Below are 109981 nucleotides of genomic sequence, written 5' to 3'. Positions count from 1 at the left end.
TCAGAAGGTGCTTGCTGAAATGAAACTCGGTGAAATCCACTTCCGGATACAGCGAGGTCAGCTCAGAACGGGCCTTCAGAAAGCGATCGTTGCGCCGCGGATGGACCTTGTAATAGCGATTTGACAGATTCTGCGCCCCAAGCAATTGCACCACCGCAAGATCCGCATCGCGCGCGATCTTCATCAGGCTGGTATCGCACAGGAAGCTTTCCAGCCCCGCGTTCACCCCACCCAGGTTGACGCACGGCTGCTCCACTAGCGTTTCCGTCACGGCCGGGAAGGGCTCCGCGACAAAGCGTCCGAAGACTTCGGTTCCGCCCAGGAATGCAATATACGGGTCATCTAGATCACGCACGGGTCCACGCACTTGCAGCCTTGATCCCGCATAGCAACATGTTCCGCCCGAAAGCGCCGTAACGCTTTTGAGTTCGTAGCTCATAGTCCCACCAAATTTTTCACCCAATAACCAATCTGAGGCTCAAAGCTTGCAAATTCCCTAAAGTTCAAATTCGGTTAAAATAGCACTGGTGCGGCCTTGTGCCTCCCCCGAACCGCCCGATAAGATCCTCCGGCAGGCAGCCAGGGAGCCAGGGGCATGGAAGTCAAAAAGATCGGTGTGATCGGTGCGGGGCAAATGGGCAACGGGATTGCCCACGTGATGGCCGTAGCGGGCTATGATGTTGTTATTAATGACGTAAATCAAAGTGCCCTGGATGGCGCAATCGGCACGATCCAGAAAAACCTGGCCCGGCAGGCCAGCCGTGGCAAGATCAGCGAAGAAGAAGTGCAGGCCGCGCTCGCCAGGATTGTACCGACCCTGTCGCTGGCCGATATCGGCGCGACGGATCTGGTGATCGAAGCGGCCACGGAACGCGAAACCATCAAACAGGCGATCTTCGAAGACCTGCAGCCGCATCTGCAGCCGCAAACGATTCTCACCTCGAATACCTCCTCCATCTCCATCACCCGCCTGGCAAGCCGGACGGATCGCCCCGAGCGCTTCATGGGGTTCCACTTCATGAACCCGGTGCCGGTGATGCAGCTGGTCGAACTGATCCGCGGCATCGCCACCGACGAAGAAACCTTCGCCGCCTGTCAAACCGTGGTGGAACGGCTGGGCAAGACGGCCGCCAGCGCCGAGGATTTCCCGGCCTTTATCGTCAACCGCATTCTGATGCCGATGATCAACGAGGCGGTCTATACGCTCTACGAAGGGGTCGGTTCGGTGAAATCCATCGACGAATCGATGAAGCTGGGCGCCAATCATCCCATGGGGCCGCTGGAACTGGCGGATTTCATCGGGTTGGACACCTGCCTTGCCATCATGAACGTGCTGCATGACGGGCTGGCCGACACCAAATACCGCCCCTGCCCGCTGCTGACGAAATACGTCGAGGCCGGCTGGCTGGGCCGCAAGACCCAGCGCGGCTTTTACGACTACCGCGGCGAAACGCCGGTCCCCACCCGCTGAGCCGCTGCTTCGGAGCCCTCCTCGCCTGGGGACCAACGGGCGAAGGGGGCAACAGCCTGCCAGACAAATCGCGGAGGCTCCGCGCCCCAAGGGGCGTGGAAACCGTTATTTGCCTTGCAGGATGGGGTCGCTTTCGCCAAGCAGGGATCAGGAGAGGAGGGATCTGATGCTGCTGCTTTGGTGACTCTGAAGCCCCCAGCAGCCTTTCCCCACAAAGCAGACCTTCTGAATTCAGTCTGTCTGGCCAAGCGACAGCGTATGTTCCCGCAGCCAGGCCATGAAGCCACGCGGATCGCTGTGTAGCCGTTCCATCTGCTCATCCGTCAGCGGCTTGCCCACGACGGGCGCCTGCGGCTTGTTGCAGGAGCGCACGATCTCGTGCAGCAACAGCCCTTGCCGCAGGATCGGAGAGATCCGGCAGGCAATCTGATACCAGCGCGAGTTTGAGCCCGGGAAGAACATCGGCACCACGCGCGCGCCTGAACGCCGGATCAATTGCGCGGTAAAGACGTTCCATTCCCGCTCCACCGCAGGTCCGAACCAGCTGTCAGAGGACATCACCACGCCCGACGGGAACAGCGCCACCACGCCGCCCTCTTTCAGATGCGCCATGGTCTTGGCGCGCATCTCGACCATCTTGCGCTGTGCTTCGGGATCGTGGGGAAACGGCACCGGGATCATGAAAGAGGTCGCGGCCTCGTCCAGACCGGTCAGTACCGAGCGGGTCAGGATCCGGTAGTCCAGCCGGGTGCGGCCGATGAGATCGGCAAAGATCATGCCATCCACCATGCCGTGCGGGTGGTTGGCGACGATCACCACCGGCCCTTCTGCCGGGATGTTGCGGATCTGCTCTTCGGGGGTCAAAAGATCGATCCCCATGACGTTCAGCGCGCCGCGCCAGAACTTCTGACCGCGATACTGGGCGTTCTGTTTCTCGAACTTCTTGACCATCCGCAGGATGGACAGCTTGCCGGTGCACCATTCGAGGGCGCGAATGGCCAGTGCCGTCCAGCGGTCATCAAAGGAGTTGGCATAGGTCAGCGTGCGCCGGTCATAGACCTCGCCCGTTTGCGACCCACTTTCCGGTGTGAGGCCGCCGTCATGGTCATGCGCCGTATCCGCCACTGTGCCCTTCCCGTCTTTCACAGCTGCTCTGCCGCTCAGTACCCTTCGCCGAATTTATCGGCGACCAGGGCCTCCAATGCCTCAGCCAAAGCGCCTGCATCAGGCCCCGAGGTTTCGACGTCAATAGTCGTTCCTTTCGAGGCTGCCAACATCAAAAGCCCCATGATGCTGTCGCCGGACGCCGACATTCCATCCTTGGAAACTTCGGCGGTGGCATCAAAGCCTTCGACAACCTCCACGAGCTTTGCCGAAGCCCGTGCATGCAGGCCTTTTTCGTTCACGATCTGAAGCGTCTTCACAACCATTGAAATATCTTACTCCCCTGCGGGGTTTATGTTCTGCGAGTTGATGTACTTGCGACCGGCTTCCATCGCCTGACGCACCGCATCAGCCACCGGCAAATGGCGCGACTTCGCCAGTTTGATCAGCATCGGAAGATTCGCGCCATATAGGATCCGTCGGTCCACCGGCACGCAGGCGCGCAGGCTGAGGTTGGAGGGCGAGCCTCCGAACAGATCCGTCACGATCACCACACCGTCGCCGGTGTCGACCTCATCGGCCACACGGCAGATTTCGCGCTGTTTTTCGTCGCGGTCATCGTCCGGCGCGATCGTGATCGCACGCAGGTTCGGCTGCGCCCCCACCACATGTTCGACCGCCGCCAGATATTCTCTGGCAAGCCCCCCATGTGCGACAATCACAATTCCGATCAACCGGTCTCTCCGTTCTGCTGCCTAGCTCTGCAGCTCGCGATGCCTAATTGACACCTGCTGTCCGTCTTCCGCAAGGGCCTTTGCCAGGGTTTCTGCCAGTGTTACGGACCTGTGCTGCCCGCCGGTACAGCCAAAGGCGATGGAAAGATGCGATTTCCCCTCGCGGCGAAAGGCCGGCAGCAGGAATTGAACCATATCCGTCACCCGCAACAAAAAGCCCTCATAGAGGGGATCCTCCCGAACATAGGCCTGCACGGCAGCGTCACGCCCGTTGAGATGACGCAACTCCTGTTTCCAGTAGGGATTGGCCAGGAAGCGGCAATCGAACACCAGATCGACGCTGCGCGGCACCCCGCGTTTGTACGAAAAACTCTGAATCGACAGCGCCAGGGAGCGGCCGCCCGGAGCGAACCAATGTTCGATCTCGGCCTTCAACTGGTGGACATTCATTTCCGATGTTTCCAGCAGCATGTCGGCCCGCTCGCGGATCGGAGCCATCAGATCCAATTCCCGCGCCACGCCGACCTCGGGCGTTTCGGCAGGCGCCAGCGGGTGGCGGCGGCGGGTTTCGGAATAGCGGCGCAGCAGGATCTCGGCGCGGGCATCAAGATAGAGAACCGTCAGCTCCGCACTGCGCCGGGCCGCCAGCATGTCGATCATGTCCAGGAGTCCAGCCGGAGAGAAATCCCGGTTGCGGCTGTCGAGCCCCAGCGCCATTGGAGCTGCGCTGTCCTGAACGTCTATCAGCTTGGGAAGAAGCCGCAGCGGCAGGTTGTCAATCGCCTCGAAGCCGAGATCCTCCAGAACGTTGATCGCCGTGGTGCGCCCGGCTCCGGAGGGGCCGGTGACCAGAACAATCGGCTGCACATCGCAAGAGGGCTTAGGCATCGGGGGCCAGGGCTCCGCATTTCAGATATTGCATCAGGGCCGGGGCGAAATGCGCGGCATCGACCCGTTTCAACACGGGAAGGGTGCGCCCCAGTATCTCCTCACATATCTGAACCGGGAGCCGGTCACCTTCAACCCTGTCCATGTCCACGATCGCCACAACGCGGGCCTCTGCGGCAGATTGCGCACGCAGGATGCCCAGGCCGCGCGCCTCGATCAGGCCTTTTGTCGCCTCGGGGGCGGATGCAACAAGATCAGCGCCATCAACGCGCAGCAGAACCCGATCATCGGCCACCAGCTGAGCGCCATAGGCCATCAGTTGAAGACACAGCGCGGACTTGCCACGACCCGCCGCGCCCCTGATCAGCAGGGCCCGCCCCTCCAGCGCGACGCAGGAGGCGTGTAGGCACAGGCAGCTCTCCGACTGGCCGGTGTCCGACTGGTTCGTGTCCGGCTTTGGCATGGCGTCCGGCTGGGTCATGCCTGCGCGGATGCTGGACCAGGGTCAGACCGGCAAACCAACCACAAAGCGTGCCCCCAGGGTTCGGAGGTGATATCCACTTCGGTCGGGCGGATATTCTCGGCCCAGATCACCCCGCCGTGGGCTTCGACAATCTGCTTCGAGATCGCCAGGCCAAGGCCCGAATTATTGCCAAAATGCTCGGCCGGGCGCTGCGAGTAGAAGCGCTTGAAGATATTGGACAGCGCCTGTTCGGGAATGCCGGGCCCGGTGTCTTCGACCACCACCAGCACGCGGTTGGCGCGGCGGCGGGCCCAGACCCGGATGGCATCGCCATCTTCGCAGAAGGAAATCGCATTGGTGATCAGGTTGACAAAGACCTGCGCCAGGCGGGCCTCAAGCCCATGGATCATGATCGGCTGCGGCGGCAGGTCGGCAATATAGTCGATGCCCTTGGCCCGGGCATCCTCGCCCAGGAACTGGTTGAGGTTGCCAAGCATGGTCAGGAGGTCGAATTCCTCTTCCTCTTCCTTGACCAATTCTGCGTCCAGACGGGAAGCGTTGGAGATGTCACTCACCAGCCGATCAAGGCGGCGCACGTCATGTTCGATCACTTCCATAAGCTTCTCCCGCTGATCATCCCGCTTTACCATTCGCAGGGTCCCGACGGCCGATTGCAGGCTGGCCAAAGGGTTCTTGATCTCATGTGCCACATCAGCTGCAAATTGTTCGTTACTATCGATGCGACTATATAAAGCTTTCACCATTCCGCGCAGCGCCCGGCTGAGACGCCCGATCTCGTCAGGGCGTGCAGACAGGTCCGGGATACGCACCCGGCCCGGATGGCTCTTGCGGGCATCGCGGTCGCGTCCGCTTTCTGCCGCCGCGGCCAGGTCCGCCAGCGGATTGGCAATGGTCGAGGCCAGGACCAGGCTCAGGCCGATGGAGACCAACAGGGCCACCACGAACATCTGCAGCACCCGCTCGCGCTCACTGCGCACCAGGGCGTCGATTTCACCGATCGGAGAGGCCAGTGCCACGACGCCCACCGCCTGCCCATTGTGAATGATCGGAGCCGCCGCCGAAAAGACGGTGCCGCCGCGGGTATCAACGGCGGTATCAATAATGGCCCCGGCGCCCAGGGTGCGTTCTGCCAGAACCCCCAGCTGCGCTTCCAGAGGCGGCGCTTCGGCGCCTGCTGCACCTTCGGTGTTGAACAGGCGACCCACGGTGGACCAAAGCGCCGACAAGCCATCGGAAATCAGTGTGCGGCCGGTTTCGCTTTCGTTGAGGGCATTCAAGGCATCCGAGCGCGCCACGCCCTTGACGCTGGCGATCAGCGTTCCTTCGGCATCGAAGACCATCGCCTCGACACCGCCGCGCAGGTTGAGACCGGACAGGGTGCGCGCCGCGTCGATCCCGTCGCCGGTGGCAAAGCTGACGCTTCCGGCCGCGGGCAGTTCCGCCTCGAAGACATCGGCAATCAGGCTCGCCTCGGAAACCAGGGCGCCGGCCTTCTGCCGCACCAGGCTCTGGCGCGAGGAATTGAGGTAGAGAATGCCCGCCACCAGAATGATCAGGGCAATCAGGTTGAAGGTGATGATCTTGCGGGTGAGCGGAGATCCCTTGAGCGAGAACATCCCGCGACGCGCCCGGCGCACCTGCATGTCTTCGGTCACCGTCTGCTCCGGGGCGACCCAATCGTCGCCCAGGACCACATCCCCTTTGGATGGGTTGTCAGTGCCGCCGGTGTCGCGCATAGGCGCTTGCCTCCCCAACAAAGCCGGAATTGGCTTTATTCTTCATTGTAGCGGTAGCCGATGCCGTAGAGCGTCTCGATGGCCGCGAAATCGGAGTCGGCGCTGCGCATCTTCTTGCGCAGGCGCTTGATGTGGCTGTCGATGGTGCGATCGTCCACATAGACCTGATCGTCATAGGCGACATCCATCAGCTGATCGCGGCTTTTGACGAAGCCGGGCCGCTGCGCCAGAGCCTGCAACAGCAGGAACTCGGTCACCGTCAGGGATACATCCTTGCCCTTCCAGCTGACCGCGTGGCGCAGGGGATCCATGCGCAGGTTGCCGCGCTCCATCACCTTGGTTTCAGCAGCGGCAGCGCCATCGCCCGCATCGCCGCTGATCGCCTCCTGACGCCGCAACAGGGCGCGGATCCGTTCCACCAGCAGCCGCTGCGAGAAGGGTTTCTTGACGTAATCATCCGCCCCCATCCGCAGGCCCAGGACCTCGTCGATCTCATCGTCCTTGGAGGTGAGGAAGATTACCGGCATCTGGGTTTTCTGACGCAGGCGCTGCAACAGGTCCATCCCGTCCATGCGCGGCATCTTGATATCCAGCACCGCCATATCCGGAAGCTTCTTGTTGAAAGCATCCAGCGCGGCCTGGCCATCGTTGTAGGTTTCGACCTCGAACCCTTCGGCCTCGAGCGTCATCGCCACAGAGGTCAGGATATTCCTGTCGTCATCCACCAAAGCAATCTTCGACATTGAAAGCGCCCCTCAATCACTGCTCAGCTTTTCGCCTTTTACCTTCCTTAATCGCCGTTTCGGCACGGCGAATCAATCCCCATTGGCGAATCATGGCTCTGTTGCAGCTTATTTTGGACAAAAATGTCTAAGCCCGGACTAAAGAGCGGCCTGTCATTTCGGCCCCGGCGGAATGGTTGCGCTAAACCTTGCCTTGATGGCGCTAACTGCGCCAAAGCGTCCTGTTCACCCCCTAAAACGTCATGTTAAGACCCCGCTTACCGGTGTCGATACCGGGGAATTTGCGCATGGGCGCGGCTTTAAATGTATGCGGTCATCTGGCCGCCACAGGAGAAAGAACACATGACATCAGGCACGGCATCAGGACGGGTGAACCCGAATTTCCGCCTCGAGGATCAAGGCATCGAGGGTCTGGGCAATGTCTCTTACAACCTGATGGAGCCCGCGCTGATCGAAGCGGCCCTGAAACGGGGCGAAGGCACCCTGGGCAATGGCGGTGCGTTCCTCGTCACCACCGGCAAGTTCACCGGTCGCTCCCCCCAGGACAAACACGTCGTCAAAACCGACAGCGTGGCCGACACCATCTGGTGGGAAAACAACGCCGAGATGAGCCCGGAAGGCTTTGATGCGCTTTATGCCGATATGCTGGAGCACATGAAGGGTCGCGACTACTTCGTGCAGGATCTGGTCGGCGGCGCCGATCCGGCCCATGCCATCAACGTGCGCATGGTGACCGAGCTGGCCTGGCACAACCTCTTCATCCGCCACCTGCTGCGCCGCCCCGAGCGCGAGGACCTGGATGAATTCCTGGCCGATTTCACCATCATCAACTGCCCCAGCTTCCAGGCAGACCCGGCCAAGCACAACTGCCGCTCCGAGACCGTGATCGCGCTGAACTTCGACAAGAAGCTGATCCTGATCGGCGGCACCGAATATGCGGGCGAGAACAAGAAATCCGTCTTCACCCTGCTGAACTACCTCTTGCCGGAAAAAGGCATCATGCCGATGCACTGCTCGGCCAACCACGCCAAGGGCAACCCGGTGGACGCCGCCGTCTTCTTCGGCCTCTCGGGCACCGGCAAGACCACCCTGTCGGCAGACCCCGACCGCGTGCTGATCGGCGATGACGAACATGGCTGGGCCGACAACGGCACCTTCAACTTCGAAGGCGGCTGCTATGCCAAGACCATCAACCTGAACCCCGAGGCGGAGCCGGAAATCTACGCCACCACCTCCAAGTTCGGCACCGTGATCGAGAACATGGTCTTCGACCCCGAGACCTTTGAGCTCGACTTCGACGACGACAGCCTGACCGCAAACATGCGCTGCGCCTACCCGCTGAACTACATCTCCAACGCCTCTGAAACGGCACGCGGCGGTCACCCCAAGAACATCATCATGCTGACCTGTGATGCCTTCGGCGTGCTTCCTCCGATCGCGCGGCTGACCCCGGCGCAGGCGATGTATCACTTCCTGTCGGGCTTCACCTCCAAGGTGGCCGGAACCGAGCGCGGCGTGACCGAGCCGGAGCCGACCTTCTCCACCTGCTTTGGCGCCCCCTTCATGCCGCGCCGCCCCGAGGTCTACGGCAACCTTCTGCGTGACAAGATCGCCCAGCACGGTGCCACCTGCTGGCTGGTCAACACCGGCTGGACCGGCGGCGCCTATGGCATCGGCTCGCGCATGCCGATCCGCGCCACCCGCGCGCTGCTGACTGCGGCCCTGGACGGTTCGCTGGCAGAGGTCGAGTTCCGCAAGGACAGCAACTTCGGCTTTGACGTGCCGGTTGCCGTGCCCGGCGTTGCCGAGGTTCTGCTGGACCCGCGCCGCACCTGGGACGATCAGGAAGCCTATGACAAGCAGGCAGCCAAGCTGGTGCAGATGTTCTCGGACAACTTCGAGCAGTACCTGCCCTATATCGACGAAGACGTGAAAGCCGCCGCCATCGGCTAAGGCCTCACCTCCTGCGCAAAACAAATAAACCCCGGCCTGGTGCCGGGGTTTTTCATTTGACCTGCTGTAGGACAGGACGCTCAGCCTTGCGCGATGCGTCCCTCGACCATGTCGCGCACCTTTACCGCATAGCGGTCGGTCATGCCGGAAACAAAATCGGCCAGCGAGTGCAGCGCCGTGTATTCGTCCTGCACACCGCGCAGATCCAGATCGACGGCACGGATCAGCTTTGCCCAGTAGCCATGGCGCGCCTTCAGCTCCTCGGCGTCCCAACCGCAGGCCTTCAGATCCTCGTAGAGACCGGCAAAATGATCGAGCAGCCCGTGCAGCACCTGACGGCCAGAAATCTCCAGCTCGGTCTTGCGCTGCGCGGTGAAGATCCGCGCGTTCGAGATCTCTTTCAGCTTGGCAAAGGCCTCCGCCTTGGAGGAGACCTCCATCAACCCGTCGCTGAACTCCCCCATCATGATGGCATCGTAGTGGGCCATGAAGGCCTCGACCGCGCTTTCGATGGCGGCACCGATGGCCATGGCGCGCAGCATGCCAACCCGGTCGCGCAGGGGCATAGCGGCATCGCCCGGATGATTGGCCTTGCCGGTGATATCCTCAAGAATGCCCGCGACCAGATCGCTGTCCAGATCGCCCACGGTGGCGGCATCCTCGATATCGAGGATCCGGTAGCAGATGTCATCCGCCGCCTCGACCAGGAAGGCCAACGGATGGCGCCGCCAGACCTGCGCCGCGCCGCTGCCCTCAGACGGCAGGCCCAGCGCCGTGGCTGTTTCGGCAAAGAGATCGCGTTCAGACTGGAAGACGCCGAATTTCTTTAGCCCCAAATAATCGCTGTCCGCCAGCGCCTTCGCCTCGGCCGTGCAGGGGTATTTGGAAAAGGCCCCAAGCGTTGCATAGGACAGGCGCATGCCGCCGTCGCGCTGGCCCATCTCCAGCCGGGCAACGATGCGAAAGCCCTGCGCGTTGCCCTCAAACGCCTCGAATTCGGGACGCACTGCATCAGGCACCCCGGCGGCAAGACCGGTGCCTGATGCGAACTGTGCCTTGAACCACTCCCCGATACTGTCTTCACCGGAATGACCAAAGGGCGGGTTGCCGATGTCATGTACCAGGCAGGCCGCCTGCACCACGCGCGCCATCACATGCTGCTGCCCCTCGGAGAGGCTGCCGCGCTCCACCAGCCTCTGCCCCACCTGGATGCCAAGGGAGCGCCCGACGCTGGAGGTTTCCATGCTGTGGATCATCCGATGATGCACATGGTCATGGTCGTGCAGCGGGTGCACCTGGGTTTTCTGCGCCAGCCTGCGGAAAGGTTCGGAAAACAGGATCCGATCATAGTCCTGCAGATAGGCCGGGCGGCCCGGCTTTTCCTCGAAATCCGGCCGACACAGGCGTCCCGGATGCAAAAGCCTGTTCCAATCCATCGCCATGTGCCGCGCTCCTGCCCTGCTGCCTGTCTTGGCCGGGGTTAAACGGAAACTCGTCGGGAATTGCAATCGCCTCAGCGCGGGGAGATGCCGGTCTTTTCCAGCTTGTGCTCTGGCTCCACATGGATATTCACCTTCGCCTCGGGCAGCTCGGCGCGGATCGCATCCTCGACCCGGTCGCAGATGTCATGCGCCGCGCGCACCGTCATCATGCCCGCAACCACCATGTGGAACTCCACGAACAGCGCCGTGCCTGCGCGGCGGGTCTTCAACCCATGCACCTGCAGCGCCCCTTCGGCCGAGCGGTGGATGATCTCCTCGATCTCCTCGCGCTCTGCCGCCGGGGCAGCGGAATCCATCAACCCGTTCACCGATGCCACCACCACGGCGTAGCCCTCGCGCAGGATATTGAGCGCCACCAGCAGGGCCAGTGCCGGATCCAGCCAGCTCCAGCCGCTCCACAGCGCCAGGCCAAGGCCGACCAGCACCCCGGCAGAGGTCCAGACATCACTCATCAGATGGCGTCCACCCGCAACCAGGGCCGGAGATTTCAACACGCCGCCCCGCCCGATCAGGACCCGCGCCCACAGGAGATTGGCCACCATGGCGCCCGCATTGATCCAAAGCCCCGCCATGCCCCATTCGGCTGGCGACACCGGGCGCATCAGCGCATAGATGGATTGCTCCAGGATCAGGAAAGCCGCGATGATGATCATGATGCCTTCGGTCACCGCCGAGAAATACTCGGCCTTGTGGTGCCCGAAGGGGTGATCCGCATCCGGCGGACGGCTGGCATAGCGCACCGCGAACCAAGCCAGCACCGCACCGCCCACGTTCACCAGCGATTCCAATGCATCGGAGAACAGCGCAATGGAGCCGGTCAGCCACCAGGCAATGACCTTCATCCCCAGAACGATCAGGGAAACCAGGATGGACCCCAGAGCCAGCTGATGTGCCGTCAGGCGATTGCCCATGTCGCTCTTCTGCCCCGCATGACTAGTCCGGCCCAAACCTGCCCGGCTTTGCGGGCTGTGCCTACAGCATCAAGGCACGGCGCAGCAAATTCAACCCCGCAACCAGCAGCACCACCAGGGTCACCCGCCTGAAGGCCACCTGATCGATACGGTCATGCAGACGTCCTCCGACCCACATGCCCAAGACGGCTGGCAGGATCAGCGCCACCGAGAAGGGCGCCGTTTCCGCCCGCATCACGCCGGATGCGATATGCCCGAACAAGAGCGCCACCGCCCCCATGCCGTAGATCACCCCCTGCACCCGGATCTGCTCGCTCTTTTCGGTGCCAAGCGCGGTGAGATAGGCCACCGTCGGCGGCCCCCAGATGCCCGACATGCCGCCGATCAGCCCGGCAAAACCACCCACCAGCGCCTCGGAACGGCGGGTGGGTCTGGACAGGGTCAGCTGCTTGCCCATCAGCTGCGTCAGCGCGAACAGCGACACAGGCACGCCGATGATCAGCAGCATCACCTGTTGCGGCAGCACCCGCACCATCTGGGCGCTGGCCAAGAGGAAGACCAGACCGACCAGCAGGAACAGCCGAAACCGCTTCATCGATTGCACCGCCGCCGCCACCCCCTGGCGCAGCGCCTGCATGCCATTGGTCACAAGCGTTGGCAGGATGAGGCCGGCAAGGGCGATCTCGGGCGACATGAACATGCTGAGCCCGGAGACCAGAATCATCGGCATGGCAAAACCGACCAGCCCCTTGACCGTGCCCGCCACAAGGGCAACGCCAAAGGCGGCCACCAGTTCTTCAGGTGTAAATGCAGCAAAGAAATCCATCATGGCCCTTCATAGCCTCAGCTTCAAACCGCTGCACGGGCAAAATAAACGCGAAACTTTTGGTCCAAATGCCGCATCGCGGCGTATTTTTATTGCGCTGCAACTGCGAAATGATTACCACCAAGCGACCGAAGAAGGATGTGATTCATGGCCCATGACGGACAGGACTTGCAAATGAAGCCCACTGTACTCCCCGACCTGCTGACATTGACCGCAGCGACGATTGCCCCTCTGGACCAGCTTCTGGAGGCTGCCAAGACCGCGGTGCGCGATCTGGTGACGGCGGATGGCCGCGTCTCCGGCGCGCTGGTGGAACAGCATCAGACGGCGGCCCACGGGCTGTCCTGGCTGGCCACCTATGTCTACAGCCTGCGCCAGATGCAGAACTGGGCCACCCGCATGGACGGCGAAGGCAAGTTCAACGAGATGGAGCAGCTGATCCACCAGATCGCCTTTGGCGAATACCTGGCGCAGATCCGTGGCGGCATCCAGATGAACCAGGGCGAGATCATCCGCCTGCAGGATCTTGGTCTGGGCGCAGAGGCCGAAGCGGCGCTGAACACCGCCGAGGTGCAGGCGCTGAGCCGCGACGGCAACTCCAACGCCGCCCGCACCCGCCTGGTCGAGCTGATGCAGGAACAGGCCGGGTCGGTCATGTTCGGCGCCTCGGGCCTCGATGAAGAGCTGGAGATGATCCGCGACCAGTTCCGCCGCTATGCGCTGGAAAAGGTCGAACCCTTCGCCCACGAATGGCACCTCAAGGACGAGCTGATCCCGATCGAGATCATCAACGAGCTGGCCGAGATGGGCGTCTTCGGCCTGACCATTCCCGAGGAATTTGGCGGCTTTGGCCTCTCCAAGGCATCGATGTGCGTGGTCTCCGAAGAACTGTCGCGTGGCTATATCGGTGTTGGCAGCCTTGGCACCCGCTCCGAAATCGCGGCCGAGCTGATCATCGCAGGCGGCACCGACGAGCAGAAGGCCAACTGGCTGCCCAAGATCGCCAGCGCCGAGATCCTGCCCACCGCCGTCTTCACCGAGCCGAACACCGGTTCCGATCTGGGTTCCCTGCGCACCCGCGCGGTGAAGAATGCCGAGGGCGACTATGAAATCACCGGCAACAAGACCTGGATCACCCATGCGGCGCGCACTCATGTGATGACCCTGCTGGCGCGGACCGATCCGAACACCACCGATCACCGCGGCCTGTCCATGTTCCTGGCGGAAAAGATCCCCGGCACCGACGAGACCCCCTTCCCCACCGAAGGCATGACCGGCGGCGAGATCGAGGTTCTGGGCTATCGCGGCATGAAGGAATACGAGCTGGGCTTTGACGGGTTCAAGGTCAAGGGCGAGAACCTTCTGGGCGGCGAAGAGGGCAAGGGCTTCAAGCAGCTGATGGAGACCTTTGAAAGCGCCCGCATCCAGACCGCCGCCCGCGCCATTGGCGTGGCGCAATCGGCGCTGGATATCGCGATGCAATACGCCCAGGACCGCAAGCAGTTCGGCAAGTCCCTGATCAACTTCCCGCGCGTGTCGTCGAAACTGGCGATGATGGCTGTCGAGATCATGGTGGCCCGCCAGCTGACCTATTTCTCGGCCTGGGAAAAGGACCACGGCCATCGCTGCGACCTTGAGGCTGGCATGGCAAAACTGCTCGGCGCCCGCGTGGCCTGGGCGGCGGCCGACAACGGCCTGCAGATCCACGGCGGCAACGGCTTTGCGCTGGAGTACAAGATCTCCCGCGTGCTGTGCGATGCCCGGATCCTGAACATTTTCGAAGGGGCCGCCGAAATCCAGGCCCAGGTGATCGCGCGTCGCCTGTTGGCCTAAAGGCCCCCTTCTCAACGATCACTCCCCGGGGACATCCCCGACTTGGCCCGGCCTTTGTGCCGGGCTTCTTTTTGTGACCGACCGCAGGCGTGCAGTTTCCCGTTCCCCTGCAGCCGGCCCGGCGATAGGTTTTCAGGATGACCACCCTCTTGCGCCCGTTCCTGATCGCCCTCTTTGCGCTGTTTTCCCTCATCGGCTGCGGTGAGGCACCCGCGCGCAAGCCCGAGGCCCGCATTCTGGTGATGGGGGATTCCATGCTGGCCTGGAATGGCGGCACCGGGCAGGCGGTATCCGATGCAATCGAAGACGCCCTGAAAGAGCCGGTCGTGGACCGCTCGGTCATCGGGGCCCGGATGATCTACCCGCTGCCGCTGACCGGCGCTGCGGGGCTGAACATCCGCAAACAGTTCCGTGCCGGTGACTGGGACTGGATCGTGGTGAATGGCGGCGGCAACGATCTGTGGCTTGGCTGCGGCTGCATCGCCTGCGCCCGCAAACTGGATCGTCTGGCCGCCGAGGATGCACAGAGCGGCGCAATTCCCGATCTCATGAGAAAGCTACGGGAAACCGGCGCCCGCGTGATCTACACCGGATACCTGCGCAGCCCCGGGCGCGGCTCCCCCATCGATCATTGCAAGACAGACGGACAAGAGCTGGACCGCCGCATCGCCCTGCTGGCAGAGGACACCGAAGGTCTGTTCTTCCTCTCGCTTGACGGGTTGGTGCCGCATGGGGATCTCAGCTTTCACGCGGTGGACCGCATTCACCCGTCGATCAGGGGCAGCGCGGCCATCGGCGACAAGATCGCGACGCTCATCAAAAACGAGGACGGCTGAAGAGCCACCCTCACCAGCGCACAGCACCTGCGCCGTCACGACAGACGGCTGATCAGGTCCAGAAGCCTCCCCCGCGCCTCTGGCAGGGGGCGGTTGCCGAGTGAGGGCGCCAGGTGATGCTCCAGAAAATGCCCGGTGGTGCGCAGGGCAAGGGCGATCTCTCCGTTTTCGGCTTCGCCCTGTCCCAGCAGCACCGGCGGCAATGACAACAGGCGATCTGCCCAATCCCCCGCGCCGTCCTTGGACACCGCGCGCCCGGTCTTGGGCGAGACATAGATCAACCCCTCCTGGGAACCGGTGACGGCACAGGCGGCAAGGTCCAGACCGAAGCCCATCTCCTCCAGAAAAGCCACCTCCCAATGGAGATAGGCCAAAGGCCAGAGTTGCTCCTGCTCCAGCAGATCCAGAAGCTGCTCGGTCCGGGCATAAAGCGCAGGATAGGCTTCACGTTCGGGCAGGCAAAAGGACAGAAGCGCCGTCACCGCGTTGAGGCCTGCCAGCGCCAGCCGCCCCGACAGGGCCGCCGCCGCGCGGCTGCGCAAAGGCTCGGCCTGATAGCTGCCCAGATGCTCCTCCAGCCGCGCCCGCCAGGTCAGATCCAGCTGCGCCCCCGGTTGCAGGATCGGCGCCATCCGCCGTCCGGCCCCGCCGCGCACTACACCGGCGTGGCGGCCATGGCTTTCGGTAAAGACATCGATGATGGCGGCGCTTTCGCCGTGGCGGCGCAGGCTCAACAATATGCCGTGATCGCGCCAGTCCATCTGCTCCTCTTCCCTCGTCCACCCGATAAATTCAGCCTGTCCTTCGCCCACAACCGCTACCATTTCACGATGGCTTGTGGAAGGATGCCACCATCAACACGGATGAATTGAAATGAACCTGATCAAGAAAGCCTTTGGGTGGATCATCAAGATCTGCGGCACGATATTCCTGCTCATTCTCCTGTTCGTCGGCGCGGTGTCCTTCTTCAGCAGACAGGAACGCGCCCTTGCCAAGGAGTTCATTGAAATCCTGAGCCAGCAGAATTACGAGGCCGCCTACACACGCCTGCATTCCGACACCCAGAAAGACATCTCTCCCGCCGCCCTGGAGCAGCGGTTCCGCAATCTTCAGGTCTATACGAGCAGCAGCTTCACCCGCGTTCACATCGGCTCCGACGCCACGACGCTCAACGGCCAGGCAACGACGGACAGCAACTGCACCAGCGCTGTCACCGTTGTCTTGCGGGATGAGAAGATCGTCTCGTTCTTTTTCGAACCGGCCTGCCTGCGCCCGGATCAGTCCGCCTGAGCCGGAAGAACGCGCAGTCAGTCCAACCCCGGTTCATCCAGCAGGTGCCGCCCCTGCCGGTCCTCGACCTCGATCACCCAGAGGTCGGGATCAAAGCCGCGCTGCTTGGTGATGGCGGCATCCACATCCCTCTCTGCCCCGGCGGCCAGCGAGACCCATTTGCGATCGCCGCTCATCAGATCGTAGGAGCGATGAAAGGCCTCGGCCTGGCCATCCAGCGTGTTCAGCTTGACCAGAACCGCGCCCGCAGTGTCATCGCCATGGGCGGTCACGAAGGCGGGAATCTCCTGGAACCGGAGCCGGGCCAAATAGGCATCGACCCAGAAACGCGCGGTCAGGCGGCTCATGCGTTTCCGTCTTTGAAGTCGAGACCCATTTCCGAGTAGCGCTCGGCCTCTTCCAGCCAGTTGGGCCGCACCTTCACCTGCAGGAACAGGTGCACCTTGCGGTCCAGGAACTCTTCCAGCTCGGCGCGGGCGGCCTGGCTGACGGCCTTGATCGTCTCGCCGCGTTTGCCCAGCACGATGCCCTTGTGACCGTCACGCACCACATAGATGATCTGGTCGATCTTGGCGGAGCCGTCCTTGCGCTCTTCCCAGTTCACCGTCTCAACGGTCAGCTGGTAGGGCAATTCCTGATGCAGGCGCAGAGTCAGCTTTTCGCGGGTCATTTCCGCCGCAATCATGCGCATCGGCAGATCGGCAATCTGGTCTTCGGGGTAAAGCCAGGGACCTTCGGGCAGCTCATTGGCCAGCCAGTGGCGCAGATCATCGACCCCGTGGCCACGCTCGGCAGAGATCAGGAAGGTCTCGGCAAAGGCGTAGGCGTCGTTCAGCTTCTTGGTGAGCGCCAGCAGATCCTCGGCCTGAACCTTGTCGATCTTGTTGATCGCCAGCGCCACGGTGCGGCCCTGTCCGATCTCTTCCAGACCTTCCAGGATCCGCTCGACACCCTCGGTGACGCCGCGATGAGCCTCGACCAGCAGCACGACCACATCCGCATCTGCAGCCCCGCCCCAGGCGGCGGCGACCATGGCACGGTCCAGGCGGCGGCGCGGCTTGAACAGGCCCGGCGTGTCAACAAACACAAGCTGGCTGTCGCCCTCCATCGCCACGCCGCGAATGCGGGCGCGGGTGGTCTGCACCTTGTGCGTGACAATCGAGACCTTGGCCCCGACCATGCGGTTCAACAGGGTGGATTTGCCTGCGTTCGGTTCTCCGATCAGGGCAATGAATCCGGCGCGGGTGGTCATGTGTCTTGCTCCAATCGTGTCAAAAGGGCCTTGGCGGCGGCCTGTTCGGCCTGGCGTTTCGACCCGGCAGAGGCCTGTTCCTCCGTGCCATCTTCCAGCCGTACCGCGATGGTGAAGATCGGCTGGTGATCGGGCCCTTCGCGGGCGATCTGCACATAGGATGGCGGGTTCTGGCGTCGGGCCTGCACATATTCCTGCAGCGCTGTCTTCGGATCGCGGGCATCCTCTTCGACGGCGCCGATCCGATCGCCCCACAGCCGCAGGATCATCGCCTGCGCGGCCTCAAAGCCTGCGTCCTTGTAGACGGCGGCAATCACCGCCTCCATCGCGTCCCCCAAAAGCGCCTGCTTGCGCCGCCCGCCGGACATCATTTCCGACCGACCCAGTTTCAGCACCGCGCCCAGATCAATCTCACGCGCCACATCGGCGCAGGCCTCCTTGCGCACCAATGCGTTGAAACGCGGCGCCAGCTGGCCTTCGCTTGCAGCCTTGTCATGCTCCAACAGCGCCGTGGCCATCACAAGACCCAGCACCCGGTCGCCGAGAAACTCAAGTCGCTGGTTGTCCTGCCGCGTCGGCGAAGACACCGAGGCATGGGTCAGCGCGCGCAGCAGAAGATCGGGCCGGGTGAACTGATGGCCGATCCGCGCCTCAAGTGCGCGCATATCCTTGGACAGCTTCACTCGATGCCCTTGAAGAAACGATCGCCGCGCCAGGTCCAGAAGAACAGCATGGAACGCCCGGCGGAAGAGAACATGATGCGATCCGCACGACCGATGAGGTTCTCATAGGGCACGAAGCCCACGCCACCGGCGGATTGCGGCAGGCGGCTGTCGCTGGAATTGTCGCGGTTGTCGCCCATGAAGAAGTAATGCCCGTCCGGCACAAGGTAGACCCCGGTGTGATCCATCCCCTGATTGGCGATATTGAGGACCGCATGCTGGGTGCCGCCCGGCAGGGTTTCGATCTGGCGGGATTTCTTGCAAGTGGCCCCCTGCCCCACCGGCGCGTTTTCACAGCGCGGGTAGGATCCCATCGGACCCTGACGCTCCATCACCTCTTCGAACTCGCCCGCATCCTGCAGGGCCACGGCGCTGCCGTTGATGTGCAACACGCCGTTCTTGACCTGGATCCGGTCGCCGGGCAAGCCGACAAGACGCTTGATGAAATCGGTGCCGGTCACCGGGTGGCGGAAGACGACCACATCGCCGCGCTCGGGCTCACTGCCCAGGATGCGGGTGTTTTCGCCATCCAGGAAACCGCAGATGTCGCTGGCATCCACATCAAGGCCGACAACTCCAAGGCGCACGCTGGGACAGGAGGCATAGGAATAGCCATAGGCCATCTTGTTCACGAAGAGGAAATCACCGATCAGCAGCGTCTCCTTCATCGAGCCGGAGGGAATCCAGAAGGGCTGGAAGAACAGCGTGCGAAAGACGCCCGCAATCAGCAGCGCGTAGACAATGGTCTTGATCGTCTCAAGGATCGAATGTCCGGCATGGTGTTTGGCCGTCATCGGGCTCTCCGGTGTAATGGCATTGAGTCCGGGGCTACATGCGGGCCGACAGGGGGTAAGTCAAGCTTCCGCACCGGATTCGCGCCCTGGATCAGCAATGGGCCGCGCTTCGATCAGTACCATGGCCTGCGCCCAAGGGTGATCATCGGTCAAAGTCACATGGATCACCGCCTCATGGCCGGGCGGGGTCATCTGTGCCAGCCGGTCCGCTGCCCAGCCGGTCACATGCATCACCGGCTGGCCGGTGCGCAGGTTGCTGACCGACATGTCCTTCCAGGCGATCCCCATGCGCAACCCGGTGCCCAGCGCCTTGGAGCAGGCTTCCTTGGCGGCCCAGCGTTTGGCATAGGTGCCCGCCACGTCGCGCCGACGTTCGGATTTGCGTTGCTCCACCTCGGTGAAGACCCGGTTGCGAAACCGATCCCCGAACCGGTCCAGCGTGCGCTGGATCCGCTCTATGTTGGCAAGATCGGTGCCGATGCCAAGGATCATGGGCCTGTGGCCGGGATCACTCCCGCTCCTCCTGCTTGCGGATCGCGGTCAGTTGGGATTTCGCGCCCATACCGACGAAGAACCGCACCAGCACCAGGCCAAGAGCCGCCTGCAGCAGGGATCCCGCGAACAGAACGCTGGCCCCGACCGGATCGCTCATCATCTGACGCAGGTCTGGCATGATGAGGCTGAACACCACGGCAAAGACCAGCGACAGGCCAAGGATCACCAGCGCCGCAGCCTTGGCAAAGCGCCACATGTCTGCGCCTTCAGGCAGCGCGCGGTGGGCCCGGGCATAGCGCTGCCCTTCGATCATACCGGCAACGATGGCAGGGATGATGCTCATCCCGCCATTGGCGATACGAAAACCGAGAACGGCCTGCACGACAGAGACGATGGCGATCAGGGCAAGAGCCGTGACCACATAAACGATGCTGAAACGCTTGAGGTTCATGTCTCCGCTCCGCTGCGGGCGGCATCCATCAGGCGGCGCATTTCGGCGATGGCGGCAGGCAGGCCGATAAACATCGCCTCTCCCATCAGGAAGTGGCCGATGTTCAGCTCCTTCACCTGCGGCAGGGCTGCAATGGGACCGACGCTGTCATAGGTCAGACCGTGGCCGACATGGACCTCCAGGCCCAGCTCATGGGCATAGGCGGCCATCTCGGTGATCTTGGCCAGTTCCGCATCGCGCGCATCCCAGCGCCCTTCGGCCCAGGCATCGGCATAGGCGCCTGCGTGGAGTTCGATCACCGGAGCGCCAATGCGGTGGCTCGCCTCGACCTGCGCCCTGTCGGCGGCGATGAACATGGAAACACGGCAGCCCGCATCCCCCAGGGGCGTAATATACTTGGCCAGGGCATTGTCGTTTCCGGCCACATCCAACCCGCCCTCGGTGGTGCGTTCCTCGCGCCGTTCGGGCACCAGGCAGACCGCATGAGGCTTATGGCGCAGGGCGATGCCCTGCATTTCTTCGGTTGCGGCCATCTCGAAATTCAGGGGCGCGCGCAGCACCTTCATCATGCCGTCGATATCACTGTCGATGATATGGCGGCGGTCTTCACGCAGATGCGCGGTGATCCCGTCGGCGCCTGCGTTCTGCGCCAGCAGCGCGGCGCGCACCGGGTCCGGGTTGTCGCCGCCACGGGCATTGCGCACGGTCGCCACGTGGTCGATGTTCACACCCAGCCGCAGCCGGTTGTCTGCCTTTGTCTCTGCCATGATCCCTGATCCTGATAGGGTTGTCCTGCGCCAGAGACTAGACGGGCAATCGACAGGGGCAACCCCGTTTTCACCCGCCCGCGAAACAAAGGGCGGTCAGTCGGCCCGGCGCTTGACCCGCGCCCCAAGCGAGGATTTGAGGCTGGTCTTCAGCCCCTTCTTCACCGGCGCCTCTTGCGGTTTGACCCCTTCCAGAGCCGCCCGGCGTTTGATCTCTTCGAACTTGGCCTTGATCTTGCTCCGGCGGCGCTGCTGATAAGCACGGATCAGAGGCAGGCTGATCACGTAACAGACCGTGGCGGTGATGACACCGGGAATGAGGCCGCCAACCATATAGGGATAGAAGACCTCGTTATAGAACAGGCTCAACCCATGCCAATCCACCGGGTCGCCGGTGAAATGGGCAAAGAGGTTGCTTTTCAGGTCATGGCCCGCCGCGAGGAACTTGCCGACCAGGGATTTGTCGACATCTTCGTCGAATTCCGTGCCCAACAGCCAATGTCCGGTCTGCAACGAAGCCACACCGATAGGCACATAGGTCAGCGGATTGCCAAAGAAGGTAGAGCTGAGAGCGGCCAGGATATTGCCATTCATCAGCCGGGCAATGAGCGCGGCGACGACGAAATGCATGCCGTAAAACGGCGTGAAGGTGGTGAAGACCCCGGCCCAGACCCCGCGCGCGATCCGTTCAGGCGAATCGGGCAGCCTGCGGACGCGGTGTTTGACGTAGTGAAAAGCCCGGGTCCAGCCGCCACGGGGCCAGAAAAAATCCGCAACCGCACGAAGGGGCGGACGTCTGTCCCGGCGCCTGAATACCAACGGTCTGCGTCCTTCCCAGCTCCAGCCGAACCACTATCCCGGAATCGCGCGGTTCACCGGCTTATCCCTGAACCGCACCACTTCGGCGACATCACTTTCCGCCTCGAGTGTCAACATGAGGGAGTGGAGCTGCTCCACGTCCCTCAGTTCCACGTTGATCATAAGTCGGTAAAAGTCTGGTTTCCTGTCGACGAATTCCAGGTCCGAGATATTGGCCTTCTTCTCGCCGATCAATGTGCAAATTCGCCCCAGGACCCCCGCGTCATTGCCGATGATCATTTCCAGCGTCGTGCTGTAGACCGCCGGGTGGGTGCCACTGTGCCAATGCACATCGACCCAGCGTTCCGGCTGGTCCTCATATTCGCCCAAGCGGTCGCAATCGGCGGCATGCACGACAACGCCCTGGCCCCGGTAGGTGATCCCGATGATCCGCTCGCCCGGCAGCGGCTGACAGCAGGGCGCGCGCTCGAAACTCTGCCCCGGCTCCAGGCCGATCACCGCCCGGCGCATGGATATCTCATCGCTCTCGTGGGCGGTCAGATCGGGGTAGACCGCCTGCACCACATCATGGGCAACGATCTCGGCCGCGCCGAGACGCGCCAGAAGTTCATCGACGCTACTGACCCGCAGGGCGCGGGCGGCGGTTTCCAGCGCCTTGTCGGTGGCCTTGCGGTTCACATGTTCGAAGGCCGAGCGCGCCAATTCATGCCCCAGCTTCACGAACCGGGCCCGATCCGCCTCGCGCAGGGCGCGGCGAATGGCGGTGCGGGCCTTACCGGTGGTGGCGATCTCCAGCCAGCTGACCTGCGGCGTCTGCCCTTCGGCGGTGATCACCTCGACCGACTGACCGTTGCGCAGCCGCGACCACAGCGGCACGCGGATGCCGTCCACCTTGGCGCCGACGCAGGCGTGACCGATGCGCGTATGGATCGCATAGGCGAAATCGATCGGGGTCGCCCCCTTGGGCAGCTTGATCACATCGCCCTTGGGGGTGAAGCAGAAGACCTGGTCGGAATACATCTCCAGCTTGACCGCCTCGAGGAATTCATCGTGATCCTCCTCGGCGTCGAACTGTTCGGTGAGCGAGGAAATCCATTTCGCCGGATCCACCGCAAAGGGGTTTTCCGAACGCACACCATCCCGGTACGACCAATGCGCCGCAACGCCGGTTTCGGCCACGTCATGCATCTGGCGGGTGCGGATCTGCACCTCGACCCGCTTGCCGTCACGCCCCGAAACGGTGGTGTGGATCGAGCGGTACCCGTTCGATTTCGGCTGGCTGATATAGTCCTTGAACCGGCCCGGCACCGCCCGCCAGCGCTGGTGAATGACGCCCAGCGCGCGGTAGCTGTCATCCTCGGACTGGGTGATCACGCGAAAGCCGTAGATATCCGAAAGACGCGAGAACCCCTGATCCTTGGCCTGCATCTTGCGCCAGATCGAATAGGGTTTCTTGGCGCGGCCAAAGACCTCGGCCTCGATGCCCGCCTTTTCCAGCTCGGAGCGCATGTCGCCGGTGATCCGGTGGATCACATCGCCGGTTTCCCGCTGCAGGGTGACAAAACGGCGGATGATCGACTGGCGGCCTTCGGGGTTCAGCACCCGAAAGGCCAGATCCTCCAGCTCTTCGCGCATCCACTGCATGCCCATGCGGCCCGCCAGCGGCGCATAGATATCCATGGTCTCGCGCGCCTTCTGGGCCTGTTTTTCGGGGCGCATCGCCTTGATCGTGCGCATGTTGTGCAGGCGGTCGGCCAGTTTCACCAGGATCACCCGCAGATCCTTGGACATGGCCATGAACAGCTTGCGGAAGTTTTCCGCCTGCTTGGTTTCCCGGCTCGAAAGCTGCAGATTGGTGAGCTTGGTCACCCCATCGACCAGCATCGCCACCTCGTTGCCAAAGCGGCGCGCGACTTCCTCGTAGGAGGCCTTGGTGTCTTCGATGGTGTCGTGCAGAAGCGCCGTGATGATGGTGGCATCATCCAGGCGCTGTTCGGTCAGGATGGCGGCGACCGCCACGGGATGGGTGAAATAGGGCTCACCCGAATGACGAAACTGGCCCTCGTGCATTTCCATGCCGAACTCATAGGCCTCGGCAATGCGCTTGGCATTTGTCTTCGGGTTGTAGTTGCGGACCAGAGCAATCAGATCTCCGGCGGAGATTTCGGGAGATGTCATATCCGATCCGCAGCCTCAGGTAGCGATATCTGCGCGGGTTAGCCCTGGCCCTGGGCCTCCATCAGCGCGCGCAGCAGTTTTTCCTCGGACATGTCGTCCTCGGTGGGTTTGTCGTTTTCGGCCCCCATCAGAAGCGCCATCGAATCCTCTTCGGGTTCGTCGACTTCGATCTGGGTCTGGTTGCTTTCGATCAGCCGCTCGCGCAGTTCATCGGCGCTTTGAGTTTCCTCGGCGATTTCACGCAGGGAGACCACCGGGTTCTTGTCATTGTCGCGTTCCACGGTGATCGGCGAACCGGCGGAAATCTCGCGGGCGCGATGGGCAGCCAGCATCACCAGCTCAAACCGGTTGGGAACCTTGTCTACGCAGTCTTCAACCGTCACGCGGGCCATGGGCGACTCTCCAAAATATAAGTGGGTCCGGAAGGGAGACTTCTAAGCCGATATGTTTTTGTTGACAAGCGCAGAAAAGAGCGCATCGGCTCAATAAAGCGCGATTACACTGTCAATTTCCGATTTTGGCAGCGCGTCGCGCATCTCCGCTGCGGTTTTCTTCAGAACCGGATGGCACCAGCCCGGCGCAATGTCGCACAGGGGCACCAGGACAAAGGCCCGATCCTGAAGGCGCGGATGCGGTAGAATCAGCTGATCCGGGGCCTCCTGCATCTGGCGCTCAAGCGGCAGGTCGCGCCAGTGGCCGTAGCTCCTGGCATCGGGCAGCACACGGTCATCGAAAGACAACAGATCCAGATCAAGCGTGCGCATGCCCCATCGCTGCACCCGCTTGCGCGCATGGCGTGCCTCGATCCCGTGCAACCGCTCCAAGAGCGCCGAAGCGGACAGATCTGTCTCCAGTTCAACCACCGCGTTCACATAGTCTGGACCCGCCCCGGCAGGAAAGCACGGGGTGCGAAAGAACCGGGACACCGCGGTCAAATCGCCCGCCTCGACGGCAAGGTCGGCAACGGCCGCAGCAAGGATATCCTGTGGCAGCAGGTCGTGCCGGGTGAGATTCCCCCCCAGTGCGATTAACGCATTTGACCGGATAACGGTCATTTTGGCATCGTTTCCCATAATCCTTTTGCTTGCAGCGGATGGCAAATAACTTACATTAAGTCCACCCGTTTCGCCGCATATTTGCATTCACTCACGGTACACTTGGCGACGCGGTGACATCGGAAGGACAATTTAATGTTTTACAAAGACGAACGGCTCGCGCTGTTCATCGATGGTTCGAACCTATACGCAGCAGCAAAGGCGCTGGGTTTTGACATCGACTATAAGCTTTTGCGGCAGGAATTCATGCGCCGTGGAAAGCTGTTGCGCGCCTTTTATTACACGGCACTGCTGGAAAATGACGAGTATTCTCCGATCCGACCCCTGGTCGACTGGCTGCACTACAATGGCTTCACCATGGTGACAAAGCCGGCCAAGGAATACACGGACAGCATGGGCCGCCGGAAGGTCAAGGGCAACATGGATATCGAATTGACAGTGGACGCCATGGAACTGGCCCCGCGCGTCGATCATATCGTGCTGTTCTCGGGCGATGGCGATTTTCGGCCGCTGATTGCCAGCCTGCAACGTCAGGGCGTGCGGGTTTCGGTTGTCTCGACCATCCGCAGCCAGCCCCCGATGATCTCGGACGAGTTGCGCCGCCAGGCCGACAACTTCATCGAGCTGGAAGAGCTGAAGGACGTGATCGGGCGTCCGCCGCGCGAATTCCCCAGCGAACAGCGCACCGCAGTGACCTCTCCGTCCTGATCGGGGCAGGGTTCTGACTGGGGCTGGGTTCTGATCAGGGCATGGGCCTCGATCTCCCAAGCTGACAGATACAAAAGGCGCCTCGCAGTTCGGGGCGCCTTTTCCTGTTTCTACCCCTGGGCCGCGCGGGGCGGAATATCCGAGCCCGCCAGCGAACGCGCCCCTCCGCTCATCGGCAGATGGGTATTCAGGATCTGCTCCAGCGCCGCGATGGTGACGGGTTTGGCCAGATACCCGTCCATCCCTGAGGCCAGGCATTTGTCCGCCTCGCCGTCCAGCGCGTTGGCGGTCACCGCGATCACCGGCGTCGGCCTGCGCCCATCGCGCTGTTCGGCCTCCCGCAGCAGGCGGGTCATCTCGAACCCGTCCATCACCGGCATCTGGCAATCGGTCAGAACCAGATCGAAATCTCCGCTCTCCCAGGCCTTCAGGCACTCCTGGCCGTCCCGCACGATCACGGCGGAATAGCCCAAAAGCTCCAGTTGCGATTCAAAGACAGCCTGATTGATCTCATTGTCCTCTGCCACCAGGATGCGCATCTCACTGGGCGTCGCCCGGTCCACCGCGCGGCGGTCCGGCGCCTCTTCCTGCGCCTCCTTGCGCCCCGACAGATAGGCGATCCCGTCCCAAAAGTGGCTGGGCAGCACCGGCATGTCCTGAACCGCAAAGCGCGTCGCGCTGCGCCTTCCCGTGACCTCGGTGCGATCCCGGCTGAGCATCAGCACCTGCAGGTCCGGCAGCTCCTCTTCGATCCGGGCACGCAGCCATTCACTGGTGCGATCCTGTGACTGGGCCGCCGACAACACAAAGATCGTTTCCGGCCCCGCCGCGCGGGCAAGCGCCAGGTATTCGTCGCGATTGGAGACCCACTTGATATCGCAATCCGCCGCCAGCGCGCAGGAGGACCAGCTGGCGGTATCCGTGCCCTTCGGCAGCATGGCCACGATCTGCACCCCGGTCAGGCTCAGACACTTCAGCGGACCGGTCGCATCGGTTACCGGCAGACGCAGGGTAAAGACGGATCCCTGCCCCAGGGTGGAGGTGACCGAGATTTCCCCCCGCATTTTCTCCGCAAGCTGCTTGACGATGGTCAGGCCCAGACCATTGCCCTGAATCATCCGCCGCACCACATCGCCAGAACGCTCGAACGGCTGGAAGATCGCCTTTTGAACCTCTGCATCCATGCCGATGCCATTGTCCTCGACGATGAACTCGATCCAGTCGGGGCCGCTGGTTTCCACCCGAAGGCTGACGATCCCGGTCGGCGCCCCCTCCTGCGGGGCGGAAAACTTGATGGCGTTGCCAAGGAGATTGAGCAGGATCTGCCGCAGCCGCCCCGCATCCCCCAGAATCGAATCGGGGATGCTGGCCTGCACCGACAAAGACAATTCGACCCGCTGTTGATCCGCATGCGCCCGCAGGGTTTCGGCGACGCTTTCCACCACCGGAAGCAGACGCATCGGCCCGTTGGAAAGCTCCATCTTGCCCGCTTCGATCTTCGACACATCCAGGATGTCATCGATAATCCACAACAGGGACGAGGAGGACTCCTTGATCGCATGCAGGATGCGCCGCTGCTCGGGCTTGAGCGTGGTGTTCTCCAGAATCTCGACCATGCCGATAACGCCGTTCATCGGCGTGCGGATTTCATGGCTCATGGCGGCCAGGAATTCGCTCTTGGCGCGGTTGGCCTTGCGCTCTTTCTGATGCGCGCGCCACAGTTCCTCGCTGTAAGAATCGGTCAACTGCCCGAAGGCCATCATCTCGATCATGATGATCCCGAAGATGGTCAGCATGACCGGCAGGGACAGATAGCTGCGCGAGAAGGCCTCATCAAAGACCGGCGGGCCAAAGTAGTCGTGGCCGACAATCCGCGTCGCGATCCAGGCGCAGAGAATGCCGACGATCAGCCCGATGATGATCGGTTTCTCCCGCTTCAGGGAAAAAGTCATGAATGGCCCGCCCAGAAGCGCCACGAACATCATCTCGGCATTGCTGGCCGGATGCAGGGTAAAGACCGCCCCCAGCACCGCAAACAGACCGGTCGTATACCAGATCAGCCGCGCCACCATCTTGTGGCGTGTCTGCACCAGGAACCAGGCGGTCGCCGAACCGAACCCTGCCACCAGTGCATTGCCGACAAGCGCAGGCTCTCCCAGGTAGGCACCAAACACCGCCCACATGAGGCTGAGCACCACGACAAGAACCGCCGTGCTCCGGACGGTCCGGAATCGGCGATCCATATTGTCTTCCATCGCGCTGCGTTCAAGAACGCGGCTGCTGTTCTGTGCCTTCGTTGCCTCCGCCACTGCGGCCCCCAAACCATACCACGGGCCCTAAAAACCGGGCTGTTGCCTAAATCTGATCAGAGGATCCTTCGCGCACCCATGCGTGAACCGCGCGAGCGAAGCCGCCCCTTTGCCGAAAAACATGGCGCCATCGGGTTAATATTCCGTCATTTTTCCCGACTGCCCCCAGTCGGCCGGACATTCACCACGTCCCGGGCATTGGACCTTGCACGGTTCTAGGGGCTGGAACGAAAGGCGCGGATTTCTCCTGCCTCTGGACCTTGCAGGCGGAACACCCTACCTCTGCCCTGCAAGGAGATGCGCCATGACGACCCAAGAGATGCCCTTTGACCAGCAGGCCGACAGCGATGCGGCCCGCAAACCGGCCCTCACCCTTTATCTTGCCGCGCCGCGCGGGTTCTGCGCCGGAGTGGACCGGGCGATCAAGATCGTCGAGATGGCGCTCGAGAAATGGGGCGCCCCGGTCTATGTGCGCCATGAGATCGTGCACAACAAATACGTGGTGGACGGGCTGCGTGCCAAGGGCGCCGTCTTTGTCGAGGAACTGGAGGAATGCCCGCAGGACCGCCCGGTGATCTTTTCCGCCCACGGGGTGCCTAAATCGGTCCCCGCCGAGGCCGAACAGCGCCGGATGGTCTATGTGGATGCCACCTGCCCGCTGGTCTCCAAGGTGCATATCGAGGCTCAGCGCCACGCGGAGGCTGGCCTTCAGATGATCATGATCGGCCACAAGGGCCACCCCGAAACCATCGGCACCATGGGGCAGCTGCCCGAGGGCGAGGTGCTGCTGGTGGAAACCCCGGATGATGTCGCCACCGTCGAGGTGCGCGACCCAAGCCGCCTGGCCTATGTCACCCAGACCACCCTGTCGGTGGATGACACCAAGGACATCGTCGCCGCGCTTGAGGCGCGTTTCCCCAAGATCGTCGGACCGCACAAGGAAGACATCTGCTATGCCACCACCAACCGGCAGGAAGCGGTGAAGGCGGTCGCTCCCAAATCCGACGCGCTGCTGGTCGTGGGCGCCCCCAACTCTTCCAACTCGCGCCGTCTGGTCGAAGTGGGCGCCAAGGCAGGATGCGCCTATTCGCAGCTGGTGCAGCGGGCCGAAAACATCGACTGGCGCGCCCTGGATGGCATCAAGAGTGTCGCCATCACCGCCGGGGCTTCGGCACCGGAACTACTGGTCAACGAGGTGATCGACGCCTTCCGCAGCCGGTTTGACGTGACGGTGGAGATCGTAGAGACCGCCGTGGAGCGGGTCGAATTCAAGGTGCCCCGCGTCTTGCGCACCCCGGCCTGAGCCGAGCAACTGTCGGTATCGGATAGCCTAAGACTCCCCTGAACGCGCCTGCCGTGCTACCACAAGGTGGACCGCGCCCCGCGCGAAAACAGGAGGCCTTGGATGATTTCTCTACAATTCCTGATCACCGCCCTGGTGGTGGTCATCGCGCCCGGCACCGGGGTCATCTACACGCTGGCCCTTGGCCTTGGTCAGGGCGCACGCGCCGCGATCTGGGCGGCCTTTGGCTGTACGCTCGGGATCCTGCCCCACCTGGCCGCCGCCACGCTGGGACTGGCGGCGGTGATGCACAGTTCGGCGGTTCTGTTCCAGCTGGTGAAATTCGCAGGCGTTGCCTATCTTCTGTTCCTTGCCTGGCAGGCACTGAAATCAGGCGGCGCGCTGGCGATTACCTCCGAAACCCGCGCCCAGCCGGGGCTGCGCATTGCCCGGCGCGGCGCCCTGATCAATATCCTCAACCCCAAACTGTCGGTGTTTTTCCTGGCGCTGCTGCCGCCCTTCCTCTCTGGCGATCCCACCAGCGCCACCGCAGAGATGACCCTTCTAGGCGGGATCTTCATGGCCATGACCTTCCTTGTCTTCGTGCTTTACGGGCTCTTTGCCGCCAAGGCCCGCGATCTGGTGCTTGGATCGGAGCGGGTGCTGACATGGCTCAACCGCAGCTTTGCGGCGATCTTTGCCGCCCTGGCCGCGCGGCTGGCGCTGGAGCGCGCATGACCCGGATCCCCCTTGTCCCGCTTGTGCTGGGCCTTGCCGGTCTTATCCCCTTTGTCTGGGGCGCGGCCACGGTGCTGCGCCCGGAGCTGCAGGCCTGGGGGGCCGCCAATCTGGGGCCGCGTTTCGTTGGCCCCTATGTGGGGCTGTTCTACGGCTCGGTCATCCTCAGCTTCATGTCGGGCGTCCTGTGGGGATTTGCCACCAGGACCAATGGCGCCCAGGCCGCGCTTGGCTATGTGCTGTCGGTCATCCCGGCCATATGGGCCTTTCTCATGACCGGGGGAGGCCCCGAGGTGGCAGCCAAGAACCTGATCTATGGCTTTGCCGGTCTGCTGCTGCTGGATCTCATATTCCATGTCTGGGAGCTGACACCCCCCTGGTGGATGCGGCTGCGCCTGCTGTTGACGGCAGTGGTGCTGCTGTCCCTCTCTGTCGGAGTATACATTTGAGCGATCAGGAAACACTTGCGGTCTATGCCCGTGCGGCTGCGGATTATGCCAAGGGCTTTGCCCGCAGCAAGGACACCGACCAGGAGGAGGACTATACTGCCTTCACCGAACGGCTGGCTGAGGGCGCGCGTGTGCTGGATCTGGGCTGCGGTCCGGGCCATTGGGCCGCGCGCCTGCTCGATGATGGCTATCAGGCCGAGGCATTGGATGCCTCAGCAGAGATGGCCGATCATGCCCGCGCGGCTTACGGGCTGGAGGTCGCCGTCGGCCCTTTTGAGGCGCTGGATGCAATGGGGCAATACGATGGGATCTGGGCCAATTTCAGCCTGCTGCATGTGCCGCGCGCCGGTTTCCCGGCTGAACTTGCCCGCGTCAAACGCGCCCTGAAACCGGGGGGAATCTTTAGCATCGGCATGAAGCTGGGCGACGGAGAGGCGCGCGATTCGCTTGGCCGGTTTTACGCCTACTACGGCGAAGACGAGCTGCGGCAGCTGCTGACCAAGGCCGGGTTCACCGTATCGCGCAGCCGCAAGGGAAATGGCGAAGGTCTGGCTGGCGGAGAGGAAACCTTCGTAGTAATGACCGCGCATGGCTGAACTTTTTGCATATACCGACGGAGCCTGCTCCGGAAATCCCGGCCCCGGAGGATGGGGCGTTCTGTTGCGCGCGATGGAGGGCGGTGACATCGTCAAGGAGCGCGAACTCCAGGGCGGCGAACCGGAAACCACCAACAACCGGATGGAGCTGCTGGCGGCGATCAATGCGCTGGAAAGCCTGAGCCGCCCCAGCAAGATCACCGTGGTCACCGACAGCAACTATGTGAAGAACGGCATCACCGGCTGGATCTTCGGCTGGAAGAAGAACGGCTGGAAGAATGCCGCCAAGAAACCGGTGAAGAACGCCGAGCTGTGGCAGCGCCTGGATGCGGCACAGCACCAGCACGATGTGACCTGGGAATGGGTCAAGGGCCACGCAGGCCACCCCGAGAACGAGCGCGCCGATGAGCTGGCCCGCGCGGGCATGGCGCCCTTCAAACCCGGCAAACGCAAGTCGGCCTGATTAGTCTCCCGGAGAGCAGCCCATGACAGTCCTGACGCTGCTTGATTATGCTTCGGTTCTGGTCTTTGCCCTCACTGGCGCGCTGGTGGCCAGCCGGGCGCAGCTTGATATCGTCGGCTTTGCCTTCGTGGCCTGCCTCACGGCGGTGGGTGGCGGCACGGTGCGGGACCTCCTTTTGGACCGTCACCCGGTGTTCTGGGTGGATGATCCCAATTTCATCCTTCTGGCAACCGGTGCCGCCGGAGTGGTCTTTGTCACCGCGCATCTGGTGGAAAGCCGGATGAAATGGGTGATCTGGCTCGACAGTTTTGCCCTGGCAGTTGCGGTTCCGGCAGGCACCGGCGCGGCCATCGCCATGGGCAAACCGCCGGTGATCGTGGTGCTGATGGGCATGGCGACCGGATCACTGGGCGGGCTGATGCGCGATGTGGTCTGCAACGAGGTGCCACTGGTTCTGAAACAGGGCGAGCTGTACATCTCCTGCGCGATGGCAGGGGCGATCACCGCTGTCACCGCGATCTGGATGGGGCTGGAGACGGGCCCGGCCCTATTGGCCTGTGCGGTGGTCTGCTGGGCTCTGCGCGCAGGCTCCATCGCCTTTGGCTGGCACCTGCCCGTCTACAAAAGCCGCCCGCCGCGCGGTTAAGGCCCTTACTTCTGGAAATATTTCTGCCAGATCCAGATCAGTGCCAGGGCGCCAAGCACCGCGCCGACAAAGCCCGACAGCATCCCCATCACCGCAAGAAGCGTACGCAGCACCAGCCCGCCAATCACGGCGCCCGCCATGCCGATGGCCACGGTGGTGATGATATCCGCCTCGATCCGCATCAGCCTTGTGGCCAGAAACCCGGCGGCGGCCCCGATGATGATCAGTGCGACAATGGGCATCTCATTTCCTCCAACAACACGGCGAAACAGGGACAGGATCGCATCCCGGCCCTGCAAAGAAAAGAAAGTGCGCGCAATATCGCACGCCGATTACAGGCGCGTGCCCTTTGCCACAGGGAAGCCGCGCAGAAAGACATCCCGGTCCTGCGCGCCTTTGCCTGCTCTTTGCAAGCGCAGCAGTTCCACCGCGCCGCTGCCGCAAGCGACGGTCAGGCTGTCACTCAACACTTCGCCCGCCTCACCGCTGCCGTCGGCAAGACGCGAGGCCAGAAGTTTCACCCGCTGGCCGTCGACCTCGCACCAGGCGCCGGGAAAGGGCGACAGGCCACGGATCTTGCGGTCCACCTCTTCGGCCGGTTGGCTCCAATCAATCTGCGCCTCGCCCTTGTCAATCTTGGAGGCATAGGTGACGCCCTCTTCGGGCTGCACGTCCGGTGTGAGGTCAGGCAGCAGCGCCAGGGCCTCCACGATCAGACCGGCCCCCATGTCGGACAGGCGGTCGTGCAACTGGGCGGTGGTCTCCTCGGCGCCAATGGGCGTCGCCTGGCGCAACAGAACCGGCCCCGTGTCCAGCCCCGCCTCCATCTGCATGATGCAGATGCCGGTCTCCGCATCGCCCGCCATGATCGCCCGGTGGATCGGCGCCGCGCCGCGCCAACGCGGCAGCAGGCTTGCGTGGATATTGAGGCAGCCATGCTTTGGCGCATCCAGCACCGCCTGCGGCAGGATCAGCCCATAGGCCACCACCACGGCCACATCCACCTCAAGGGCTGCAAACTCCGCCTGTTCCTCGGCCCCTTTCAGGGAGACCGGGTGGCGCACCTCAAGACCCAGCGCCTCGGCCCGTGCGTGAACCGGCGTCGGGCGGTCCTTCTTGCCGCGGCCCGCCGGGCGCGGCGGCTGACAATAGACGGCGGCGATGTCATGCCCCGCATCCACCAGCGCATCCAGCACCGGCACGGAAAACTCGGGCGTTCCCATAAAGATGACGCGCATGGCCCTATCCCCCCATTAGCCGGTCAGTTTCTTGGATTTTCGGATCAGCATGTCACGCTTCACCTTGCTGAGCCGATCGATATAGAGCTTGCCGTCCAGGTGGTCGATCTGGTGCTGCACGGAGGTCGCCTCGATCCCGACGAAGTCGCGCTCGGTGATCTCGCCACTCTCATCCATGTAGCGCACGGTGACGGCGCGGGGGCGTTTCACCTTGGCGGAAACGCCAGGGAGGTTGGGCGAAGCCTCGTCATGTTCGCGCAGCTGGGTGGAGGCATGCAGGATCTCGGGGTTGGCCATGCGCACCGCCTTGCCGCGCTCGGTCGAGCCATCGACGACGGCAAGGCGCAGCATCACGCCGATCTGGTTGGCGCCAAGGCCGACGCCCGGCATCGCCTCCATCGTGTCGATCATGTCCTGCCAGATCTGGCGGATCTCGTCGGTGATCTCGGTGACCTCTTCGGCGCGGGTGCGCAGGCGTTTGTCGGGCCAGGGCAGGCAGGGGCGGACGGTCATTCTGTGGTCCCTTTCAGGGCGGAGTATTCGGCTTCGACCGCAGCACGGGCCGCCGGATCAAGGTGATCAAGGGTCAGGGTGCCGTTCAGATGGTCGAATTCATGCTGGATGCAGCGCGCCTCGAAGCCGTCGAAATCGGCCATGTGAATATCCCCTTCGGCGGCGGTCCATTGCACGGTGACAGCCACGGGGCGTTCAACCGGGACCATGACACCGGGGATCGACAGGCAGCCTTCCTCCATCGTGACCGGCACGCGCTCCACCGCCATGATCGACGGGTTGATCATCACCATCGGGGAGCGCTTGCCCTCTTTCCAGGTGCAATCCATCACGAAAAGCCGTTTCATCACCCCCACCTGCGGCGCAGCAAGGCCCCGGCCATTGGCGGCATACATGGTGTCGAACATATCGGCGATCAGATCGTCGAGGGGCTCCTGCTCCACCGGCGCACAGTGCTGGGTCAACCTTGAATCAGGCCATTTCAGGATCGGGAGAACGGCCATGGGCAAGCCCCTCGTCTGGCGCTGCGGGCGGGGGTTTACTGCTCCCGCGCGCGCTCGCGTTTCAGCTTTTGCATCTTGCGGGTGATCATCTGCCGCTTCAGCGGTTTCAGGTAGTCGATGAACAGCTTGCCGTTCAGATGGTCGATCTCATGCTGCACGCAGGTCGCCCAAAGCCCGTCAAAGGTCTCGCTCTGCTCATGCCCGTCGCGGTCGATCCACTTGACCTGCACCTCTTTGGGGCGGGTCACCTCGGCGTATTGCTCGGGGATCGACAAGCAGCCTTCCTCGTAGACGTTGGTTTCCTCGGAGGAGGCGACGACCTCGGGGTTGAACATCACCAGGGGGCGCGCATCGCCCTCACCTTCCTTGACGCAATCCATCGCGATCACTCGCTGCAGGATACCCACCTGCGGCGCGGCCAGGCCGATACCCGGTGCGGCATACATGGTTTCCAGCATGTCATCGGCCAGCACGCGCAGCTCGTCCGACACATCAGGCACAGGCACGCAGACCTTTTTCAGGCGGGGATCGGGGTGGATCAGGATCGGTCGTTTCATGGGCATGATTTAGGCGATTGCACCCCGCCCTGCAACGCCCCCCTTGCGCATGGCGTCATTGTGCGTAGCTTCACTGCCAAACAACCGGAGTTTCGAGCCATGGATTTTGACACCCTCATCGACCGCCGCGGCACCCATTGCGCCAAATGGGACATGATGGAGAGCCTATATGGCGTCTCGCCCGATGACGGGCTGGCGATGTGGGTGGCAGACATGGATTTCCCGGTACCTCCCGCGGTCACCGACAAGATGCGCGAGATGGCCGATCACGGCGTCTATGGCTACGTGAACTGCGAGAAACCCTACAAGGACGCGATCCGCTGGTGGATGCAGAACCGCCACGGCTGGGAGGTGGAGGCCGACGCGATCTTCACCACCACGGGTCTCGTGAACGGTGTCGGCATGTGCCTAGATACCTTCACTCAGCCCGGCGATGGCATCGTCCTGTTCACGCCCGTCTATCACGCCTTTGCCAAGGTGATCCGCAATGCGGGCCGCGAGGTTGTCGAATGCCTGATGACCAACACTTATGGTCGCTACGAGATGGATTTTGACGCCTATGATGCGCAGATGACCGGCAAGGAAAAGATGGTCATCCTCTGCTCGCCGCACAATCCCGGCGGCCGGGTCTGGAGCCAGGCGGAACTGCAGGCGGTTGCGGATTTTGCCAAGCGCCACGATCTGATCCTGCTGTCGGATGAGATCCACCACGATCTGGTCTATCCCGGCCACACACACATCCCGATGCAGAACGCGGTTCCGGACGTGACCGAGCGGCTGTTGATGCTGACCGCGCCGTCCAAGACCTTCAACTTTGCGGGCCTGCACACGGGTCAGGTGATCATTCCCGATCCGCACCTGCGTGAACAATTCCAGCGCCGCATGCTGGCCCTTGCCCTGGCGCCGAACTCGGCCGGGCAATTCGCCACTGCCGCCGCCTATTCGCCCGAAGGTGCCAAATGGGCCGATCAACTGGTCGCCTACCTGGATGGCAACCGTCAGGTTTTTGACGCCGCAATCGACAAGATCCCCGGTCTGTCGTCGATGCCCTTGGCCGCGACCTATCTCTCTTGGGTCGATTTCTCCGGCACCGGCATGAGCCGCGAGGAATTCACCAAGCGGGTGGAACAGGGCGCAAAGATCGCCGCCAACCACGGCACCACCTTTGGCACCGGCGGAGAAGATTTCCTGCGCTTCAACCTTGGCACACAACGCTCCCGCATCGAAGAGGCCTGCGCGCGCTTGGCCGAGGCCTTCTCGGATCTGCAGTAATCAAACGACAAAGGGCGCGGCCTATGGCTGCGCCCACCAATGCCAATAGTTGGCAAGGTCTCTCCATTAGGTCACGCCGCTGGCAGGTCTCACGCCTCGCCGTGCAGCCCGTCGTATGAGATCAGCCCAACCGGAGCGTCCGGCGCTCGGTAGAAATCCAGCGGAGCCTTCTCGGCGGCCGCGGTCGCCCGCTTGAACTCATAGCGCATCTCGCCGCCTTCGGCTTCGGAGGCAACGATCAGGCATTGCGACAGGTGACGGGCACCATCGTAGAGATCGACCAGGCCGCGCAGTTGCGGTGCGTCCACCTCTTCCACCGAAAAGCCGTCCTTCCACATGCGCAGAACGGGAAACTGGGATTCGCCCACCTGCACACGCAGGCGGCTTTTCTTCTTCATCCCCTGAATACGCGCGGCGTCCAATGCGTCCTGAACGGCCTTGGGAACATAGGTGGTCATGGCAATTGCCTTCCTGGTGGGATCTTCTGATCTGCGGGCACGCCCTAGGGTGACTCACAATGCCCTAAAATCAAGTGAAGTTTTCCTGAAATCCGCTGCATGTGGTCGCAGGACACGTGCCCCTGTGCAGATCCGCAGAGAAGCTGCGCGCCTGTTGGCGTGGCGCGCAGGCCCGCTTTGCCTATTTTGCGGGTCTGGAACGGTAAGGAGCGAAACGATGGGTCTTTTGATCGACGGCACATGGCATGACACATGGTACGATACCAAATCGACAGGCGGTGCCTTTGAGCGCTCGGTCTCGCAGTTTCGCAACTGGATCACGCCGGACGGCAGCGCAGGCGCTTCGGGCGATGCGGGCTTTGCCGCCGAAAGCGGGCGCTATCATCTCTATGTCTCGCTCGCCTGCCCCTGGGCGCATCGCACCCTGATCTTTCGCCAGTTGAAAGACCTCGCCGACCATATCTCTGTCTCGGTTGTCCACCCCGACATGCTGGATCGTGGCTGGACCTTTCAGACCGACGATCATGGCGCCACCGGTGATACCCTGTTCGGCCATGATTACGCCTATGAGATCTACACCCGCGCCGACCCCACCTATTCGGGTCGGGTCACCGTGCCGATCCTCTGGGACAAGCAGCGCAACACCATCGTGTCGAACGAAAGCTCGGAAATCATCCGCATGTTCAACTCGGCCTTTGACGATCTCACAGGAAATCGCGACGACTACTGGCCCGAAGAGCTGCGCGAACCGATCGAGGCGGTCAACGCACGCATTTACGACACGCTCAACAACGGGGTCTATCGCTGCGGCTTTGCCACCACGCAAGAGGCCTATGATACGGCAATCGGGCCGCTGTTCGACACGCTCGACTGGCTGGAGGACCTTCTGTCAGAACACCGATACCTGCTGGGCACCCGCGTGACCGAGGCCGACTGGCGCCTGTTCACCACGCTATTGCGGTTCGACCCGGTCTATCATTTGCACTTCAAGTGCAACCGCAACCGGCTGATCGATTACCCGAACCTCTGGGCCTATACGCGAGAACTGTACCAGTGGCCCGGCGTCAAGGAAACCGTCGGCATGGAGCACATCGTGCGCCACTATCACTACAGCCACGACACCATCAATCCGAACCGGATCCTGCCGATCAACCCGGTGATCGACTGGGAGGCTCCGCACGGAAGAAGCTAAGGAATTCCTTACCTTTTTGACTGCCAGCCCGCAAAATGCCGCCCTGGGTTGCAGTGTCCAGTTGCTTTATCACCTGACCTGTTTCATATGGCTGACGACCGGCACCGGGTGATCGGTGTCCTTTCACGAGTCAGGGCCTGAAATGGTGACACTGGATACCGGGGCTGAACCCACCGCACGCGACCATGGCGGTAATCTCTCCGCAGCCATTGCCACATATGGCGGCCTGCGCTCGGAGTGGATCGATCTGTCCACCGGCATCAATCCAGCCCCCTATCCCTTGCCCGATTTCACAGCCGAGGATTGGTCCGCCCTGCCCGATGCGACCGCCGCCGACGAGCTGAACCGGGCGGCGCGCGAGTTCTGGCGCGTGCCAGAGGGTGCGGCGGTGCTGGCCTCCCCCGGCGCCTCGGCCCTGATTGCCCTGGCACCTGCGCTGGCGGCCGCCCGCTGGGTACGGATCGACACGCCCACCTATAATGAACACGCTGCCGCCTTTCTCGCGCAGGGCTGGCGCATCGCAGACACCCAGCCGGCCGAGGCCTGCGTCGCCGTCCATCCCAACAATCCCGACGGGCGCCTGTGGCAGGCCTCAGACTTCAACACGCCGTTTCGCATCATCGACGAAAGCTTCTGCGACATCTGCCCGGATCAAAGCCTGATCCACCTGGCCAAGGAGCCGGGAACGCTGGTCCTGAAAAGCTTTGGCAAGTTCTGGGGGCTGGCTGGCTTGCGATTGGGCTTTGCCATCGGGGATCCGGCGCTGATTTCACGCCTGGCCGATCTGCAAGGCCCCTGGGCCGTGTCCGGCCCGGCGCTGAAGACCGGCATTCGCGCGCTCACCGATGGCGATTGGGCCGCGCAGACCCGTGCCCGGCTGGCAAGGGATGCCGCCCGCCTCGACGATCTGGTCCTGCCCAGGGGCGGCGAACTGGTCGGCGGCACGGACCTGTTCCGGCTCTATCGCGTGGATGATGCCGCCGCCTGGCAGGATCGGCTGGCCCGCGCCCATATCTGGAGCCGCATCTTCCCCTATTCCACCACATACCTGCGCCTTGGCCTGCCGCCGGACCATGGCTGGACCCGTTTGGAGGCCGCCCTTTGAGCACCGCCACACTCCTTGCCCTTGCTCTGATCCTGGATGCGCTCTTTGGTGAACCGCGCTGGCTGTGGGATCGTCTGCCGCATCCCGCTGTGCTGATGGGTCGGCTGGTCAAGACACTGGACGAGGGGCTGAACGCAGGCAGTGGTCGCAAGATCAAGGGCGTGGCGGCCGCATCGGCTCTGATCCTGACGGGCTTGATCCTGGGCTGGCTGCTGTCGCTCTTTGGTCCCCTGGTCGAGATCCTGCTGGCCGCCGTGCTGATCGCGCAACGCTCCCTGATCGATCATCTTCTGGCCGTGGTCACAGGGCTGCGAAACGGTCTGGAGGGCGGGCGCCAGGCGGTGGCGATGATCGTCAGCCGCGACACCGACGGCATGACCGGCCCGCAAGTGGCGCGCTCTGCCATCGAAAGCGGTGCGGAAAACATGTCGGACGGGGTGATTGCACCCGCCTTCTGGTTCCTGGTGGCCGGGCTGCCGGGGCTGATCGCCTACAAGATGATCAATACCGCCGACAGCATGATCGGCTACCGCAACGCGCGTTACGAGGAGTTCGGATGGGCCGCCGCCCGGCTGGATGATCTTTTGAACCTGATCCCGGCGCGGCTGACCGCCGTGCTGATCGCGGTGAGCGGCCGCGTGCTGCGCGACTGGCCCGCCATCGCGGCCGATGCGAAACAGCACCGCTCTCCCAATGCCGGCTGGCCCGAGGCGGCCATGGCGCGCGCATTGAACGTGGCGCTATCGGGGCCACGATCCTACGACGGAAAGATGCGCGATTTTCCATGGGTGCACGAGGCTGGCGCCAAAAGCGCTGACGCCCATGCGATCCGGCGCTGCACCGAGATGCTGTGGATGGCCTGGGCGCTAGGCCTTGTGTTGACAGTTGCCATCGCGGTGATCTTCTAGCACATATCAAGGCAACCTCCCTGTCTAGAAAGGACACCGAAGGCATGCGCAAACTGGCCCTTTCCCTTGCAACCGCCGCGTTGCTGCCCGCAAGCGCCATGGCTGAATGCGGCGGCAGCTTTTCTGATTTCATCGCAGGCTTGAAACAGGAGGCCGTGACAGCAGGCTTTGATCCCGCCACGGTGAACGCCTTCTTCAAGGGTACAGAGCAGGATCCAAAGGTGCTGCGCGCCGACCGGGCACAGGGGGTGTTCCAGAAACCCTTTATCGAGTTTTCGCGCCGCCTGATCTCGCAGAACCGGATCGACCGGGGCAAGGCGATGTCAAAGAAATACGACAGCACCTTCCGGCGCATCGAAAGCACCTATGGCATCAACCGCGGCGTGCTCTTGGCCTTCTGGGCGTTCGAGACCGATTACGGCGCCTTCCAGGGCGATTTCAACACCCGCAACGCGCTGGTGACCCTGGCCCATGATTGCCGCCGCCCGGAGCTGTTTCGCCCGCAGATCTTTGCCGCGCTGGAGCTGTTTTCACACGGAGATTTCGACCCGGCGCGCACCACCGGCGCCTGGGCCGGGGAAATCGGCATGGTGCAGATGCTGCCCCGCGACATTCTTGAAAACGGCGTCGATGCGGATGGCGACGGGCATGTGACGCTCAAGACCTCGGCGCCCGATGCGCTGATGTCCGGGGCCAAGATGTTGTCCCACCTCGGCTGGCGCGCAGGGCAGCCCTGGATCCAGGAGGTGCGCCTGCCCGGCGGCATCGATCTGTCGCTCACCGGGCCTGCGCAAAAGCTGAGTGTGGCGGACTGGGCGCGCATGGGGGTTGCCGCGCGCGACGGACGCCTGCCCGCCCCTGAAACGCCCGCCTCGCTGATCCTGCCGCAGGGGCACAAGGGGCCGGCCTTCCTCGCCTATCCGAATTTCGACGTCTATTTCGAATGGAACCAGAGTTTCACCTACGTGATGACCGCCGCCTATTTCGCCACCCGGCTGGAGGGCGCTGCGGTCTATGACGCAGGCAATCCCGATCAGAGCCTCAGCGGCGCGCAGATGAAGCAGCTCCAGAAAAAGCTGCGGTCCCTGGGGCATGACGTGGGGGATATCGACGGCATCCTGGGTGCCAAGACCCGGATCGCGGTACAGAGTGAACAAAAACGCCTTGGCCTGCCAGCCGATGCCTGGCCCACGCCTGCGCTGCTGAACCGGCTCTGACACCCAGGCCTTAGCGCACAGGAAACCGCGCGCCCTTTTGGGTGATCAGCACCACGCGGGTGCCGCTGTGAACATAGAGATCACAGCGGGAAAACCCGTCCACGAAGTCGATGCAGACACTGCCGTCAGGCGCAAGGTGATAGCTGCCCCAGCTGGTGCCGCCGCCATTCACCGCTGAATAGGTATAGGAATAGGCTCCATCGGAACCAAAACGGGCCTCTCCATCATCGTAGAACACGAAGGATTGCCCCGGCAGCGCGGCCAGTTCGACCGGATCAAATGGCCGATCTGAGGGCCGCAAAGCCCAACCGGGCGCATCGGCCACAGCCGCAGCCGCCAAAAGAAACAGTGCTGTTGATACCAGGGCGCATCTCATCCCCGCAGCCTAGCGGTTTTGAGGGCCAGGCGGGGTCACGATCCGGTGACAGAGCCCGACCCCGATTTAAGCTGCAGCTGCACGGGCAAAGGCTTACCAGCCGATGAACTCTTCAAAATCCTTCATCGCACGCGACCAGATCGAAACCTGGCGGGCAAAGTCATCGGCGCTGATCCCGTCCTGACCCATGAAGATGTCCATCTCGATCCGGGCCGAGCCTTCCTCGGAAATATAGCTGCGGGCAAACCGGTTCTGCATGTTCCACTCGTTCACCTTGGACAGGCGCACGGATCCATCGGTCTGATAGCCCGAGAAGAACTGCACCGCATCGCAGTTCCGGTTGTTGTCGCAGCCGTAGTAGTAGACCGAGAATTCGCTGCCGTAATAGTCGACACGCAATTTGGGGTCGCCCACATTGTCGGTTGTCCGCTCGACCTCGGCCCCCTCATTCTCAAAGAACCGCGCCAGGCTTCCTGCATCCAAGGCATAAAGGTTTTCGGCCTGCGCCGCCAAAGGCAACATCACGAGGCTGGCGACGGCAAGGGATCTGGCGAGGGGCATGGCGGTTCTCCTTTTCGGCGTTTAGCAAGAGCCTAAGTCGGGGCCTGCCCTGGCACAAGAAATTCTCCGGCCTGACAGGGGGGAGTTTCCGCCGAGACGGCGCAGATCGGTTGCCCCCAAGGGGCGGGAAACCGATCAGGCAACCATGGCTTCGGCCTTCTTCAGGTCGACCGAAACCAGCTGGCTGACGCCCTTTTCCTGCATGGTGACACCAAACAGCCGATCCATGCGCGCCATGGTCACCGCGTGGTGGGTGATGATCAGGAAGCGGGTGTCGGTCTGGCGGCACATCTCGTCCAGAAGGTCACAGAAGCGCGTGACATTGGCGTCATCCAGCGGCGCGTCCACCTCGTCCAGCACACAGATCGGCGCCGGGTTGGACAGGAAGACCGCAAAGATCAGCGCCATGGCCGTGAGGGTCTGCTCACCGCCCGACAAGAGCGACAGGGTCGAGAGCTTCTTGCCCGGCGGCTGGCACATGATCTCCAGGCCCGCATCCAGCGGATCGTCGCTTTCGACCATCACCAGGTTCGCCTCACCGCCGCCAAAGAGATGGGTGAACAGCATGGCAAAACTGGCGTTGACCTGCTCGAATGCGGTCAACAGGCGTTCGCGCCCTTCGCGGTTGAGGCTGGCAATGCCGCTGCGCAGGGTCTTTACCGCTTCCTCCAGATCCTGCTTTTCCGCAACCAGCTCGTCATATTCGGTCTGGATCTCGCGGGCGTCCTCCTCGGCGCGCAGGTTCACCGCGCCCAGGGCATCGCGCTGTCGCTTGTGGCGGGATACTTCCGCCTCCAGCGCCTCGGCCGAGGGCATCTGATCCGGGTCGGTGTCCAGCTGATCGAGCAAAGCCTGCGGCGCGCAATTCTGTTCCTCGGCGATCCGCTCGGCAGCATGGGCGACGGTTTCGCGCGCCCCGTCGAACCGCGCCTCTGATCGAGCGCGAGCCTCGCGCGCCTCGGAGGCCAGCCGCTCGCAATCGCGTTCCGCCTGGACCGCCTCGCGCAGCACACCTTCGGCCGCGACCAGGGCATCCGTGGCGGCCGCCTTGCGGGCCTCGGCCTCCTCGATCGCCTCGTTCAGCTCTTCGCGTTTCTCGGCGATCTCGGCCGGCACCGCATGGGCGTCTTCCAACTCCTCCTGCGAGGCCTCGCGCCGTTCGGCCAATTCTTCGATCCGCCGTTCGGCGGTTTCAAGGCGATGACGCCAGCCCGACAGTTCCTTGGTGACCTGCTGGGCGCGTTTGGTGCGCGCCTCGCCCTCGCGGCGCAGCTCGTCATGAGAGGAGCGATGCGTCAGCATGGTGATACGGGCGGCTTCCACCTGCTGCTTGATCTCTTCCACCACCGCGCGGGCCTCGTCGAGGTTCCCCAGATCCGCATGGGCGGTCTCGGCCTCGGTCAGCTGCAGGCGCGCGGCCATGGCGTCTTCGTCGTGACGGGCCAGGGCGATGCCAAGGGTTTCCAGCTTGCCCTCGGCCATGTTGCGATCCGCCTCTGCCCGGCTCAGCGCGCGGGCCGCATCCGCGACCCGCTGGTCGGCAGCACGGCGGGCCTGACGGGCCAGTTGATCCGCCTGGGACACTTCTTCGAGCTTGCGCAGCAGCGTTTCATGGGCGGCGCGGGCACCATCAGCACGGGCCCCGACCCGTTCCAGGTCCTGTTTCAGGGCCTCAAGCCGATTGAGCTGTTCCAACCGCAGCGCGGCGGCACTGGGGGCATCCTCGGCCCAGGCCCGGTAACCATCCCAGCGCCACAGGTCCCCGTCCAGCGTCACCAGCCGTTGCCCCGGCTTCAGCTGCGCCTGCAGATCGCGGGCGGCATCGCCTTCCACCAGGCCGATCTGACCGATCCGCCGGGCCAGCGCCTCGGGGCCGGAGACATATTTCGCCAGGGGATCCACCCCATCCGGCAGCGGCGCGTCGCGATCATAGCCTGCCAGCGTTACCCAGCCGGTGGGACCATCCACCTCCGCCAAAGGCGCGCGCAAATCATCCGCGAGGGCCGCACCCAGCGCCTTTTCATAGCCCGGCGTCACGCTCAGCTCATCCAGGATCTGGCCACCCTCGGCGGTGTCGCGCTCCACCAGTTTGGCCAGCGCGGTCACCTCGGCCCTGAGCGCCCCCAGTTCCCCTTCGGCTTCCGAGCGCTGCGAGCGCGCCTCGGTCTCGCGCTCCTGGGTGTCGGCGCGCAGCTCATCCGCGGCGGCCAGCGCCTCTTCGGCGGCCTCGGCGGCTTCGCGGGCATCTTCCTCGGCGGCAACGGCAGCCTCGAACAGCTCTTGCGATTGCTCCAGCGCTTCCTCTGCGCTCTCCTGTGCGGCGCGGGATTTCTCGCCCTCGTCCGTCGCCCGTTGCAGGGCACGCTGGCAATCCTCGACCAGGCGGCGGGCCGACTGGTGGCGCGCGGCAAGCCGGGCCACGTCTTCGGTCACCTGTGCCAGGTGCTCTTCGCGCGCCTCCAGGATCTGCCCGGCATCGCGCGCCAGTTCGGCGGCCTCGGACAGGCGATCATCATGGCCTTCGCTGGCCTTGGAGAGTTCGCGCTGTTCCCATTCAAGGCGCTCGATGGTCTCTCCCGCATCGCGGTTGAGCCCCCCTTCACGTTCAATGTCATTGCCAAGCTGCTGAATGCGGGAGGTCAGCCGCTCAATCGCCTGCCGCGCCTGCGCCTCCTGGTCGCTCAGCGCATCGCGCTGCACCACAAGGCGCTGCAGGATGGCGGCGGCAATGGCTTCTTCCTCGCGCAGAGGCGGCAGCGCCTCTTCATCCTTGGCGCGCTTTTCACCCGCAGCACGGCTCAGCGCCTCAGCCTTGGCAGCCTGGGTGATGCGGATGCGCAGCTCGTCCTCGGCCGCCTGGCGGGCATCGTCCGCCTCGCGCCAACGGCGATAGAGCAACATGCCCTCGGCCAGACGCAGCTTTTCCCCGATATCGCGATAGCGCTGCGCCTGTTTGGCCTGCCGCGCCAGTTGCGATAGCTGTGCTGCCAGCTGTTCTATCACGTCATCGACGCGCAGCAGGTTCTGTTCGGTGTTCTTCAGCTTCAGCTCCGCCTCGTGGCGACGCTGATAAAGGCCGGAGATGCCTGCGGCTTCCTCCAGGATGCGGCGGCGTGCCTTGGGTTTGGCGTTGATCAGCTCGGAAATCTGCCCCTGCCGCACCAGGGCCGGCGAATGCGCGCCGGTCGAGGCATCGGCAAACAGCATCTGCACATCGCGCGCGCGCACATCCTTGCCGTTGGATTTATAGGCGCTGCCCACGTCGCGGGTGATGCGGCGCACGATTTCCAGCTGATCGCTGTCGTTGAACCCGGAGGGCGCCAGCCGATCGCTGTTGTCGATCTGCAGGCTCACCTCGGCGAAATTGCGCGCCGAGCGGGAGGAGGTACCGGCAAAGATCACATCCTCCATGCCGCCGCCGCGCATGGCGCGGGCGCGGGTCTCCCCCATCACCCAGCGCAGCGCCTCCAAAAGGTTCGACTTGCCACAGCCATTCGGCCCGACAACGCCGGTCAGCCCATCCGCGATGATCAGATCGGTCGGATCGACAAAGCTTTTGAAGCCGTTGAGCCTGAGTTTGGAAAAGCGCAAAACCGCCCCTTTGTGATTCTCGTGGCAAAAACCTCAGCAGGTTCGCAGGCCGTGAGTCAACGGCGCAGCCCCCAAATCAGGACCAAAGGCAGGCTGTCGCCACTATATCTTGTGGATAACCCGAAAAAACAGGCCGAAACCCGCGATCACAGGCGATCGCGACAGTCCAGGCGCCCCAGCAATAGCGCCTGATCCCCCATCACCCAACGCACCCTGCAGCCGCTGGAAGCCGCCATCGCGCGCCGCGCGCGATCCCTCAGCGGTCCCAAGCGGGGCGCATATTCGGGGTTGATACGCACCGCCTCGATCAGGGTGCCGCGTTGGCGCAGATCAAAGCTGCTGCCCTCCACCGTCACCCGCACCGGCTCGATCCCTTGGAAGTGCGTGCTGGGCGCAGCACAGCCCATCAGCAAAAGAGAAACCGCAATTGTCGGAACGCGCATCGGAGCCGCCTCACCCCTCTTGCCCGGCCATCAAACGCCGGAGCTGAGGCGTATCATACCATCTGCGCGGCCTGCTGCCGAGTCTGGGCAGGGGCTTCGGACAGGAGCTGCCCCAGACGGGCGATCCCCTCCTCGATCTCTGCCTCGGCCAGCACCGAGAAGCTGAGCCGCAGCGTATTGCTGCCACCGCCATCGGCAAAGAAGGCCTGGCCCGGCACAAAGGCGACCTTCACCGTCTCAAGCGAGCGCGCCAACAGTTCTGCACCGCTCACGCCCGCAGGCAGGGTCAGCCAGACGAACATGCCCCCCTCGGGCCGGGTCCAGTGCACGCCGGGCGGCATGTGCCGCTGCAAGGCCGCCAGCATGGCATCCCGGCGGGCCTTGTAGGCGGCGCGCACCTTCTCCACATGGGCGTCGAAGATCTGCCGTGCCACGGTGTTCACGGCCATCTGGTTCACGGTCGCCGAATGCAGGTCGGCGGCCTGTTTGATCAGCACCATCTGAGAGATCACCGGCTTGGCGGCCACCGCCCAGCCCACCCGCAACCCCGGCGACAGGGTCTTGGAGAAGGAGCCGCAATAGATCGTCCGGCAGTCCTCGATCGAGCCTTTGCGGCCCAGTTCCATGGCCAGGATCGGCGACACCGGCGTCCCGTCATAGCGCAGGTCCTGATAGGCGCCATCCTCGATCACGGCGCAGTCCAGCTCCTCGGCCAGGTCCAGCATGCGGGCGCGGGCAGATTCCGTCACCGTCTGCCCGGTGGGATTTGCGAAATCGGCGGACAGATAGGCGAATTTCACCGCACTGCCAGAGCTTTCGGCGCCATCGCGATAGCTGTGCGCGGTGCGATTACCCTCTAGGGTCAACTGGTCATAGCGCGGCTCATAAGCGTTGAAAGCCGCCAGCGCGCCCAGGTAGGTCGGCGCCGTCACCAGCGCGGTATCGCCCGGCGACAGGAACAGCTTGCCCAGGTAATCCAGCGCCTGCTGCGACCCGGAGGTGATCAGGATATTGTCCGGCGTACAGGTGATGCCGAGCCGCCCCATGCGCTCCACGATCCACTGCTTCAGCGGCAGATACCCCTCGCTGACGGAGTATTGCAGCGATTGCCCCTGTTGCCCGTTCGTAAGCGCCTGACCAAAGGCATCGGCAAAGGCCTCCGCCGGAAACAGGGAGGGATCCGGGATGCCCCCGGCAAAAGACAGGATTCCTGGCTGGTCCAGCAGTTTCAGCAACTCGCGGATTTCCGATGCCTTCATGCGCAGGGCGCGACTGGCAAAGATCTCTTTCAACGACATGGGCGTTTCTCCTGGACCACTTGAGCCGAAAGTATGTTTTACCAACATTAAGTCAACAAATCTGACCTTTTATTACAAAAGAGTGATCGGATCATTCCGTTTGTTGCCGCGGGTTAGAAAGCTTGCGCGGGCCGCGGTCATATGATTTGACCAATTCAACCACCCTTCCATGTGTCTAGTTACAGGGTCCGAGGCACCGATGCCGTTTCAGAAAGTCCAACCCGAAAAGCTCTCCACCTCGGTTGTGCGCCAGATCGAGCAGTTGATTCTGCGCGGGATCCTGTCGCCCGGCGAACGCCTGCCGGCCGAACGGGAACTGGCCGAGCGTCTTGGCGTGTCGCGCCCGTCGCTGCGCGAGGCGATCGGCGAATTGCAGGATCGTGGGCTGCTGACATCCAAAGCCGGATCCGGGGTCTTTGTGGGCGATGTTCTTGGCTCGGCCTTCTCCCCTGCCCTGGTGCAGCTGTTTTCCAGCCATGACGAAGCGGTCTTTGACTATCTGTCCTTTCGCCGCGACATTGAGGGCCTGGCGGCAGAACGGGCAGCGCGGCTTGGCTCGGACGATGATCTGCAGGTGATCCAGACCATCTTTGACAAGATGGAAGCCGCAGGAAACCCCGCTGAATCGGAAGAGGCGGCCCAGCTTGATGCCGAGTTTCACTCCGCCATCATGGATGCCAGCCACAACGTGATCATGCTGCATATGATGCGCTCGATGATCGACCTTCTGCGCGAGGGGGTGTTCTACAATCGCAAGGTCATGTTCCAGCAGTACACCACCTATGACGCCATAGTGGAGCAGCACCGCGCCATCAATGCGGCCCTGCAGGCCCGCGATCCGGGTGGTGCGCGCGCCGCGGTCGAGCGCCATCTGGACTATGTGAAACAGGCGCTGATGGATCACCAGCGCGCCGAACGCAATGCAGAGATCGCCCGCCAAAGGCTGGAGCACGAAAGAAGTAAATCCTGAAACCGGTCAGGCGCCGTGCGAAACACCCGGTTGCAGGTTTTGGCGCCAATCCGCCATCGTCGAGGTGAGCCGATCCGAGATCTTCTGGAAATCACTCCCGTTTAACAGCGCTGCTGCCGCCTCGACCTCGCCGTTTTCAACGCATCTGGCGATCTGCCCCGCAGCCTTGTGGAACCGCGCATGGGCCTCGACCACGAGCCGGTACTCTGCCGCATTGGCAACCACTGGATCCTGAGACAGCTGCCGCAGCCACTTGCCAAAGGTGCAAAGATCGTCCCGCGAAATCTCCAGAGAACTGCTGCTCAACCTGCCCTTGGCCACGGCCTCTGACAGTTGCAGCTTCCAGCAGCCATGCGATCCCATGGCCTGTTTGATCTGTTGCGCCAGATCCGACATCTACTGAATTCCCCAAACGCCTCTGCCTGTGCGGGCAGTTTAGCGCTTGGGTGTGAACAGCCGGTATACGGTGTAATGGCTAACGCGTTGCGCAACGGGTTATGCGGCTGAAAATCGTTCCAGAAAGGTGGTCTTGCCGCTGGGAGCGCGTCGATAGCTCAGGCTTGGAAGCCCGAGGCCATAGCATTGCGTGGATATGATCCGCCCTGGTTCCGCGGCTTCCGCGGCTGCACGAAGGGACAGTGGCTGAAACTTCACCGCGGAACCGGTGATTTCAAAGGCTCTGGTAATACCTGTTTCAACTGCCATGGGTCTTTCCTTCATTGCGTGTTGATTACAGTTTTAAAACAATCCGGCAGATCGCGCAGCGCCACCAAAGCGCATAGGAAAGGTGCGTCTGATCATACGCCCTATCCTTATGGATAGGCCCCGTTTGGACAGGTCCTGCAGGACGAATGGAGCGGCCGCGTCTCTGCCACGTGCCTGCGAAGGTCGGCCACCGCACAGCCGGTTGCTGCATACAAAAAACCCGGCCACCAGGGCCGGGTTTTTCGAATTCAGCGTTGATGGTGCCGCTTAGTGCAGTTTGGCGTCCACATCCGCGATAGCCGCTTCGATCAGCTTGTTCGCTTCGGTTGCGGTCATCTGCTTTGCAATCACCTGGTCGGCGGCTGCAACGGCGATGGAGATCGCCTGATCGCGGACTTCCTTCACGGCCGAAGCTTCGGCGGAAGCGATCTGATCCTCGGCTGCGGCCAGACGGCGCGCAATCGACTTTTCCAGATCGACCTTGGCTTCTGCAGCGGCCTTTTCGGCGTCTTCGCGGGCAGCTGCCACGATGCGATCCGCCTGAGCCTGAACTTCCTGCTGCTTGCGCTCGTAGGAGGCCAGAATGGTCTGGGCCTCTTCACGCAGGGCGCGGGCTTCGTCCAGCTCTTTCTGGATGCCTTCGGCACGTTGGTCCAGCTGACCGCCGATCAAGGTCGGAACCTTGGCGAACAGCAGGATGCCGATGAACAGGATGAAGGCCAGAGCAACAACCAGGTTGGTGTTGGACAGGTCCATACCACCACCGGCAGCAAAGGCAGGCGAGGTGGCGCCAAGGGTCAGGGCAATTGCCAGTACTGTGCGCATGTCCTTATCCTTTCATCCGCTCGTCAACCGCAGCCGCGATGGCTTTGGCGTCCGACTTGCCGCCCAGGGCTGCAACCAGCGCCTCTGCGGTGTCATTGGCCACGGTCTTGACGCTGTCCAGCGCGCCCGCCTTGATTTCGGCGATGGCCTTTTCAGACTCGGCGGCCTTTTCGGTGATCTGCGCATCCGCCTTGGCGATTGCGTCGTTCAGATCGGCCTGAATTTCGGCACGGGCCTCGGCGGCGATGCGCTGCGCTTCCGCGCGGGCGTCGGCCAGGGCCTTGTTATATGCGTTTTCGGCCTCGACCGCCTTGGCTTTCAGATCTTCAGCCGCGGCGAGGTCGTTGGTGATCGTTCCCTGGCGTTCGGCCAGTACCGCCGCAATGCGGGGCAGGGCTACGCGCGACAGGATGAGGTAGATCACGACCAGCGCAACGGCGAGCCAGAAGATCTGGTTTCCGAAGGTCGAAAAATCCAGTTGCGGCATGCCCGGTGCAGAGCCGTGCGCGGCATCTGCTGCGCCGTGTGCTGCCTCTTGCGTGTTTGATGCCATGTCGTTCTCCTTGGGAACTTGCCGTTACACCGGGCAGCGCGAAGATCCGCGCCGCCCGGCCGTAAGGATTGAGGTTCCTGAGGTCTTAGACAGCGAACATCAGCAGCAGAGCGACCAGGAACGAGAAGATGCCCAGGGCTTCTGCAAACGCGATGCCGATGAAGAGGGTTGCGGTCTGGCCGGCGGCTGCCGACGGGTTGCGCAGAGCGCCTGCCAGGAAGTTGCCGGCAACGTGGCCCACACCGATTGCGGCTGCGCCGGAACCGATTGCTGCCAGGCCTGCGCCGATGAACTGACCGAGTTGTGCGATATCGCCTTCCATGATTTCTCTCCTTACGATGGAATTGGTGATTTAGGGTCTCGGGAGGGCCATCTGGCCCACCCGGATGAGGGTACAATCCTGCCTTAGTGGCTCGGGTGCAGTGCGTCCTTGAGGTACACGCAGGTCAGGATGGTGAACACATAGGCCTGGATGAAGGCCACCAGAACTTCGAGGGCGTAGACTGCGGTGATGGCGAAGATCGGCAGGAAGCTGAACGCGCCCAGAGCGGCGGCAAAACCTGCGAACACCTTCAGAACCGCGTGGCCAGCCATGACGTTACCAGCAAGACGGATGCTGTGGCTGACGGGGCGCACGAAGTAGGAAATAAGCTCGATGATGGCCAGGATGGGGCGCAGTGCCAGCGGCGCGCTCGACACCCAGAACAGGCCAAGGAAGCCGACGCCATTCTTGACGAAACCGACGATGGTCACGGTGAAGAAGACCAAGGCGGCCAGAACGGCGGTCACGGCGATATGCGAGGTGGTGGTGAAGGAGCCGGGGATCAGGCCCAGGAAGTTCGCCATCACGATGAACATGAACAGGGTCATGATGTAGGGGAAGAACTTCACACCGTCCTTGCCGGCAACGTCCTCAACCATTTTGTAGATGAAGCCATAGGCCAGTTCCGCAACCGACTGGGCGCGGCTCGGAACGATGGCGCGGCGCGAGGAGCCCAGAACCAGCAGGGCAAAGACCGCGACGATCGCCAGGCCCATCCACAGGGTCACGTTGGTCGGGGTGTACCAGGCGATGTGATCACCAAAAAGCGGGCTCACGTTGAACTGGTCCATCGGGTGGATCGCCAGGGCGGCATGCTCGGGCGCGAAAAGGAAGCCCGAAACGACGACCAGCGCCAGTGCCGCGAAAAAGAAAATCTTGCCCATCTGTCCGTGTCTCCTGTCGCCGAAAGCTGCCCCTTGTGGGTCAGCCCCGGTCTTGCGCATTTTTGTCGGCCTCTTCGGCCAGTTTCTCGTTCTGGATCTCCTGCGCAGTGCGAAGCATCGTCTTCACCCCGGCGGCAAGCCCCAGCAATATGAACAGCACCATGAAGATGGGCAGGGTTCCAAACAGCTGGTCCAGCCCGTATCCGATGCCAAAGCCGATCCCAAGACCGGCCACCAATTCGATCACCATCCGCCAGGCCTGGTTGGCCAGGGAATAGTGCTCATCCGCGCGCGGCTTGGGCTCCTGGGCCTTACGCGCCTCCGCCAGTCTGGCCTCCAGCTGCGCCATGCGCTGCTTTTGGTCATCATCTGTCACGGGCGCCATCCTCACGCGAATTCTGATGAGGGTGCTAAGGGGTGCGGGGTAAAGAGTCAATTGTTCAGATGGGACTGCGGAACAGCTCCTAATAGATTGATTTAAAATACAATTCTGCCAAGGAAACTCAGCCGATGTAGGAGCCGGGCAGCCAGGGGCTGGAGATTCCAGGGCAAAATCCTCATTCAACCCTCCGGTTAAGTAAGAAAATCACCCCAAAACGGGCGCCTGTGATGCCAAGCCGGGCCTTGACCGGTCAGACCCTTGCGTCTAACGCCAAGGGGTGACTGACCGCGCTGATCTCGATACCGTCTTTGCCGCCCTCGCCGATCCCACCCGGCGGGCGATCCTGACCATGCTGCTGGAAGACGACATGGCCGTGACCGATGTGGCCGAACCCTTCGAGATGTCGCTGGCGGCGATTTCCAAGCATCTGACCATCCTGACCCGCGCAGGGTTGATCGCGCAGGAAAAACGCGGCCGGGTGAAATGGTGCAAGCTGCAACCGGATGCGCTGCGCGGCGCTTCGGTCTGGATGCAGGGCTTTGGCCAGTTCGAGCCGGTGAACCTCGATGCCTTTGAACGCTTCCTCGCTTCCGAACTGGGCGGCGAGGATGAGACCCGCGAATAGGCGGGATCAGCTCGGCGCGCGGGCAGGTTTCGCGTCATCCTCCAAGAGCAGCACCAGCGCGATCACCGTCAGCGCGATCCCCACCAGCAGCAACCCCGAGGGCACCGGGCGGCCCAGCGCCACTTCCCAGACGATCACCCAAGAGGGGGTGAGATAGGTATAGGCCATCACCTTGGCCGAGGGCAGGTGCAGGGTCGCGTATTGCAGCAGCACGAAGGTCGTCGCGCTGGCAAAGATCGCCAGATAGAACAGCCCCACCCAGACGATGCCCGGCAGGTCGGTCCAAGCGGTCGTGCGGATGTCGCTCCAGCCAAAGACCGTCAGGATCACCGCACCCGCAATCAGCATGCCAAAGGTGAAACTCACCGCAGGCTCGCCCCGGTTCAGCTTGCGCACCATGGGCGTATAGATCGCGTGGGAGACGCACCCGAGGAAATAAATCATCTCGCCCTGGCCGATCTCAAAGACGACGAAGGCGGACCAGTCAGCGCGAAAGATCACCCAAAGCGCGCCCGTGGCACCAATGGCCAGCGCCAGCGCCATGCGCGGGGTGGTCACCTGCCGCAACAGGATCCAGCCGAACACCCCGCTCATCACCGGGGTCAGGGTGAAAACCGCCGAGGCGCTGACCGGATCCGCCGTCTTCAACCCGTAGAACATCAGCACGAAATAGGCCGCGAACAGCCCGCCCAGCACCAGGAACCGCCAGGGCGCATGGAAATGACTGGCGCGGAGTTTCCGCGTCCCAAGCGCAACCGCGCCGATGATCACCGCAGCCAAGGCAAAGCGCGCCGCGTTCAATGCTGCGGGCGCGATCTCATTGGCCACCATCACGCCCAGCGAGAAAGACCCCGCCACCAGCGCCGAGAACAACAGCATGGCCAGATGCCCCTTCAGGGCAGGCGTCAGGCCACCCATTCCTTGGACCTTTCTTTCAGGAACTTGAGGAAGCTCTGCACCTTGTTGGTGCGATGCAGATCCACATGGGTGACCAGCCACAGGCTGCCCTCCCATTCCTTCAAGGGTTCCATCATCTGCACAAGGTTGTCGTGACGCGCGGCCTCCCAGAGCGAGAGGAAACCGATCCCCGCCCCGGCAAGCACCGCCTCCTGCATGGCAACCCCATCGGTACAGCGGAACATGATGGTCTCCGGCGTCGTATGCTCGCGCAGCCAGCGGTAGAACGGCGCCCGGCTGTTCTCATTGTCGCTGCCCACAAAGCGGTGGTTGTGCAGGTCCTCCACGCCACCGAGCAGGCCTTGCCGTTCCACGTAATCGGTCGTTGCAAACATACCGACCCGCTGGCTGAGGAAGGGTTGCACCACGTTATCGGGCTGGTCCGGCCCATTCCCGGCCCGGATTGCCACATGGGCCTCGCCGTATTCCAGACGGAACAGGCGCTCTCCGGTCAGGTAGCGGATGATCAATCCCGGATGCATCTGCTGGAAATCCGTCAGAACCGGCACCAGAAGGTGCGACAGGGAGGACAGGGAGGTGACGACCAATTCGCCGGTGACCTCGTCGCCCTGCCCCTTGAGCCGCCCGGCCAGCTGGCTGAACTGGTCATCGGTGGTCTGCGCCACCCGCAACAGATCCTGCCCGGATTCGGTCGGGGTATAGCCACGGGCATGGCGCTGGAACAGTTTGACTCCCAGGCGCGCCTCGATCGCGTCGATATGGCGGATCACCGTGGCGTGGTGGACGCCCAAGACCTCGGCGGCGCCGCTGACGGTGCCCATACGCGCCACCTGATAGGCCGTGCGCACCTCATCCCAGTTTTCCATCTGTCTCTCCGTTGTCAATTTGCAGAGGGCGGCCCCATGTGCAAATTTGCGCATATCCTGTGATAATATCGAGAATTGCGTTCAAAATTGCAATGACACATTTGTGTTTTCAAAGCTTCACCCCAGAACAGGACAAAACACAATGACCAAGACCGTATTGCATATCGACTCCTCCGCCCGCCGCGAAGGCTCCGTCTCCCGCGATCTGACCGCCCAGATCGTCGCGCGCCTCGGCGCTGACGAGGTGATCCGCCGTGACCTGGCGACACCGCTGCCACTGCTGGACGAGGCCTGGATCGGCGCCAACTTCACCCCTGCCGATCAGCGCAGCGACGAACAGAAAGGGCTGCTGGCCCTGTCCGACGCGCTGGTCGGGGAACTGAAGGCCGCCGACACGCTGGTGATCGGTGCGCCGATCTACAACTTCTCGGTGCCTGCCGGCCTGAAGGCCTGGATCGACCTGGTCGCCCGCGTTGGCCTGACCTTCGCCTATAGCGAGGCAGGCCCCGCTGGCCTGCTGGAAGGCAAGCGCGCCATCATCGCGGTTGCCTCGGGCGGCACCGAGGCCGGATCGGCCATCGACTTTGCAACCGGATACCTGCGCCACATGCTGGGCTTCATGGGCATCACCGAGGTCGAGATCGTGGCAGCCGACACCCTGGCCATCGACGAAGGCGCCGCCCTCGCCAAGGCAAAATCCCAGATCGAGGCGCTGGCGGCCTGATCCGGCTCCCGCACCCGCTCTCATAGAAACGAAAAGAGCCCCCGGATCCGGGGGCTCTTTTGTCTTTGGCAGGATCGAAACCGCTCAGGCTTCGATCTCCTTGATCATATCGACGCGGGTTCCGTGGCGACCGCCTTCGAACGCGGCATCAAGGAAGGCGTCCACGATCTCCAGCGCCAGCGATTCCCCGACCACGCGCGCCCCGATCGACAGCATGTTGGCATCGTTGTGTTCCCGGGTCATGCGGGCCGAGAAGGGTTCCGAGCAGACACCGCAGCGGATGCCCTTGACCTTGTTGGCCGCCATCATGATCCCCTGCCCGGTACCGCAGAGAATGATGCCCAGCGCGCAATCACCCGAGGCAACCTTTTGCGCCGCTGCTTCGCCGTGCTTGGGATAATGGGTGCTTTCGGGGGTGGTGGGGCCGATATCGACCACCTCCCAGCCCTTTGCCGCGATATGTTTCGCGATGGCCTGCCGCATGTCGATGGCGGCGTGGTCGCTGGACAGGACGATACGTTTGTTGTCAGCCATGGGATGTCATTCCTTATATATGCGAAACGCAAGGCGCTGCCCGTGTTTCAGATCCAGTTCACCTCGACCTCGATGCGGTCAAGGAAGGCCAGTAGGTCGCCGCGCGCCATGACGACGCTGCGGGTGTTGATGAGCGGATGCATCGAGATCACATCCGCCTGCTGCGCGGCGCGATCCAGGTGGAAGGCCACACCCTTTTGCGCCCCGGTAATCATCGCCAGCGGGCTGACGGCGCCGGGAAAGATCCCCAGGTGCTCCATCAGCCTATCCGCCGAACCAAAGCTGAGCCCCGGCGCGCCGATCTCCTTGCCCAGTGCCTTGAGGTCGATCTCGCGGTCCTGCTCGACCGAGACCAGGAGGTTGCGCTTCTTGCGATCCCGCAGGTAGAGATTCTTGATCCGAAGCGTGGCAAGGCCCGGCTCCATGATCTGATCTTCCACCGTCTTGGCATCCTCGACGGTGCGCAGGGGGATATGTTCGTGAAGCCTGTAGGCCAGCCCCCAGTCATCCAGCCGCGCCAAGAGCGCATCTGAAGAGACGGGCATGGTCGAAATGTCCCCGGCGCTGGTATTCATCTGGCTGTCGATCCGCTATTGGTCATGTGCTGTTGCCTCTCATGCCGCAAATCTGCCCAAGGCACAATGCGGCGCCCTGCTCCGGTTACAAACCCCAGCAGAGTTGACTCCCCAACCGATCCGGCGTAGGGACAGCGCAACTTTCCGGAAGATTCCCATGTCTTCCGGTCCCCGTGCATTGCCGGGGATCGCCCTCCACCAGCGTGTTACGCCCGTGGGGGCATTTGTGCATGGGCGTCGTGGTCCCTACATACCGGGGGCAGAAAACCGAAACCGGCTCAAAGGAGGCCGCAAGGCATGTTTGAAAATCTATCCGAACGCCTTTCCGGTGTATTTGACCGGCTGACCAAACAGGGCGCCCTCTCTGAGGAAGACGTCAAGACCGCCCTGCGCGAGGTGCGCGTCGCCCTGCTGGAGGCGGACGTCTCGCTGCCCGTGGCGCGTGATTTCGTCAAGAAGGTACAGGATCAGGCCACCGGCCAGGCAGTGACCAAATCGGTGACGCCCGGCCAGCAGGTCGTCAAGATCGTCCATGATGCCTTGGTCGAAACCCTGCGCGGTGAAGGCGATCCGGGCACGCTCAAGATCGACAACCCGCCCGCGCCGATCCTGATGGTCGGCCTGCAGGGCTCGGGTAAGACCACCACCACCGGTAAGCTGGCCAAGCGGCTGAAGGAAAAAGAGGGCAAGAAGGTCCTGATGGCCTCGCTCGACGTCTATCGCCCGGCCGCGATGGATCAGTTGGCGGTCCTGGGCACCCAGATCGGCGTCGACACCCTGCCCATCGTCAAGGGCCAGAAACCCGTCGACATCGCCAAACGCGCCAAGCAGCAGGCGGCCCTGGGTGGCTATGACGTCTATATGCTGGATACCGCCGGTCGCCTGCAGATCGACGAAGTCCTGATGCAGGAAGTCGAGGATGTGCGCGACGTGGTCTCGCCGCGCGAAACCCTGCTGGTTGTCGATGGTCTGACCGGTCAGGTCGCGGTCGAAGTCGCCGAGGAATTCGACGCCAAGATCGGCATCTCCGGCGTGGTTCTGACCCGGATGGACGGCGATGGGCGCGGCGGTGCGGCGCTGTCGATGCGCGCGGTCACCGGCAAGCCGATCCGCTTTGTCGGCCTTGGCGAGAAGATGGACGCCATCGAGACCTTCGAGCCGGACCGGATCGCGGGCCGGATCCTGGGCATGGGCGACATCGTGGCCCTGGTCGAGAAGGCGCAGGAAACCATCGAGGCCGAACAGGCCGAGAAGATGATGAAGCGCATGATGAAGGGTCATTTCAATATGAATGACCTGAAGATGCAGCTTGAACAGATGCTCCAGATGGGCGGCATGCAGGGCATGATGCAGATGATGCCCGGCATGGCCAAGATGGCGAAACAGGTCGAAGACTCCGGCATGGACGACAAGGTGCTGAAGCGCCAGATCGCCATGATCCAGTCGATGACCAAGAAGGAGCGCGCCAACCCGGCCCTGCTGCAGGCCTCGCGCAAGAAGCGCATCGCGGCGGGCTCCGGCATGGAGGTTTCCGACCTCAACAAGCTTCTGAAGATGCACCGCCAGATGGCGGATGTGATGAAGAAGATGGGCAAGATGGGCAAAGGCAAGATGCTGAAACAGGCCATGAAGGGCATGTTCGGCAAGGGTGGCGGCATGCCCGATATGGCGGGCGGTCTGCCCGGCGGCATGGATCCCAGCCAGCTGGACCCCAAGGCGATGGAGGCCGCAGCCAAGGCGCTTGGCGGCAAGGGCGGTCTGCCCGGTGGCCTGCCCGGTCTTGGGGGCATGGGCGGCCTGCCCGGTGGCCTCTCCGGTTTTGGCAAGAAGAAGTAACGCCCCATGACCGTGACCGTCCCCACCATCGAGACCGAACGCCTGATCCTGCGCGCCCCTGCGCTGTCGGATTTCGACACCATGTGCGAGTTTTATGCCTCTGATCGCGCAACATACGTTGGCGGTCAGATGAAGCCGGAACAGGTCTGGCGGCACCTCGCCTGCGAGATCGGCCATTGGCAGATGCTGGGCTACGGGCGCTGGAGCGTGGACGAGAAATCCTCGGGCAAGCTGGCGGGCAATATCGGCCTCTGGAATCCCCATGGCTGGCCCGAGCCGGAAATCGGCTGGGATCTGTTCGAAGGCTTCGGCGGTAAGGGCTATGCGACCGAGGCGGCCATGGCGGCCCGTTCCTATGCCTATGACGTCTTGGGCTGGGAGACCGCCATCAGCCTGGTGCACCCGGACAATCACGCCTCCCGCGCGGTGGCGAAACGGCTGGGTGCGCGCCGCGGTGACGATTATATCCATCCGCGCCTTGGCACGCTGGAACTCTGGCGCCACCTCTCCCCGGCGGAGCTGGCCGACGGCGGCATGGAGGCCTACGCGTAATGTCCACGTCCTCCATCCCCACCCTAGAGACCAAACGCCTGATCCTGCGTGGCCCCGAGCCCGAGGATTACCCGAACTTCAAGGCGACCTTCTCGTCTTATCGCGCGCGTTTCATGGGCGGGCCGCTCAACACCTATGAGGCCTGGATGCTCTATGCCGCCGAAATGGGGCATTGGCAGATCCGCGGTTTCGGCATGTGGATGATCCACGACAAGGTGACGGACGAAACCTATGGCATGGCCGGCGGCTGGAAACCCGCAGGCTGGCCCGAGCGTGAAATCGCCTGGATTATCTGGCCCGACAAGGCCGGCAAGGGCTACGCGCTGGAAGCCACCAGTGCTGCGCGCCGCTATTTCTACGAAACCCTGGGCTGGGACACGGCGGTCAGCTACATCGACCCCAAGAACCTCGATTCCATCCGCCTGGCCGAACGGCTTGGCGCCAAGAAGGACAATGAGGCCGAAACCATCGACGGCAGCGATGCGGTCTACCGGCATCCGTCCCCGGCGGCACTGAAGGGCAGCCAGATCGCCCATGGGATCGAGATGGAAATCAGCCACTATGCCGACCCGCTGTTCAAACCGAAAGGATGGGCCATTGACTGATACGACACGCGACGATGTGGCCCGTGCCGCAGAAATCCTGAAAGGCCACCGCGAAAGCATCGACCGGCTGGACGCGATCCTTGTCTACACCCTAGGCGAACGCTTCAAGCACACCCAGGCGGTGGGCAAGCTGAAAGCCGAACACGACCTTCCCCCGTCCGATCCGGCCCGCGAGGCAAAGCAGATCGCACGGCTTGAAGACCTGGCGCAGCAGGCAGATCTGGACCCTGCATTCGCCAAGGCGTTCTTGAACTTCATCATCGATGAGGTCATCCGCCACCACAAGAAACACCAGGAATGATCCTCCCCGATCCCCTGGCACATACGAGACTGAACGAAATAACCGGGTCCACCCCGGTCAACGCCATCAAAGGAGACTGAACCCATGGCAATGAAAATCCGTCTGGCCCGCGGCGGCTCGAAAAAGCGTCCCTTCTACCGCATCGTGGCTGCCGACAGCCGCATGCCCCGCGACGGCCGCTTCATCGAGAAGCTCGGCACCTACAACCCGCTGCTGCCCAAAGACAGCGAAGAGCGCGTGAAAATGGACGTCGACGCGATCAAGGCATGGCTCGACAAGGGCGCCCAGCCCACCGACCGTGTGTCCCGCATGCTCGAAGCTGCTGGCGTTCTGACCAAGAAAGAGCGCAACAACCCCGAGAAAGCCGTCCCCGGCAAGAAAGCTCAGGAACGCGCTGAAGAGAAAGCCGCCAAGGCTGCCGAAGCGGCTGAAGCAGCAGAAGCACCCGCCGACGCGGAATAAGACCATGACGCTGCGGGATACCGTCACCGAGGGCGCGTTCCCGGAAGGCTTCCGCAGCGAATTGGACCGGTTGATGCGGCTCCGGCGCGATGTGCGCCGGTTTCGCACTGATCCAGTGGATGAGGCAGTGCTTGCGCGCTGCCTCTCTGCGTTTTCACTGGCGCCTTCAGTGGGCCTCAGCGAACCCTGGCGCATCCTTCGCATCACCAGTGAAGTCGCCCGCGCCGCCGCGTTGAAGAATTTCGAGGCCGCCAATGCCGAAGCCCTGCAGGGCTATTCGGGCGCACAGGCGGAACGCTATGCCGGGCTGAAGCTGTCGGGGATGCGCGAGGCGCCCGTGCAGCTGGCCGTCTATTGCGACGATACCACGACCAAGGGCCATGGCCTGGGCGCGGGCAGCATGCCCGAGATGCGCCGCTATTCGGTGGTCTCGGCCATCACCCTGGTCTGGCTGGCCTTGCGCGCCGAAGGGCTGGGCCTGGGCTGGGTCTCGGTCCTGGACCCCGCGCAGTTGAACCGCGACCTGAACGCCCCCGAAGGCTGGCAGCTGGTTGGGTATTTCTGCATCGGCAAGCCGGAAATCAGCGAAGACAATACGCCCGAGCTGGAACAAAAAGGCTGGGAAAGCCGCGCCGCATCCCTGGTCATCGAGACGCGCTAGGCCTGTTCGGGCAGCACCACGACCCGCGCCCCATTCAGCAGCTCATCGATGGATATGAAATCAAGGCCCAGCCATGCCAGGCAGCTGGCCTGATCGGCACTGACCTCCACCTCCAGATTGCCCCGCATCGCCGAGGCCATCTGATACATCCGCGCCAGTCCAAAGCTGAGATCCGTAGGCGCCCAGATCGCCGAGCGCAACACCCGCCCCTGAGCCCACAGGCGCTCCGAGGTCAGCCGCGCAACATTGCTGAGATCCGCAAAGCCGATATCCATGTCTGTGACCAGGCTCATGTCGTCAAAGGTCGCCCCCATGTCCGAGTAGCCTTCGATCTTGTTCACCGCCTCGGCCACGCGCGGCAGGTCGGCAACGGCAAAGCGGCCGCGATACTGGATATAGGCCAGATCAAGATGGGGTAGAACCGAAACAGCAACCTGCATCGCCGACCTCTTGCGCGGTGTGCACCGTAAAACCGGAAAATCTACATTCGCAAACAAGACTTGTGGCAAGCATAGGACTGTCGGTGCTGCCAGCCCGACACCCGCCATAAACTAGATCTTGTGAAAAAAGATCCAATAGCCCAGATAGTGTGGAATGAATTCGGCCAGCAATCAACAGCCATACAGGATTTTCCCATGAGCGATCTGATCTGCGTCGGCGCGGTGGCAGGCGCCTTTGGGGTGCGCGGCGAGGTGCGCCTGAAGAGCTTTTGCTCCATTCCCGAAGACATCGAGACCTATGGTGCGCTCAGTTCCGAGGATGGCAGCCGCAGTTTCACGGTCACGCTGACCGCGGCGATCAAGAACGGCTTCACCGCCCGGTTGAGCGGCGTGGAGACCAAGGAGCAGGCCGATGCCCTGAAAGGCCTGCGCCTGTTTGCCCCGCGCGATCGCCTGCCCAGCCTGCCGGATGACGAATACTACCACGCCGATCTAATCGGGCTGGAGGTCTATGACACCGGCGGCGCGCTTCTGGGGCGGGTGAAATCGGTGCAGAACCACGGCGCCTCGGACCTGCTGGAACTGCATGGAGCCGGGTTGAAAACCACGGTTCTTCTGCCCTTTACCCTGGCGGCGGTGCCCACGGTGGACCTGGAGCAGGGCCGTATCATCGCCGACCCGCCCGAAGGCCTGTTCTGAGCCTGTCTTCGCGCTCGCGGTTTCAAACCCGGCACATGGGCGCTATAGGACCGGCACACCCCGTTCACAGATGGCAGATCCGCAATGAGCGACACCCCTTCCAAACCCACGTCGGCACAGCCTCCCGCCAAATCTCATGGCCGCAAGGCGATCCGCCCGACCCTGAAGCCGCGCGAATTGATGACGCCGACGCCGGATCTGGCGGGCGTGTGGAAGGCGAAGATCCTGACGCTGTTTCCCAGCGCCTTTCCCGGTGTGCTTGGTGAAAGCCTGACCGGCAAGGCCCTGCAGGAGGGGCTGTGGCAGTTGGAGACCATCGACCTGCGCCAGTTCGGCGTCGGCAAGCATCGCAACGTGGATGACACGCCCGCAGGCGGCGGCGCGGGCATGGTGCTGCGCCCCGATGTGCTGGGCAATGCGATCGAGCACGCGATGGACGGGGTCAGCGGCAACTGGCCACTGATCTACCTGTCGCCGCGCGGGCGCCGGATGGATCAGAAGATGATGCAGAACCTCGCGCGCTGCGATGGCATAACGCTTCTGTGCGGCCGCTTCGAGGGGGTCGACGAACGGGTGCTAGAGCATTACGGCATCCAGGAGGTCAGCCTTGGCGATTTCGTCATGACCGGCGGCGAGATCGCCGCCCAGGCGCTGATCGATGCCACGGTGCGGCTGATCCCCGGCGTTCTTGGCAACCAGGCCTCGACCGAGGAAGAGAGCTTTTCATCCGGGCTTCTGGAGCATCCGCAATACACCCGCCCCGCCGAATGGAAGGGCCGCGAGATCCCCGAAATCCTGATGTCCGGCCATCACGGCAAGATCGCCGAGTGGCGCCTCCAGATGAGCGAAGAGATCACCAAGGCGCGCCGCCCCGACCTGTGGGAAAGCTACAGCCGCAAGCGGGACGAAAGCTGACCTCTGGTCATCCTTCCTGATGTCCCAGCCCGGCTTTTCCCCTTGGAAGCCGTTGCCGTGAAGGCCAAGCCGTGCTTATCTCTACCTTGAGTTTTTATGATGACAGGAGGTCATAAGGTGGCTGGGAAATTTGAACTTTATGAAGACAAGGCTGGCGAGTTCCGCTTTCGTCTGAAGGCGGGCAACGGCGAGAACATCCTGGCCAGCGAAGGATACAAGCAGAAGGCCAGCGCCGAAAACGGCATCGCCTCGGTCAAGAAGAACGCCCCCGAGGATGCGCGCTACGAGCGCAAGGAAACCTCTGCCGGGAAATTCATGTTCAACCTCAAGGCCACCAACGGCCAGGTGATCGGCACCTCGCAGAGCTATACCAGCGCCTCGGGCCGTGACAATGGCATCGAGTCGGTCAAGAAGAACGCGCCCGACGCCGCAGTGGACGATCAGACCGCCTGATCCAGACGCGCAGCGCACAGATATAAAAACACCCCCGACCACAGCATCGGGGGTGTTTTTCTTGATACGACGGGCTTGCGCAGCCCGGCAGGTCTTCCAAGCTGTCGCGGGTCGTTGACGTCTCGTCAGGGGGGACATGACGGCCCAATGCCGCCATCATGAGACTCAAATCCAAACGGGGAGAGGGTCAAGATGTTGCGGTTTGTGAAACGGCTTCTGGCGGGACTGGCCATTGCATTCGTGCTGCTGGGGGCCGTGCTGGCGGTGAACACCCTGCGCTATGCCCCGGAGCCCTTGCCAGAGAATGCCGAGATCTTTGATCTGGGGGCTGACATCGAGCAGGCCACGGCCAGCCTGTCGCAAGCGGTGCGGTTCCAAACCGTCTCGCCCGATCTGACCCATCCCGATTTTGATGCCTTCCTCGGCTTCCTGCAAGAGCGCTACCCGGCGGTGCATCAGACCATGTCGCGGGATCTGCTGGCGCGCAAGACACCGCTCTACACCTGGCAGGGCAGTGACCCTGACCTGGCCCCGATCCTGCTGGCCGCCCATTATGACGTGGTCCCGATCGCCCCCGGCTCCCATGACCTGTGGGAGCACGAGCCCTTTTCCGGCACCATCGCGGATGGCTTTGTCTGGGGCCGCGGCACGCTGGATGACAAAGGCGCCGCCATCGCCCTGCTCACGGCGGCCGAACATTTGATCACCCAGGGCTTCACCCCCAAACGCACGGTCTACTTCAGCTTTGGCGGCGACGAAGAAGTGGGCGGCCTAGGCGCAATGGCCGTGGCCCTGCATCTGAAGAAGCAGGGCGTCGAGCTGGACTGGATGCTGGATGAAGGCTCCTTTGTGCTCGACAAGATCATCCCGGGACTGGAGCAACCGGTGGCCAGCATCAACCTGTCTGAAAAAGGCTATGTCACGCTGGAGCTGGTCGCCCAATCGGAAGGCGGGCATTCCTCGATGCCGCCGCGCGTCACTGCCGTGGGGCGCATCGCTCGCGCGGTGGAACGGCTGCAGGCCAACCCGGTGCCCGGCGGGCTGAATGGCATTTCGGAAGAGTTCTTTGACGCGCTCGGCCAGCATTTCCCGCTGGGGCAGCGGGTGGTCTTTGCCAATCGCTGGCTGTTCAATCCCCTGCTGGAACACCTGCTGTCGGGATCGCCCTCCACCGATGCCATGCTGCGCACCACCACCGCCCCCACCATGCTGACCGGGTCGAGCAAGGAAAACGTCCTGGCCGCCGAAGCCTCTGCCAAGATCAATTTCCGCATCCATCCACGCGACAGTATCGAGGATGTGGTAGAACATGTCCGCAGCACCATCGACGATCCCAAGGTGGAAATCCGCTACGATGCCGCGCTGGCCAACCCGGCCTCGCCGGTGTCCTCTTCCAAGGCCGAAGGCTATGGTCAGATCCGCAGCTCGATCCTGGACGCCTTTGGCCCGCTGGCCACGGTTCCCGGCCTGACCATTGCCGCCACCGATGCGCGCCACTATGGCAAGGCGGCGCGGGATGCCTATCGCATCAACCCCTTCAAGGTCACCGGCTCCGACCTGCCCCGCATCCACGGCACCAACGAACGCCTGTCGATCGAAAACCTGGAACGCGGCATCAACTTCTACGGGGCCCTGCTGCACAGGCAGTGACTGCGCACGGACATTGCGCAGCTGCCCCTTGATCCGGGCGCGCATTTCCCCTAGAGACCGCCTACTTGGATTCGCTTTTACGAACCCGAGTCGTTTTGCAATGCACGGCACCTTCTGACCGGTCTTCTTCGACCTCCTCAGCGCCGCGCAGGAGCGAACCTAAAAGGAACGGACGATCTGACCTCTGGCGGGCTGCACATCGCGGGACCCGATGAAGACCAAGAGCTCTCAGGACGCGCAAATCTTCGTGGGCCAAACCACGAGCAAATATTAGGAGATGATCAGATGGACCTGATCGCACAGCTGGAGGCGGAACAGATCGCCGCCCTGGGGAAAGAGATCCCCGATTTCAAAGCCGGTGACACCATCCGCGTCGGCTACAAAGTGACCGAAGGCTCGCGTTCGCGCGTCCAGAACTACGAAGGCGTCTGCATCAGCCGCAAGAATGGTTCGGGCATCGCCGGTTCCTTCACCGTCCGCAAGATTTCCTTTGGCGAAGGCGTGGAGCGTGTGTTCCCGCTGCATTCGACCAACATCGACAGCATCACCGTCGTGCGCCGTGGCCGCGTGCGTCGTTCCAAGTTGTACTACCTGCGTTCGCGCCGCGGCAAATCTGCCCGTATCGCCGAAGACGCAAACTACAAAACCAAAGCATAAGGAGTGGTATCATGAAAGCCGACACCCATCCCGATTACCACTTCATCGACGTCAAGATGACCGATGGCACCATCATCAAGATGCGCTCCACCTGGGGCAAGGAAGGCGACCAGCTGTCGCTGGACATCGACCCCTCCGTGCACCCCGCATGGACCGGCGGTTCGACCCGCCTGATGGACGCTGGTGGCCGCGTGTCCAAGTTCAAGAAGAAATACGAAGGTCTGGGCTTCTAATCAGCCACAGCACCTGCAGGTATCAAGAAAACGCCGCCCCACCGGGCGGCGTTTTTGTTATGGCTGATGCTGTAGCTGCCGCCGATCAGGCTCTAATTAAGGCGGTTCTGCGCTTTTCAATGATTCGGGCTCTGGCTATAGTCCGCAGAAAATCGCGCCGGGCGCGCGGGGAACCAGAGGGATCACTGAATGGCGCATATCATTGTCGTCGGCAACGAAAAGGGCGGTGCGGGCAAATCCACCGTCTCCATGCATGTGGCAACCGCCCTGGCCCGGATGGGCCACAAGGTGGCCGCGCTGGATCTGGACCTGCGGCAGCGCTCGATGGGGCGGTATCTGGAAAACCGCAAGGCCTTCATGAAGCAGGAAGGGCTGGAGCTGCCCATCGTCGAGCTGCACGAGCTGCCCGACATTGACCCCGACAGCCTGCAGCCGGGCGAAAACATCTACGATCACCGCCTGTCAGCCGCCGTCTCCAGCCTGGAGCCGGACATGGATTTCATCCTGATCGACTGCCCCGGATCGCATACCCGGCTCAGCCAGGTGGCCCATTCGCTGGCCGATACGCTGATCACGCCGCTCAACGACAGTTTCGTGGATTTCGACCTGCTGGCCCACACCGACGAGAAGGGCGAGAAGATCACCGGCCCCTCGGTCTATTCCGAGATGGTCTGGAACGCCCGCCAGCTGCGCGCCCAGGCCGGGCTGAAGCCGATCGACTGGATCGTGATCCGCAACCGCGTCGGCACCCAGCGCATGGTCAACAAGGAAAAGATGGAACGCGCCATCAACATGCTGTCCAAGCGCATCGGCTTCCGCGTCGCCCCCGGCTTTTCCGAACGGGTGATCTTCCGTGAATTGTTCCCGCGCGGGCTGACGCTCTTGGATCTCAAGGACATCGGCATCAAGCAGCTCAACATCTCCAACATCGCCGCCCGTCAGGAGCTGCGCGACATGATGAAAGAGCTGAACCTGCCCGGTGTCGAGGTCAATATCTAGGCCCTACCGCAGGGTCTCAGACCCTTCGTAGATCGTGAACAGTTCGATCGGTTCGGGCACGCTGCGCAGCATGTAGCGGCCCAGCGAGACCAGATCGTGCCCGGCGTCAGCGCCCGCGCGCTGCACCTCCTCGGACAGGATCACGCTTTGCCCGACCGAATGGTGCAGCCCGGCAATCCGGGCTGTCTGGTTCACGGTCGGGCCGATCACGGTGAAATCCAACCGGTTCTGGGCGCCGATATTGCCGTAGAGAATATCGCCCGCGTGCAGGGCCAGGGTGAAATCCGGGGCGGGCAATCCGGCCTTTGTCCGCGCGTCATTGCGGGCGCCGATCTTCGTGCGCAGCTCAGCTGCCGCATCCAGTGCCGCCTTGGCATCCTGCGCGATGGAGCCAAGGTTGAACATGGTCAGCATGCCATCGCCCATGAACTTCAGGATATTGCCGCCATGCGCCTGGATCACGGCCACGGCGATCCCGAAGTAATCGTTCAGCATATCGATCACCTCGGGTCCGGGCAGCTGTTCGGCCAGGCTGGTGAACCCCTTGAGATCGAAAAGGCAGATCACCGCATTGATCCGGTCCGAGGAGCCACGCTGGATCTCCCCCGACAGGACCCGCCGCCCCGCATCGCGCCCCAGGTAGACCTGCAACAGATCGCTGGCCATCTGCCGGTTGGACATGGATTTCAGGGCCAGCCCCATATGCGGCGTGACAGAGCGCAAAAGCTCAAGATCCGCATCGGAAAACCCCTCCGGGTGATCGCTGCTCCAGGAAAACAACACGCCCTCGGAGGGATGGTAGGGATCCACCGGGCCGTCCTCGTCAGAGAACCGCAGCCCCTGCGCCAGATAGTCGGTCGCACCGCGCCGACGCAGCTCTTCCAATATCGGAAACCTCTGGCGATCCTCGGCATTCAGGTCAGAGCGGAACTCCTCCAGATCCCGGGACAGCAGGTGGAACAGCGGGCTTTGCAGCCAGATATCCCGTGGCGCCTCCCGGTGCTCGTAATGCTCCTGTGAAATGCCCTCGTTGCGCGTCCAGTTGAAGCCGATACCGCCGAATTTCGGATGGAAGGCCCGCTGCGCCAGGTGAAACCGCAGCAAGGGCACGCCCACGTTGATCAGTTGCTCGCAGAAGCCGTTGAGAAAGACCTGCCGGTCCTGGCAACGCAGCCCCTGCTCTGCCAACCAGGTGATCAGGGCTAGGGTACGGGTATCGGGCTGCTGCATCAGGCGCTCCTTCGCTCTGGCCACATGAGGCTGTGCCCTGTCATCTGGGCACCCCTTGCGCAGATGTCTATGACTCGATCCCTGCCAACTGCCGCAGCATCCGCCGCAACAACTGCTCTTCTTCCTTCGAGAACCGATCGGCCAGCTGTTTGTCATAGCTGGCCGCCTGTCCGCGCAGGTCACGATAGGCGGCCTCTCCTGCCGGGGTCAGTTGCAGATGCTCAGAGCGCCGATCGCTTTCGTCGCGACTGCGAGTGATGAAACGCCGCTCGCTCAGCTTGGCCACGGCGCGGCTGATCTTGGTCTTGTGGATCTTTGCCCGCTGGCCGATGTCCTTGGCCGTCATGGTGCCATAGGTGCCAAGGTGGAACAGAACCCGCCATTCGTTGCGCAGCATCCCATAGCGATTCTTGTAGTAGGACTGAAACGCGAGCGAGCTTTCCTCGGCCGCGCGGTTCAGCAGGAAGGGCAGGAAATCCTGCAAAAGGAAATCATCTTTTTCGGGCATTTGGGTCTCCTTGCCCTTGTTAGTTACAAAAACAACTATTACCCCGACAAGCAGAAAAGGAGGAACGCGCCATGAATCGTCCTGTACATCCGCACGAAATGATCCAGGCCCCGTCGCTTGCGGGCCCGCATGAGGGCTATATGCCCGGCTTTGGCAATGACTACGAAACCGAGGCCCTGCCCGGCGCCCTGCCCGAAGGCATGAACAGCCCGCAGAAATGCAACTACGGTCTTTATGGCGAACAGCTGAGCGGCACCGCCTTCACCGCCGAACGCGTCGAACGCACCTGGTGCTACCGCATCCGCCCCTCGGTGAAGCATTCTCACCGCTATGAAAAGATCGACCTGCCCTATTGGAAATCCGCACCCTGCGTCGATCCCGATGTGACCTCGCTCGGCCAGTACCGCTGGGATCCGGTCGCCCACGGCGGCGAGGCTCTGACCTGGCTCACCGGCATGCGCACCATGACCACCGCCGGCGATGTGAACACCCAGGTCGGCATGGCAAGCCATGTCTATCTGGTGACCGAGTCGATGACGGACAGCTATTTCTTCTCGGCCGACAGTGAGCTCTTGGTCGTGCCGCAAGAAGGCCGCCTGCGCTTCTGCACCGAACTCGGCATCATCGATCTGGAGCCGAAAGAGATCGCCATCCTGCCGCGTGGTCTGCTGTATCGGGTCGAGGTTCTGGAAGGCCCCGCGCGCGGTTTCGTCTGCGAAAACTACGGTCAGAAGTTCGAACTGCCGGGCCGTGGCCCCATCGGCGCCAACTGCATGGCCAACCCGCGCGACTTCAAGGCGCCGGTGGCGGCGTTCGAGGACCGCGAAGTACCCTCGACCGTGACGATCAAATGGTGCGGCCAGTTCCACGAAACCAAGATCGGTCATTCGCCGCTGGACGTGGTCGCCTGGCACGGCAACTACGCGCCGGTGAAATACGACCTGCGCACCTATTGCCCGGTCGGCGCCATCCTGTTCGACCACCCGGATCCCTCGATCTTCACCGTGCTGACCGCCCCCTCGGGGCAGCCGGGCACCGCCAATATCGACTTCGTGCTGTTCCGCGAGCGCTGGATGGTGGCCGAGAACACCTTCCGTCCGCCCTGGTATCACAAAAACATCATGTCCGAGCTGATGGGCAATATCTACGGCCAGTACGATGCGAAACCCCAGGGCTTCATCCCCGGCGGCATGAGCTTGCACAACATGATGCTGCCGCACGGGCCGGACAAGAACGCATTCGAAGGCGCGTCGAACTCGAACCTCGGGCCGGAGAAGCTGGAAAACACCATGTCCTTCATGTTCGAGACCCGCTTCCCGCAGCACCTGACCGAATTCGCAGCCAAGGAGGCGCCGCTGCAGGACGATTACATCGACTGCTGGTCCGACATCGAAAAGAAATTCGACGGCACGCCGGGCCTGAAGTAAGCCTGTAGCCATAGCCGTTTTCAGCGCCGGGGTGATCCCGGCGCCCGCACATAACACTTGGGAGACACCATGCCCCTTTTGAAATCCTGGGTCGCCTCGGCCAATTCCGCCGACACGCCCTTTCCGCTGAACAACCTGCCCTATGGCGTCTTCTCCGTCGGTGAGGAAGACCCCCGCTGCGGCGTCGCCATTGGTGACATGATCCTCGACATGCAGGCCGCCGAAGAGGCGGGCCTCATCGATCTGACCGACTACGCCCTGTTCGAGGTGCCCTTCTGGAACGACCTGATGGAGGAAGGCCCCGCCGTCTGGGCCGCCCTGCGTGAACGGCTGATCGCACTGCTGTCCGAAGGTGCTGCCGAACAGGCCAAGGTCGAGCCGCTCCTGGTGCCGATGAAGGACGCCGAGCTGCACATGCCGATGATGGTCAGCGAATACACCGACTTCTACGCGGGCAAGAACCACGCCGTGAACGTCGGCACCATGTTCCGCGGCCCGGAAAACGCCCTGCCGCCGAACTGGCTGCACATTCCGATCGGTTACAATGGCCGCGCTTCCTCGGTTGTCGTGTCGGGCACCGATGTGCGCCGTCCCTGGGGCCAGCTGAAGGGTCCGAATGACGACGCCCCCCGCTGGGCGCCCTGCGCCCGTTTCGACATCGAGCTGGAAATGGGCGCCATCGTCGGCACCCCTTCCGAAGGCCCGATCACCGTGGCGGAGGCCGACGCCAATATCTTTGGCTACGTGCTGCTCAACGACTGGTCCGCGCGCGATATCCAGGCCTGGGAATACCAGCCGCTTGGCCCGTTTCAGGCCAAGGCGACCGCCACCACCATCAGCCCCTGGATCGTGACCAAGGCAGCACTGGAGCCCTTCCGCTGCGACACGCCGGAACGCGAAGTGGAGCTCTTGGACCACATCAAGGACTGCGGGCCGATGCTTTATGACATCGACCTTGAGGTCACCATGGCGCCCGAAGGCAAACCGGCCAGCACCATTGCCCGCACAAACTACAAGGAAATGTACTACTCCGCCGCGCAGCAACTGGCGCATCACAGCACCTCGGGCTGTCCGATGAATTCCGGTGACCTCCTGGGTTCCGGCACCATTTCCGGTGAAACCAAGGAAAGCCGCGGCTCGCTGTTGGAACTCAGCTGGGGCGGCAAGGAGCCGCTGACGCTGGAGACCGGCGAAGAGCGCTCCTTCATCGTCGATGGCGACACGCTGACCCTGAAGGGTGCGGCCAAGGGCGACGGCTACATGATCGGCTTTGGCGACTGTGTGGGCAAGGTGCTGCCCGCGCTGGACGACCCTTACAAGCGCTAAGCGCAACCTCAAGAAACACTGGCACCGAAGTCCGCCCCTAACGCGCGGTCTTCGGCCCACCGCAAAAGGACTGAACACATGGCAAAGGCATTCGCGTCGCAAGGCGACATGACGGAAAAGAAAATCAGCTTCACCGAGGTGGGCGAAGGGCTTTACGCCTTCACCGCCGAGGGCGATCCGAACTCGGGCGTGATCATCGGCGACGATAGCGTGATGATCGTCGAGGCGCAGGCGACCCCGCGTCTGGCCAACAAGGTGATCGAATGCGTGCGTTCGGTCACGGACAAGCCGATCACCCATGTGGCGCTGACCCACTATCACGCGGTGCGGGTACTGGGCGCTTCGGCCTTTGGCGCGCAGCAGATCATCATGGGCGATGCCGCCCGCGCCATGGTCGTGGAACGCGGCCAGGAAGACTGGGACAGTGAGTTCCAGCGTTTCCCGCGCCTGTTCGAAGGCCACGAAAGCATTCCGGGCCTGACCTACCCGACCACCACCTTCTCGGAAGATATGACCATCTACCTGGGCAACCGTCGCGTTGATCTGATGCACCTCGGCCGCGCTCATACGGCGGGCGACATCGTGATCCACGTGCCGGACCAGAACGTCATGTTCACCGGCGACATCGTGGAATACCACTCGGCCTGCTACTGCGGCGACGGTCACTTCAGCGACTGGGGTGACACGCTGGACGCCATCAAATCCTTCGACGTGGACGCCATCGCGCCGGGCCGGGGCGATGCGCTGGTTGGCAAGGAGATGGTCAACGCCGCCATCGAGAACACCCGCGACTTCGTCGAAAGCACCTACCGCCCCGCCGCCCGTGTGGCTGCCCGCAACGGCACCCTGAAAGAAGCCTGGGACGCGGTACGCGAGGAATGCGATCCCAAGTTCAAGGACTACGCGATCTACGAACACTGCCTGCCCTTCAACGTCGCCCGCGCCTATGACGAGGCCCGCGGCATCGACACCCCCCGCATCTGGACCGCCCAGCGCGATCTGGAAATGTGGGAAGCTTTGCAGGGGTGAGGCCCGTCTTGGAAACCGTCCCAAGGGATGGTTTCAGGGCCGAACGGGCGGAGCCCCAGGTTCCATCCAACCTGTAGGCCGGTTTGATCCAGATCGTACCGGCCCGCAAAAAGACATGAAACGATGACCATAGCCTCCCGGCCTGATCACACAGGGCCGGGAAACAGAGAAGCTGTGCCAAACGGCACCATTTGGGAGGACACCAGATGAACAAGATCTTTGAAGTGCCCCTGTACCCGTATGAACGCCATGCGGATCAGGACGCCCCGGCGCCGGTGCGGCGCAAGGTGGTGATCATTGGCGCAGGCCCCATCGGCCTTGCCGCCGCCATCGACCTGGCCCAGCAGGGCATCGAGGCGGTGATCCTGGATGACAACGACAAGGTCAGCTTCGGCTCCCGCGCGATCTGCTTTGCCAAGCGCCCGCTGGAGATCCTTGATCGCCTTGGCTGTGGCCAGCCGATGGTCGACAAGGGCGTGCAGTGGAACCTCGGCAAGGTCTTCTTTGACGACCGCCAGGTCTATGATTTCAACCTGCTGCCCGAAGAAGGCCACCAGCGCCCCGCCTTCATCAACCTGCAGCAGTACTACTTTGAAGAATACCTGGTGAACCGGGTCAAGGAGCTGCAAGCCGAAGGCGCCCCGATAGAGATCCGCGGCCGCAACAAGGTCTCGGCCATCGGCACCCACCCCGATCACGTGACGCTGGAAATCGACACGCCCGAAGGATCGTACAACATCGAGGCCGACTGGCTGATCGCCTGTGATGGCGCAGGCTCCCCGACCCGGACCATGCTGGGGCTGGATTTCGTCGGCCGCGTCTTCGAGGACAACTTCCTGATCGCCGATGTGATCATGGATGCCGACTTCCCCACCGAACGCTGGTTCTGGTTCGACCCGCCCTTCAACAAGGGGCAGTCGGCGCTGCTGCACAAGCAGCCCGATGGCGTCTGGCGCATCGACCTGCAGCTGGGCTGGGACATCGACAAGGAGCGCGAAAAGCGCCCCGAGAATGTGATCCCGCGCCTGAAGGAAATGCTGGGCGAGGATGTGAAGTTCGAACTGGAATGGGTGTCGATCTACACCTTCCAGTGCCGCCGCATGGAGAAGTTCCGCCATGGCCGGGTGATCTTTGCCGGCGACGCGGCGCATCAGGTCTCTCCCTTTGGCGCGCGCGGTGCGAACTCGGGCCTGCAGGACACCGACAACCTCTGCTGGAAGCTGAAACTGGTGATGGAGGGCAAGGCGCCCGAAAGCCTGCTGGACAGCTACGATCAGGAGCGCATCCACGGCGCCGATGAGAATATCCTGAATTCCAGCCGCTCCACCGATTTCATCACCCCGAAATCGGAAATGTCCCGCGTGCTGCGCGATGCGGTTCTCGACCTCAGCGAGCATCACGAATTTGCCCGCCCCCTGGTGAACTCGGGCCGCCTGTCGGTGCCCTGCACCTATGATGGCTCCACCTTGAATTCAGCCGACGCGCTGCAGGATGGGCCCGCGCGCACCCGCCCCGGCTCCCCCTGCCCCGATGCGCCGCTTGGCGATGAATTCCTGCTGCCAAAACTGGCGGACAAGTTCACCCTTCTGACCATCGACGCCGAAGCCCCCGATGTGATCGAGGAAGACGGTATCGAAGTCACCCGCCTGGCGCTGTCCGTGAAGGACGACCGCACCCTGGCGCTGAAGGAACGGTATCTCGGCGACAATGACAGCGGCGTCTACCTGATCCGCCCGGATCAGCACGTGGCCGCGCGCCGCTCTACCTATGACGACAACCAGTTCCGCGCCGCCATCCGCCGCGCCGTGGGCAAGGAGTAACAGCGATGTCCGACCAACTGATCCTGACCCCGAACATCGATGGCGCAGATGATTTCTACGCCGATCTTCTGGCCGTGCACGAAGGCCTCAGCAAGACCGAGAGCGACGCGCTCAATGCGCGGCTGGTTCTGGTCCTGTCCAATCACATCGGGAAACGCGCAATCCTGAAACAGGCGCTGGCGGCAGCCGCGCTTCAGCCCTCGGAGGAGAGCAAGTGAAAATCGAGAAAATCCACCACGTCGCCTACCGCTGCAAGGACGCCAAAGAAACGGTGGAGTGGTACAACACCATGCTGAAGATGGACTTTGTCCTGGCGATTGCCGAGGATCACGTGCCATCGACCCATGAACCCGATCCTTACATGCATGTCTTCATGGATGCAGGCGACGGCAATGTGCTGGCCTTCTTCGAGCTGCCCACCAAGCCCGAGATGGGCCGCGATCTGAACACCCCGGAATGGGTGCAGCACATCGCCTTCAAGGTGAAGGACCGCGCGACCCTGATCGAGTTCAAGGAACATCTTGAAGCCAACGGGGTTGAGGTGCTGGGTGTGACGGATCACTCGATCTTCCACTCGATCTATTTCTTCGACCCCAACGGGCACCGGGTGGAACTGGCCTGCCCCGATCCGGAAGAAGATGCGCTTCTGAAAAAGCTGGACGCGGTGAAATGGGAGATGCTGGAGGAATGGTCCAAGACCAAGAAGGCCCCCCAGCACGCCGACTGGCTGCACGCCAAGGAATTGAACAAGGCCTGATCCTCGGGCACAAAATGACAGACCGCATCCGGCCCGTTCGGGTGCGGTTTCATATAGGGAGAGGCAAAATGACGGATGTGGTTCTTTTTGATTACTGGCGCTCTTCGGCCAGCTACCGGCTGCGCATTGCGCTGAACCTGGCAGGGATCGACTATCAATCCATCCCCGTCGATCTGGTGAAGGGAGAGCAACGCAGCCCTGAACATCTGGCGCGCAACCCGCAGGGTTTCGTGCCGGTGCTGGAGATCGACGGGCTGCGGCTGACGCAATCCTTGGCGATCCTTGATTATCTGGATCAGACCCGCGATCTGAACCTTCTCCCAAAAGAACCCGCCAAGCGCGCGCAGGCGCAGGCACTGGCGCAATCCATCGCAATCGATCTGCACCCGGTCTGCAACCTGGCCGTTGCCCGCCACGCCACGCAGATCAGCGGCGGGCGCGAGGATATGCCCAAGGCCTGGATGCAGCATTTCATCCGCCCCGGCCTGCAGGCGTTCGAAGCCCTGCTGGCAGGGTTCGACCAAGCTCCCTATTGCACCGGCGACACCCCCGGTCTGGCCGATATCTGCCTGATGCCGCAGATCTACAACGCGCGCCGCTGGGAGGCGGATATCTCGGACATGCCGCGCCTCTTGGCGGTCGAGGCCGCCTGCGCCCGACATCCGGCCTTTGCCGCCGCCCATCCGGACGCGGTGCAACCCGGCGCTTGACCGGGCCACGCCGCTTCCCCTTACTGGCTGCAAAGACAATGGGGAGCGCGGCATGAGCAAACACGGATATGACAGCGGGCGGCTGAACCTGCCCTTCGTCGGCATCTGCACCTTTGGCAAATATCCTTACGTGGAGGATTGGAACGCCATCGATGCCGATGCCGCCGTGCTTGGCGCGCCCTTCGATTTCGGTGCCCAGTGGCGGTCCGGCGCGCGCATGGGGCCGCGCGCCATCCGCGAGGCCTCGACCCTGTTCAGTTTCGGCCATGCGGGCGCCTATGATTTCGAGGATGACGTCACCTATCTGGATCCCGAAAAGGTCAGCATCGTGGATCTGGGGGACGCCGACATCATCCACACCGACACGCTGCAAAGCCACGCCAATATCGAATACGGCGTGCGCAAGATCCTAGAGGCCGGCGCCCTGCCGGTGGTCCTGGGCGGCGATCACTCGGTCAATATCCCCTGCATCAATGCCTTTGACGATCAGGATCCGATCCATGTGGTGCAGATCGATGCGCATCTCGATTTCGTGGATGAACGCCACGGGGTGCGCTATGGCCATGGCAACCCGATGCGCCGCGCTGCCGAAAAGCCCTATGTCACCGGGCTGACCCAGATCGGCATCCGCAATGTCTCTTCCACCGCAAAGGATGGTTATGACGCCGCCCGCGCCATGGGGTCGGACATCCAGTCGGTCCGCCATGTGCGTGCGATGGGCACCGAAGCGCTGATCAACCGAATCCCGCGCGGGGAACGCTACTACCTGACCATCGACATCGACGCCTTCGACCCTTCAATCGCGCCGGGCACCGGCACGCCCAGCCACGGCGGTTTTCTCTATTACGAGGTTCTGGAGTTCATAGATGCGCTGGCCCAGCACGGCGATATCGTCGGGCTTGATCTGGTGGAAGTGGCGCCGGATTACGACGCGACGGGCTGCACCTCGATCCTGGCCGCACAGCTGTTGATGAACACCATCGGACGCATCCTGCATCACCGTGACTAGAAGCGGGGCTAGGGGCGGGACTATTCCGCTGCGCTTTTGAGGCTGGCCATCAGGGTGTGGAACTTCTCGCCCTGCACCGCCACATGTTCGCGCAAAACCGCTGCCGCCGCATCGCCGTCGCCATGGGTCAGGGCCTGCACCACGGCCTCATGCTCGGCCATGGACTGCGCCAGGCGCCCGCGAAAGCGCAGCTGTTGACGGCGGAAAGGTTTCAACCGCTTGTGCAGCTTGCAGGCTTCCTGCTGCAGGAAACTGTTGCCCGATTCGCGGTAAAGAATGTGGTGGAAGCGTTCGTTTTCCACGTAATAGGCATCGCTGTCCTGCGCCGCGAGCGCAGCCTGGCATTTGGCATTGGCGTCGTTCAATTCGGCCAGGGCCCGATCCGAGATCCGCTTGCCCGCAAGGCGCCCGCAGACGGCCTCCAGTTCGGCCATGACCTCGAACATCTCCATCAGTTCCACCGGCCCGGGCTGACGCACAAAGGCGCCCCGGCGCGGGATCAGTTCGACAAGGCCAGACAGGGCAAGCCGCTGAAACGCCTCGCGCAGCGGCGTTCTGGAGACGCCGAATTGCTGCGCCAGCCGCACCTCGTCCAGACGGTCGCCATCCGAGAACGTCCCGTCAAAGATCCGCTCTTCCAGCTCTTCCGCGATTGTGTCTGCACGCCGCTGTCCCATTCTTTCGCAGTAGCACCCCGCCTGAGCAAATTCAAGATTTGCATTCTTGTATACAAAAAGATTGACTTGAAAAACACATGCCGCTTACGTTTGGGCATCTCCGGCCAGCAAAAGGCCGGAAGTTCTGGGAGGAAAAAAATGAAAACCATGCTGAAAGCTGCGGTCGCCACCGCGGCGCTTCTGTCGTCGGCCGTTCTGGCCAATGCCACCGAGCTGCGCCTGTCGCACCAGTGGTCGAACAAGGACATCCGCCACAAGGTCGCACAGATCGTCGCGGATGAGGTCGCCGCCGCCGGAGTGGATCTGGAGATCAAGATCTTCGGTTCCAAATCCCTGTTCAAGCCGCGCGAGCAGTACAAACCGCTCAGCCGGGGCCAGCTGGACATGACCGTTCTGCCGCTCAGCTATGCCGGCGGTCAGCAGCCCGCCTATAACCTGACACTGATGCCCGGCCTGGTGAAGAACCATGACCATGCCGCGCGGCTCAGCAATTCGCCCTTCATGGACGCGCTTGAGGCCAAGATGGCCGAAGACGACGTTATGGTTCTGGTGCATGGCTACCTGGCGGGCGGTTTTGCCGGCAAGGACAAGTGCATCACCAAGCCCTCCGACATCGAAGGCCTGCAGACCCGCGCGGCCGGCAAGTCGTTCGAGCAGATGCTGGCAGGCGCCGGGGCCTCCATCGCCTCGATGGCGTCGTCTGAAATCTACAACGCCATGCAGACCGGCGTTCTGCAGGCCGCGAATACCTCGTCCTCGTCCTTTGTCTCCTACCGGATCTACGAGCAAGTGAGCTGCTACACCCCGGCCGGCGATGTGGCGCTGTGGTTCATGTATCAGCCGCTGCTGATGAACAAGTCCACCTTTGAGGGCCTGAGCGAAGCGCAGCAGAACGCCCTGCGGGCCGCCGCCGAAAAGGCCGAAGCCTATTACCTGGAAGAAGCCAAGAAGCAGGATGCGGCCTCGGCCAAGGTCTTTGCCGACGCGGGCGTGGAAATCGCGCAGATGAGCGCGGATGATTTCGAGGCCTGGCGCAAGCTGGCGATGGAAACCTCCTACAAGAAATTCGTGGATGAGGTTGCGGACGGGCAGGCGCTGCTCGACCTGGCACTCGCCGTCGAGTGATCTGAACCGGCAGGGCGGACCCATGTCCGCTCTGCCCCCCAAAGACCCAAGAAATTCAGGAGGCGGGAATGGCAGGACAAAGCTCGGCCAGGATCGCAAACACCGGGAACAATCCGTTCCTGCGGGCCGTTGCGGCCCTGTCGACCCTTGCAGGCTGGTGCGCAGCCGCCATGATCGTGGCCGCCGTGGCCATCACATGCCAGATGATCGTCGTGCGCTTCGTGCTGAACGGCTCCACCGTCTGGCAGACCGAAGCGGTGATCTATCTGGTCATTGCAGCGACCCTTGTGGGGTTGCCCTACGTGCAGCGTCTGCGCGGCCATGTGAACGTGGATCTGATCCCGATTTCGCTGCCGCCACGGGCGCGGTTTTTCCTCGCCATCCTCACCTCGATCCTGTCGATCGGCATCATGGCGATCATGCTGTGGTACGGGTTCGAATACTGGCATTTCGCCTGGGAGCGCGGCTGGCGCTCTGACACGGTCTGGGGCGTGCGGCTCTGGATTCCCTACCTTGCAATTCCCATCGGCTTCGCCCTGTTCCTGTTGCAGCTGATTGCCGACCTCGTGGCCCTGCTGATTGGCGCCGACAAACCCTTCGGCCTGGAGATCTGAGCCATGGACCCTCTTATCCTGGGCGGGCTAGTCGCCCTTGCCACTATCCTCGTGCTGTTTTCCGGCGTCTCGGTCGCGCTTGGCCTGCTGATCGTTTCGGCCGGCTTCCTGATCGCCTTCGACGGCATGCGCAGCCTTGAGTTGATGCCCGAGATCCTGTTCGGAAAGCTTGATAATTTTGCCCTGCTGTCGATCCCGATGTTTATCATCATGGGATCCTCCATCGCCTCGACCCGCGCGGGTGCCGACCTATACGAGGCGCTGGAGCGCTGGCTGACCCGGGTGCCCGGCGGGCTGGTAATCTCCAACCTTGGCGCCTGCGCGCTGTTTGCGGCGATGTCGGGGTCCTCTCCGGCGACCTGCGCAGCCATCGGCAAGATGGGCATCCCCGAGATGCGCAAGCGCGGCTACCCGGACGGGGTGGCTGCGGGCTCCATCGCCGCCGGTGGCACGCTCGGCATCCTGATCCCGCCCTCGGTCACCATGATCGTCTACGGCATCGCCACCGAGACCTCGATCGGGCGTCTGTTCCTGGCGGGCGTCATTCCAGGGCTGATGCTCGTCGGTCTGTTCATGGGATGGTCGCTTTATTCCACCTGGCGCTCGGGCGATACGCAGCGGCTGGGGTCGGGCAGCTATACCTGGGCGCAGCGGTTTGAGATCCTGCCCCGCGTGGTGCCCTTCCTTCTGATCATCCTTGGCGTGCTTTACGCGATGTATGGCGGCGTTGCGACGCCGTCGGAAACCGCCGCCGTGGGTGCGCTGCTGTGCCTCGTGATTGCGATGGTGATCTACAAGCTGTGGAACCCGCGCGATATCTGGGTGGTGCTGCGTGACAGCACCAAGGAATCGGTGATGATCCTCTTCATCATCGCCGCCGCCGGTGTGTTCTCCTACATGCTGAGTTCGCTCTTCATCACCCAGTCGATCGCCGAATGGATCGGCACGCTGGATGTGAACCGCTGGGTCTTGATGGGGGCGGTCAATGTCTTCCTGTTGATCGCGGGCTTCTTCCTGCCGCCGGTTGCAGTGATCCTGATGGCGGCGCCGATCCTGTTGCCGATCATCACCACCGCGGGCTTTGATCCGATCTGGTTTGCCGTGGTGCTGACCATCAACATGGAAATCGGGCTGATCTCGCCGCCGGTGGGTCTGAACCTTTACGTGATCAACGGCATCGCGCCGGATATCTCGCTGAAGACCATCCTGATGGGATCGCTGCCCTTCGTGGCCTGCATGGTGATCGCCATCATCCTGCTGTGCCTCTTCCCCGGCCTTGCCACCTGGCTTCCGAACGCGGTGATGGGAGGGGCGCTGTGACCCTTCTGGCCGATCTTCTGTCCACCGTCTTCGAGCGCCGCTACCTGTGGCCCGGGGGCGGGCAAAGGGACAGCCGCCCGATCACGGAGCTGGCCGAGGATCTGGTCGGCTCTGCCGGGGAGACCTCGGGCCTGATGCTGGCACAAGAGGTGATCTCGGGCTTTGAGCGGCTGGAGGACGAAAAGAAGCTGGCCTTCTTCACCCATATCGCCACCCAGCTGAACATCGACCCCGAAGCGGTGCGCACTGGCCTGGACGCCTACGAACAAGCGCCTTCGAAAGACAGCTATCGCGCCTTCATGGCGGCGGTGGAACCCCGCCGCCAAGAGCTGATCCGCCGCCTGAACCGCGTGCCCGGCGCCACCGGCGCCCTGGTGCGGATGCGGGCGGATCTGTTGCGGCTGGGGCGGGGCATCCCCGAACTGGAGGCGCTGGATCAGGATTTTCGCCATCTCTTTGCCTCCTGGTTCAACCGGGGCTTCCTGGTGCTGCGCCCGATCAACTGGCAAAGCCCGGCCAATATCCTGGAGAAGATCATCGCCTATGAGGCGGTACATGCCATCGACAGCTGGGACGACCTGCGCCGCAGACTGCAACCGGCAGACCGGCGCTGTTTTGCCTTCTTCCATCCCGCCATGCCGGACGAGCCGCTGATCTTTGTCGAAGTGGCCCTGACCAAGGGCATTCCGGGCTCTGTTCAGGCGCTATTGGCAGAGGATCGCACGCCGATGACCGCAGATGAGGCCGATACGGCGGTGTTCTATTCGATCTCCAACTGTCAGGCGGGACTGGCCAGCATCTCCTTCGGCAATTCGCTGATCAAACAGGTGGCCGCCGATCTTGCGACTGAGCTGGCGGGACTGAAAACCTTTGTCACGCTTTCTCCGATCCCGGGACTGGCAAGCTGGATCGCAAAGGAAGGGTTTGACTGGGATCCCGGTGATCCGGAGCGGGTCAAGGCCGATGCCGCCCATTACCTGCTGTCGGCCAAGGGACGCGGCGGTCTGCCCTATGATCCGGTCGCCCGGTTCCACCTTGGCAATGGCGCCATTGTCCACGCGGTGCACGCCGATGCGGATACCTCGGACAAGGGGCGCGCGCAGTCGGGCGGCGCGATGGTCAACTACCTTTATGACCTCAAGAAGGTCGCCCAGAACCACGAACACTTCGCCACCACCCAGAAAGTGGCCGCAACGGCTGAGGTCCGCGCCCTGGCCGCCGCATCGCAGCTGCAGAAAACGGAAAGTAGCTAGACCATGGCAAATCCCCTTTATGACGGGCTGTTTGGCGCCCATGCCGGTAAATCCACCGCCTTCCTGCATCTGCCGGACGGTCAGGTGATCACCCATCAACAGTTCCTCGAGACGGCGGCACAGATCGCCCATGTGATGACGGGCAAGGGCCTTGCGCCGGGCGACCGCGTGGCGGTTCAGGTCGAGAAATCCCCCGAGGCGCTGGCGCTTTATGCCGCCTGCGCCCAAGCCGGGCTGGTCTTTCTGCCGCTCAACACCGCCTACACGGTCGATGAGCTGACCTATTTCATCGACAACAGCGGTGCGCGGATGATCGTCTGCGATGGTGCCAGCCGGGACGGGCTGACTCCGGTGGCACAGGATCTGGACGCGCAGCTGATGACCCTTGGCGCCGATGGCAGCGGCAGCCTGATGGAGGCCGCAAGCGGCCAGGATAGGGCCTACCCCACGGTTTCGCGCTCTGGCGATGATCTGGCGGCCTTTCTCTATACCTCGGGCACCACGGGGCGTTCCAAGGGGGCGATGCTGACGCAGGACAACCTTCTGTCCAACGCCCGCACCCTGGTCAGCGAATGGCGCTTCACGGCCGACGACGTCCTGCTGCACGCCTTGCCGATCTTTCACACCCACGGGCTGTTCGTGGCCAGCAACGTGACCCTGGCGGCGGGCGGGTCGATGATCTTCCTGCCGAAGTTCGATCTGGACGCCATCATCGCGGATCTGCCAAAGGCCAGCACGATGATGGGGGTTCCGACCTTCTACACGCGTCTTCTGGGGGATCCGCGTTTCACCCGCGATCTGACGGCGCATATGCGGCTGTTCATTTCCGGCTCGGCGCCGCTATTGGCGGAAACCCATGTGCAATTCGAAGAGCGCACCGGTCACCGCATCCTGGAACGCTACGGGATGACGGAAACCAATATGAACACCTCCAACCCTTACGAGGGCGAGCGGCGTGCAGGCACCGTCGGCTTCCCCTTGCCGGGCGTGGAGTTGAAGATCACCGATCCCGACACGGGCGCGACTTTGCCGGACGGCGACATCGGCCAGATCGAGGTGCGCGGCCCCAATGTGTTCAAGGGCTACTGGCAGATGCCGGAAAAGACCGCCGCCGAGCTGCGCAGCGACGGGTTCTTCATCACCGGGGACCTCGGGCTGATCGATAGGGACGGCTATGTTCAGATCGTCGGGCGCAACAAGGACCTGATCATCTCGGGCGGCTACAACATCTACCCCAAGGAGATCGAGCTGGTGCTGGACGAGCAGCCGGGCGTGCTGGAAAGCGCGGTGATCGGCGTGCCGCACCCGGATTTCGGAGAAACTGTCCTGGGCGTCATCGTGCCGGAACCCGGCGCCGCGCCTGACCCCGATGCCATCATGGACAGGGTGCGCGACGTGCTGGCGCGGTTCAAGCATCCCCGCAAGCTGGTGGTGCTGGATGAGCTGCCACGCAACACCATGGGCAAGGTGCAGAAGAACATCCTGCGCGACCAGTACAAAGCCACCTTCACCGGCGCCTAAAGCCCCTCTCACACCCCCATTGCACGGGCATCGGCGCCCGGCAGGGAATCAGCGCTCGGCCCGCATCTTTGCGGGCCGGGGCTGTCGAGCTGCGCATTGCCTGACGTCACCCCCCGGCGGCGAAGAAAAATCTGCGCCGTTCACATCTGCGTCAGCGCCACCCCGGCGACCGCTGCAAAGCCCATAAATCCACCACGACATCAAGCAGATACGCAGGCCACAGGCCCTCAATCCCGCGAATGATTAATTCCTGGGCAGATTATGCACACGCTTGACGCAATGTTCATCTGAACGCTAAGTGAATTCATATGAGCGTTACATACACAGAATAAAGCGCCTCATGTGAGTGATTGAACTCATAGAGAATCAACACGGGGACCTGCTGCGGCCGAATTTGACACACCGCAGCGATAGGAGATGAAGATGAAACTCAAATCCATTCTGTCGGCGACCACCGCCTTTGCCATGGTCGGCACCGCCGCATTTGCAGAAAAAGCCGAAGTGCAGTTCTGGCACGCCATGGGCGGCCAGCTGGGCGAGATCGTCGACAAGTTTGCAGCCGACTACAACGCCGGTTCGGACAGCTGCCAGATCAATGCCGTCTACAAGGGCAACTACACCGAGAACATGACCGCAGCCATCGCCGCCTTCCGCGCCGGTGAGCAGCCGCACATCGTGCAGGTCTTCGAGGTCGGCACCGCCACCATGATGGCCGCCGGCGACAAGGGCGCGATCTACCCGGTCTACAAGCTGATGGAAGACGCAGGCATCGACTTCGATCCCTCCGCCTACCTGCCGGCCGTGATTTCCTACTACACCGACACCGACAACAACCTCCTGTCGCTGCCGTTCAACTCCTCCACCCCGGTTCTGTGGTACAACAAGACCGCCCTGGACGCAGCCGGTGTCGGTGTTCCCACGACCTGGGACGAAGTCGAGGAAGCCGCCCGCGCCCTGAAGGCCAACGGCGTTGAAAAGCCCTTCTCCTTTGGCTGGCAGTCCTGGTCCAACATCGAGAACTACTCGGCCTGGCACAACCTGCCGCTGGGCACCGAGGAGAACGGTTTTGCCTCGCTCAAGACCGAGTTCACCTTCAACAACGACGCGGTTGTGAACCACATCCAGCGCATTGCCGACATGGGCAAGGAAGGCCTGTTCGCCTATGGCGGTCGTCGCGGTGACAGCCGTGGCCAGTTCGTCAACGGCGAAACCGCGCTGTGGATCAACTCCTCGGCCTATTACGGTGGCTTCAAGAAGGACATCACCGACTTCGAATTCGGCCAGACCATGCTGCCGGTGGACACCGCCGTGACGGACAAGCCGCAGAACTCGATCATCGGCGGTGCGACCCTCTGGGTGCTGAACGGCCACGAGAAGCCCGAATACGCCTGTGTCGCCGACTTCTTCCAGTTTGTCTCCGCAGCCGAGCAGCAGGCCTACTGGCACCAGAACACCGGCTATGTTCCGATCACCACCGCTGCCTATGACCTGTCCAAGGAGCAGGGCTTCTACGAAACCGATCCGATGACCGACACCGCGATCAAGCAGCTGTCGCTGAACGCTCCGACCCCGGCCTCCAAGGGCCTGCGTTTCGGCAACTTCGTGCAGATCCGCGACATCATCAACGAAGAGCTGGAAGCCGTCTGGGCAGGCGACAAGGACGCCAAGACCGCCCTGGACGCAGCGGTTGAGCGCGGCAACGCCCTGCTGCGCAAGTTCGAAAAAGCCAACGACTGATCATCCCCACCTGTTGGCTTTATCGGGAGGTCCCATCCGGGGCCTCCCCCTTTTTCCACGATCTCCCAAAGGTCCCTGCCCGTGCAAAAGCGTGTCGTCTTCCGCTCCCGGCTGCTGCCCTACCTGCTGGTGCTGCCGCAAATCGCGATCACCGTCGCCTTCTTCTTCTGGCCCTCCTACCAGGCGCTGGAAAGCTCGTTCTTCATCGAAGACGCCTTTGGGTTTTCCCGTGAATGGGTCTGGCTTGAGAATTACTACGAGCTGTTTCGCGATCCGGGATATCTGAAGTCCTTCCGCACCACGCTGGTCTTTGGCTTCTCGGTGGCCTTCCTCGCCATGGCGATCTCGCTGATCCTGGCGGTGGCCGCCAACCGGGTGATCAAGGCCGCCACCGGCTACCGCACATTGCTGATCTGGCCCTATGCCGTCGCCCCCGCTCTGGCCGGGGTGATCTGGTACTTCCTGATGAACCCCTCGCTCGGCATCGTCGCCTATTGGCTGAAGGGCATCGGGGTCGAATGGAACCACTACGTGAACGGCGATCAGGCGCTTTTGCTGGTCGTTGTCGCCGCCGCCTGGAAACAGGTGAGCTACAATTTCCTCTTTTTCCTGGCCGGCCTGCAATCGATCCCGAAATCCCTGATCGAGGCCGCCGCGATTGACCGCGCAGGCCCCATGCGCCGCTTCTGGTCGATCACCTTCCCGCTGCTCACGCCCACCACATTCTTCCTGCTGGTCGTGAACCTCGTCTACGCCTTCTTTGATACCTTTGCCCTGATCCACGCCACCACCGAGGGCGGCCCCGCCGATGCCACCTCGATCCTGGTGTTCCGGGTCTACAACACCGGCTTTATCGGGCAGGACTACGGATCCTCTGCCGCGCAATCGGTGATCCTGATGGGCATGGTGATCCTGATGACCTTCATCCAATTCCGTTACGTCGAGCGCAAGGTGCAATACTGATGGTCGAAAATCGCCCCATTCTGACGTTCCTCACCCATGCGATCCTGATCGTCGGTGTGCTGTTCCTGTGCTTCCCGGTCTGGATGGCGCTGGTTGCCTCCACCCACGGCCCCGGCGCCCTGTCGCAATCGCCTATCCCGCTCTGGTTTGGCGATCAGGCCTGGGAGAACTACTCGCAACTTCTGGCAGGCGGCTTGCCCGAGGCGGGCGGCGTGCCCATCGGCATGATGATGTTCAACAGCCTGATCATGGCGCTCGTCATCACATTCGGCAAAATCGTCATCTCGATCCTGTCGGCCTATGCCATCGTCTATTTCCGCTTCCCCTTCCGCATGGGGTTCTTCTGGATGATCTTCATCACCCTGATGCTGCCGGTCGAAGTGCGGATCCTGCCCACATTCGACGTGGTGGTGAAGATGGGCCTTCTCAATACCTACGCGGGCCTCACCATTCCCCTGATCGCCTCGGCCACGGCCACCTTCCTGTTCCGCCAGTTCTTCCTGACCATCCCGGATGAGCTGGTCGAGGCCGCCCGCATCGACCGCGCAGGACCGATCCGCTTCTTCAAGGATATCCTGCTGCCGCTGTCGCGCACCAATATCGCGGCGCTGTTCATCATCCTCTTCATCTACGGCTGGAACCAGTATCTCTGGCCGCTGCTGATCACCACCGACGAAAGCCTCTACACCGTCGTCATGGGCATCCAGCGCATGGTCAACTCGGGCGAGGCGCTGCCGGTCTGGCACTACATCATGGGCACCGCCGTCCTTGCCATGATCCCCCCGGTTCTGGTCGTCGTTCTAATGCAAAAGCTCTTTGTCAAAGGGCTGGTCGAAAGCGAGAAATAAATGGCTACTCTCAACATCAAATCCCTGGGCAAGACCTATCCGGGCGGTGTCACCGCCGTGTCCGACGTCAACGCGGATATCGCGGATGGAGAGTTCATCGTTCTGGTCGGCCCCTCGGGCTGCGGCAAGTCCACCATCCTGCGGATGATCGCGGGCCTTGAAGGCATCACCACCGGCGACCTGCAGATCGGAGAGCGCCGGGTGAACGACCTTGAGCCGGGCGAGCGTGACATCGCCATGGTGTTCCAGAACTACGCGCTTTACCCGCATATGTCGGTGCGCGGCAACATGGAGTACGGCCTGAAAAACGAGGGCCTGCCCAAGGATCAGATCGCCACCCGCATCGCCGAGGCCGCCCGCACCCTGCGGCTGGAAGAGTATCTGGACCGCAAGCCCGCGCAGCTGTCGGGCGGGCAGCGCCAGCGGGTCGCCATGGGCCGCGCCATCGTGCGCGATCCCAAGGTGTTCCTGTTTGATGAACCTCTGTCGAACCTAGACGCCAAGCTGCGCACGCAGCTCAGGGCCGAACTGAAGGCCCTGCACCAACGTCTGGGCGCCACCTTCATCTACGTGACCCACGATCAGGTCGAAGCCATGAGCCTCGCAGACCGGATCATCATCATGAACGCAGGTCGGGTTGAACAGATCGGCACGCCGATGGATCTTTACCTGCGCCCCGCCAGCCGGTTCGTGGCCGACTTCATCGGCAGCCCCGCCATGAACGTGGTCGAGGGCACCGTGACCGAGGATCGCCGCGGCCTGCTGGTGGACGGCAGCCGCGATATCCGCTTTGCCGGTGAGATCCCCGCCAGCGCAGGGGCCAAGGTCGCCATGGGTATCCGCCCCGAACACCTGTCACTTGATGCCACGGGGGCGGCACAGTTCCACCTGGAAGTCGATTTTGTCGAACAGCTGGGCGCCGACACGGTGGTGCACGGCAAGGTCTCCGGCACCTCGGTGCCGCTGGCGGTGCGCCTCTCTGGCGTGCAGCAGCATGCCAGCGGCGAGGTGCTGGAACTGGGCTGCGGCGCCGATCAGCTGCACCTCTTCGACCTTTCCTCCGGGCAACGTTTGAACTAGGGAAGCGTGATGCAACTGCCCAAGATATTCGGCCACCGCGGCGCCCCGGACGTTCTGCCAGAAAACTCCTTGGAAGGGTTTGCGCATACCATCGCCTCGGGGGCCGACGGGATCGAGCTGGACGTGCTCCTGACCCGCGATGGCGTGCCGGTTGTCACTCATAATCACCGTCTGATGGCAGACACGACGCGCGATGCCAGCGGCGCCTTCCTGACCGCGGAGGGACCCGCCATCAGCGCGCTGACCTTTGATGAACTATGCGCCTTTGACGTCGGCGGCATCCGGCCCGGATCTGAACAGGCAAAGAAGCACCCGCAGCAGCAGGACCTGCCCGGCACCCGCGTTCCGCGCCTGGCCGAGGTGCTGGATCTGGTGGCCAAGGCGGATCGCTCCATCGATGTGCTGGTCGAGCTGAAGCACGATCCCGAAGACGGATCAGAGCCAAAGCCTGCGGATTTCGTACGTGCGGCAACCGAAGTGATCGCGGCCACAGGCACCGAAGAAGCCTGCCTGATCCACGCCTTCAACTGGCAGATCCTGTCGGCCGCGCGCGACCATGCGCCGGGGTTCCGCCGCTCGCATCTGTCGATGAGCAAGACCATACACCCCAGCGGCAACCTCTACGAAGGGTCTCCCTGGCTGGATGGTGCCAGTTCCACCCCCGAGGCGATGCTGCGTGATCTGGCCGATCGGGGCGCCACGGTCTGGAGCCCGCTGTTCTGGGAACTGACACCCGACCAACGTGCCTTGGCCCGTGATCTGGGCCTGCAGGTGATGGTCTGGACCCTGCGCGGCGAAGCCGCCATCCGCAAGGGACTGGCGGCGGATGTGGACGGGGTGATCACCGACGATCCGGCACTGGCTGTGCGCCTGCGGGACGACATGCTTGCAACAGGAAACCCTGCGCAATGACCCCCGAAGAGGCCTTTGCCCGATACGAGGAAATCCGCCCGCGCCTGCCCGTCAGCAGCCGACAGGGGGCCGCCGCCCCTATCACGGGAATCGATCAGGTGATGGCACAGACGGATGCCTTCATCTTTGATGCTTACGGCGTTCTGAACGTCGGTGACCGTCCGATCCCCGGCGCGCATGAACGGGTGCAACAGCTGCGCGATGCGGGCAAGGCGCTGTTGGTGTTGACCAATGCGGCCAGCTTCACCCGCGCCCAGACGACAGAGAAATTCGCCCGCCTCGGGTTCGACTTCACCGCAGATGAGATCATCTCCAGCCGCGAGGTCTGCGAGACCTGCCTGACAGAGATTGCACCGACCGGCACCTGGGGCGTGATGGCGCCGCCGGATTTCCATCCCGAGGAACTGCCGGTGCGGGCCCTGGCCCTTGAGGACGATGCCGCCCCCTATGAGGCGGCCGATGCCTTCCTGCTGCTCAGCACGGCAGGCTGGACCGCTGCGCGCCAGTCCCTCTTGGAACAGAGCCTTGCAGCACACCCCCGCCCGGTTGTGGTCGCCAACCCCGATCTGGTCGCCCCGCGCGAAACGGGTCTGACGCTGGAGCCCGGATACTATGGCCACGCCCTGCAGGATCGCCTCGGGATCCCCCCGGTGTTTCACGGAAAACCCTTCCCGTCGGTCTATGAGGCGGCCCAGGCGCGCCTTGGTGACATAGCGCCGCAGAGGATCACCATGGTTGGCGACACGCTGCACACCGATGTGATAGGGGCGCAGGCACAGGGCTGGAACACCGCCCTGATCACAGACCACGGATTGTTTGCCGGCCACGATGTCACCGGCTTCATCCGGCAGAGCGAGATTACCCCGGATTGGATCGCGCCGTCGATCTGACCCAACTGCGGGAAGAATGGGGCGGCGACAGCAGGAACGGAAGCCGGAATGAGCGACCTCAACGACCGCCAACGCCAGATCATGGAGCAGCTGCGCGCCTCCGGGCAGCAGTCGATCAACGCGCTGGCCAGCGATTTCGGCGTCGCCACCCAGACCATCCGCCGCGATATCAATGATCTTTGCGATCAGGGGCTGGCGCGGCGCGTCCATGGCGGTGTGGCGCCGCCGTCGAACCCGCTGAACCTGAACTTCCATGCCCGCGCAACGCTGAACGAAGACCGCAAACGCGCCATTGCGGCAGCGGCGGCGGCGCTGATCCCCGAAGGCTCAACCGTTCTTCTGGGCATCGGCACCACGGTGCAATATGTGGCCGAGGCGCTGGTCCAGACACCCGACATCACCATCGTCACCAACAATCTCGAGGTGGCGCGCCTGATGTGCAATGCGCCCTCCTGCGATGTGCATGTGGTGGCCGGGCAACTGCGCCCCGAAGACCGCGATCTGGTCGGCACCTCGGCGCTGGAGGGCTACCGGCGCTTTGTTGCGGATTTTGGCGTGATCGGCGCCGGTGCGCTGGATCCGGAGTTTGGCATTCTCGACTTCAAACAGTTCGACGCCGAAGTCAGCAACGCCATCCGGGCCAGTGCACGGCAGATGCTGCTGGTCTCGGACCACAGCAAATGGGGTCGCACCGCCGCCCACCGGGTTGCAGGGTTCGATGCGATGGACCATTTCATCACTGACCGACTGCCCGAGGGGATGGAGTGGTCCGGCCCACCCGTGACCCGCACCAGCCGCGACGCGCTTTAGAAATGCTGCCCTTGGGGGTGCGCCTCCGAGACACGGCAGTGGCGCAGACAGGCCGCCACCTCGTTTCGTAGGCAGCTCACGACCTTGCCCAGCTTACGCAGCCACGCTCCGCAGCGGGCGCTCGCGCACCGGCAGGTGCACGATGGCGCTGAAGGCGCCGACGGCGACGCCGATCCACCACACGAAGGTGTAATCGCCATAGGCGTCATACATCCGCCCGCCGAGCCAGACGCCCAGGAAACTACCCAGCTGGTGGCTGAAGAAGACGATCCCGTAAAGCGTGCCCATGTAGCGCAGCCCGTAGATATGCGCGACGAGGCCAGAGGTCAGCGGTACCGTGGCCAGCCACAAAGAGCCCATGACGATGGAGAAGACGATCACCGTTGTGGGCGTGATCGGCACCATGATGAAGGCCGCCGCCGCGATGGTCCGCCCGGCATAGATTGCCGCCAGCAGGTATTTCTTGGAGTACCGCTTGCCCAGGTAGCCCGCCAACAGGGTGCCGCCCACATTGGCCGCGCCGATCAGCGAAATCGCAACCGCGCCCAGCGCAGAGGTCGAGGTGATCCCGATGCTGTAAAGCGCGCCGCCCGGCAGGATGGGCCCGCACATCTCGGTGACAAAGGCCGGGAAATGCGCGGTGACAAAGGCCAGCTGATAGCCGCAGCTGAAAAATCCGAGGAAGATCAGCGTATAGGAGGGATCCTTGAAGGCCTTGATCAGGATCGCGCCCATGCTTTCTTCCAGCTCGGATTTGCTGGCCATGTCAGGCGCGCGCATCAGCGGCAGCGTCAGGATCAGCGTCAGAACAACGCCTGCAAAGACCAGGAACACCGTCTGCCAGGTCAGGAAGCTCAGCATCCATTCCGCCCAGGGCGCGCCAAAGATCTGCCCGGCAGACCCCGCTGCGGTGACAATCGCCAGCGACATCGAGCGGTTGTCGTCCGAACTTGCCCGCCCCACGACCGCCAGCACCACGCCAAAGCCGGTGCCCGCGATGCCAAAGCCCACCAGCCAGGCATAGGCCTGATGCTCGATCGGCGTCGAGGACCCCGCACTCAACACCAGACCCGCCGCATAGACCAGGGCGCCCAGGATGATGGCCTTGCGATCACCGATCTTCTCGGCCAGGGCGCCAAAGATCGGCTGACCGATGCCCCAGGCCAGGTTCTGGATCGCGATGGCCAGAGAGAATTCCGTGCGCAGCCAGCCGAACTCTTCGGCGATGGGGATCTGGAACACCCCGAAGGAGGCGCGCACCGCAAAGCTCACCATGATGATCACGCAGCCCACGATCAAGACCGGGGTGAACAAGGGTGTCTTCTGTGCTTCTGCGCCGCTCATGCCGGGTCCTTTCAAATCAGAAGTGCGACGTTATGCATTGCGGCGCCGCCGTCAATTCAAGAAATCTGCGCAGTCACATAAGGAAAATTGATGTGAGGGTGCAGGGGGGCTTTTGAAGCTGCCGGTGCCATTTCCGGTTTGGTCTTCCAGATCGCCCTACCCGTCTTCGCCGGGATACGGTGCATTCCCACACGTAATGAAAGGAGAGCCCACGGAACTTGCCGCAAGTGAAGAATGCCCCTCAAACCCCGAGGCTAGGCCTTCACCGCCAGCGGACGCAAGACGCTCAGATGACGTGGGTTCGCAGCCAGTGGCATAGGATGAATGGGTCCTGAGCCTAAAGCGCCTCCTTGCTGACCCTCCGATAATTCACGAATGAATTGACGCTCATCACAACAAAGAAGCTGTCCATGTCGATCAAGACATACCCCAGCTCGAACAGTGCCCGCGATATTGCGACCCGGTCTTCTGGATAGAGACGCCGACGCCCCATCAATTCCCTGAGCAGTTTTTCCGGGATCCGATATCGCCCGGAAGCCTTGCCTCCGAACTGTTGCGTATAGAGATCGGCCAGCTTCGCGGCGGTTTCGTCGTGTCTCACAGCATATCCGTTATTTTTTTTCATCTATGGACAAAATATATTCTACTATGTAGGGAGGGGCAACAGGAAAGGAAGCACATGCTGGATATTGAGAGCACAGAAGCGGAAGCCATTGTCGGCGCAGCCATTCGCGCGGCGATTGCCGAGAATGACGCGGCGCGTCTGGCGGAACTCCTTGACCCCTTGCCTTACAGCGAGGCGCTTCGAGAGCTTTTGTCGCTGTCTCCAGAAGAGCGCGACAGCGTTCTGGCGCTGGTCCCTTCGGAATTGGCTGCAGAGCTGATCGAGGAGGCGCCGGACGAGATGGCGGCCGAATTGGTCGAACGTCTTGAGCCGGAACGGGCAGCGGAAATCCTTGAAGAGCTGGATTCGGATGTTCAGGCCGATGTCATCGCCGAGATGGATGTCGAAGACGCCGAGGCGGTCCTTTCGGAAATGGATGCCGAAGACGCTGCGGATATCCGCAAGCTGGCCGCCTATGATTACGATTGCGCCGGCGGCTTGATGATGGCCGAGGTGTTCCGCTTCTCCGACGCGGATACGGTTGGCAAGGTCCTGCGTGCGCTGGCCTCGGAAGAGGACGATTTCGAACGGTATCGTGGTCAGCATCCGTATATCACGGATGAAGTCGGCCGCCCGGTGGGGGTGGTGTCTCTGCGCGGGCTTCTGACCGCCAAACGCAGCGCGCCGCTGACCGATATCATGACCGTTCCTCTGACGGTCAACGTCGACACGCCTCTGGATCAACTGGAGGACATATTTGACGAACATCCCTTCCTCGGCGTTCCCGTCGTGGATGCGGAGGGTATTCTTGTCGGCGTGGTGTCACGATCGGCCCTTGCCGAAGCCGTGCTGGAGCGCAGTGAGAGCGAAAGCCTGAAACGGCAGGGTGTTGTCGGCGATGAGCTGCGATCGATGCCGCTATGGCTGCGGTCCCGCCGTCGCCTGGCGTGGCTTTCGGCCAACATTGTTTTGAACATCATCGCTGCCAGCGTGATCTCGGCCTATGAAGAAACGCTGACCGCGGTCATCGCGCTCGCCATCTTCCTGCCGATGGTTTCGGACATGAGCGGGTGTTCCGGGAACCAGGCGGTCGGGGTGACCATGCGCGAACTGAGCCTCGGCCTGGTTCGCCCGATTGACGCGATGCGGGTCTGGCTCAAGGAAGTATCTGTCGGGGTCATCAACGGGATCGCGCTGGGTGTGCTGATCGGCATGGTGGCCTGGATCTGGAAAGGCAACCCGGCCCTGGGTGTGGTGATCGGTGCGGCGCTCGCGCTCAACACCATTCTGGCGGTCTCAATCGGGGGCGTGGTGCCCTTGCTGCTGAAACGCGTTGGACAGGATCCGGCCGCCGCAAGCGGCCCGCTGCTGACAACGATAACGGATATGGCTGGGTTCTTCTTCGTCCTCAGCTTTGCAACCCTCATGATGCCATGGCTTGTATGATGATGCTTGACCTCGAAAAGAAACCCGCCCGCAAGAAGACTGCTCCAGCCGTGATTGGCTGGATGGAGATGGCGAGCCTGCCGCTTCTGGGCCTGAACAAGATCAAGGCGAAGATCGATACCGGCGCCCGTACCACGGCCCTGCACGCGACCGAAATCGAGGAGTTTGAACGGGATGGTGTGCCCTGGGTCCGCTTTTGCACCCAGATTTCAGAGCATCTGCCCGTCAGCCGCATCGAGGCCCCCTATCATACGAACCGGGCCATCAAGAACACCAGTGGCATCCCCGAGGATCGCTATATCATTCACACCCGCCTGCAGCTGGGCAAACGGCAGTGGATGATTGACCTGTCGATCACGGACCGCAGCAATATGACTTTTCCGATGATCATCGGGCGCGCGGCGCTCAAGGATCACAACATAGCCGTACACACCCGCAAAACCTATCAGATCACCGAACCTCCGCAGGAGCGACGTAGAAAGGACTACCTATGAAAATTGCAATGTTGGCACGTAACCCCAAACTCTATTCGCACAAACGCCTCAAGGAAGCGGCGGAAGAACGTGGGCATCAGCTGGATATCATCGACACGCTGCGATGCTACATGAACATCGCATCGCGTCGTCCGGAAATCTATTACAACGGCGAGAAGCTGGAAGGCTATGACGCGGTGATCCCGCGGATCGGCGCATCGGTCACCTTCTACGGCACCGCCGTGTTGCGCCAGTTCGAGATGATGGGGGTCTACCCGCTGAACGAAAGCGTGGCGATTGGACGCTCGCGGGACAAGCTGCGCTCCATGCAGTTGATGGCACGGGACGGGATCGGCCTGCCGGTCACCACCTTTGCCCATGACGCCAAGCAGACCGAAGAGGTGCTGGCGCTGGCCGGTGAGGCGCCGCTGGTGATCAAGCTGCTGGAAGGCACCCAGGGTCTTGGCGTGGTTCTGGCCGATACCAACCGGTCCGCCAAATCCGTGTTCGAAGCCTTCCGCGCGACCAATACCAATATCCTGATCCAGGAGTTCATCAAGGAAGCCGGCGGCACCGACATCCGGGCCATCGTGATCGGTGGCAAGGTGATCGCCGCGATGAAACGGACCGGCGCAGAGGGCGAGTTCCGCTCGAACCTGCACCGCGGTGGTTCCGCGCAGATCGTCAAACTCTCCGCCGAGGAGCGTGCAACAGCGATACGCGCCGCGAAATCCATGGGCCTCAATGCCTGCGGCGTCGACATGCTGCGCGCCAATCACGGTCCGGTCATCATGGAGGTGAACTCCTCGCCCGGTCTTGAAGGCGTGGAAAACGCAACAGGGCTTGATATTGCCGGCAAGATGATCGAGTTCCTCGAGAAGAACGCCGCCAAGGGCACCACACGGACAAAGGGCAAAGGCTGATGGTCCGACGCACCCCATTCGAGATCGCGGGCAGGACTATCGAAGCCGGCAGCCGCCGCACGGTGGATCTGCCGGTCAGCGTCCTGTCCGACCACACCCCCATCTCGATGTCTGTGCATGTCATCCACGGGAAAAAGCCAGGTCCCACCATGTTCGTCAGTGGTGGGATCCATGGCGATGAGGTCATCGGGGTCGAGATCATCCGGCGGGTACTGGCGTCGAAATCGATGAAAACGCTTGCGGGCACCCTGCTGGCCGTGCCGATCGTGAATGCCTATGGCCTGATCAATCACTCGCGCTACCTGCCCGACCGCCGTGATCTCAACCGTGTCTTTCCGGGCAGCCAGACGGGCTCTTTGGCAGCCCGCCTCGCCCACCGGTTCCTGACCGAGATCGTCGGACGTTCTGAACTGGGCATCGACCTTCACTCGGCGGCCATCCATCGCACGAACTACCCCCAGGTGCGCATTTCTCCCGACGATCCCGAGATGGAGGCCTTGGCCAACGTCTTTGGCGCGCCTGTCATCATGAAATCTCCCCTGCGGGATGGATCGCTCAGGGGAGAGGCCAAGAAAATCGGCAAACCGATCCTGCTCTATGAGGCGGGTGAGGGTCTGCGTTTTGATGAATTCTCCATTCGCGCCGGGGTCGCAGGCGTCCTGCGTGTCATGAACCACAGGGGCATGATCTCGAAACGCGGCGTGTCCTCCGCCAAGGCGGCGCCGCAATTCTGCCTGTCCAGCAAATGGCTCCGCGCCCCGATGGGCGGGCTGTTGCGCATCTTCAAAAGCGACGGCTCGCTGGTGCGCCAGGGTGAGGTTCTTGCGGTGGTCTCCGACCCCTTTGGCGAAAAGGAAATGGAGGTCCGAGCCCCCTTCTCCGGCATCATCGTCGGGCGCGCAGTCATGCCCATCGTCAATGAGGGAGACGCCGTTTTCCACATCGGCCGGGTCAAGTCCGTCGCCACGGCAGAGGGTGCGGTGGAGGATCTTGAAAGCCAGCTCGAAGACGACCCGATGTTTGACGAAGATGAGATCATCTAGGCTCAGGAGCCATCACCCCTACGCCACTGGCACCAAATCCACAAAATATCAGGGGCTGCGCGCAAGCCGCGGATAGCGACCTGTTCGCAAGCGCGACATGCCACTGACAGGGCGTGGATTTGGTGACCGGCAGTTTTGCCGGGACGTCCACCTGACCACCATCAACACTCTGAAATAAAACGCCATTACAGCAGAACTGCGCGTATCCTGACTGCGATACCGTCAGACTTCTGGCGCAGGATGAGCAGATCCGCCCCCCAAGCCGGTCAAGGCGAAATCATCCCTTTCGACGGCCAATACAGGCCATTTTGTAAAATTACGTTCCGGCATGCGGTATTGCTCGCGAATGCCTTCCGCTCTTAACCTTCCGTAAGGAAAGGCGCCTTGTTCAGCCCCCCGGCAGGATTCGGCGTCTCAGGGAGGAAGTCATGAATAGAGTGCATTACCCGCCTTGTTGCGGAACCTTGGGGCTGTTGTGATGTCGGGCATGTCAGTCGACGAAGCAGCCGCTCATGTGACGGCAACCGAACCGGTTTTCGAAGTCACCGAAACGGATATTCGCGGCACGCGATACCGGGTATTCAAAAACATTCCCGCCACTGTGCCCGCCCTGCTGCCAGCCAGCCGGGAGGCGCAGGAAAACGGGGCCGCCGAATACCTGGTCTTCAAGGACGAACGCTGGACATATGATGCCTTCTGTTCCGACGTGAACCGGCTCGCGCGGGCGCTGCGCGATGAACTGGGCGTCACGCCGGGGCAACCCGTCGCCATTGCCATGCGCAACTACCCGGAACTTCTGATACTGATCATGGCGATCTCTTCCATCGGCGGTGTGGTGGTGTTCCTCAACGCCTGGTGGACAACGGAAGAGCTCGATTACGCCCTTGCGGACAGCGGCGCGACTCTGGTGTTTGCCGATGCCCCCCGGCTGGAGCGTTTGGCCCCTCTGCAAGACACCTTCGGCCTGAACCTGATCGGGGTGCGCGATGGTGAGGGGCAGACCGGCCTGTCATACTCCGCCCTGCGCGACCGGATCAAAGATGACAGCTGGCCGGACCATCCGATTGACCCGGAGAGCGATTTCGCAATCATGTATTCCTCGGGCACCACCGGCCATCCCAAGGGCGTGGTGCAGACCCACCGCGGGGCCGTGAACGCGGTCTTTACCTGGTTGATGCAGGCGGTGATGGCACCGCTGATCGACCCGCCCGAACCGGATGCGCCAGAGGCACCACGGCCATCGGTCCTGGTGGTAACGCCGCTGTTTCACGTCACGGCGACGCATCCGATGTTCCTGCTGAGCCTGCCCGCCGGGGCAAAGCTCGCACTGCTTTACAAGTGGGATGCAGAAGAGGCCGTCCGGGTGATCAACCGCGAACAGATCACCCGTTTCCTGGGGGTTCCGACACAATCGGCGGACCTGATGCATGCCTCCGAAAAACTGGGGATCGACCTGCCCTCGCTCGATTTCCTGGGATCTGGCGGCGCCAAGCGGCCCGCCGCACAGGTGGCACGACTGGCGAAACGCTTTCCCAATGCGAAACCGGCCACCGGCTGGGGCATGACCGAAACGAATGCCATCGGCATCGGGGCCGTGGGCGACGAATACATCGAAAGGCCGAACACCGCCGGGCGGCTTTATCCCCCTCTGCAGGAGGTCAAGTTCCTTGATGACGACGGCAATCCGGTCCCGGTTGGCAGCATCGGAGAGATCACCGTCAAAAGCCCCTGCAACATGCGCTGCTACCTGAACAAGCCGGAAGCCACCGCAGAGGTCCTTCAGGACGGCTGGCTGCGCACCGGCGACATGGGCATGATCGACGAAGACGGCTTCATCACCATCATGGACCGCAAGAAGAACATCATCATCCGCGGCGGCGAAAACATCGCCTGTCTGGATGTCGAAGGCGCGTTGCACCGGCACCCGGAGGTGATCGAAGCCTGCGCCTTTCCCGTTCCTCACGACCGGTTGGGAGAGATCGTCGGCGCGGGTGTGCAATTGCGCGCGGGCTCGCAGCTGACAGAGGCCGACCTGCAGGCCTTTCTGGCCGAGCATATCGCGGCCTTCAAGATCCCCCAACATATCTGGTTCCGTGACAGCCCCCTGCCCCGGGGTGCCACGGACAAGCTCGATCAACGCGGCTTGCGCCGCGAATGCCTGGAACTGTTGCAGGCAAAGACCTCGGAAAAGGACATGACATGACACACCCAACTCAGGAAGAGATTGGAACCTATATCGCGGCGGCGGGCGACGCGGCCTGGACGGTTCCCGGGTTGGCCCCTGATCTGGAAAAGCGCCCCGTGCGCACCGTCGGCATCATTGGCGCGGGCACCATGGGCGGCGGGATCGCGATGAATTTCGCCACCGCCGGCTATCCGGTCAAGATCGTCGAAACCACCCAGGAGGCGCTGGATCGCGGGTTGGCAGTGGTGCGCGGCAACTATCAGCGCAGCGCCGACAAGGGCCGCTTCCCGCAGGACGAGGTCGAAGCGCGCATGGGCCGGTTCGACGGCCGCTTGTCGATGCAGGACCTGGCCGATTGCGACCTGGTGATCGAGGCAGTGTTCGAGAACATGGAGCTGAAGAAGAAGATCTTCACCGAGCTCGACCGGGTGATGAAACCCGGCGCGATTCTCGCGACCAATACCTCGGCCCTGGACATCGACGAGATCGCCAGCGTCACGCAACGGCCGCAGGATGTGATCGGTCTGCATTTCTTCTCGCCTGCCAACGTGATGAAGCTGCTGGAGATCGTCCGCGCCGACAAGACGGCGAAAGACGTCGTGGCCACCTGCATGTCCCTGGCCAGGGACATTAACAAGATCGCCACTCTGGTCGGCGTCTGCCCGGGTTTCGTGGGCAACCGCATCCTCTTTGCTCGCCAGATCCAGGCCAACAAGCTGGTCTACAAGGGCATCCTGCCCTGGGACGTGGATGCGGCGCTGAACGCCTTCGGGTTCAAGATGGGCCCCTTCCAGATGTCCGATCTTGCCGGGCTGGATATCGGCTGGTCCAAGGGGGCAAAGACCGACAACCCGATCCGCGACGCGCTGTGCGAAATGGACCGGCGCGGCCAGAAGACGAAAGCAGGGTTTTATGACTACGACGCTGCGCGCACGCCTATCCCCTCGCCCGTGACCGAACAGATCATCAAGGACATCACCGGCGCCGAAGCTGCCCGCATGTCGCAGGACGAGATCATCGAGACCTGTATCTACCCGATGATCAACGAGGCCCTGAAGATCCTTGAGGAAAACAAGGCCCAGCGTCCCTCGGACATCGATGTGGTCTGGCTGAACGGCTATGGCTGGCCCGCCGACAAGGGCGGCCCGATGTTCTACGCCGATATGGTCGGCGCAAAGGCGATCCTCGCGCGCATGGAAACCCTGGGCGCAGAGGACCCGGACTTTGCCCCTGCACAGACCCTGCGGGATCTGGCCGCCAATGACGGGAAATTCACCGAACTGGATTTGGGCGGCCTCAAGACTGGCGCATAAAGGAACGAAACCATGAGCTATGAATTTATCACGACCGAAAGGCGCGGAAACATCCTGCTGGTCACGATGAACCGGCCGGAAGTCTACAACGCCGTGAATGCCGAGATGCATCAGGAGATGAGCGATTGCTGGGACGCCTTCGCCGCGGATGACGACCTCTGGGTTGCGGTGCTTACCGGGGCGGGCGACAAGGCTTTCACTGCGGGCAACGACCTCAAGGCCACCGCTTCGGGGGGCAACAAAAAGGGGCTGCCTGCCTCCGGCTTTGCCGGGCTGTCCTCGCGGTTTGATCTGGAAAAACCGATCATCGCGGCGGTCAACGGCTTTGCCATGGGCGGCGGTTTTGAAACCGCCCTGTCCTGCGACATCATCCTGGCTTCCGAGAACGCCAAGTTTGCCCTGCCCGAGGTGAAGGTCGGCTTTTTCGCCTCTGCCTCCGGCGTGCAGCGCCTGTCGCGCTATATCGGGCGACTGGCCGCGCAGGAAATGATGATCACCGGTCGCACCATCCTGGCCGACGAAGCCCTGGCGCTTGGATGCGTGAACGAGGTGCTGCCCCATGACCGCCTCATGGATCGGGCCTTCGAACTGGCAGACCAGATCTGCTCTGTCTCGCCCTCATCGGTGAAGGCCACCAAGCGGATCCTGAACAGCATGGCTGTGGCCGAAGGCCTGCCGGAAAGCCTGAACTATTCCCGCGTGGTACAGGCCGATCTGGCAAAGACCGAAGATTTCAAGGAAGGCGTGCAGGCCTTCGTGGAAAAACGCAAGCCCAACTGGGTGAACCGCTGATTTGATACACTGGTCCGGGAGGCCGATTTATGACTGATAACACTGCAAAACTGGACATGAACAACCTGGAAATGTCCGACAAGGCCAAGCCGCTCTACGAGGCGGTGGTCAAGCATATCCGCGAAAACGTGGATCCGATCACGGCAGAGTTCTTTGCCCTGGGCGAGGGACGCAAGGATCGCTGGTCCTATGCACCGGGCCAGCTTGAACTGCTGGAAGGGGCAAAGCAGAAAGCCCGCGAGGCCGGGCTCTGGAACTTCTTCCTGCCCAACGCGGAAACCGGCGAGGGCCTGGCCAACCTGGACTACGCCTATATTGCTGCCGAACTGGGCAAGAGCCCGCTGGCCCCCGAAAGCCTGAACTGTTCGGCGCCGGACACCGGCAACATGGAGGTGCTGGAACGGATCGGCACGCGCGAACAGAAGGACCGCTGGCTGAAGCCACTGCTCGCCGGGGAGATCCGCTCGGCCTTTGCCATGACCGAACCGAATGTCGCCTCCTCGGATGCCAAGAACATCTCGACCAGCGCCGTTCTGGAAAACGGTGAATGGGTCATCAATGGCGAGAAATACTACATTTCCGGTGCCGGCGATCCCCGCTGCAAGATCATGATCGTGATGGTCAAGACCTCGCCCGATGCCGAAACATTCCGCCAGCAGAGCCAGATCCTGGTGCCGATGGATGCCCCCGGCGTCGAGATCCTTGGCCCGATGCATGTCTTTGGCCATGACGACGCGCCGCACGGGCATATGCATATCCGCTTCAACAATGTCCGCGTGCCGGAGGAAAACATCCTGTGGGCCGAGGGCAAGGGCTTTGAAATCTCGCAGCTGCGGCTTGGGCCGGGGCGGATTCACCACTGCATGCGCTCTATCGGGCAGGCGGAAAAAGCCCTTGATCTGCTGCTGGAGCGCGCCATCAACCGCGAGGCCTTTGGCAAGCGCATCGTCGATCTGGGCAAGAACATGGAAACCGTCAGCCGGATGCGAATCGACATCGAGGCAATGCGCCTGATGGTGCTGAAGGCGGCCAAGGCGATGGATACGCTTGGCAACAAGGAAGCCCGCATCTGGGTCAGCATGATCAAGGCCATGGTGCCCGAAAAGGCCTGCGAGATCATCGACAAGGCGATGCAGGTGCATGGCGCGACGGGGCTGTCGCAATGGTCGCCGCTGTCGGGCATGTACACCGGTCAGCGCACCCTGCGGTTTGCCGATGGTCCCGATGAGGTACACCATCACGTGGTCGCCCGCGCCGAGGTCCAGTCCTATCTCAACTCCAACGAACGCCAGGCCAATGCATCGCCCGAGATGCATGGCAAGGTCTTCTCGGGTCCGTGATCATGAGCAAGCTGTTTGATCTGACCGGCAAGGTCGCGGTGCTGACCGGGGCCTCCAAGGGGATGGGGCTGGCGATGGCCACCGGCCTTGCCGAACATGGCGCCAAGGTCGTCATCTCCGCGCGCAAGCAGGATCAGCTGGATGCTGCCGCCGCACAAATCAATGAAACCGTTGGCGCCGAGCGCGCCATCGGGATCGCCTGCAATATCGGCTACAAGGAGCAGCTCGAAGCCCTGGTGACGCAGACGCGCGAGAAGCTGGGTGCGATCGACGTCGTTGTCGGCAATGCCGGGGTGAACCCCTATTACGGGGTGACCTCGGAAATTCCCGACGACGCCTATGAGAAAACCATGCAGGCCAATGTGCAATCCAACCTCTGGCTGGCCCAGCTGGTCGCCCCCGACATGGTTGCCAAGGGCAGCGGCTCGATGATGTTCACCTCCTCCATCGGCGCCTTCAAGCCCTCGGTGATGCTGGGTACCTACGGCATGTCCAAGCTCGCCCTGATCGGGCTGGTGCGCAATCTGGCGGCGGAATTCGGCCCCAAGGGGCTGCGATTCAATGCCATCTGCCCCGGGCTGGTCCGCACCGATTTCGCCCGCGAACTGTGGGACAATCCCGAGGTCGAGGAACGCATCCGCAAGGACATTCCCCTGCGCCGCCTGGGGGAGCCGGAGGATTTCGCGGGTGTCGCGGTCTATCTGGCATCGGACGCCAGCAAATACATGACCGGGCAGGCCCTGACCGTCTGCGGCGGTTCGAACATGTGGACATGAGGGGCTGAGCACATGGAACTCAAGGACAAGATCATCGTGGTAACCGGTGCCGCCAGCGGCATCGGGCGGGCCATGGCGCTGCGCTTTGCCGAGGAAGGCGCGAAAAAGATCGTTTGCGCAGACATCAACCTCGAAGGCGCCCAGGCGACCGCGGATCAGGTCAATGGCGTCGCCCATGCGGTCAACGTCGCTGTCGAGGCTGAAATCGCCGATCTGATCGAGCGGGTGGAAACCGAGATCGGACCGATCGACCTGTTCTGCTCGAACGCCGGTATCCTGATGGCTGGCGGCGTCGAGGTTCCCGATGCGGACTGGCAGCGCATCTGGGACATCAATGTCATGGCCCATGTCTGGGCCGCACGGCACCTTGTGTCGCGCATGAGCGCGCGCGGCGGTGGCTATCTGCTGAACACCGCCTCGGCTGCGGGGCTGCTCAACCAGGTCGGATCCGCGCCCTACGGCGTCACCAAACACGCCGCCGTCGGCCTGGCCGAATGGCTGGCCCTGACCTATGGCGACCAGGGGATCAAGGTCTCGGTGCTGTGCCCGCAGGCCGTGCGCAGCGAGATGACGCGCGGCCATGAAGAGGGCGTTGCCGCGATGGACGGCATGCTTGAACCGGAACCGGTTGCCGAAGCCTGCGTGCAGACGATCCGCGAAGAGAGCTTTCTGGTCCTGCCCCACCCAGAGGTGCTCGGCTACATGCGCAAGAAGACCGAGAATTACGACCGCTGGATCGGCGGCATGCGCAAGCTGAACCGCATGTTCGGCGGGTCTTTCAAGCGCGGGTCATAACCACTTGCGATTTGGATGATCTTTGCGGCAGCGCCAGCCTATCGTCGGCGCTGCCGCAGCAAGGATCACACTTCCAGCCACTCCTTGCGCACATCGTCGCGCTGCCGCAGTTCTTCCGGCGTGCCCTCGAACACCATCTGGCCATGTCCCATGACATAGACCCGATGCGCGATATCAAGCGCGATGGAGAGCTTCTGCTCGACCAAAAGGGTGGCAATGCCACGCTTGGCGATTTCCTGCAGCAGGCTTGCCACCCGCTGCACCATCTGCGGCGACAGACCTTCGGTCGGTTCGTCGATCATCACCAGATCCGGATCGCCCATCAGCGTGCGGCACATGGTCAGCATCTGCTGTTCTCCACCCGAAAGCACCGAAGCCTCGACATCGGCGCGGTTCGCCAGGTTCTCGAACATGTCGAACATGTTCTGCATCGACCAACGCCCCTGCCCATCCTTCTGGCCCGGCTTCAGCCCCAGGGTCAGGTTCTGCCGGGTGGTCAGACCGGGAAAGATGTCCCGGTTCTCGGGGACGTATCCGATGCCGAGGTTGGCAACCTCATAGGCCTTCCGACCGGCGATTTCCTGGCCCTTGAACTTGACGGAACCCGAAGGCTCCACTTCCCCCATGATGGCCTTGCAGGTGGTCGAGCGCCCCACGCCATTGCGGCCCAGAAGGGCGACGATCTCGCCCTCCCGGATGTTCATGTTCACGCCCTGAAGGATATGTGACTTGCCGTAATAGGCGTGCATGTCATTGACTTCCAGCATCAGTGCCCTGCCTCCATTGCCTCGCCCAGGTAGGCCTCCTGCACGCGTGGGTTGGCGCGCACCTCTTCCGGGGCGCCGGTTGCGATGATTTCACCGTAGACGAGCACCGAGATCTTATCGGCAAGCCCGAAGACCACGCCCATGTCATGCTCCACCATGACCAGGGTCTTGCCCACGGTCACCTTCCGGATCAGCTCAACGATATAGTCGGTTTCCGAGTGGCTCATGCCGGCGGTGGGTTCGTCCAGCAGGATCACGTCGGCGCCACCGGCAATGGTGATCCCGATTTCCAGCGCACGCTGCTCTGCATAGGACAAGAGCCCCGCGGGCAGATCACGCCGCGCCGTCAGGTTGATCTGTTCAAGGATCGCCTCGGCTCCCTCGTTCAGGGCCCGCGACTTGGAAACCATGTTCCAGAACGAGTACTTGTAGCCCAGCGACCACAGAAGCGAACAGCGCACGTTCTCGAACACCGTCATCTTGGGAAAGATGTTGGTGATCTGGAACGACCGGCTGAGCCCCATGCGGTTGATCTCATAAGGGGCTTTGCCCGACAGATCCTTGCCATGCAGCTGGATGACGCCTGCGGTCTGCGGAAACCGTCCGGTGATCAGGTTGAACAGCGTGGACTTGCCGGCCCCGTTGGGGCCGATCACCGCGTGGCGTTCGTCATCCTTGATTTCAAGATTGACGCCACGAATGATCTCGGTCTGACCGAAGCTCTTGCGAAGGTTGGTAATTTCAAGGGCAGTGGTCATTCGCTCACCTCATCGGGGGTGTTTGCCTCATGCCAGGCCCCGGTCAGTTCCGGGCTTCCCTTGCGGGCAAGCCAGAAGCCCCCCAGGGCCAGGACGGCAAAAACAATCCAGGGCATCGGGTTACTATGGTCAAAGGTGGTCCAGAACAGGGTCATCTCGCTTTCACCGATGGCTGCGTGGCGGGCATGGAACATCAGCTCGATGAACCCGGCCAGACCGAGGATGCACAGCACCGCGGGGACCAGGACCTTGATGTAGGGTTTCACGAGCATGCGCCATTTGCCCAGCTTGATCGGCGTCCCATGCATCATCAGCACCCCGGACAGGCCGCCGGGGAAAAACATCACCGTGGCCACGAACAGGGCGCCGACATAAAGGGCCCAAAGCTCGGTTTCGAGGCTGAGAACGGTCTGCAGCAAGGTAAAGACGATCGCGCCGATGATCGGCCCGAAGAAGAAGCCCACCCCCCCCAGGAACGTCACCAAGAGGATCGAGCCCGAGGTATGCAGGTTCAGGTTTTCCTCGGTCAGGATCTCGTAGTTGATGGCAAACAATCCACCGGCAATGCCTGCGAAAAAGCCCGCGGCGATGAAGGAGTAGAACCGCACCCAGCGCGCCGAGTAGCCGAGGAATTCGGCCCGTTCGGGGTTGTCCCGCACCGCGTTGGCCATGCGACCGATCGGGGTGCGCGAAAACAGGTACATCAACAGCGCCGACACCAGCAGCCAGAAGGCGATCAGGTAGTAGACCTCGATCTGAGTGAGGAACTCGATGCCGAAGAAGGGCAGACCATAGGTCCGGTCGCCTGAAATGCCCTCCTCACCGCCGAAGAAGACGACGATGATGACGGAACAGGCGGCGATCAACTCACCGACACCGAGCGAGATCATGGCAAAGACCGTGCCCGCCTTGCGGGTCGAGAAGGAGCCGACGATCAGCGCCAGGATCAGCCCGAAAATGCCTCCGAAAATCGGCAGGATCGGCAGGGGCAGCGAACCGAAGATCTCCCAGTTCATGATGTGAACACAGAGGAAACCGCCCACGCCCATGTAAACGGCATGGCCAAAGGACAGCATCCCGCCCTGTCCCAGCAACATGTTGTAGCTGAGCGCGAAGATGATGGTGATCGCCATCTGGTTCATGATGGTGATGGCGCTGTTGGATTGAAAGATGAAGGGCATCACCAGAAGGAACAGCCCCGCGATGATCCACGGCAGCGCCGCAGAGAGGGTCACGCCGCCCTGGGCGCGCGCCTGAGAAGTCTGTGCAGTATCGGTCATACGTCACGCTTTCCGAACAGGCCGTAGGGCCGGAACACCAGGATCAGCACCATCAGAAGGTACGGCAGGATGTCGGCAATCTGCGGCGAGGTGAGGGTCCAGAGATCGCGCCAGGCGCTGTCCCAGATCGGATCGGGCTTGTTAAAGCCAAGCCCGGTCAGGATGTCCTCCATCCGGACGTTGTAGGCCTTGGCGAAGGTGGTCAGCCAGCCGATGATCAAGGCCGCGACCAAGGCACCGCCCAGGCTGCCCAGGCCACCGATCACGATGGTCACGAAGACGATTGAACCAAGCACCACGGCCATGCCGGGGAAGGTTGACAGCACCGGACCGGCGATCACACCGGCCACGCCTGCCAGCGCCGTGCCGACGCCGAAAACACCCATGAAAACCAGCGGCACGTTGTGGCCGAGCGCCTCGACCGTGCGCGGATAGCTCAGCGCGGCCTGGATGATCATGCCGACGCGCGTCCGGGTCAGCACGTAGAGAAGACCCAGGAAAATCGCCAGCGACAGGAAGATCATGAAGACCTTGTAGGCCGGGATGTCATAGCTCGAGATCGAGAAGGCCGCGCCTTCCAGGATCTCCGGAATCTGATACGGAATCTGGTCATTGCCCCAGATGAATTTGACCAGTTCCTCGATGAGCAGCGCCAGGCCGAAGGTGAAGATCAACTCCGGAACGTGGCCGTATTGGTGCACCCGGCGCAAGCCGTAGCGTTCCACCGCTGCCCCCACCAATCCGACAATCGGCGGAGCAATCAGCAGCCCCATCCAGAAACCGACGTAAGTGCTTATCTGGTAAGCGAAATATGCGCCCAGCATGTAAAAGCTGGCATGGGCAAAGTTCAGCACGCCCATCATCGAAAAGATCAGCGTCAGGCCGGCCGAGAGCATGAACAGCAATAGCCCCGTCACCAACCCGTCGATAAGATTCACCAATATGAGGTCCATGCCTCAATCTCCCCGCAGTCAGGTATTGTATTTTTTTGGCAAGAAAATCCCTCCGCGCCGGGTTTCAGGCGCGGAGGGTGGGAACAGGGGCCTTACGGCCGTTCCATCTTGCAGCTGGTTGGCGAGTCGGCCGACGCCATGGCGACGGTGTTCTCGACAACCATGCCGTAGCCCGAGTTGTCGTAGTCGAACTTCACGTTCTCGTCCGTATGCGCGAAGATATGCACGTCCTGGATCGCCTGGTGATCCTGGGGACGCATCTTGATGGTGCCGCCCCAGAGGCTTTCGTGCTCCATGCCTTCCAGCGCGGTGCCGATGGCAACCACGTCGGTGGCGCTGCCTGCCTCGTTGATGGCTTTTGCCAGCATCTCGATCACGTTGGTGATACGGGCCTGGCTGACGTTGCCATCAGGGTACTTGGCCTTGAAGGCATCGACATAGGCCGCCGCACGATCGGACGCGATCGGGTTCAGCGGGCCTTCGGAGACCAGGCGCAGCGAGCCCTTGCCGGTTTCGCCAAAGGCGGCGGTGATGCCGTCAGCAGCAGCGTAGTAGGTGAAGATCGGGCCTTCGAAGCCGTTCTCGATGACCGACTTGCCGAGGTTCAGCATGTCAGAGCCCCAGTTGCCGGTGATGACCGCATCCGCTTCGGAGGCGACGATCTTGCGGGCATAGGGGGTGAAGTCCTTCACCTTGCCGATCGGGTGCAATTCGTTGCCGACGATCTCGATGTCGGGGCGCTTCTCGGTGAGGAAACGCACCGCGGCGGCGGCAACCGCTTTGCCGAAGCTGTAGTCCTGGCCGATGATGTAGACCTTGTTGATGTCCTGGCTGGCCGCGATCACGTCGGTCAGAGCGTCCATCTTGATGTCGGCATTGGCGTCGAAACGGAAGTGCCAGAAGTTGCACTTGTCGTTTGTCAGTGCCGGGTCGACCGCGGAATAGTTCAGGAACAGAACCCGGTCGTCGGGGTTGCGACGGTTGTGCTTGTTGATCGCTTCGGTCAGCGCGTTTGCCACACCGGAACTGTTGCCCTGTGCAATGAAGCGGATCCCCTGGTCGATCGCGACCTGCAACTGGATCAGGGATTCTTTCGGGCTGATCTTGTTGTCAAATGCCACGATCTCGAAGTTCTGTCCTCCCAGAACCCCGCCATTGGCATTGACCAGTGCTTCAGCCGCGAATTCATACTGATGCAGCCCGTTAATCCCTGTCGAGGCAAAGGGGCCCGACAGCGGATCGATAAAGGCGATCTTCACGTTTTCAGCAAGCGCAGCCGTTGTGCCAAGCGCTAGCGACAAGGCTGCCGTGGCGCCGAGTTTCATAATTGTTTTCATTTTTCTTCCTCCCAATGAGAGTTCGAAAAAGTTGAACTTGTGCCTTATTGTTCGAACTCTGCCCGCTCAGCGTTGCATAGCCCCGATTAAAGTCAAGCGTTTGCCGCTCCAGTCTTGTCTGGCGCAGCCGCTCAGGCCCCAAATGTCGTAACGTCATTTTGCGCACTGGCCCGCGTGCAGCCTTCCTGTGCTCAGCCATATAAAGGCGAGAACAGCAACGCGCCAAAATAGATCTAATCAATTGCTTTTAAATCATTTTTATAAGATATCCAGGTTTTATACGGCATGTTTCACCTCGGCTTTCACACCCTCCCCAAAATGCTCCACCCCGTGTGGGTTTCATGATGGCGATCGTCGGTCGGCCTGTATGAAGGCCGCAAGCGCGCTCTGAAGCGCTTTTAGGGTGAAAATCGAATTCCACTGTGCAGAACCGATTTCCGCGATTCTGCCTGACGGCACTGCTGCCATTCAAATGTACGAATACTTAATCTCTTGACCGCAGCGACCAGCACGCCGCACGGAAATTCTGGGGGCTGTTTCTCTTTTCTCAAGACCCGTCACGCCTAGGCTCAGGACTCATTCATGCCACAGGAGGCAAAATAGCGGAGCCCAAAAGCCCAGTTGCCTGCGCCCGCCAGTGTCCATGGGCACGGGCGGCGACAAGAGCGTCGCGCCCGGGCCATCTCCCGTCGGGGTCAGGACCAATCCAGCTTCAGCCCCCGGGCCTGCGCAGCATTGGAGACGTATTTCTTGGTCTGGCTGAATGCATCACCCAATTCTTCCTGCCCTGCCGGGTCGCTGATCTGGCCAAGCTGCGCCGCCACCGCTTCCGGCGTATTCTCGGCGTCCTGCAGAGTAATCCCCGGCGTCTCGTAGACCCGGATCTGCGCGTAGCTCCCAGCACCGGCCCCCAGGATCATCTTGCTCGGGGCGTCTTCGCTGACCAGGTAGAGCAGACCGGGCGTGATGGTTTCAGGCGCCAGCAGGGCCTGCGCATCTGCGGGCATCAACTCTGCGGTCATGCGCGTCGCGGCCGTCGGAGCCAGGGTGTTCACACGGATGTTGTTGCGGGCGCCTTCCAGGTGCAACACGTTCATCAGCCCGACCATCGCCGCCTTGGCCGCGCCGTAGTTTGACTGACCAAAGTTGCCAAAGATCCCCGATGCCGAGGATGTCAGAACCACCCGCCCGTAATTCTGCTCGCGCATGATCGGCCAACAGGCACGGGTGACAAGGGTCGACCCGATCAGATGCACATCCACCACCTTGCGGAAATCGTCCATCTCCATCTTGGCAAAGGTCTTGTCGCGCAGGATGCCGGCATTGTTCACAAGGATGTCGATGCGCCCCCAGGCGTCCATGACCTTGGCCACCATATCTGTGACGCCCGCCGCATCAGACACATCCGTGCCGTGCGATAGCGCTTCGCCACCTGCGGCGCGGATCTCCTCGACCACGGCCTCGGCCGCCTCGGAGGAGGCGCCCTGCCCGTCGCGGCCCACGCCCAGATCGTTCACCATCACCTTTGCGCCACGTGCAGCCAGCCCCAGCGCGTGGGAGCGGCCCAGCCCCGTGCCCGCGCCTGTTACGATGGCCACGCGGCCGTCAAATCTGATGTCTTTGCTTGTCATGGTTTCATCGCTCTTTCGAAATTGTTTGGCATGCTCAACTCA

General features: G+C 62.4%; 120 protein-coding genes and 1 pseudogene (1 of these 121 running past the window's edge). 63 read left to right on the top strand and 58 right to left on the bottom strand.

The annotated features are described in order from the left end of the window. Positions 1 to 439, bottom strand: partial view of a DUF6473 family protein gene (locus PXK07_RS08060; protein WP_274847698.1) — the 5' portion only. It extends 386 nt beyond the left edge of the window; the window shows 439 of its 825 coding nt (coding positions 1–439); it begins with the start codon at positions 437 to 439; its stop codon lies off the left edge, out of view. A 156-nt stretch (positions 440 to 595) separates the two neighbouring features. Here PXK07_RS08060 and PXK07_RS08055 point away from each other — a divergent pair, with 156 nt between their 5' ends. Next, a complete protein-coding gene (locus PXK07_RS08055; RefSeq protein ID WP_274847697.1) occupies positions 596 to 1471 on the top strand; it encodes a 3-hydroxybutyryl-CoA dehydrogenase in 876 nt (291 codons plus the stop codon). 231 nt (positions 1472 to 1702) lie between these two features. Here PXK07_RS08055 and PXK07_RS08050 read toward each other — a convergent pair whose 3' ends face one another. The 7 genes and pseudogenes from PXK07_RS08050 to PXK07_RS08020 form a co-directional block, all read right to left on the bottom strand. Next, positions 1703 to 2596 (bottom strand): lysophospholipid acyltransferase family protein, encoded by an 894-nt coding sequence (locus PXK07_RS08050; RefSeq protein ID WP_274847711.1) that lies wholly within the window; start codon positions 2594 to 2596, stop codon positions 1703 to 1705. A 35-nt stretch (positions 2597 to 2631) separates the two neighbouring features. Beyond that, on the bottom strand, positions 2632 to 2901 hold the full coding sequence (locus PXK07_RS08045; RefSeq protein WP_274847696.1) for an HPr family phosphocarrier protein: 270 nt from the start codon (positions 2899 to 2901) through the stop codon (positions 2632 to 2634). Positions 2902 to 2910: 9 nt separating this feature from the next. After that, a complete protein-coding gene (locus tag PXK07_RS08040; protein WP_274847695.1) occupies positions 2911 to 3309 on the bottom strand; it encodes a PTS sugar transporter subunit IIA in 399 nt (132 codons plus the stop codon). Positions 3310 to 3330: 21 nt separating this feature from the next. After that, positions 3331 to 4197 carry an RNase adapter RapZ gene (gene rapZ / locus PXK07_RS08035; protein ID WP_274847694.1) on the bottom strand — a complete coding sequence of 289 codons (867 nt, stop codon included), beginning with the start codon at positions 4195 to 4197 and terminating at the stop codon, positions 3331 to 3333. After that, complete coding sequence (locus PXK07_RS08030) at positions 4190 to 4678, bottom strand: HPr kinase/phosphorylase (protein WP_274847693.1); 489 nt, start codon at positions 4676 to 4678, stop codon at positions 4190 to 4192. The genes rapZ and PXK07_RS08030 overlap by 8 nt, the downstream gene beginning before the upstream one ends. Positions 4679 to 4702: 24 nt before the next feature. Further along, positions 4703 to 6417: pseudogene (locus PXK07_RS08025) on the bottom strand (sensor N-terminal transmembrane domain-containing protein). A gap of 35 nt (positions 6418 to 6452) precedes the next feature. Next, complete coding sequence (locus PXK07_RS08020) at positions 6453 to 7160, bottom strand: response regulator transcription factor (RefSeq protein WP_274847692.1); 708 nt, start codon at positions 7158 to 7160, stop codon at positions 6453 to 6455. 342 nt (positions 7161 to 7502) lie between these two features. Between PXK07_RS08020 and PXK07_RS08015 the strand changes: the two genes are divergently transcribed. Next, the gene (locus PXK07_RS08015; protein WP_274847691.1) at positions 7503 to 9113 is read left to right on the top strand and encodes a phosphoenolpyruvate carboxykinase; all 1611 of its coding nucleotides are present in this window, start codon (positions 7503 to 7505) and stop codon (positions 9111 to 9113) included. Between the two features lie 80 nt (positions 9114 to 9193). Here the strand turns inward: PXK07_RS08015 and dgt are convergent, their stop codons facing one another. From dgt to PXK07_RS08000, 3 genes are all read right to left on the bottom strand, one after another. Continuing rightward, a complete protein-coding gene (gene dgt, locus PXK07_RS08010; RefSeq protein WP_274847710.1) occupies positions 9194 to 10549 on the bottom strand; it encodes a dGTP triphosphohydrolase in 1356 nt (451 codons plus the stop codon). Between the two features lie 77 nt (positions 10550 to 10626). Next, a complete protein-coding gene (locus PXK07_RS08005; protein ID WP_274847690.1) occupies positions 10627 to 11526 on the bottom strand; it encodes a cation diffusion facilitator family transporter in 900 nt (299 codons plus the stop codon). A gap of 61 nt (positions 11527 to 11587) precedes the next feature. Beyond that, a complete protein-coding gene (locus PXK07_RS08000; RefSeq protein WP_446728359.1) occupies positions 11588 to 12352 on the bottom strand; it encodes a sulfite exporter TauE/SafE family protein in 765 nt (254 codons plus the stop codon). Positions 12353 to 12499: 147 nt separating this feature from the next. Between PXK07_RS08000 and PXK07_RS07995 the strand changes: the two genes are divergently transcribed. Beyond that, entirely contained in the window at positions 12500 to 14185 is a 1686-nt protein-coding gene (locus PXK07_RS07995) for an acyl-CoA dehydrogenase family protein (protein WP_274847688.1), read from the top strand. Between the two features lie 137 nt (positions 14186 to 14322). Continuing rightward, positions 14323 to 15021, top strand: coding sequence for an SGNH/GDSL hydrolase family protein (locus PXK07_RS07990; RefSeq protein ID WP_274847687.1), 699 nt, complete (start codon positions 14323 to 14325; stop codon positions 15019 to 15021). Positions 15022 to 15056: 35 nt separating this feature from the next. Here PXK07_RS07990 and recO read toward each other — a convergent pair whose 3' ends face one another. Continuing rightward, entirely contained in the window at positions 15057 to 15782 is a 726-nt protein-coding gene (gene recO, locus PXK07_RS07985; protein WP_274847686.1) for a DNA repair protein RecO, read from the bottom strand. Between the two features lie 112 nt (positions 15783 to 15894). On the opposite strand from recO, the gene PXK07_RS07980 reads away from it, so the two are divergent. Then, positions 15895 to 16311: a hypothetical protein gene (locus PXK07_RS07980; protein WP_274847685.1), complete on the top strand. Its 417-nt coding sequence runs from the start codon at positions 15895 to 15897 to the stop codon at positions 16309 to 16311. A gap of 17 nt (positions 16312 to 16328) precedes the next feature. Here PXK07_RS07980 and PXK07_RS07975 read toward each other — a convergent pair whose 3' ends face one another. From PXK07_RS07975 to folK, 11 genes are all read right to left on the bottom strand, one after another. Further along, on the bottom strand, positions 16329 to 16658 hold the full coding sequence (locus tag PXK07_RS07975) for a DUF1491 family protein (RefSeq protein ID WP_274847684.1): 330 nt from the start codon (positions 16656 to 16658) through the stop codon (positions 16329 to 16331). Beyond that, positions 16655 to 17563, bottom strand: a complete 909-nt coding sequence (gene era, locus PXK07_RS07970; RefSeq protein WP_274847683.1) for a GTPase Era — start codon at positions 17561 to 17563, stop codon at positions 16655 to 16657. The genes PXK07_RS07975 and era overlap by 4 nt, the downstream gene beginning before the upstream one ends. After that, entirely contained in the window at positions 17560 to 18246 is a 687-nt protein-coding gene (rnc, locus tag PXK07_RS07965; RefSeq protein WP_274847682.1) for a ribonuclease III, read from the bottom strand. The genes era and rnc overlap by 4 nt, the downstream gene beginning before the upstream one ends. Next, positions 18243 to 19079, bottom strand: coding sequence for a signal peptidase I (gene lepB, locus PXK07_RS07960; RefSeq protein ID WP_274847681.1), 837 nt, complete (start codon positions 19077 to 19079; stop codon positions 18243 to 18245). The genes rnc and lepB overlap by 4 nt, the downstream gene beginning before the upstream one ends. A 60-nt stretch (positions 19080 to 19139) precedes the next feature. Continuing rightward, positions 19140 to 19571 carry a holo-ACP synthase gene (gene acpS, locus PXK07_RS07955; protein WP_274847680.1) on the bottom strand — a complete coding sequence of 144 codons (432 nt, stop codon included), beginning with the start codon at positions 19569 to 19571 and terminating at the stop codon, positions 19140 to 19142. 16 nt (positions 19572 to 19587) lie between these two features. Next, positions 19588 to 20025, bottom strand: coding sequence for an ABZJ_00895 family protein (locus tag PXK07_RS07950; RefSeq protein WP_274847679.1), 438 nt, complete (start codon positions 20023 to 20025; stop codon positions 19588 to 19590). Beyond that, a complete protein-coding gene (locus PXK07_RS07945; protein ID WP_274847678.1) occupies positions 20022 to 20792 on the bottom strand; it encodes a pyridoxine 5'-phosphate synthase in 771 nt (256 codons plus the stop codon). The genes PXK07_RS07950 and PXK07_RS07945 overlap by 4 nt, the downstream gene beginning before the upstream one ends. Before the next feature lie 96 nt (positions 20793 to 20888). Next, positions 20889 to 21611 carry a DUF2062 domain-containing protein gene (locus tag PXK07_RS07940; RefSeq protein WP_274847677.1) on the bottom strand — a complete coding sequence of 241 codons (723 nt, stop codon included), beginning with the start codon at positions 21609 to 21611 and terminating at the stop codon, positions 20889 to 20891. 33 nt (positions 21612 to 21644) lie between these two features. Continuing rightward, positions 21645 to 23789: a RelA/SpoT family protein gene (locus PXK07_RS07935; protein ID WP_274847676.1), complete on the bottom strand. Its 2145-nt coding sequence runs from the start codon at positions 23787 to 23789 to the stop codon at positions 21645 to 21647. Positions 23790 to 23827: 38 nt separating this feature from the next. Then, positions 23828 to 24181, bottom strand: coding sequence for a DNA-directed RNA polymerase subunit omega (gene rpoZ, locus PXK07_RS07930; RefSeq protein WP_274847675.1), 354 nt, complete (start codon positions 24179 to 24181; stop codon positions 23828 to 23830). A gap of 90 nt (positions 24182 to 24271) precedes the next feature. Further along, positions 24272 to 24844 (bottom strand): 2-amino-4-hydroxy-6-hydroxymethyldihydropteridine diphosphokinase, encoded by a 573-nt coding sequence (gene folK / locus PXK07_RS07925; protein WP_274847674.1) that lies wholly within the window; start codon positions 24842 to 24844, stop codon positions 24272 to 24274. Between the two features lie 135 nt (positions 24845 to 24979). On the opposite strand from folK, the gene PXK07_RS07920 reads away from it, so the two are divergent. Further along, a complete protein-coding gene (locus tag PXK07_RS07920; RefSeq protein WP_274847673.1) occupies positions 24980 to 25552 on the top strand; it encodes a LabA-like NYN domain-containing protein in 573 nt (190 codons plus the stop codon). A gap of 110 nt (positions 25553 to 25662) precedes the next feature. Here PXK07_RS07920 and PXK07_RS07915 read toward each other — a convergent pair whose 3' ends face one another. Beyond that, the gene (locus PXK07_RS07915; RefSeq protein WP_274847672.1) at positions 25663 to 27795 is read right to left on the bottom strand and encodes an ATP-binding protein; all 2133 of its coding nucleotides are present in this window, start codon (positions 27793 to 27795) and stop codon (positions 25663 to 25665) included. A 370-nt stretch (positions 27796 to 28165) separates the two neighbouring features. On the opposite strand from PXK07_RS07915, the gene ispH reads away from it, so the two are divergent. The 6 genes from ispH (at position 28166) to PXK07_RS07885 (ending at position 32035) form a co-directional block, all read left to right on the top strand. Next, the gene (gene ispH / locus PXK07_RS07910) at positions 28166 to 29164 is read left to right on the top strand and encodes a 4-hydroxy-3-methylbut-2-enyl diphosphate reductase (RefSeq protein WP_274847671.1); all 999 of its coding nucleotides are present in this window, start codon (positions 28166 to 28168) and stop codon (positions 29162 to 29164) included. A gap of 102 nt (positions 29165 to 29266) precedes the next feature. Next, positions 29267 to 29881, top strand: coding sequence for a LysE family translocator (locus PXK07_RS07905; protein ID WP_274847670.1), 615 nt, complete (start codon positions 29267 to 29269; stop codon positions 29879 to 29881). Next, positions 29878 to 30330: a DUF3429 domain-containing protein gene (locus PXK07_RS07900; protein ID WP_274847669.1), complete on the top strand. Its 453-nt coding sequence runs from the start codon at positions 29878 to 29880 to the stop codon at positions 30328 to 30330. The genes PXK07_RS07905 and PXK07_RS07900 overlap by 4 nt, the downstream gene beginning before the upstream one ends. Then, positions 30327 to 30926: a class I SAM-dependent methyltransferase gene (locus PXK07_RS07895; RefSeq protein ID WP_274847668.1), complete on the top strand. Its 600-nt coding sequence runs from the start codon at positions 30327 to 30329 to the stop codon at positions 30924 to 30926. Before PXK07_RS07900 ends, PXK07_RS07895 begins: the two co-directional genes overlap by 4 nt. Further along, positions 30919 to 31389 carry a ribonuclease HI gene (gene rnhA, locus PXK07_RS07890; protein WP_274847667.1) on the top strand — a complete coding sequence of 157 codons (471 nt, stop codon included), beginning with the start codon at positions 30919 to 30921 and terminating at the stop codon, positions 31387 to 31389. Before PXK07_RS07895 ends, rnhA begins: the two co-directional genes overlap by 8 nt. A 22-nt stretch (positions 31390 to 31411) precedes the next feature. Beyond that, positions 31412 to 32035: a trimeric intracellular cation channel family protein gene (locus PXK07_RS07885; protein ID WP_274847666.1), complete on the top strand. Its 624-nt coding sequence runs from the start codon at positions 31412 to 31414 to the stop codon at positions 32033 to 32035. Between the two features lie 5 nt (positions 32036 to 32040). Here PXK07_RS07885 and PXK07_RS07880 read toward each other — a convergent pair whose 3' ends face one another. The 5 genes from PXK07_RS07880 to def (PXK07_RS07860) all read right to left on the bottom strand — a co-directional run bounded on the left by PXK07_RS07880 (position 32041) and on the right by def (PXK07_RS07860) (position 34846). Further along, entirely contained in the window at positions 32041 to 32277 is a 237-nt protein-coding gene (locus PXK07_RS07880) for a GlsB/YeaQ/YmgE family stress response membrane protein (RefSeq protein ID WP_274847665.1), read from the bottom strand. Between the two features lie 90 nt (positions 32278 to 32367). Continuing rightward, positions 32368 to 33273: a methionyl-tRNA formyltransferase gene (fmt, locus tag PXK07_RS07875; RefSeq protein ID WP_274847664.1), complete on the bottom strand. Its 906-nt coding sequence runs from the start codon at positions 33271 to 33273 to the stop codon at positions 32368 to 32370. 15 nt (positions 33274 to 33288) lie between these two features. Continuing rightward, positions 33289 to 33786 carry a peptide deformylase gene (gene def / locus PXK07_RS07870; protein WP_274847663.1) on the bottom strand — a complete coding sequence of 166 codons (498 nt, stop codon included), beginning with the start codon at positions 33784 to 33786 and terminating at the stop codon, positions 33289 to 33291. Next, entirely contained in the window at positions 33783 to 34289 is a 507-nt protein-coding gene (gene def, locus PXK07_RS07865; protein WP_274847662.1) for a peptide deformylase, read from the bottom strand. Before def (PXK07_RS07865) ends, def (PXK07_RS07870) begins: the two co-directional genes overlap by 4 nt. A 35-nt stretch (positions 34290 to 34324) precedes the next feature. Further along, positions 34325 to 34846, bottom strand: coding sequence for a peptide deformylase (def, locus tag PXK07_RS07860; RefSeq protein ID WP_274847661.1), 522 nt, complete (start codon positions 34844 to 34846; stop codon positions 34325 to 34327). A gap of 99 nt (positions 34847 to 34945) precedes the next feature. Between def (PXK07_RS07860) and PXK07_RS07855 the strand changes: the two genes are divergently transcribed. After that, positions 34946 to 36118: a MalY/PatB family protein gene (locus PXK07_RS07855; RefSeq protein WP_274847660.1), complete on the top strand. Its 1173-nt coding sequence runs from the start codon at positions 34946 to 34948 to the stop codon at positions 36116 to 36118. Between the two features lie 89 nt (positions 36119 to 36207). Here PXK07_RS07855 and PXK07_RS07850 read toward each other — a convergent pair whose 3' ends face one another. After that, positions 36208 to 36576 carry a hypothetical protein gene (locus tag PXK07_RS07850; protein WP_274847659.1) on the bottom strand — a complete coding sequence of 123 codons (369 nt, stop codon included), beginning with the start codon at positions 36574 to 36576 and terminating at the stop codon, positions 36208 to 36210. Between the two features lie 217 nt (positions 36577 to 36793). Here PXK07_RS07850 and PXK07_RS07845 point away from each other — a divergent pair, with 217 nt between their 5' ends. The 4 genes from PXK07_RS07845 to PXK07_RS07830 all read left to right on the top strand — a co-directional run bounded on the left by PXK07_RS07845 (position 36794) and on the right by PXK07_RS07830 (position 40998). Beyond that, positions 36794 to 37768, top strand: a complete 975-nt coding sequence (locus PXK07_RS07845) for a glutathione S-transferase family protein (protein ID WP_274847658.1) — start codon at positions 36794 to 36796, stop codon at positions 37766 to 37768. 142 nt (positions 37769 to 37910) lie between these two features. Then, complete coding sequence (locus PXK07_RS07840; RefSeq protein ID WP_274847657.1) at positions 37911 to 38873, top strand: aminotransferase class I/II-fold pyridoxal phosphate-dependent enzyme; 963 nt, start codon at positions 37911 to 37913, stop codon at positions 38871 to 38873. Next, positions 38870 to 39781, top strand: coding sequence for an adenosylcobinamide-phosphate synthase CbiB (gene cbiB, locus PXK07_RS07835; protein WP_274847656.1), 912 nt, complete (start codon positions 38870 to 38872; stop codon positions 39779 to 39781). Before PXK07_RS07840 ends, cbiB begins: the two co-directional genes overlap by 4 nt. A 44-nt stretch (positions 39782 to 39825) precedes the next feature. Continuing rightward, positions 39826 to 40998, top strand: coding sequence for a lytic murein transglycosylase (locus tag PXK07_RS07830; protein ID WP_274847655.1), 1173 nt, complete (start codon positions 39826 to 39828; stop codon positions 40996 to 40998). A gap of 10 nt (positions 40999 to 41008) precedes the next feature. Here PXK07_RS07830 and PXK07_RS07825 read toward each other — a convergent pair whose 3' ends face one another. The 5 genes from PXK07_RS07825 to PXK07_RS07805 all read right to left on the bottom strand — a co-directional run bounded on the left by PXK07_RS07825 (position 41009) and on the right by PXK07_RS07805 (position 47267). Then, positions 41009 to 41374 (bottom strand): hypothetical protein, encoded by a 366-nt coding sequence (locus tag PXK07_RS07825; protein ID WP_274847654.1) that lies wholly within the window; start codon positions 41372 to 41374, stop codon positions 41009 to 41011. 93 nt (positions 41375 to 41467) lie between these two features. Next, on the bottom strand, positions 41468 to 41935 hold the full coding sequence (locus tag PXK07_RS07820) for a YbjN domain-containing protein (protein ID WP_274847653.1): 468 nt from the start codon (positions 41933 to 41935) through the stop codon (positions 41468 to 41470). A gap of 135 nt (positions 41936 to 42070) precedes the next feature. Beyond that, positions 42071 to 45526, bottom strand: coding sequence for a chromosome segregation SMC family protein (locus tag PXK07_RS07815; protein ID WP_274847652.1), 3456 nt, complete (start codon positions 45524 to 45526; stop codon positions 42071 to 42073). Positions 45527 to 45672: 146 nt separating this feature from the next. Then, positions 45673 to 45969: a hypothetical protein gene (locus tag PXK07_RS07810; RefSeq protein WP_274847651.1), complete on the bottom strand. Its 297-nt coding sequence runs from the start codon at positions 45967 to 45969 to the stop codon at positions 45673 to 45675. A 53-nt stretch (positions 45970 to 46022) separates the two neighbouring features. Beyond that, positions 46023 to 47267 (bottom strand): aminotransferase-like domain-containing protein, encoded by a 1245-nt coding sequence (locus tag PXK07_RS07805; RefSeq protein WP_274847650.1) that lies wholly within the window; start codon positions 47265 to 47267, stop codon positions 46023 to 46025. A gap of 199 nt (positions 47268 to 47466) precedes the next feature. Here PXK07_RS07805 and PXK07_RS07800 point away from each other — a divergent pair, with 199 nt between their 5' ends. Continuing rightward, positions 47467 to 48237 (top strand): FadR/GntR family transcriptional regulator, encoded by a 771-nt coding sequence (locus tag PXK07_RS07800; RefSeq protein WP_274847649.1) that lies wholly within the window; start codon positions 47467 to 47469, stop codon positions 48235 to 48237. A 6-nt stretch (positions 48238 to 48243) separates the two neighbouring features. Here the strand turns inward: PXK07_RS07800 and PXK07_RS07795 are convergent, their stop codons facing one another. The 7 genes from PXK07_RS07795 to PXK07_RS07765 form a co-directional block, all read right to left on the bottom strand. Next, positions 48244 to 48633, bottom strand: coding sequence for a CZB domain-containing protein (locus tag PXK07_RS07795; RefSeq protein WP_274847648.1), 390 nt, complete (start codon positions 48631 to 48633; stop codon positions 48244 to 48246). 99 nt (positions 48634 to 48732) lie between these two features. Then, positions 48733 to 48942 carry a hypothetical protein gene (locus PXK07_RS07790; RefSeq protein ID WP_274847647.1) on the bottom strand — a complete coding sequence of 70 codons (210 nt, stop codon included), beginning with the start codon at positions 48940 to 48942 and terminating at the stop codon, positions 48733 to 48735. A 267-nt stretch (positions 48943 to 49209) separates the two neighbouring features. Then, entirely contained in the window at positions 49210 to 49767 is a 558-nt protein-coding gene (locus PXK07_RS07785; RefSeq protein ID WP_274847646.1) for a F0F1 ATP synthase subunit B, read from the bottom strand. Between the two features lie 4 nt (positions 49768 to 49771). After that, positions 49772 to 50320 (bottom strand): F0F1 ATP synthase subunit B', encoded by a 549-nt coding sequence (locus PXK07_RS07780; RefSeq protein WP_274847645.1) that lies wholly within the window; start codon positions 50318 to 50320, stop codon positions 49772 to 49774. An 85-nt stretch (positions 50321 to 50405) separates the two neighbouring features. After that, the gene (locus PXK07_RS07775; RefSeq protein WP_008205040.1) at positions 50406 to 50642 is read right to left on the bottom strand and encodes a F0F1 ATP synthase subunit C; all 237 of its coding nucleotides are present in this window, start codon (positions 50640 to 50642) and stop codon (positions 50406 to 50408) included. Positions 50643 to 50725: 83 nt separating this feature from the next. Further along, entirely contained in the window at positions 50726 to 51526 is an 801-nt protein-coding gene (locus PXK07_RS07770; protein WP_274847644.1) for a F0F1 ATP synthase subunit A, read from the bottom strand. 40 nt (positions 51527 to 51566) lie between these two features. Beyond that, positions 51567 to 51911 carry an AtpZ/AtpI family protein gene (locus PXK07_RS07765; RefSeq protein ID WP_274847643.1) on the bottom strand — a complete coding sequence of 115 codons (345 nt, stop codon included), beginning with the start codon at positions 51909 to 51911 and terminating at the stop codon, positions 51567 to 51569. A 274-nt stretch (positions 51912 to 52185) separates the two neighbouring features. Here PXK07_RS07765 and PXK07_RS07760 point away from each other — a divergent pair, with 274 nt between their 5' ends. Beyond that, on the top strand, positions 52186 to 52533 hold the full coding sequence (locus tag PXK07_RS07760) for an ArsR/SmtB family transcription factor (protein WP_274847642.1): 348 nt from the start codon (positions 52186 to 52188) through the stop codon (positions 52531 to 52533). A gap of 6 nt (positions 52534 to 52539) precedes the next feature. On the opposite strand, the gene PXK07_RS07755 is transcribed toward PXK07_RS07760, so the two are convergent. Together PXK07_RS07755 and PXK07_RS07750 are read right to left on the bottom strand one after the other, a co-directional pair. After that, positions 52540 to 53451 (bottom strand): DMT family transporter, encoded by a 912-nt coding sequence (locus PXK07_RS07755; RefSeq protein ID WP_274847641.1) that lies wholly within the window; start codon positions 53449 to 53451, stop codon positions 52540 to 52542. Continuing rightward, positions 53439 to 54317 (bottom strand): LysR family transcriptional regulator, encoded by an 879-nt coding sequence (locus tag PXK07_RS07750; RefSeq protein WP_274847640.1) that lies wholly within the window; start codon positions 54315 to 54317, stop codon positions 53439 to 53441. The genes PXK07_RS07755 and PXK07_RS07750 overlap by 13 nt, the downstream gene beginning before the upstream one ends. A 142-nt stretch (positions 54318 to 54459) precedes the next feature. Between PXK07_RS07750 and PXK07_RS07745 the strand changes: the two genes are divergently transcribed. Then, positions 54460 to 55041: an FMN-dependent NADH-azoreductase gene (locus tag PXK07_RS07745; RefSeq protein WP_274847639.1), complete on the top strand. Its 582-nt coding sequence runs from the start codon at positions 54460 to 54462 to the stop codon at positions 55039 to 55041. 84 nt (positions 55042 to 55125) lie between these two features. Here the strand turns inward: PXK07_RS07745 and rpiB are convergent, their stop codons facing one another. Both rpiB and PXK07_RS07735 read right to left on the bottom strand, forming a co-directional pair. Then, complete coding sequence (gene rpiB / locus PXK07_RS07740) at positions 55126 to 55575, bottom strand: ribose 5-phosphate isomerase B (protein ID WP_274847638.1); 450 nt, start codon at positions 55573 to 55575, stop codon at positions 55126 to 55128. A gap of 47 nt (positions 55576 to 55622) precedes the next feature. Continuing rightward, positions 55623 to 56150 carry a prolyl-tRNA synthetase associated domain-containing protein gene (locus PXK07_RS07735; RefSeq protein ID WP_274847637.1) on the bottom strand — a complete coding sequence of 176 codons (528 nt, stop codon included), beginning with the start codon at positions 56148 to 56150 and terminating at the stop codon, positions 55623 to 55625. 297 nt (positions 56151 to 56447) lie between these two features. Between PXK07_RS07735 and ffh the strand changes: the two genes are divergently transcribed. From ffh to bluB, 6 genes are all read left to right on the top strand, one after another. Then, on the top strand, positions 56448 to 57986 hold the full coding sequence (gene ffh / locus PXK07_RS07730; protein ID WP_274847636.1) for a signal recognition particle protein: 1539 nt from the start codon (positions 56448 to 56450) through the stop codon (positions 57984 to 57986). Between the two features lie 6 nt (positions 57987 to 57992). Next, positions 57993 to 58538, top strand: coding sequence for a GNAT family N-acetyltransferase (locus PXK07_RS07725; RefSeq protein WP_274847635.1), 546 nt, complete (start codon positions 57993 to 57995; stop codon positions 58536 to 58538). Further along, positions 58538 to 59143: a GNAT family N-acetyltransferase gene (locus tag PXK07_RS07720; RefSeq protein WP_274847634.1), complete on the top strand. Its 606-nt coding sequence runs from the start codon at positions 58538 to 58540 to the stop codon at positions 59141 to 59143. Before PXK07_RS07725 ends, PXK07_RS07720 begins: the two co-directional genes overlap by 1 nt. Continuing rightward, complete coding sequence (locus PXK07_RS07715; protein WP_274847633.1) at positions 59136 to 59444, top strand: chorismate mutase; 309 nt, start codon at positions 59136 to 59138, stop codon at positions 59442 to 59444. Before PXK07_RS07720 ends, PXK07_RS07715 begins: the two co-directional genes overlap by 8 nt. Before the next feature lie 84 nt (positions 59445 to 59528). Next, the gene (gene rpsP, locus PXK07_RS07710; protein ID WP_274847632.1) at positions 59529 to 59906 is read left to right on the top strand and encodes a 30S ribosomal protein S16; all 378 of its coding nucleotides are present in this window, start codon (positions 59529 to 59531) and stop codon (positions 59904 to 59906) included. A 4-nt stretch (positions 59907 to 59910) separates the two neighbouring features. After that, positions 59911 to 60567, top strand: coding sequence for a 5,6-dimethylbenzimidazole synthase (gene bluB, locus PXK07_RS07705; protein WP_274847631.1), 657 nt, complete (start codon positions 59911 to 59913; stop codon positions 60565 to 60567). On the opposite strand, the gene PXK07_RS07700 is transcribed toward bluB, so the two are convergent. After that, positions 60564 to 61007 (bottom strand): hypothetical protein, encoded by a 444-nt coding sequence (locus tag PXK07_RS07700; RefSeq protein WP_274847630.1) that lies wholly within the window; start codon positions 61005 to 61007, stop codon positions 60564 to 60566. The genes bluB and PXK07_RS07700 overlap by 4 nt on opposite strands. A 195-nt stretch (positions 61008 to 61202) precedes the next feature. Here PXK07_RS07700 and rimM point away from each other — a divergent pair, with 195 nt between their 5' ends. From rimM to PXK07_RS07665, 7 genes are all read left to right on the top strand, one after another. Then, a complete protein-coding gene (gene rimM / locus PXK07_RS07695; RefSeq protein WP_274847629.1) occupies positions 61203 to 61706 on the top strand; it encodes a ribosome maturation factor RimM in 504 nt (167 codons plus the stop codon). Between the two features lie 84 nt (positions 61707 to 61790). Then, the gene (trmD, locus tag PXK07_RS07690) at positions 61791 to 62621 is read left to right on the top strand and encodes a tRNA (guanosine(37)-N1)-methyltransferase TrmD (protein ID WP_274847628.1); all 831 of its coding nucleotides are present in this window, start codon (positions 61791 to 61793) and stop codon (positions 62619 to 62621) included. Positions 62622 to 62738: 117 nt separating this feature from the next. Then, positions 62739 to 63074, top strand: a complete 336-nt coding sequence (locus tag PXK07_RS07685) for a YegP family protein (RefSeq protein WP_274847627.1) — start codon at positions 62739 to 62741, stop codon at positions 63072 to 63074. A gap of 192 nt (positions 63075 to 63266) precedes the next feature. After that, a complete protein-coding gene (locus PXK07_RS07680) occupies positions 63267 to 64724 on the top strand; it encodes a M20 family peptidase (RefSeq protein WP_274847626.1) in 1458 nt (485 codons plus the stop codon). Positions 64725 to 65009: 285 nt separating this feature from the next. Then, on the top strand, positions 65010 to 65381 hold the full coding sequence (rplS, locus tag PXK07_RS07675; RefSeq protein WP_274847625.1) for a 50S ribosomal protein L19: 372 nt from the start codon (positions 65010 to 65012) through the stop codon (positions 65379 to 65381). 11 nt (positions 65382 to 65392) lie between these two features. Continuing rightward, a complete protein-coding gene (gene rpmE, locus PXK07_RS07670; RefSeq protein WP_065271573.1) occupies positions 65393 to 65614 on the top strand; it encodes a 50S ribosomal protein L31 in 222 nt (73 codons plus the stop codon). A gap of 189 nt (positions 65615 to 65803) precedes the next feature. After that, positions 65804 to 66613 (top strand): division plane positioning ATPase MipZ, encoded by an 810-nt coding sequence (locus PXK07_RS07665; protein WP_274847624.1) that lies wholly within the window; start codon positions 65804 to 65806, stop codon positions 66611 to 66613. 3 nt (positions 66614 to 66616) lie between these two features. On the opposite strand, the gene PXK07_RS07660 is transcribed toward PXK07_RS07665, so the two are convergent. Both PXK07_RS07660 and PXK07_RS07655 read right to left on the bottom strand, forming a co-directional pair. Then, positions 66617 to 67843: an adenylate/guanylate cyclase domain-containing protein gene (locus tag PXK07_RS07660; RefSeq protein WP_274847623.1), complete on the bottom strand. Its 1227-nt coding sequence runs from the start codon at positions 67841 to 67843 to the stop codon at positions 66617 to 66619. Between the two features lie 67 nt (positions 67844 to 67910). Further along, positions 67911 to 68351 carry a MarR family winged helix-turn-helix transcriptional regulator gene (locus tag PXK07_RS07655; protein WP_274847622.1) on the bottom strand — a complete coding sequence of 147 codons (441 nt, stop codon included), beginning with the start codon at positions 68349 to 68351 and terminating at the stop codon, positions 67911 to 67913. 71 nt (positions 68352 to 68422) lie between these two features. Between PXK07_RS07655 and hmgA the strand changes: the two genes are divergently transcribed. The 8 genes from hmgA (at position 68423) to speB (ending at position 76429) form a co-directional block, all read left to right on the top strand. Further along, the gene (gene hmgA / locus PXK07_RS07650; RefSeq protein WP_274847621.1) at positions 68423 to 69778 is read left to right on the top strand and encodes a homogentisate 1,2-dioxygenase; all 1356 of its coding nucleotides are present in this window, start codon (positions 68423 to 68425) and stop codon (positions 69776 to 69778) included. Positions 69779 to 69847: 69 nt separating this feature from the next. Then, positions 69848 to 71104, top strand: a complete 1257-nt coding sequence (fahA, locus tag PXK07_RS07645; RefSeq protein ID WP_274847620.1) for a fumarylacetoacetase — start codon at positions 69848 to 69850, stop codon at positions 71102 to 71104. 78 nt (positions 71105 to 71182) lie between these two features. After that, positions 71183 to 72133 (top strand): MBL fold metallo-hydrolase, encoded by a 951-nt coding sequence (locus tag PXK07_RS07640; protein WP_274847619.1) that lies wholly within the window; start codon positions 71183 to 71185, stop codon positions 72131 to 72133. 206 nt (positions 72134 to 72339) lie between these two features. Beyond that, entirely contained in the window at positions 72340 to 73953 is a 1614-nt protein-coding gene (locus PXK07_RS07635) for an FAD-dependent oxidoreductase (RefSeq protein WP_274847618.1), read from the top strand. 5 nt (positions 73954 to 73958) lie between these two features. Further along, complete coding sequence (locus tag PXK07_RS07630; protein ID WP_274847617.1) at positions 73959 to 74171, top strand: DUF2783 domain-containing protein; 213 nt, start codon at positions 73959 to 73961, stop codon at positions 74169 to 74171. Next, complete coding sequence (locus PXK07_RS07625; protein WP_274847616.1) at positions 74168 to 74710, top strand: VOC family protein; 543 nt, start codon at positions 74168 to 74170, stop codon at positions 74708 to 74710. The genes PXK07_RS07630 and PXK07_RS07625 overlap by 4 nt, the downstream gene beginning before the upstream one ends. Positions 74711 to 74778: 68 nt before the next feature. Beyond that, positions 74779 to 75420, top strand: coding sequence for a maleylacetoacetate isomerase (gene maiA, locus PXK07_RS07620; protein ID WP_274847615.1), 642 nt, complete (start codon positions 74779 to 74781; stop codon positions 75418 to 75420). Between the two features lie 52 nt (positions 75421 to 75472). Then, positions 75473 to 76429, top strand: coding sequence for an agmatinase (gene speB, locus PXK07_RS07615; RefSeq protein WP_274847614.1), 957 nt, complete (start codon positions 75473 to 75475; stop codon positions 76427 to 76429). A gap of 20 nt (positions 76430 to 76449) precedes the next feature. Here the strand turns inward: speB and PXK07_RS07610 are convergent, their stop codons facing one another. After that, the gene (locus PXK07_RS07610) at positions 76450 to 77106 is read right to left on the bottom strand and encodes a GntR family transcriptional regulator (protein WP_274847613.1); all 657 of its coding nucleotides are present in this window, start codon (positions 77104 to 77106) and stop codon (positions 76450 to 76452) included. Positions 77107 to 77244: 138 nt separating this feature from the next. Here PXK07_RS07610 and dctP point away from each other — a divergent pair, with 138 nt between their 5' ends. The 12 genes from dctP (at position 77245) to PXK07_RS07550 (ending at position 90179) form a co-directional block, all read left to right on the top strand. Then, positions 77245 to 78231: a TRAP transporter substrate-binding protein DctP gene (gene dctP / locus PXK07_RS07605; protein WP_274847612.1), complete on the top strand. Its 987-nt coding sequence runs from the start codon at positions 77245 to 77247 to the stop codon at positions 78229 to 78231. 68 nt (positions 78232 to 78299) lie between these two features. Then, entirely contained in the window at positions 78300 to 78845 is a 546-nt protein-coding gene (locus PXK07_RS07600) for a TRAP transporter small permease (protein ID WP_274847611.1), read from the top strand. A 3-nt stretch (positions 78846 to 78848) separates the two neighbouring features. Continuing rightward, positions 78849 to 80165, top strand: coding sequence for a TRAP transporter large permease (locus tag PXK07_RS07595; RefSeq protein ID WP_274847610.1), 1317 nt, complete (start codon positions 78849 to 78851; stop codon positions 80163 to 80165). Further along, entirely contained in the window at positions 80162 to 81418 is a 1257-nt protein-coding gene (locus PXK07_RS07590) for a malonyl-CoA decarboxylase (RefSeq protein ID WP_274847609.1), read from the top strand. Before PXK07_RS07595 ends, PXK07_RS07590 begins: the two co-directional genes overlap by 4 nt. A 3-nt stretch (positions 81419 to 81421) precedes the next feature. Then, a complete protein-coding gene (locus tag PXK07_RS07585; RefSeq protein WP_274847608.1) occupies positions 81422 to 82939 on the top strand; it encodes a malonate--CoA ligase in 1518 nt (505 codons plus the stop codon). Between the two features lie 423 nt (positions 82940 to 83362). After that, a complete protein-coding gene (gene ugpB / locus PXK07_RS07580; protein WP_274847607.1) occupies positions 83363 to 84676 on the top strand; it encodes a sn-glycerol-3-phosphate ABC transporter substrate-binding protein UgpB in 1314 nt (437 codons plus the stop codon). Positions 84677 to 84757: 81 nt separating this feature from the next. Continuing rightward, complete coding sequence (gene ugpA / locus PXK07_RS07575) at positions 84758 to 85639, top strand: sn-glycerol-3-phosphate ABC transporter permease UgpA (protein WP_274847606.1); 882 nt, start codon at positions 84758 to 84760, stop codon at positions 85637 to 85639. Then, positions 85639 to 86487: a sn-glycerol-3-phosphate ABC transporter permease UgpE gene (ugpE, locus tag PXK07_RS07570; protein WP_274847605.1), complete on the top strand. Its 849-nt coding sequence runs from the start codon at positions 85639 to 85641 to the stop codon at positions 86485 to 86487. Before ugpA ends, ugpE begins: the two co-directional genes overlap by 1 nt. After that, positions 86488 to 87567: a sn-glycerol-3-phosphate import ATP-binding protein UgpC gene (locus PXK07_RS07565; RefSeq protein WP_274847604.1), complete on the top strand. Its 1080-nt coding sequence runs from the start codon at positions 86488 to 86490 to the stop codon at positions 87565 to 87567. A gap of 9 nt (positions 87568 to 87576) precedes the next feature. Continuing rightward, entirely contained in the window at positions 87577 to 88479 is a 903-nt protein-coding gene (locus PXK07_RS07560) for a glycerophosphodiester phosphodiesterase family protein (protein ID WP_274847603.1), read from the top strand. Further along, complete coding sequence (locus tag PXK07_RS07555; RefSeq protein ID WP_274847602.1) at positions 88476 to 89369, top strand: HAD-IIA family hydrolase; 894 nt, start codon at positions 88476 to 88478, stop codon at positions 89367 to 89369. The genes PXK07_RS07560 and PXK07_RS07555 overlap by 4 nt, the downstream gene beginning before the upstream one ends. A gap of 48 nt (positions 89370 to 89417) precedes the next feature. Further along, entirely contained in the window at positions 89418 to 90179 is a 762-nt protein-coding gene (locus PXK07_RS07550) for a DeoR/GlpR family DNA-binding transcription regulator (RefSeq protein WP_274847601.1), read from the top strand. A 93-nt stretch (positions 90180 to 90272) separates the two neighbouring features. Here the strand turns inward: PXK07_RS07550 and PXK07_RS07545 are convergent, their stop codons facing one another. Both PXK07_RS07545 and PXK07_RS07540 read right to left on the bottom strand, forming a co-directional pair. Next, a complete protein-coding gene (locus tag PXK07_RS07545; RefSeq protein ID WP_274847600.1) occupies positions 90273 to 91523 on the bottom strand; it encodes an MFS transporter in 1251 nt (416 codons plus the stop codon). A 337-nt stretch (positions 91524 to 91860) separates the two neighbouring features. After that, positions 91861 to 92124: a hypothetical protein gene (locus PXK07_RS07540; RefSeq protein ID WP_274847599.1), complete on the bottom strand. Its 264-nt coding sequence runs from the start codon at positions 92122 to 92124 to the stop codon at positions 91861 to 91863. 78 nt (positions 92125 to 92202) lie between these two features. On the opposite strand from PXK07_RS07540, the gene mgtE reads away from it, so the two are divergent. The 10 genes from mgtE to PXK07_RS07490 all read left to right on the top strand — a co-directional run bounded on the left by mgtE (position 92203) and on the right by PXK07_RS07490 (position 103213). Next, positions 92203 to 93573 carry a magnesium transporter gene (gene mgtE / locus PXK07_RS07535; RefSeq protein WP_274847598.1) on the top strand — a complete coding sequence of 457 codons (1371 nt, stop codon included), beginning with the start codon at positions 92203 to 92205 and terminating at the stop codon, positions 93571 to 93573. After that, positions 93570 to 94067 carry an ATP-dependent zinc protease family protein gene (locus tag PXK07_RS07530; RefSeq protein WP_274847597.1) on the top strand — a complete coding sequence of 166 codons (498 nt, stop codon included), beginning with the start codon at positions 93570 to 93572 and terminating at the stop codon, positions 94065 to 94067. Before mgtE ends, PXK07_RS07530 begins: the two co-directional genes overlap by 4 nt. After that, the gene (gene rimK / locus PXK07_RS07525; protein WP_274859660.1) at positions 94064 to 94969 is read left to right on the top strand and encodes a 30S ribosomal protein S6--L-glutamate ligase; all 906 of its coding nucleotides are present in this window, start codon (positions 94064 to 94066) and stop codon (positions 94967 to 94969) included. The genes PXK07_RS07530 and rimK overlap by 4 nt, the downstream gene beginning before the upstream one ends. Further along, positions 94969 to 96012: a succinylglutamate desuccinylase/aspartoacylase family protein gene (locus PXK07_RS07520; RefSeq protein ID WP_274847595.1), complete on the top strand. Its 1044-nt coding sequence runs from the start codon at positions 94969 to 94971 to the stop codon at positions 96010 to 96012. The genes rimK and PXK07_RS07520 overlap by 1 nt, the downstream gene beginning before the upstream one ends. Before the next feature lie 487 nt (positions 96013 to 96499). Beyond that, the gene (locus PXK07_RS07515; protein ID WP_274847594.1) at positions 96500 to 98215 is read left to right on the top strand and encodes a class I adenylate-forming enzyme family protein; all 1716 of its coding nucleotides are present in this window, start codon (positions 96500 to 96502) and stop codon (positions 98213 to 98215) included. Beyond that, a complete protein-coding gene (locus PXK07_RS07510; protein ID WP_274847593.1) occupies positions 98212 to 99510 on the top strand; it encodes a 3-hydroxyacyl-CoA dehydrogenase in 1299 nt (432 codons plus the stop codon). The genes PXK07_RS07515 and PXK07_RS07510 overlap by 4 nt, the downstream gene beginning before the upstream one ends. A 12-nt stretch (positions 99511 to 99522) precedes the next feature. Continuing rightward, positions 99523 to 100302, top strand: coding sequence for an enoyl-CoA hydratase-related protein (locus PXK07_RS07505; RefSeq protein WP_274847592.1), 780 nt, complete (start codon positions 99523 to 99525; stop codon positions 100300 to 100302). Positions 100303 to 100358: 56 nt separating this feature from the next. Next, entirely contained in the window at positions 100359 to 101642 is a 1284-nt protein-coding gene (locus PXK07_RS07500) for an acyl-CoA dehydrogenase family protein (protein ID WP_274847709.1), read from the top strand. Between the two features lie 2 nt (positions 101643 to 101644). Continuing rightward, positions 101645 to 102418: an SDR family NAD(P)-dependent oxidoreductase gene (locus PXK07_RS07495; protein WP_274847591.1), complete on the top strand. Its 774-nt coding sequence runs from the start codon at positions 101645 to 101647 to the stop codon at positions 102416 to 102418. A gap of 12 nt (positions 102419 to 102430) precedes the next feature. Continuing rightward, a complete protein-coding gene (locus PXK07_RS07490; protein ID WP_274847590.1) occupies positions 102431 to 103213 on the top strand; it encodes an SDR family oxidoreductase in 783 nt (260 codons plus the stop codon). 65 nt (positions 103214 to 103278) lie between these two features. Here PXK07_RS07490 and PXK07_RS07485 read toward each other — a convergent pair whose 3' ends face one another. The 6 genes from PXK07_RS07485 to PXK07_RS07460 form a co-directional block, all read right to left on the bottom strand. Next, on the bottom strand, positions 103279 to 103983 hold the full coding sequence (locus tag PXK07_RS07485; protein WP_342455862.1) for an ABC transporter ATP-binding protein: 705 nt from the start codon (positions 103981 to 103983) through the stop codon (positions 103279 to 103281). Beyond that, entirely contained in the window at positions 103980 to 104738 is a 759-nt protein-coding gene (locus PXK07_RS07480; protein ID WP_274847588.1) for an ABC transporter ATP-binding protein, read from the bottom strand. Before PXK07_RS07480 ends, PXK07_RS07485 begins: the two co-directional genes overlap by 4 nt. Further along, positions 104735 to 106018 carry a branched-chain amino acid ABC transporter permease gene (locus PXK07_RS07475; protein ID WP_274847587.1) on the bottom strand — a complete coding sequence of 428 codons (1284 nt, stop codon included), beginning with the start codon at positions 106016 to 106018 and terminating at the stop codon, positions 104735 to 104737. Before PXK07_RS07475 ends, PXK07_RS07480 begins: the two co-directional genes overlap by 4 nt. Then, entirely contained in the window at positions 106015 to 106971 is a 957-nt protein-coding gene (locus PXK07_RS07470) for a branched-chain amino acid ABC transporter permease (RefSeq protein WP_274847586.1), read from the bottom strand. The genes PXK07_RS07475 and PXK07_RS07470 overlap by 4 nt, the downstream gene beginning before the upstream one ends. A 92-nt stretch (positions 106972 to 107063) precedes the next feature. Continuing rightward, a complete protein-coding gene (locus PXK07_RS07465; RefSeq protein ID WP_274847585.1) occupies positions 107064 to 108308 on the bottom strand; it encodes a branched-chain amino acid ABC transporter substrate-binding protein in 1245 nt (414 codons plus the stop codon). Between the two features lie 695 nt (positions 108309 to 109003). After that, positions 109004 to 109939, bottom strand: a complete 936-nt coding sequence (locus PXK07_RS07460; RefSeq protein ID WP_274847584.1) for an SDR family NAD(P)-dependent oxidoreductase — start codon at positions 109937 to 109939, stop codon at positions 109004 to 109006. Positions 109940 to 109981: the final 42 nt, after the last annotated feature.

Source organism: Phaeobacter sp. QD34_24 (assembly GCF_028890115.1).
GTDB lineage: Bacteria > Pseudomonadota > Alphaproteobacteria > Rhodobacterales > Rhodobacteraceae > Phycobacter.
Note: the sequence above shows the minus strand (reverse complement) of the source record. Positions and strands in the feature narration are given on the sequence as shown.

What these genes read in the sequence shown, in the direction of transcription:
- PXK07_RS08005 (WP_274847690.1), bottom strand. Translation starts at nt 11,526, where the DNA reads ATGGGCAATCGCCTGACGGCACATCAGCTGGCTCTGGGGTCCATCCTG.
- PXK07_RS08045 (WP_274847696.1), bottom strand. Translation starts at nt 2,901, where the DNA reads ATGGTTGTGAAGACGCTTCAGATCGTGAACGAAAAAGGCCTGCATGCA.
- PXK07_RS07990 (WP_274847687.1), top strand. Translation starts at nt 14,323, where the DNA reads ATGACCACCCTCTTGCGCCCGTTCCTGATCGCCCTCTTTGCGCTGTTT.
- PXK07_RS07480 (WP_274847588.1), bottom strand. Translation starts at nt 104,738, where the DNA reads ATGACCACTGCCCTTGAAATTACCAACCTTCGCAAGAGCTTCGGTCAG.
- PXK07_RS07785 (WP_274847646.1), bottom strand. Translation starts at nt 49,767, where the DNA reads ATGCGCACAGTACTGGCAATTGCCCTGACCCTTGGCGCCACCTCGCCT.
- PXK07_RS07810 (WP_274847651.1), bottom strand. Translation starts at nt 45,969, where the DNA reads ATGCGCGTTCCGACAATTGCGGTTTCTCTTTTGCTGATGGGCTGTGCT.
- dgt (WP_274847710.1), bottom strand. Translation starts at nt 10,549, where the DNA reads ATGGATTGGAACAGGCTTTTGCATCCGGGACGCCTGTGTCGGCCGGAT.
- rpoZ (WP_274847675.1), bottom strand. Translation starts at nt 24,181, where the DNA reads ATGGCCCGCGTGACGGTTGAAGACTGCGTAGACAAGGTTCCCAACCGG.
- PXK07_RS07905 (WP_274847670.1), top strand. Translation starts at nt 29,267, where the DNA reads ATGATTTCTCTACAATTCCTGATCACCGCCCTGGTGGTGGTCATCGCG.
- bluB (WP_274847631.1), top strand. Translation starts at nt 59,911, where the DNA reads ATGACGCTGCGGGATACCGTCACCGAGGGCGCGTTCCCGGAAGGCTTC.
- era (WP_274847683.1), bottom strand. Translation starts at nt 17,563, where the DNA reads ATGACCACCCGCGCCGGATTCATTGCCCTGATCGGAGAACCGAACGCA.
- PXK07_RS07655 (WP_274847622.1), bottom strand. Translation starts at nt 68,351, where the DNA reads ATGCCCGAAAAAGATGATTTCCTTTTGCAGGATTTCCTGCCCTTCCTG.
- PXK07_RS07975 (WP_274847684.1), bottom strand. Translation starts at nt 16,658, where the DNA reads ATGAGCCGCCTGACCGCGCGTTTCTGGGTCGATGCCTATTTGGCCCGG.
- rimM (WP_274847629.1), top strand. Translation starts at nt 61,203, where the DNA reads ATGAGCGATCTGATCTGCGTCGGCGCGGTGGCAGGCGCCTTTGGGGTG.
- PXK07_RS07780 (WP_274847645.1), bottom strand. Translation starts at nt 50,320, where the DNA reads ATGGCATCAAACACGCAAGAGGCAGCACACGGCGCAGCAGATGCCGCG.
- recO (WP_274847686.1), bottom strand. Translation starts at nt 15,782, where the DNA reads ATGGACTGGCGCGATCACGGCATATTGTTGAGCCTGCGCCGCCACGGC.
- PXK07_RS08000 (WP_446728359.1), bottom strand. Translation starts at nt 12,352, where the DNA reads ATGGATTTCTTTGCTGCATTTACACCTGAAGAACTGGTGGCCGCCTTT.
- PXK07_RS07830 (WP_274847655.1), top strand. Translation starts at nt 39,826, where the DNA reads ATGCGCAAACTGGCCCTTTCCCTTGCAACCGCCGCGTTGCTGCCCGCA.
- PXK07_RS07610 (WP_274847613.1), bottom strand. Translation starts at nt 77,106, where the DNA reads ATGGGACAGCGGCGTGCAGACACAATCGCGGAAGAGCTGGAAGAGCGG.
- PXK07_RS07640 (WP_274847619.1), top strand. Translation starts at nt 71,183, where the DNA reads ATGGCAAAGGCATTCGCGTCGCAAGGCGACATGACGGAAAAGAAAATC.
- PXK07_RS07850 (WP_274847659.1), bottom strand. Translation starts at nt 36,576, where the DNA reads ATGACCACCTATGTTCCCAAGGCCGTTCAGGACGCATTGGACGCCGCG.
- PXK07_RS08055 (WP_274847697.1), top strand. Translation starts at nt 596, where the DNA reads ATGGAAGTCAAAAAGATCGGTGTGATCGGTGCGGGGCAAATGGGCAAC.
- ugpE (WP_274847605.1), top strand. Translation starts at nt 85,639, where the DNA reads ATGGTCGAAAATCGCCCCATTCTGACGTTCCTCACCCATGCGATCCTG.
- PXK07_RS07565 (WP_274847604.1), top strand. Translation starts at nt 86,488, where the DNA reads ATGGCTACTCTCAACATCAAATCCCTGGGCAAGACCTATCCGGGCGGT.
- PXK07_RS07945 (WP_274847678.1), bottom strand. Translation starts at nt 20,792, where the DNA reads ATGGCAGAGACAAAGGCAGACAACCGGCTGCGGCTGGGTGTGAACATC.
- PXK07_RS07840 (WP_274847657.1), top strand. Translation starts at nt 37,911, where the DNA reads ATGGTGACACTGGATACCGGGGCTGAACCCACCGCACGCGACCATGGC.
- PXK07_RS07725 (WP_274847635.1), top strand. Translation starts at nt 57,993, where the DNA reads ATGACCGTGACCGTCCCCACCATCGAGACCGAACGCCTGATCCTGCGC.
- PXK07_RS07885 (WP_274847666.1), top strand. Translation starts at nt 31,412, where the DNA reads ATGACAGTCCTGACGCTGCTTGATTATGCTTCGGTTCTGGTCTTTGCC.
- hmgA (WP_274847621.1), top strand. Translation starts at nt 68,423, where the DNA reads ATGAATCGTCCTGTACATCCGCACGAAATGATCCAGGCCCCGTCGCTT.
- rapZ (WP_274847694.1), bottom strand. Translation starts at nt 4,197, where the DNA reads ATGCCTAAGCCCTCTTGCGATGTGCAGCCGATTGTTCTGGTCACCGGC.
- PXK07_RS07750 (WP_274847640.1), bottom strand. Translation starts at nt 54,317, where the DNA reads ATGGAAAACTGGGATGAGGTGCGCACGGCCTATCAGGTGGCGCGTATG.
- ffh (WP_274847636.1), top strand. Translation starts at nt 56,448, where the DNA reads ATGTTTGAAAATCTATCCGAACGCCTTTCCGGTGTATTTGACCGGCTG.
- PXK07_RS07630 (WP_274847617.1), top strand. Translation starts at nt 73,959, where the DNA reads ATGTCCGACCAACTGATCCTGACCCCGAACATCGATGGCGCAGATGAT.
- mgtE (WP_274847598.1), top strand. Translation starts at nt 92,203, where the DNA reads ATGCTGGATATTGAGAGCACAGAAGCGGAAGCCATTGTCGGCGCAGCC.
- PXK07_RS07825 (WP_274847654.1), bottom strand. Translation starts at nt 41,374, where the DNA reads ATGAGATGCGCCCTGGTATCAACAGCACTGTTTCTTTTGGCGGCTGCG.
- PXK07_RS07800 (WP_274847649.1), top strand. Translation starts at nt 47,467, where the DNA reads ATGCCGTTTCAGAAAGTCCAACCCGAAAAGCTCTCCACCTCGGTTGTG.
- PXK07_RS07795 (WP_274847648.1), bottom strand. Translation starts at nt 48,633, where the DNA reads ATGTCGGATCTGGCGCAACAGATCAAACAGGCCATGGGATCGCATGGC.
- rpsP (WP_274847632.1), top strand. Translation starts at nt 59,529, where the DNA reads ATGGCAATGAAAATCCGTCTGGCCCGCGGCGGCTCGAAAAAGCGTCCC.
- def (WP_274847662.1), bottom strand. Translation starts at nt 34,289, where the DNA reads ATGGCCGTTCTCCCGATCCTGAAATGGCCTGATTCAAGGTTGACCCAG.
- trmD (WP_274847628.1), top strand. Translation starts at nt 61,791, where the DNA reads ATGAGCGACACCCCTTCCAAACCCACGTCGGCACAGCCTCCCGCCAAA.
- PXK07_RS07980 (WP_274847685.1), top strand. Translation starts at nt 15,895, where the DNA reads ATGAACCTGATCAAGAAAGCCTTTGGGTGGATCATCAAGATCTGCGGC.
- PXK07_RS07915 (WP_274847672.1), bottom strand. Translation starts at nt 27,795, where the DNA reads ATGGATCGCCGATTCCGGACCGTCCGGAGCACGGCGGTTCTTGTCGTG.
- PXK07_RS07510 (WP_274847593.1), top strand. Translation starts at nt 98,212, where the DNA reads ATGACACACCCAACTCAGGAAGAGATTGGAACCTATATCGCGGCGGCG.
- def (WP_274847663.1), bottom strand. Translation starts at nt 33,786, where the DNA reads ATGACCGTCCGCCCCTGCCTGCCCTGGCCCGACAAACGCCTGCGCACC.
- speB (WP_274847614.1), top strand. Translation starts at nt 75,473, where the DNA reads ATGAGCAAACACGGATATGACAGCGGGCGGCTGAACCTGCCCTTCGTC.
- folK (WP_274847674.1), bottom strand. Translation starts at nt 24,844, where the DNA reads ATGACCGTTATCCGGTCAAATGCGTTAATCGCACTGGGGGGGAATCTC.
- fahA (WP_274847620.1), top strand. Translation starts at nt 69,848, where the DNA reads ATGCCCCTTTTGAAATCCTGGGTCGCCTCGGCCAATTCCGCCGACACG.
- maiA (WP_274847615.1), top strand. Translation starts at nt 74,779, where the DNA reads ATGACGGATGTGGTTCTTTTTGATTACTGGCGCTCTTCGGCCAGCTAC.
- PXK07_RS07635 (WP_274847618.1), top strand. Translation starts at nt 72,340, where the DNA reads ATGAACAAGATCTTTGAAGTGCCCCTGTACCCGTATGAACGCCATGCG.
- ugpB (WP_274847607.1), top strand. Translation starts at nt 83,363, where the DNA reads ATGAAACTCAAATCCATTCTGTCGGCGACCACCGCCTTTGCCATGGTC.
- acpS (WP_274847680.1), bottom strand. Translation starts at nt 19,571, where the DNA reads ATGATCCTTGGCATCGGCACCGATCTTGCCAACATAGAGCGGATCCAG.
- def (WP_274847661.1), bottom strand. Translation starts at nt 34,846, where the DNA reads ATGAAACGACCGATCCTGATCCACCCCGATCCCCGCCTGAAAAAGGTC.
- PXK07_RS07475 (WP_274847587.1), bottom strand. Translation starts at nt 106,018, where the DNA reads ATGACCGATACTGCACAGACTTCTCAGGCGCGCGCCCAGGGCGGCGTG.
- PXK07_RS07770 (WP_274847644.1), bottom strand. Translation starts at nt 51,526, where the DNA reads ATGGGCAAGATTTTCTTTTTCGCGGCACTGGCGCTGGTCGTCGTTTCG.
- PXK07_RS07805 (WP_274847650.1), bottom strand. Translation starts at nt 47,267, where the DNA reads ATGTCGTTGAAAGAGATCTTTGCCAGTCGCGCCCTGCGCATGAAGGCA.
- PXK07_RS07550 (WP_274847601.1), top strand. Translation starts at nt 89,418, where the DNA reads ATGAGCGACCTCAACGACCGCCAACGCCAGATCATGGAGCAGCTGCGC.
- PXK07_RS07775 (WP_008205040.1), bottom strand. Translation starts at nt 50,642, where the DNA reads ATGGAAGGCGATATCGCACAACTCGGTCAGTTCATCGGCGCAGGCCTG.
- PXK07_RS07490 (WP_274847590.1), top strand. Translation starts at nt 102,431, where the DNA reads ATGGAACTCAAGGACAAGATCATCGTGGTAACCGGTGCCGCCAGCGGC.
- PXK07_RS07520 (WP_274847595.1), top strand. Translation starts at nt 94,969, where the DNA reads ATGGTCCGACGCACCCCATTCGAGATCGCGGGCAGGACTATCGAAGCC.
- PXK07_RS07560 (WP_274847603.1), top strand. Translation starts at nt 87,577, where the DNA reads ATGCAACTGCCCAAGATATTCGGCCACCGCGGCGCCCCGGACGTTCTG.
- PXK07_RS07845 (WP_274847658.1), top strand. Translation starts at nt 36,794, where the DNA reads ATGGGTCTTTTGATCGACGGCACATGGCATGACACATGGTACGATACC.
- PXK07_RS07745 (WP_274847639.1), top strand. Translation starts at nt 54,460, where the DNA reads ATGACCAAGACCGTATTGCATATCGACTCCTCCGCCCGCCGCGAAGGC.
- rplS (WP_274847625.1), top strand. Translation starts at nt 65,010, where the DNA reads ATGGACCTGATCGCACAGCTGGAGGCGGAACAGATCGCCGCCCTGGGG.
- PXK07_RS08030 (WP_274847693.1), bottom strand. Translation starts at nt 4,678, where the DNA reads ATGACCCAGCCGGACGCCATGCCAAAGCCGGACACGAACCAGTCGGAC.
- fmt (WP_274847664.1), bottom strand. Translation starts at nt 33,273, where the DNA reads ATGCGCGTCATCTTTATGGGAACGCCCGAGTTTTCCGTGCCGGTGCTG.
- PXK07_RS07595 (WP_274847610.1), top strand. Translation starts at nt 78,849, where the DNA reads ATGGACCCTCTTATCCTGGGCGGGCTAGTCGCCCTTGCCACTATCCTC.
- PXK07_RS07660 (WP_274847623.1), bottom strand. Translation starts at nt 67,843, where the DNA reads ATGCAGCAGCCCGATACCCGTACCCTAGCCCTGATCACCTGGTTGGCA.
- PXK07_RS07720 (WP_274847634.1), top strand. Translation starts at nt 58,538, where the DNA reads ATGTCCACGTCCTCCATCCCCACCCTAGAGACCAAACGCCTGATCCTG.
- PXK07_RS07735 (WP_274847637.1), bottom strand. Translation starts at nt 56,150, where the DNA reads ATGAATACCAGCGCCGGGGACATTTCGACCATGCCCGTCTCTTCAGAT.
- PXK07_RS08015 (WP_274847691.1), top strand. Translation starts at nt 7,503, where the DNA reads ATGACATCAGGCACGGCATCAGGACGGGTGAACCCGAATTTCCGCCTC.
- PXK07_RS07555 (WP_274847602.1), top strand. Translation starts at nt 88,476, where the DNA reads ATGACCCCCGAAGAGGCCTTTGCCCGATACGAGGAAATCCGCCCGCGC.
- PXK07_RS07790 (WP_274847647.1), bottom strand. Translation starts at nt 48,942, where the DNA reads ATGGCAGTTGAAACAGGTATTACCAGAGCCTTTGAAATCACCGGTTCC.
- rpiB (WP_274847638.1), bottom strand. Translation starts at nt 55,575, where the DNA reads ATGGCTGACAACAAACGTATCGTCCTGTCCAGCGACCACGCCGCCATC.
- PXK07_RS07950 (WP_274847679.1), bottom strand. Translation starts at nt 20,025, where the DNA reads ATGAACCTCAAGCGTTTCAGCATCGTTTATGTGGTCACGGCTCTTGCC.
- PXK07_RS07900 (WP_274847669.1), top strand. Translation starts at nt 29,878, where the DNA reads ATGACCCGGATCCCCCTTGTCCCGCTTGTGCTGGGCCTTGCCGGTCTT.
- dctP (WP_274847612.1), top strand. Translation starts at nt 77,245, where the DNA reads ATGAAAACCATGCTGAAAGCTGCGGTCGCCACCGCGGCGCTTCTGTCG.
- PXK07_RS07680 (WP_274847626.1), top strand. Translation starts at nt 63,267, where the DNA reads ATGTTGCGGTTTGTGAAACGGCTTCTGGCGGGACTGGCCATTGCATTC.
- PXK07_RS07920 (WP_274847673.1), top strand. Translation starts at nt 24,980, where the DNA reads ATGTTTTACAAAGACGAACGGCTCGCGCTGTTCATCGATGGTTCGAAC.
- PXK07_RS07820 (WP_274847653.1), bottom strand. Translation starts at nt 41,935, where the DNA reads ATGCCCCTCGCCAGATCCCTTGCCGTCGCCAGCCTCGTGATGTTGCCT.
- PXK07_RS07995 (WP_274847688.1), top strand. Translation starts at nt 12,500, where the DNA reads ATGGCCCATGACGGACAGGACTTGCAAATGAAGCCCACTGTACTCCCC.
- PXK07_RS07545 (WP_274847600.1), bottom strand. Translation starts at nt 91,523, where the DNA reads ATGAGCGGCGCAGAAGCACAGAAGACACCCTTGTTCACCCCGGTCTTG.
- PXK07_RS07935 (WP_274847676.1), bottom strand. Translation starts at nt 23,789, where the DNA reads ATGACATCTCCCGAAATCTCCGCCGGAGATCTGATTGCTCTGGTCCGC.
- PXK07_RS07880 (WP_274847665.1), bottom strand. Translation starts at nt 32,277, where the DNA reads ATGCCCATTGTCGCACTGATCATCATCGGGGCCGCCGCCGGGTTTCTG.
- PXK07_RS07495 (WP_274847591.1), top strand. Translation starts at nt 101,645, where the DNA reads ATGAGCAAGCTGTTTGATCTGACCGGCAAGGTCGCGGTGCTGACCGGG.
- PXK07_RS07765 (WP_274847643.1), bottom strand. Translation starts at nt 51,911, where the DNA reads ATGGCGCCCGTGACAGATGATGACCAAAAGCAGCGCATGGCGCAGCTG.
- PXK07_RS07460 (WP_274847584.1), bottom strand. Translation starts at nt 109,939, where the DNA reads ATGACAAGCAAAGACATCAGATTTGACGGCCGCGTGGCCATCGTAACA.
- PXK07_RS07505 (WP_274847592.1), top strand. Translation starts at nt 99,523, where the DNA reads ATGAGCTATGAATTTATCACGACCGAAAGGCGCGGAAACATCCTGCTG.
- PXK07_RS07530 (WP_274847597.1), top strand. Translation starts at nt 93,570, where the DNA reads ATGATGATGCTTGACCTCGAAAAGAAACCCGCCCGCAAGAAGACTGCT.
- PXK07_RS07500 (WP_274847709.1), top strand. Translation starts at nt 100,359, where the DNA reads ATGAACAACCTGGAAATGTCCGACAAGGCCAAGCCGCTCTACGAGGCG.
- lepB (WP_274847681.1), bottom strand. Translation starts at nt 19,079, where the DNA reads ATGACGGCCAAACACCATGCCGGACATTCGATCCTTGAGACGATCAAG.
- PXK07_RS07755 (WP_274847641.1), bottom strand. Translation starts at nt 53,451, where the DNA reads ATGGGTGGCCTGACGCCTGCCCTGAAGGGGCATCTGGCCATGCTGTTG.
- rnhA (WP_274847667.1), top strand. Translation starts at nt 30,919, where the DNA reads ATGGCTGAACTTTTTGCATATACCGACGGAGCCTGCTCCGGAAATCCC.
- PXK07_RS07585 (WP_274847608.1), top strand. Translation starts at nt 81,422, where the DNA reads ATGGCAAATCCCCTTTATGACGGGCTGTTTGGCGCCCATGCCGGTAAA.
- rimK (WP_274859660.1), top strand. Translation starts at nt 94,064, where the DNA reads ATGAAAATTGCAATGTTGGCACGTAACCCCAAACTCTATTCGCACAAA.
- ispH (WP_274847671.1), top strand. Translation starts at nt 28,166, where the DNA reads ATGACGACCCAAGAGATGCCCTTTGACCAGCAGGCCGACAGCGATGCG.
- rpmE (WP_065271573.1), top strand. Translation starts at nt 65,393, where the DNA reads ATGAAAGCCGACACCCATCCCGATTACCACTTCATCGACGTCAAGATG.
- PXK07_RS07600 (WP_274847611.1), top strand. Translation starts at nt 78,300, where the DNA reads ATGGCAGGACAAAGCTCGGCCAGGATCGCAAACACCGGGAACAATCCG.
- PXK07_RS07465 (WP_274847585.1), bottom strand. Translation starts at nt 108,308, where the DNA reads ATGAAAACAATTATGAAACTCGGCGCCACGGCAGCCTTGTCGCTAGCG.
- PXK07_RS07665 (WP_274847624.1), top strand. Translation starts at nt 65,804, where the DNA reads ATGGCGCATATCATTGTCGTCGGCAACGAAAAGGGCGGTGCGGGCAAA.
- PXK07_RS08020 (WP_274847692.1), bottom strand. Translation starts at nt 7,160, where the DNA reads ATGTCGAAGATTGCTTTGGTGGATGACGACAGGAATATCCTGACCTCT.
- PXK07_RS07515 (WP_274847594.1), top strand. Translation starts at nt 96,500, where the DNA reads ATGTCAGTCGACGAAGCAGCCGCTCATGTGACGGCAACCGAACCGGTT.
- PXK07_RS07470 (WP_274847586.1), bottom strand. Translation starts at nt 106,971, where the DNA reads ATGGACCTCATATTGGTGAATCTTATCGACGGGTTGGTGACGGGGCTA.
- PXK07_RS07700 (WP_274847630.1), bottom strand. Translation starts at nt 61,007, where the DNA reads ATGCAGGTTGCTGTTTCGGTTCTACCCCATCTTGATCTGGCCTATATC.
- PXK07_RS07855 (WP_274847660.1), top strand. Translation starts at nt 34,946, where the DNA reads ATGGATTTTGACACCCTCATCGACCGCCGCGGCACCCATTGCGCCAAA.